Annotated in this window: 124 protein-coding genes (1 of these 124 cut by a window edge); 101 read left to right on the forward strand and 23 right to left on the reverse strand. The window is 40.0% G+C overall.

Annotated elements, in window-relative coordinates:
• The first annotated feature begins 132 nt into the window (after nt 1-132).
• Together FCU45_RS10225 and FCU45_RS10230 are read left to right on the forward strand one after the other, a co-directional pair.
• Nucleotides 133-495 (forward strand): DUF6488 family protein, encoded by a 363-nt coding sequence (locus FCU45_RS10225; RefSeq protein WP_137014945.1) that lies wholly within the window; start codon nt 133-135, stop codon nt 493-495.
• Between the two features lie 55 nt (nt 496-550).
• On the forward strand, nt 551-901 hold the full coding sequence (locus FCU45_RS10230) for a DUF3147 family protein (protein ID WP_137014947.1): 351 nt from the start codon (nt 551-553) through the stop codon (nt 899-901).
• A 26-nt stretch (nt 902-927) separates the two neighbouring features.
• Here FCU45_RS10230 and FCU45_RS10235 read toward each other — a convergent pair whose 3' ends face one another.
• Nucleotides 928-1,731 carry an ion transporter gene (locus FCU45_RS10235; protein WP_137014949.1) on the reverse strand — a complete coding sequence of 268 codons (804 nt, stop codon included), beginning with the start codon at nt 1,729-1,731 and terminating at the stop codon, nt 928-930.
• Nucleotides 1,732-1,813: 82 nt separating this feature from the next.
• Here FCU45_RS10235 and FCU45_RS10240 point away from each other — a divergent pair, with 82 nt between their 5' ends.
• The 28 genes from FCU45_RS10240 to FCU45_RS10375 all read left to right on the forward strand — a co-directional run bounded on the left by FCU45_RS10240 (nt 1,814) and on the right by FCU45_RS10375 (nt 32,305).
• Entirely contained in the window at nt 1,814-2,287 is a 474-nt protein-coding gene (locus tag FCU45_RS10240; RefSeq protein WP_137014951.1) for a hypothetical protein, read from the forward strand.
• Entirely contained in the window at nt 2,280-3,125 is an 846-nt protein-coding gene (gene nfo / locus FCU45_RS10245; protein WP_137014953.1) for a deoxyribonuclease IV, read from the forward strand. Before FCU45_RS10240 ends, nfo begins: the two co-directional genes overlap by 8 nt.
• A 52-nt stretch (nt 3,126-3,177) precedes the next feature.
• Nucleotides 3,178-4,326, forward strand: coding sequence for an OmpP1/FadL family transporter (locus tag FCU45_RS10250; protein ID WP_137014955.1), 1,149 nt, complete (start codon nt 3,178-3,180; stop codon nt 4,324-4,326).
• Between the two features lie 8 nt (nt 4,327-4,334).
• Nucleotides 4,335-6,071, forward strand: coding sequence for an ATP-binding protein (locus FCU45_RS10255; RefSeq protein WP_137014957.1), 1,737 nt, complete (start codon nt 4,335-4,337; stop codon nt 6,069-6,071).
• A gap of 1 nt (nt 6,072) precedes the next feature.
• The gene (locus tag FCU45_RS10260; RefSeq protein WP_137014959.1) at nt 6,073-6,516 is read left to right on the forward strand and encodes a nucleoside deaminase; all 444 of its coding nucleotides are present in this window, start codon (nt 6,073-6,075) and stop codon (nt 6,514-6,516) included.
• A 106-nt stretch (nt 6,517-6,622) separates the two neighbouring features.
• Entirely contained in the window at nt 6,623-6,802 is a 180-nt protein-coding gene (locus FCU45_RS10265; protein WP_137014961.1) for a hypothetical protein, read from the forward strand.
• A 1-nt stretch (nt 6,803) separates the two neighbouring features.
• A complete protein-coding gene (olsF, locus tag FCU45_RS10270) occupies nt 6,804-8,519 on the forward strand; it encodes a bifunctional ornithine lipid synthase OlsF (protein WP_137014963.1) in 1,716 nt (571 codons plus the stop codon).
• A gap of 255 nt (nt 8,520-8,774) precedes the next feature.
• On the forward strand, nt 8,775-9,164 hold the full coding sequence (locus tag FCU45_RS10275; RefSeq protein ID WP_137015205.1) for an NAD(P)H-quinone oxidoreductase subunit 3: 390 nt from the start codon (nt 8,775-8,777) through the stop codon (nt 9,162-9,164).
• Nucleotides 9,146-9,655, forward strand: a complete 510-nt coding sequence (locus FCU45_RS10280; protein ID WP_137014965.1) for a NuoB/complex I 20 kDa subunit family protein — start codon at nt 9,146-9,148, stop codon at nt 9,653-9,655. The genes FCU45_RS10275 and FCU45_RS10280 overlap by 19 nt, the downstream gene beginning before the upstream one ends.
• A complete protein-coding gene (locus tag FCU45_RS10285; protein ID WP_137014967.1) occupies nt 9,655-10,461 on the forward strand; it encodes an NADH-quinone oxidoreductase subunit C in 807 nt (268 codons plus the stop codon). Before FCU45_RS10280 ends, FCU45_RS10285 begins: the two co-directional genes overlap by 1 nt.
• An 8-nt stretch (nt 10,462-10,469) precedes the next feature.
• Complete coding sequence (gene nuoD, locus FCU45_RS10290) at nt 10,470-11,708, forward strand: NADH dehydrogenase (quinone) subunit D (protein WP_137014969.1); 1,239 nt, start codon at nt 10,470-10,472, stop codon at nt 11,706-11,708.
• Entirely contained in the window at nt 11,708-11,929 is a 222-nt protein-coding gene (locus FCU45_RS10295) for an NADH-ubiquinone oxidoreductase subunit E family protein (RefSeq protein ID WP_137014971.1), read from the forward strand. Before nuoD ends, FCU45_RS10295 begins: the two co-directional genes overlap by 1 nt.
• 14 nt (nt 11,930-11,943) lie before the next feature.
• Nucleotides 11,944-13,977: an FAD-dependent oxidoreductase gene (locus FCU45_RS10300; protein ID WP_137014973.1), complete on the forward strand. Its 2,034-nt coding sequence runs from the start codon at nt 11,944-11,946 to the stop codon at nt 13,975-13,977.
• Between the two features lie 3 nt (nt 13,978-13,980).
• Nucleotides 13,981-16,233 (forward strand): 2Fe-2S iron-sulfur cluster-binding protein, encoded by a 2,253-nt coding sequence (locus FCU45_RS10305; protein WP_425471119.1) that lies wholly within the window; start codon nt 13,981-13,983, stop codon nt 16,231-16,233.
• Nucleotides 16,233-18,719, forward strand: coding sequence for an NADH-quinone oxidoreductase subunit G (locus FCU45_RS10310; RefSeq protein ID WP_137014977.1), 2,487 nt, complete (start codon nt 16,233-16,235; stop codon nt 18,717-18,719). The genes FCU45_RS10305 and FCU45_RS10310 overlap by 1 nt, the downstream gene beginning before the upstream one ends.
• 3 nt (nt 18,720-18,722) lie before the next feature.
• Entirely contained in the window at nt 18,723-19,709 is a 987-nt protein-coding gene (gene nuoH, locus FCU45_RS10315) for an NADH-quinone oxidoreductase subunit NuoH (RefSeq protein ID WP_137014979.1), read from the forward strand.
• A 9-nt stretch (nt 19,710-19,718) separates the two neighbouring features.
• A complete protein-coding gene (nuoI, locus tag FCU45_RS10320) occupies nt 19,719-20,354 on the forward strand; it encodes an NADH-quinone oxidoreductase subunit NuoI (protein ID WP_137014981.1) in 636 nt (211 codons plus the stop codon).
• A gap of 11 nt (nt 20,355-20,365) precedes the next feature.
• The gene (locus FCU45_RS10325; protein WP_137014983.1) at nt 20,366-20,944 is read left to right on the forward strand and encodes an NADH-quinone oxidoreductase subunit J; all 579 of its coding nucleotides are present in this window, start codon (nt 20,366-20,368) and stop codon (nt 20,942-20,944) included.
• Nucleotides 20,941-21,249 (forward strand): NADH-quinone oxidoreductase subunit NuoK, encoded by a 309-nt coding sequence (nuoK, locus tag FCU45_RS10330; RefSeq protein ID WP_137014985.1) that lies wholly within the window; start codon nt 20,941-20,943, stop codon nt 21,247-21,249. The genes FCU45_RS10325 and nuoK overlap by 4 nt, the downstream gene beginning before the upstream one ends.
• Before the next feature lie 3 nt (nt 21,250-21,252).
• Nucleotides 21,253-23,175: an NADH-quinone oxidoreductase subunit L gene (gene nuoL, locus FCU45_RS10335; RefSeq protein WP_137014987.1), complete on the forward strand. Its 1,923-nt coding sequence runs from the start codon at nt 21,253-21,255 to the stop codon at nt 23,173-23,175.
• Nucleotides 23,176-23,178: 3 nt separating this feature from the next.
• Entirely contained in the window at nt 23,179-24,726 is a 1,548-nt protein-coding gene (locus FCU45_RS10340) for an NADH-quinone oxidoreductase subunit M (protein ID WP_137014989.1), read from the forward strand.
• Nucleotides 24,726-26,234: an NADH-quinone oxidoreductase subunit NuoN gene (nuoN, locus tag FCU45_RS10345; protein WP_137014991.1), complete on the forward strand. Its 1,509-nt coding sequence runs from the start codon at nt 24,726-24,728 to the stop codon at nt 26,232-26,234. Before FCU45_RS10340 ends, nuoN begins: the two co-directional genes overlap by 1 nt.
• A 23-nt stretch (nt 26,235-26,257) precedes the next feature.
• Nucleotides 26,258-28,621, forward strand: a complete 2,364-nt coding sequence (locus FCU45_RS10350; protein ID WP_137014993.1) for a tetratricopeptide repeat protein — start codon at nt 26,258-26,260, stop codon at nt 28,619-28,621.
• A gap of 225 nt (nt 28,622-28,846) precedes the next feature.
• A complete protein-coding gene (locus FCU45_RS10355; protein WP_137014995.1) occupies nt 28,847-29,899 on the forward strand; it encodes an N-acetyltransferase in 1,053 nt (350 codons plus the stop codon).
• Nucleotides 29,877-30,251: an ASCH domain-containing protein gene (locus tag FCU45_RS10360; RefSeq protein ID WP_137014996.1), complete on the forward strand. Its 375-nt coding sequence runs from the start codon at nt 29,877-29,879 to the stop codon at nt 30,249-30,251. The genes FCU45_RS10355 and FCU45_RS10360 overlap by 23 nt, the downstream gene beginning before the upstream one ends.
• A gap of 48 nt (nt 30,252-30,299) precedes the next feature.
• A complete protein-coding gene (locus FCU45_RS10365) occupies nt 30,300-31,097 on the forward strand; it encodes a hypothetical protein (protein WP_137014998.1) in 798 nt (265 codons plus the stop codon).
• Entirely contained in the window at nt 31,090-31,539 is a 450-nt protein-coding gene (locus FCU45_RS10370) for a hypothetical protein (protein ID WP_137015000.1), read from the forward strand. Before FCU45_RS10365 ends, FCU45_RS10370 begins: the two co-directional genes overlap by 8 nt.
• A gap of 49 nt (nt 31,540-31,588) precedes the next feature.
• On the forward strand, nt 31,589-32,305 hold the full coding sequence (locus FCU45_RS10375) for an SIR2 family NAD-dependent protein deacylase (protein WP_137015002.1): 717 nt from the start codon (nt 31,589-31,591) through the stop codon (nt 32,303-32,305).
• On the opposite strand, the gene miaA is transcribed toward FCU45_RS10375, so the two are convergent.
• Nucleotides 32,291-33,181 (reverse strand): tRNA (adenosine(37)-N6)-dimethylallyltransferase MiaA, encoded by an 891-nt coding sequence (gene miaA, locus FCU45_RS10380; RefSeq protein ID WP_137015004.1) that lies wholly within the window; start codon nt 33,179-33,181, stop codon nt 32,291-32,293. The two genes, FCU45_RS10375 and miaA, sit on opposite strands and share 15 nt — an antisense overlap.
• 66 nt (nt 33,182-33,247) lie before the next feature.
• Here miaA and mqnP point away from each other — a divergent pair, with 66 nt between their 5' ends.
• Genes mqnP through bcp form a run of 9 tightly spaced genes read left to right on the forward strand, consistent with a single transcriptional unit; the run spans nt 33,248 to nt 39,499 of the window.
• Nucleotides 33,248-34,108, forward strand: coding sequence for a menaquinone biosynthesis prenyltransferase MqnP (gene mqnP, locus FCU45_RS10385; protein WP_137015006.1), 861 nt, complete (start codon nt 33,248-33,250; stop codon nt 34,106-34,108).
• Entirely contained in the window at nt 34,105-34,626 is a 522-nt protein-coding gene (locus FCU45_RS10390) for a hypothetical protein (protein WP_137015008.1), read from the forward strand. The genes mqnP and FCU45_RS10390 overlap by 4 nt, the downstream gene beginning before the upstream one ends.
• Nucleotides 34,623-35,141 carry a DUF6115 domain-containing protein gene (locus FCU45_RS10395; RefSeq protein ID WP_137015010.1) on the forward strand — a complete coding sequence of 173 codons (519 nt, stop codon included), beginning with the start codon at nt 34,623-34,625 and terminating at the stop codon, nt 35,139-35,141. The genes FCU45_RS10390 and FCU45_RS10395 overlap by 4 nt, the downstream gene beginning before the upstream one ends.
• 6 nt (nt 35,142-35,147) lie before the next feature.
• Nucleotides 35,148-36,311, forward strand: a complete 1,164-nt coding sequence (locus FCU45_RS10400) for an FtsW/RodA/SpoVE family cell cycle protein (RefSeq protein ID WP_137015012.1) — start codon at nt 35,148-35,150, stop codon at nt 36,309-36,311.
• A 21-nt stretch (nt 36,312-36,332) separates the two neighbouring features.
• Nucleotides 36,333-37,355: an undecaprenyldiphospho-muramoylpentapeptide beta-N-acetylglucosaminyltransferase gene (gene murG / locus FCU45_RS10405; RefSeq protein ID WP_137015014.1), complete on the forward strand. Its 1,023-nt coding sequence runs from the start codon at nt 36,333-36,335 to the stop codon at nt 37,353-37,355.
• A complete protein-coding gene (locus tag FCU45_RS10410) occupies nt 37,348-37,950 on the forward strand; it encodes a DedA family protein (protein WP_137015016.1) in 603 nt (200 codons plus the stop codon). The genes murG and FCU45_RS10410 overlap by 8 nt, the downstream gene beginning before the upstream one ends.
• Nucleotides 37,951-37,953: 3 nt before the next feature.
• Complete coding sequence (locus FCU45_RS10415) at nt 37,954-38,421, forward strand: DUF420 domain-containing protein (RefSeq protein WP_137015018.1); 468 nt, start codon at nt 37,954-37,956, stop codon at nt 38,419-38,421.
• Between the two features lie 10 nt (nt 38,422-38,431).
• Nucleotides 38,432-39,013 carry a cytochrome b/b6 domain-containing protein gene (locus FCU45_RS10420; RefSeq protein WP_137015020.1) on the forward strand — a complete coding sequence of 194 codons (582 nt, stop codon included), beginning with the start codon at nt 38,432-38,434 and terminating at the stop codon, nt 39,011-39,013.
• A gap of 15 nt (nt 39,014-39,028) precedes the next feature.
• The gene (bcp, locus tag FCU45_RS10425) at nt 39,029-39,499 is read left to right on the forward strand and encodes a thioredoxin-dependent thiol peroxidase (RefSeq protein ID WP_137015022.1); all 471 of its coding nucleotides are present in this window, start codon (nt 39,029-39,031) and stop codon (nt 39,497-39,499) included.
• 13 nt (nt 39,500-39,512) lie between these two features.
• Here bcp and FCU45_RS10430 read toward each other — a convergent pair whose 3' ends face one another.
• Nucleotides 39,513-41,126, reverse strand: coding sequence for a DUF3373 family protein (locus FCU45_RS10430; RefSeq protein WP_137015024.1), 1,614 nt, complete (start codon nt 41,124-41,126; stop codon nt 39,513-39,515).
• Between the two features lie 346 nt (nt 41,127-41,472).
• Between FCU45_RS10430 and rpsB the strand changes: the two genes are divergently transcribed.
• The 9 genes from rpsB to argS all read left to right on the forward strand — a co-directional run bounded on the left by rpsB (nt 41,473) and on the right by argS (nt 50,174).
• Nucleotides 41,473-42,252 (forward strand): 30S ribosomal protein S2, encoded by a 780-nt coding sequence (rpsB, locus tag FCU45_RS10435; RefSeq protein ID WP_137015026.1) that lies wholly within the window; start codon nt 41,473-41,475, stop codon nt 42,250-42,252.
• 2 nt (nt 42,253-42,254) lie between these two features.
• Nucleotides 42,255-43,310, forward strand: a complete 1,056-nt coding sequence (gene tsf / locus FCU45_RS10440) for a translation elongation factor Ts (RefSeq protein WP_137015028.1) — start codon at nt 42,255-42,257, stop codon at nt 43,308-43,310.
• A 114-nt stretch (nt 43,311-43,424) separates the two neighbouring features.
• The gene (locus FCU45_RS10445) at nt 43,425-44,621 is read left to right on the forward strand and encodes an NAD(P)/FAD-dependent oxidoreductase (protein ID WP_137015030.1); all 1,197 of its coding nucleotides are present in this window, start codon (nt 43,425-43,427) and stop codon (nt 44,619-44,621) included.
• Between the two features lie 18 nt (nt 44,622-44,639).
• Nucleotides 44,640-45,284, forward strand: a complete 645-nt coding sequence (locus FCU45_RS10450; protein ID WP_137015032.1) for an ABC transporter ATP-binding protein — start codon at nt 44,640-44,642, stop codon at nt 45,282-45,284.
• A 19-nt stretch (nt 45,285-45,303) separates the two neighbouring features.
• Nucleotides 45,304-46,068: a flagellar biosynthetic protein FliR gene (gene fliR / locus FCU45_RS10455; protein ID WP_137015034.1), complete on the forward strand. Its 765-nt coding sequence runs from the start codon at nt 45,304-45,306 to the stop codon at nt 46,066-46,068.
• A 49-nt stretch (nt 46,069-46,117) separates the two neighbouring features.
• On the forward strand, nt 46,118-47,626 hold the full coding sequence (locus FCU45_RS10460; protein ID WP_137015036.1) for a DNA topoisomerase IV: 1,509 nt from the start codon (nt 46,118-46,120) through the stop codon (nt 47,624-47,626).
• Nucleotides 47,626-48,246, forward strand: coding sequence for a guanylate kinase (gene gmk, locus FCU45_RS10465; RefSeq protein ID WP_137015038.1), 621 nt, complete (start codon nt 47,626-47,628; stop codon nt 48,244-48,246). The genes FCU45_RS10460 and gmk overlap by 1 nt, the downstream gene beginning before the upstream one ends.
• A gap of 86 nt (nt 48,247-48,332) precedes the next feature.
• A complete protein-coding gene (locus FCU45_RS10470; RefSeq protein ID WP_137015040.1) occupies nt 48,333-48,575 on the forward strand; it encodes a Sec-independent protein translocase subunit TatA/TatB in 243 nt (80 codons plus the stop codon).
• Nucleotides 48,576-48,578: 3 nt separating this feature from the next.
• Nucleotides 48,579-50,174 (forward strand): arginine--tRNA ligase, encoded by a 1,596-nt coding sequence (gene argS / locus FCU45_RS10475; RefSeq protein ID WP_137015042.1) that lies wholly within the window; start codon nt 48,579-48,581, stop codon nt 50,172-50,174.
• On the opposite strand, the gene FCU45_RS10480 is transcribed toward argS, so the two are convergent.
• Nucleotides 50,171-50,791, reverse strand: a complete 621-nt coding sequence (locus FCU45_RS10480) for a L,D-transpeptidase family protein (RefSeq protein ID WP_246032290.1) — start codon at nt 50,789-50,791, stop codon at nt 50,171-50,173. The two genes, argS and FCU45_RS10480, sit on opposite strands and share 4 nt — an antisense overlap.
• A gap of 123 nt (nt 50,792-50,914) precedes the next feature.
• On the opposite strand from FCU45_RS10480, the gene FCU45_RS10485 reads away from it, so the two are divergent.
• Both FCU45_RS10485 and FCU45_RS10490 read left to right on the forward strand, forming a co-directional pair.
• Entirely contained in the window at nt 50,915-51,538 is a 624-nt protein-coding gene (locus FCU45_RS10485) for a GNAT family N-acetyltransferase (RefSeq protein ID WP_137015046.1), read from the forward strand.
• 82 nt (nt 51,539-51,620) lie between these two features.
• Nucleotides 51,621-52,919, forward strand: coding sequence for a Na+/H+ antiporter NhaC family protein (locus tag FCU45_RS10490; RefSeq protein ID WP_137015048.1), 1,299 nt, complete (start codon nt 51,621-51,623; stop codon nt 52,917-52,919).
• On the opposite strand, the gene FCU45_RS10495 is transcribed toward FCU45_RS10490, so the two are convergent.
• The gene (locus FCU45_RS10495; protein WP_137015050.1) at nt 52,916-53,659 is read right to left on the reverse strand and encodes a 3'-5' exonuclease; all 744 of its coding nucleotides are present in this window, start codon (nt 53,657-53,659) and stop codon (nt 52,916-52,918) included. The two genes, FCU45_RS10490 and FCU45_RS10495, sit on opposite strands and share 4 nt — an antisense overlap.
• A gap of 24 nt (nt 53,660-53,683) precedes the next feature.
• A complete protein-coding gene (locus FCU45_RS10500; RefSeq protein ID WP_137015052.1) occupies nt 53,684-54,061 on the reverse strand; it encodes a hypothetical protein in 378 nt (125 codons plus the stop codon).
• A 74-nt stretch (nt 54,062-54,135) separates the two neighbouring features.
• Between FCU45_RS10500 and FCU45_RS10505 the strand changes: the two genes are divergently transcribed.
• The 7 genes from FCU45_RS10505 to FCU45_RS10535 all read left to right on the forward strand — a co-directional run bounded on the left by FCU45_RS10505 (nt 54,136) and on the right by FCU45_RS10535 (nt 58,712).
• On the forward strand, nt 54,136-54,798 hold the full coding sequence (locus FCU45_RS10505; protein WP_137015054.1) for an N-acetylmuramoyl-L-alanine amidase: 663 nt from the start codon (nt 54,136-54,138) through the stop codon (nt 54,796-54,798).
• Entirely contained in the window at nt 54,791-55,924 is a 1,134-nt protein-coding gene (locus FCU45_RS10510; RefSeq protein WP_137015056.1) for a DUF819 family protein, read from the forward strand. The genes FCU45_RS10505 and FCU45_RS10510 overlap by 8 nt, the downstream gene beginning before the upstream one ends.
• 81 nt (nt 55,925-56,005) lie before the next feature.
• Nucleotides 56,006-56,293 (forward strand): type II toxin-antitoxin system Phd/YefM family antitoxin, encoded by a 288-nt coding sequence (locus tag FCU45_RS10515; RefSeq protein ID WP_170175859.1) that lies wholly within the window; start codon nt 56,006-56,008, stop codon nt 56,291-56,293.
• Nucleotides 56,283-56,606 carry a type II toxin-antitoxin system RelE/ParE family toxin gene (locus FCU45_RS10520; RefSeq protein ID WP_170175860.1) on the forward strand — a complete coding sequence of 108 codons (324 nt, stop codon included), beginning with the start codon at nt 56,283-56,285 and terminating at the stop codon, nt 56,604-56,606. Before FCU45_RS10515 ends, FCU45_RS10520 begins: the two co-directional genes overlap by 11 nt.
• A gap of 13 nt (nt 56,607-56,619) precedes the next feature.
• Nucleotides 56,620-57,018 carry a hypothetical protein gene (locus FCU45_RS10525; protein WP_137015062.1) on the forward strand — a complete coding sequence of 133 codons (399 nt, stop codon included), beginning with the start codon at nt 56,620-56,622 and terminating at the stop codon, nt 57,016-57,018.
• Entirely contained in the window at nt 57,005-57,625 is a 621-nt protein-coding gene (locus tag FCU45_RS10530) for a hypothetical protein (protein WP_137015064.1), read from the forward strand. Before FCU45_RS10525 ends, FCU45_RS10530 begins: the two co-directional genes overlap by 14 nt.
• A gap of 58 nt (nt 57,626-57,683) precedes the next feature.
• Nucleotides 57,684-58,712, forward strand: coding sequence for a dipeptide epimerase (locus FCU45_RS10535; RefSeq protein WP_137015066.1), 1,029 nt, complete (start codon nt 57,684-57,686; stop codon nt 58,710-58,712).
• Here FCU45_RS10535 and FCU45_RS10540 read toward each other — a convergent pair.
• The gene (locus FCU45_RS10540) at nt 58,702-59,811 is read right to left on the reverse strand and encodes a multiheme c-type cytochrome (protein WP_137015068.1); all 1,110 of its coding nucleotides are present in this window, start codon (nt 59,809-59,811) and stop codon (nt 58,702-58,704) included. The two genes, FCU45_RS10535 and FCU45_RS10540, sit on opposite strands and share 11 nt — an antisense overlap.
• A gap of 38 nt (nt 59,812-59,849) precedes the next feature.
• Nucleotides 59,850-61,190 carry a Na+/H+ antiporter NhaA gene (gene nhaA, locus FCU45_RS10545; RefSeq protein WP_137015070.1) on the reverse strand — a complete coding sequence of 447 codons (1,341 nt, stop codon included), beginning with the start codon at nt 61,188-61,190 and terminating at the stop codon, nt 59,850-59,852.
• A gap of 34 nt (nt 61,191-61,224) precedes the next feature.
• Here nhaA and FCU45_RS10550 point away from each other — a divergent pair, with 34 nt between their 5' ends.
• From FCU45_RS10550 to FCU45_RS10565, 4 genes are all read left to right on the forward strand, one after another.
• A complete protein-coding gene (locus FCU45_RS10550) occupies nt 61,225-62,427 on the forward strand; it encodes a hypothetical protein (RefSeq protein ID WP_246032291.1) in 1,203 nt (400 codons plus the stop codon).
• Entirely contained in the window at nt 62,424-63,419 is a 996-nt protein-coding gene (locus tag FCU45_RS10555; protein WP_137015072.1) for an AAA family ATPase, read from the forward strand. Before FCU45_RS10550 ends, FCU45_RS10555 begins: the two co-directional genes overlap by 4 nt.
• A 72-nt stretch (nt 63,420-63,491) precedes the next feature.
• Entirely contained in the window at nt 63,492-64,010 is a 519-nt protein-coding gene (locus FCU45_RS10560; RefSeq protein WP_137015074.1) for a ferritin-like domain-containing protein, read from the forward strand.
• Between the two features lie 159 nt (nt 64,011-64,169).
• A complete protein-coding gene (locus FCU45_RS10565; RefSeq protein ID WP_137015076.1) occupies nt 64,170-64,694 on the forward strand; it encodes an ORF6N domain-containing protein in 525 nt (174 codons plus the stop codon).
• Between the two features lie 6 nt (nt 64,695-64,700).
• Here FCU45_RS10565 and FCU45_RS10570 read toward each other — a convergent pair whose 3' ends face one another.
• On the reverse strand, nt 64,701-64,898 hold the full coding sequence (locus tag FCU45_RS10570) for a hypothetical protein (RefSeq protein WP_137015078.1): 198 nt from the start codon (nt 64,896-64,898) through the stop codon (nt 64,701-64,703).
• A 140-nt stretch (nt 64,899-65,038) separates the two neighbouring features.
• On the opposite strand from FCU45_RS10570, the gene FCU45_RS10575 reads away from it, so the two are divergent.
• The 4 genes from FCU45_RS10575 to FCU45_RS10590 all read left to right on the forward strand — a co-directional run bounded on the left by FCU45_RS10575 (nt 65,039) and on the right by FCU45_RS10590 (nt 71,250).
• Complete coding sequence (locus tag FCU45_RS10575; RefSeq protein WP_137015080.1) at nt 65,039-66,121, forward strand: adenine-specific methyltransferase EcoRI family protein; 1,083 nt, start codon at nt 65,039-65,041, stop codon at nt 66,119-66,121.
• A gap of 3 nt (nt 66,122-66,124) precedes the next feature.
• Entirely contained in the window at nt 66,125-67,288 is a 1,164-nt protein-coding gene (locus FCU45_RS10580; RefSeq protein WP_137015082.1) for a GmrSD restriction endonuclease domain-containing protein, read from the forward strand.
• A 117-nt stretch (nt 67,289-67,405) separates the two neighbouring features.
• Entirely contained in the window at nt 67,406-68,524 is a 1,119-nt protein-coding gene (locus tag FCU45_RS10585; protein WP_137015084.1) for a vWA domain-containing protein, read from the forward strand.
• A 23-nt stretch (nt 68,525-68,547) separates the two neighbouring features.
• A complete protein-coding gene (locus FCU45_RS10590) occupies nt 68,548-71,250 on the forward strand; it encodes a cation-translocating P-type ATPase (protein ID WP_137015086.1) in 2,703 nt (900 codons plus the stop codon).
• On the opposite strand, the gene FCU45_RS10595 is transcribed toward FCU45_RS10590, so the two are convergent.
• On the reverse strand, nt 71,247-72,494 hold the full coding sequence (locus FCU45_RS10595; protein ID WP_137015088.1) for a GGDEF domain-containing response regulator: 1,248 nt from the start codon (nt 72,492-72,494) through the stop codon (nt 71,247-71,249). The genes FCU45_RS10590 and FCU45_RS10595 overlap by 4 nt on opposite strands.
• 47 nt (nt 72,495-72,541) lie before the next feature.
• On the opposite strand from FCU45_RS10595, the gene FCU45_RS10600 reads away from it, so the two are divergent.
• Nucleotides 72,542-73,804: an ATP-dependent DNA helicase gene (locus tag FCU45_RS10600; protein WP_137015090.1), complete on the forward strand. Its 1,263-nt coding sequence runs from the start codon at nt 72,542-72,544 to the stop codon at nt 73,802-73,804.
• Nucleotide 73,805: 1 nt separating this feature from the next.
• Here FCU45_RS10600 and FCU45_RS10605 read toward each other — a convergent pair whose 3' ends face one another.
• From FCU45_RS10605 to FCU45_RS10615, 3 genes are all read right to left on the reverse strand, one after another.
• Nucleotides 73,806-74,075, reverse strand: coding sequence for a nitrous oxide reductase accessory protein NosL (locus FCU45_RS10605; protein ID WP_137015092.1), 270 nt, complete (start codon nt 74,073-74,075; stop codon nt 73,806-73,808).
• Nucleotides 74,076-74,150: 75 nt separating this feature from the next.
• Nucleotides 74,151-76,064, reverse strand: a complete 1,914-nt coding sequence (locus FCU45_RS10610) for an HD domain-containing phosphohydrolase (protein WP_137015094.1) — start codon at nt 76,062-76,064, stop codon at nt 74,151-74,153.
• A gap of 84 nt (nt 76,065-76,148) precedes the next feature.
• Nucleotides 76,149-76,745: a peroxiredoxin gene (locus tag FCU45_RS10615; RefSeq protein WP_137015095.1), complete on the reverse strand. Its 597-nt coding sequence runs from the start codon at nt 76,743-76,745 to the stop codon at nt 76,149-76,151.
• Nucleotides 76,746-76,871: 126 nt separating this feature from the next.
• Here FCU45_RS10615 and metK point away from each other — a divergent pair, with 126 nt between their 5' ends.
• The 7 genes from metK (at nt 76,872) to FCU45_RS10650 (ending at nt 81,707) form a co-directional block, all read left to right on the forward strand.
• Entirely contained in the window at nt 76,872-78,047 is a 1,176-nt protein-coding gene (gene metK / locus FCU45_RS10620) for a methionine adenosyltransferase (RefSeq protein WP_137015097.1), read from the forward strand.
• Nucleotides 78,048-78,197: 150 nt separating this feature from the next.
• Nucleotides 78,198-78,482, forward strand: coding sequence for a 4Fe-4S dicluster domain-containing protein (locus FCU45_RS10625; protein WP_137015099.1), 285 nt, complete (start codon nt 78,198-78,200; stop codon nt 78,480-78,482).
• 146 nt (nt 78,483-78,628) lie between these two features.
• Entirely contained in the window at nt 78,629-79,042 is a 414-nt protein-coding gene (gene ndk / locus FCU45_RS10630) for a nucleoside-diphosphate kinase (protein ID WP_137015101.1), read from the forward strand.
• A 39-nt stretch (nt 79,043-79,081) separates the two neighbouring features.
• Nucleotides 79,082-79,459, forward strand: coding sequence for a DUF177 domain-containing protein (locus FCU45_RS10635; RefSeq protein WP_137015103.1), 378 nt, complete (start codon nt 79,082-79,084; stop codon nt 79,457-79,459).
• Nucleotides 79,460-79,554: 95 nt separating this feature from the next.
• The gene (gene rpmF, locus FCU45_RS10640) at nt 79,555-79,704 is read left to right on the forward strand and encodes a 50S ribosomal protein L32 (RefSeq protein WP_008335740.1); all 150 of its coding nucleotides are present in this window, start codon (nt 79,555-79,557) and stop codon (nt 79,702-79,704) included.
• Between the two features lie 3 nt (nt 79,705-79,707).
• Entirely contained in the window at nt 79,708-80,706 is a 999-nt protein-coding gene (plsX, locus tag FCU45_RS10645) for a phosphate acyltransferase PlsX (protein WP_137015105.1), read from the forward strand.
• Nucleotides 80,706-81,707 carry a beta-ketoacyl-ACP synthase III gene (locus tag FCU45_RS10650; protein WP_137015107.1) on the forward strand — a complete coding sequence of 334 codons (1,002 nt, stop codon included), beginning with the start codon at nt 80,706-80,708 and terminating at the stop codon, nt 81,705-81,707. The genes plsX and FCU45_RS10650 overlap by 1 nt, the downstream gene beginning before the upstream one ends.
• Here the strand turns inward: FCU45_RS10650 and FCU45_RS10655 are convergent.
• Entirely contained in the window at nt 81,697-82,080 is a 384-nt protein-coding gene (locus FCU45_RS10655) for an HIT family protein (RefSeq protein ID WP_137015109.1), read from the reverse strand. The genes FCU45_RS10650 and FCU45_RS10655 overlap by 11 nt on opposite strands.
• 125 nt (nt 82,081-82,205) lie before the next feature.
• Nucleotides 82,206-83,756, reverse strand: coding sequence for a DEAD/DEAH box helicase (locus FCU45_RS10660; RefSeq protein WP_137015111.1), 1,551 nt, complete (start codon nt 83,754-83,756; stop codon nt 82,206-82,208).
• Between the two features lie 235 nt (nt 83,757-83,991).
• Between FCU45_RS10660 and FCU45_RS10665 the strand changes: the two genes are divergently transcribed.
• Nucleotides 83,992-84,192, forward strand: coding sequence for a hypothetical protein (locus FCU45_RS10665; RefSeq protein ID WP_137015113.1), 201 nt, complete (start codon nt 83,992-83,994; stop codon nt 84,190-84,192).
• Nucleotides 84,189-84,572 carry a DoxX family protein gene (locus FCU45_RS10670; RefSeq protein ID WP_137015115.1) on the forward strand — a complete coding sequence of 128 codons (384 nt, stop codon included), beginning with the start codon at nt 84,189-84,191 and terminating at the stop codon, nt 84,570-84,572. The genes FCU45_RS10665 and FCU45_RS10670 overlap by 4 nt, the downstream gene beginning before the upstream one ends.
• A gap of 6 nt (nt 84,573-84,578) precedes the next feature.
• Here FCU45_RS10670 and FCU45_RS10675 read toward each other — a convergent pair whose 3' ends face one another.
• A complete protein-coding gene (locus tag FCU45_RS10675; protein ID WP_137015117.1) occupies nt 84,579-85,136 on the reverse strand; it encodes a CDP-alcohol phosphatidyltransferase family protein in 558 nt (185 codons plus the stop codon).
• A gap of 139 nt (nt 85,137-85,275) precedes the next feature.
• Here FCU45_RS10675 and FCU45_RS10680 point away from each other — a divergent pair, with 139 nt between their 5' ends.
• The 7 genes from FCU45_RS10680 to FCU45_RS10710 all read left to right on the forward strand — a co-directional run bounded on the left by FCU45_RS10680 (nt 85,276) and on the right by FCU45_RS10710 (nt 92,132).
• The gene (locus FCU45_RS10680) at nt 85,276-85,530 is read left to right on the forward strand and encodes a FeoA family protein (RefSeq protein WP_137015119.1); all 255 of its coding nucleotides are present in this window, start codon (nt 85,276-85,278) and stop codon (nt 85,528-85,530) included.
• Complete coding sequence (gene feoB / locus FCU45_RS10685) at nt 85,527-87,665, forward strand: ferrous iron transport protein B (RefSeq protein ID WP_137015121.1); 2,139 nt, start codon at nt 85,527-85,529, stop codon at nt 87,663-87,665. The genes FCU45_RS10680 and feoB overlap by 4 nt, the downstream gene beginning before the upstream one ends.
• Before the next feature lie 52 nt (nt 87,666-87,717).
• Nucleotides 87,718-88,380: a response regulator transcription factor gene (locus FCU45_RS10690; RefSeq protein ID WP_137015123.1), complete on the forward strand. Its 663-nt coding sequence runs from the start codon at nt 87,718-87,720 to the stop codon at nt 88,378-88,380.
• Between the two features lie 39 nt (nt 88,381-88,419).
• Complete coding sequence (locus tag FCU45_RS10695; protein ID WP_137015125.1) at nt 88,420-89,694, forward strand: ArsS family sensor histidine kinase; 1,275 nt, start codon at nt 88,420-88,422, stop codon at nt 89,692-89,694.
• Between the two features lie 23 nt (nt 89,695-89,717).
• On the forward strand, nt 89,718-91,148 hold the full coding sequence (gene mltF / locus FCU45_RS10700) for a membrane-bound lytic murein transglycosylase MltF (RefSeq protein ID WP_137015127.1): 1,431 nt from the start codon (nt 89,718-89,720) through the stop codon (nt 91,146-91,148).
• Complete coding sequence (locus FCU45_RS10705) at nt 91,138-91,764, forward strand: Crp/Fnr family transcriptional regulator (protein ID WP_170175861.1); 627 nt, start codon at nt 91,138-91,140, stop codon at nt 91,762-91,764. The genes mltF and FCU45_RS10705 overlap by 11 nt, the downstream gene beginning before the upstream one ends.
• Nucleotides 91,765-91,853: 89 nt before the next feature.
• A complete protein-coding gene (locus tag FCU45_RS10710; protein ID WP_137015128.1) occupies nt 91,854-92,132 on the forward strand; it encodes an HvfA family oxazolone/thioamide-modified RiPP metallophore in 279 nt (92 codons plus the stop codon).
• Nucleotides 92,133-92,160: 28 nt separating this feature from the next.
• Here FCU45_RS10710 and FCU45_RS10715 read toward each other — a convergent pair whose 3' ends face one another.
• Together FCU45_RS10715 and FCU45_RS11860 are read right to left on the reverse strand one after the other, a co-directional pair.
• The gene (locus tag FCU45_RS10715) at nt 92,161-93,030 is read right to left on the reverse strand and encodes an MBL fold metallo-hydrolase (protein ID WP_137015130.1); all 870 of its coding nucleotides are present in this window, start codon (nt 93,028-93,030) and stop codon (nt 92,161-92,163) included.
• A 28-nt stretch (nt 93,031-93,058) separates the two neighbouring features.
• On the reverse strand, nt 93,059-94,156 hold the full coding sequence (locus FCU45_RS11860; protein ID WP_342776150.1) for an HD domain-containing phosphohydrolase: 1,098 nt from the start codon (nt 94,154-94,156) through the stop codon (nt 93,059-93,061).
• Nucleotides 94,157-94,287: 131 nt separating this feature from the next.
• Between FCU45_RS11860 and FCU45_RS10725 the strand changes: the two genes are divergently transcribed.
• The 5 genes from FCU45_RS10725 to FCU45_RS10745 all read left to right on the forward strand — a co-directional run bounded on the left by FCU45_RS10725 (nt 94,288) and on the right by FCU45_RS10745 (nt 98,915).
• Nucleotides 94,288-94,728, forward strand: coding sequence for an HvfX family Cu-binding RiPP maturation protein (locus tag FCU45_RS10725; RefSeq protein ID WP_137015132.1), 441 nt, complete (start codon nt 94,288-94,290; stop codon nt 94,726-94,728).
• 3 nt (nt 94,729-94,731) lie between these two features.
• The gene (locus FCU45_RS10730; RefSeq protein WP_137015134.1) at nt 94,732-96,483 is read left to right on the forward strand and encodes an FMN-binding glutamate synthase family protein; all 1,752 of its coding nucleotides are present in this window, start codon (nt 94,732-94,734) and stop codon (nt 96,481-96,483) included.
• Between the two features lie 6 nt (nt 96,484-96,489).
• Nucleotides 96,490-96,981, forward strand: coding sequence for a gluconate 2-dehydrogenase subunit 3 family protein (locus tag FCU45_RS10735; RefSeq protein ID WP_137015136.1), 492 nt, complete (start codon nt 96,490-96,492; stop codon nt 96,979-96,981).
• On the forward strand, nt 96,978-98,636 hold the full coding sequence (locus FCU45_RS10740) for a GMC family oxidoreductase (RefSeq protein ID WP_137015138.1): 1,659 nt from the start codon (nt 96,978-96,980) through the stop codon (nt 98,634-98,636). Before FCU45_RS10735 ends, FCU45_RS10740 begins: the two co-directional genes overlap by 4 nt.
• Nucleotides 98,637-98,720: 84 nt before the next feature.
• Nucleotides 98,721-98,915: a hypothetical protein gene (locus tag FCU45_RS10745; RefSeq protein WP_137015140.1), complete on the forward strand. Its 195-nt coding sequence runs from the start codon at nt 98,721-98,723 to the stop codon at nt 98,913-98,915.
• Between the two features lie 15 nt (nt 98,916-98,930).
• Here FCU45_RS10745 and rsfS read toward each other — a convergent pair whose 3' ends face one another.
• Nucleotides 98,931-99,266 (reverse strand): ribosome silencing factor, encoded by a 336-nt coding sequence (gene rsfS, locus FCU45_RS10750; protein WP_137015142.1) that lies wholly within the window; start codon nt 99,264-99,266, stop codon nt 98,931-98,933.
• Nucleotides 99,251-99,799 (reverse strand): nicotinate (nicotinamide) nucleotide adenylyltransferase, encoded by a 549-nt coding sequence (nadD, locus tag FCU45_RS10755; protein WP_137015144.1) that lies wholly within the window; start codon nt 99,797-99,799, stop codon nt 99,251-99,253. The genes rsfS and nadD overlap by 16 nt, the downstream gene beginning before the upstream one ends.
• 65 nt (nt 99,800-99,864) lie before the next feature.
• Here nadD and gap point away from each other — a divergent pair, with 65 nt between their 5' ends.
• The 4 genes from gap to fabI are packed head-to-tail and all read left to right on the forward strand — an operon-like array spanning nt 99,865 to nt 103,620.
• Nucleotides 99,865-100,863, forward strand: a complete 999-nt coding sequence (gap, locus tag FCU45_RS10760; protein ID WP_137015146.1) for a type I glyceraldehyde-3-phosphate dehydrogenase — start codon at nt 99,865-99,867, stop codon at nt 100,861-100,863.
• Nucleotides 100,864-100,871: 8 nt separating this feature from the next.
• Nucleotides 100,872-102,071 carry a phosphoglycerate kinase gene (locus FCU45_RS10765; protein WP_137015148.1) on the forward strand — a complete coding sequence of 400 codons (1,200 nt, stop codon included), beginning with the start codon at nt 100,872-100,874 and terminating at the stop codon, nt 102,069-102,071.
• Nucleotides 102,072-102,074: 3 nt separating this feature from the next.
• Nucleotides 102,075-102,782 (forward strand): triose-phosphate isomerase, encoded by a 708-nt coding sequence (locus FCU45_RS10770; protein WP_137015150.1) that lies wholly within the window; start codon nt 102,075-102,077, stop codon nt 102,780-102,782.
• A gap of 22 nt (nt 102,783-102,804) precedes the next feature.
• Nucleotides 102,805-103,620 carry an enoyl-ACP reductase FabI gene (fabI, locus tag FCU45_RS10775; RefSeq protein ID WP_137015152.1) on the forward strand — a complete coding sequence of 272 codons (816 nt, stop codon included), beginning with the start codon at nt 102,805-102,807 and terminating at the stop codon, nt 103,618-103,620.
• Between the two features lie 220 nt (nt 103,621-103,840).
• On the opposite strand, the gene FCU45_RS10780 is transcribed toward fabI, so the two are convergent.
• The gene (locus FCU45_RS10780) at nt 103,841-104,311 is read right to left on the reverse strand and encodes a hypothetical protein (protein ID WP_137015154.1); all 471 of its coding nucleotides are present in this window, start codon (nt 104,309-104,311) and stop codon (nt 103,841-103,843) included.
• A gap of 254 nt (nt 104,312-104,565) precedes the next feature.
• Between FCU45_RS10780 and FCU45_RS10785 the strand changes: the two genes are divergently transcribed.
• Entirely contained in the window at nt 104,566-105,759 is a 1,194-nt protein-coding gene (locus FCU45_RS10785; protein WP_170175862.1) for a hypothetical protein, read from the forward strand.
• 140 nt (nt 105,760-105,899) lie between these two features.
• The gene (locus tag FCU45_RS10790; protein ID WP_137015158.1) at nt 105,900-106,859 is read left to right on the forward strand and encodes an ABC transporter permease; all 960 of its coding nucleotides are present in this window, start codon (nt 105,900-105,902) and stop codon (nt 106,857-106,859) included.
• Nucleotides 106,860-106,863: 4 nt separating this feature from the next.
• On the opposite strand, the gene nusA is transcribed toward FCU45_RS10790, so the two are convergent.
• Nucleotides 106,864-108,000 carry a transcription termination factor NusA gene (nusA, locus tag FCU45_RS10795; protein WP_137015159.1) on the reverse strand — a complete coding sequence of 379 codons (1,137 nt, stop codon included), beginning with the start codon at nt 107,998-108,000 and terminating at the stop codon, nt 106,864-106,866.
• 173 nt (nt 108,001-108,173) lie between these two features.
• On the opposite strand from nusA, the gene FCU45_RS10800 reads away from it, so the two are divergent.
• From FCU45_RS10800 to FCU45_RS10835, 8 genes are read left to right on the forward strand one after another with little or no spacing between them, the layout of a single operon-like run.
• Entirely contained in the window at nt 108,174-108,419 is a 246-nt protein-coding gene (locus FCU45_RS10800; RefSeq protein ID WP_137015161.1) for an HP0268 family nuclease, read from the forward strand.
• A gap of 9 nt (nt 108,420-108,428) precedes the next feature.
• Nucleotides 108,429-109,730 (forward strand): tRNA (N6-isopentenyl adenosine(37)-C2)-methylthiotransferase MiaB, encoded by a 1,302-nt coding sequence (gene miaB, locus FCU45_RS10805; protein WP_137015163.1) that lies wholly within the window; start codon nt 108,429-108,431, stop codon nt 109,728-109,730.
• A complete protein-coding gene (locus tag FCU45_RS10810; RefSeq protein WP_137015165.1) occupies nt 109,723-110,346 on the forward strand; it encodes a lysophospholipid acyltransferase family protein in 624 nt (207 codons plus the stop codon). The genes miaB and FCU45_RS10810 overlap by 8 nt, the downstream gene beginning before the upstream one ends.
• Entirely contained in the window at nt 110,336-110,794 is a 459-nt protein-coding gene (locus tag FCU45_RS10815) for a hypothetical protein (protein ID WP_137015167.1), read from the forward strand. The genes FCU45_RS10810 and FCU45_RS10815 overlap by 11 nt, the downstream gene beginning before the upstream one ends.
• Nucleotides 110,772-111,608 carry a tyrosine-type recombinase/integrase gene (locus FCU45_RS10820; RefSeq protein WP_137015169.1) on the forward strand — a complete coding sequence of 279 codons (837 nt, stop codon included), beginning with the start codon at nt 110,772-110,774 and terminating at the stop codon, nt 111,606-111,608. Before FCU45_RS10815 ends, FCU45_RS10820 begins: the two co-directional genes overlap by 23 nt.
• Complete coding sequence (locus tag FCU45_RS10825) at nt 111,608-112,621, forward strand: hypothetical protein (RefSeq protein WP_137015171.1); 1,014 nt, start codon at nt 111,608-111,610, stop codon at nt 112,619-112,621. The genes FCU45_RS10820 and FCU45_RS10825 overlap by 1 nt, the downstream gene beginning before the upstream one ends.
• On the forward strand, nt 112,611-113,135 hold the full coding sequence (locus FCU45_RS10830; RefSeq protein ID WP_137015173.1) for a hypothetical protein: 525 nt from the start codon (nt 112,611-112,613) through the stop codon (nt 113,133-113,135). Before FCU45_RS10825 ends, FCU45_RS10830 begins: the two co-directional genes overlap by 11 nt.
• Nucleotides 113,125-113,664: a hypothetical protein gene (locus FCU45_RS10835; protein ID WP_137015175.1), complete on the forward strand. Its 540-nt coding sequence runs from the start codon at nt 113,125-113,127 to the stop codon at nt 113,662-113,664. The genes FCU45_RS10830 and FCU45_RS10835 overlap by 11 nt, the downstream gene beginning before the upstream one ends.
• Here the strand turns inward: FCU45_RS10835 and tilS are convergent.
• Nucleotides 113,654-113,749, reverse strand: partial view of a tRNA lysidine(34) synthetase TilS gene (gene tilS, locus FCU45_RS10840; protein ID WP_137015177.1) — the 3' portion only. The gene runs 909 nt beyond the window's last position; only the last 96 of its 1,005 coding nucleotides appear in the window; the start codon falls outside the window, past its right edge; the stop codon is at nt 113,654-113,656. The genes FCU45_RS10835 and tilS overlap by 11 nt on opposite strands.

The raw sequence follows: 113,749 nt of genomic DNA on the forward strand, positions 1-113,749 counted from the left end.
TGTGCTGGTACTTAAGTCCAAAAAGGAAAGAAACCTGTTTATTATTAGCTTTTGTGAAAACTATGAGTCTTTAAGAACACACAACCATATTTTAACTATTTGGTTGATAAATATATTATACGAAGGAAAAAAATGAAAAATCTACTAAAATCATTAGCTCTCTTGGCGGCTATATCAGCTACAACACTATTTGCAGGCTCAGGACATAGTCATGACGCAGAGCATGGTCATAGCCACGCATCGGTAAAAGTCAGTGAAGAGAAGGTAAAGCAGATAGCTAAAAGAGAGCTCCAAGGATTGATTAAACGCTCCAAGATCGATAAAAGCTGGTCTAGCATAGAGGCACAAAGCACGGAGAAAAAGAGTTTTGGCGGTAAAATGGAGTGGGTGGCTGTTTTTATTAATGAATCCGTAAAAGATGTAAAAAAGCAAAAGCTTTATGTATTCGTCAGTGAGTACGGTGAAGTTACAGGTGCTAATTACAGCGGTAAATAGTATATGGAGCAGTCTAAACTCAGACTGCTCTGGAAATTTATAAAAAGGCAAAACATTGATATACTATATCTTTAAACTCACAGTCACGGCATTTTTAATAGTATTGATATCAGAAATTGCTAAAAGAAGCAGTTTGATGGGTGCGCTGTTGGCAGCTATTCCACTGGTCTCAATACTTGCTATGATATGGATGTATATAGATACGAACGATAGCAAAAGTGCCGTGGAGTTCTCAAGCAGGATTGTCTGGCTGATCGCTCCGTCTATGACTCTATTTATAGTGTTTCCTCTGCTGATAAAAAAAGGTATGCACTTCTATCCAAGTCTTATCATCTCTACGCTGTTGACGATCACGGCTTACTACGGTGTCATATATTTTTTAGGTAAAGTAGGGATCAAGCTATAGAAACGTCTGAGCCAGAGAAAAACTCTCTAGCTCTTAACGCTCGCTTTTAGCAGAGCTTTTAACTCCGCGATCTCTTCTCTAAGCAGGGATAGTTCGCTATTTGTGTGATTTTCAGCTGTGTGAACCTCTTCTACGATGTGCTCCTCCTCTTTTTTGTTTATGATCGACATTGCATCTACTACGATAGCGACTATAAGGTTTATCATAATGAAGGTCACGACAAAGATAAACGGAACAAAAAATACCCATGCAAGCGGATACACTTCCATGACGGGGCGCACGATTCCCATAGACCAAGACTCTAATGTCATTATCTGAAAAAGGGTGTAGAAAGATTCGCCAAGCGTTCCAAACCACTCTGGGAACTTCTCGGAGTAGAGCTGTGTCGCCATGATGGCAAAGATGTAGAAGAAGAGCCCCATGAGTGCAGCGATAGAGAGCATTCCAGGGATAACGCTTATAAGTGCGGAGACTATCTTTCTCATCTGAGGCACGACCGTGACAAGCCTAAAGAGTCTTAGAACTCTTAAAACTCTCAGTATCTCAAAACCTGCGCTTAGCGGAACAAGCGATATTGCCACAATTGAAAAGTCAAAAATGCTCCACGGGTCTTTGAAAAAAGAGAGCCTGTGAACATAGATGCGCATCGCAATCTCTATTGTAAAAATTGAGATGACAAGCGTGTTAAAAAGTGAAGTAACTCCGCCAAAATTTGCCATAAACTCTTTTGAAGTCTCAAGCCCCATAGTTATGCCGTTTAGGATGATAAGGTAGGTTATGAAGTTAACAAAGCTCCTGCTCTCTACAATCGTTTTGATTTTACTGTGCATTTGGTTCCTCTGAATTTTTTTGGAATTTTATCAACATTTGAATAACACATGGCAGTTAATTTTATGTCGGTACAATTCGATTATGAAATATATATTATTGATTTTTACTCTTCTTTTTTTTAGTGCGTGCAGCATCAAAAACTATGAACATACACAGACAAAGATCATTACTATAAAATCGCCAAAGATAAAGTTCTCAGACGTTGGTTATCTTCGCAACAGTGACAAATCAATAGAGCTTGAGCTCTTTATGGCAGGCAAAAGCATAGAGAAGATAGCCATAAACCATCTCATCTGTGTAAGTGGCGGCTGTATGAGCAAAAGCAGCTTTAACAAAGAGTATCTAAATGCCGTATATCCAGATGATACGCTTCAAAACATACTACTGTCTCGTGCTATTTACGACGGAGAAAATCTAAGTAAAACAGAGAACGGATTTACTCAAAAGATACAAGACGAAGATGTTGATATAAGCTACAGAGTGGAGCCAGAGGGCGTCTTTTTTAAAGATAGAAAAAACTCAATAATATTTAATGTAAAGGATATAGATGAATAAATTTGTAGGTGCGCATGTAAGTGCAAGCGGAGGTGTTTTCAATGCAGTTGAAAATGCAGTGGCAATAGGAGCAAAGGCATTTGCTCTTTTTACGAAAAACCAGAGACAGTGGAGCGCCAAAGAGCTTGATGGCGAGACGATAGAGAAGTTTAAAAAAGCTCTGCAAGAGAGCGGAATATTGCCTCGTCATATACTTCCTCACGACTCGTACCTTATAAACCTTGGTCATCCCGAAGCGGATAAAAGAGAAAAATCAATAGACGCTTTTTTGGATGAGGTGCAGAGATGCGAGCTATTAGGGCTTGATAGACTCAATTTTCACCCGGGAAGCCATCTTAAGCAGATAAGCGAAGATGAGTGTCTGGGTAAGATCTCAGATGCTATGAACAGAACTCTTGAAAAAACAGAGGGTGTAAGCTTGGTTCTTGAAAATACTGCAGGACAGGGAAGCAATCTAGGCTGGAAGTTTGAGCATCTGGCTCAAATAATTGATAAAGTAGAAGATAAAAGCCGTGTCGGAGTCTGCATAGACACCTGCCATATGTTCACGGCTGGTTATGATATAAGAACAAGAGAAGCTTACGATAAAACGTGGAGCGAATTTGATAAGATCATAGGTTTTAAATATTTGATGGGAATGCATATAAACGACTCAAAAGCAAAATTCGAATCGCACGTTGACAGACACCACTCTCTAGGCAAAGGCGAGATAGGGCTTGATGCGTTCAGGTTTATCATGAACGATGAGAGGATGAACGATATACCTCTTATCCTTGAGACGATCGATGATACCATCTGGAAAGATGAGATAGCGCTGCTTTACTCTTTTGAGAATTAAGTGGTTTTTGTGTAGAATCAGCGGGTTTTTAATAAAAGGGGAGGGGTTATAAGTGAGAAATATAGTTCTTTTTACTCTATTTTGCAGCAGCCTCTTCGCAGGAGGGTATAAGATTCCGGAGACATCTTTAAACTCCGTTGCTCTTAGTGCCGCAAATGTCGCACACGCTTGGGGCGCAGATGCGGCATATTATAATCCTGCAAATATGGTTTTTATGAAAAATGAGGCGGTTGTGGAAGCAAACCTTATGTATATCGGGCTTAGCGATATAAACTATAAAGCAGCAGGCATAGATATAAACTCAAAAAGAGAGAACTTTGTCGTTCCCACTCTTCACTATGTCTCGCAGGAGATAAGCGGTGCACGTTATGGGCTTAGTATAGTCTCTCCCGCAGGTCTTTCAAAAAGATGGCAGAGCGCTCCTGCGATCTACTCGGCGGAGGAGTTTACGCTTCAAACCGTAGAGATAAATCCGAGCGTTGCACTTCCTATCGGCGATAAGATAGCTGTTGCTTTGGGGATCAGAGCGATATACTCAGAGGGAGTGGTAAAAAGGAGTCCCCCTGGTGTTTCGTTAGACATGAATGGTGACTCCATAGACATAGGATATAATCTTGCACTCTCTTATAAGGCTTCACCGGAACTTGAAATGGCACTTGCGTACCGTTCAAAAGTAGATTTGAGTGTAGAGGGTGATGTTTCTCTCAACACTTTAAAAAGTAATGCATCTGTTAGTATTCCCGTACCTGCTCTTTTAAACATTGCAGTTGCCTATACTTTACCAAGTAAAACAACTTTTGAGTTTGTTTATGAGAGAAATTTTTGGTCTGAATATAAAGAACTTGATTTTGACTTTGGACAAGGCTTGCCAGATCCTGCACCAATCGCAAAGAATTGGAGAGACACTGATACTTTTCGCTTCGGTATAACGCAAAAATTGGAAAAACTAACCCTTATGGGCGGTCTGCTCATCGATGAATCACCAACGCCGAACGAGACACTTGGTTTTGAGCTGCCCGACTCTGACTCGTTCTCTGTATCATTCGGTGCAAGATACCAAGTGAGCGAGAAGATAAATGTAGGCATCGGCGCTCTTTATTCGGTAAGAGAAGATAAAAAGGTCTCAAACGGCTCACTTGAGGGCGAATTTTCAAACGCAAACGCACTGCTGATATCATCAGCTTTAGAGTATAGATTTTAAGGATATATTTGGAAACATTAATTGATTTTTTAGAAGCAAAAGATATAGAAAAAACAGTTATTTTTGCTCAGCTAAAATGTAGTAAAACAGAAGCACAGTTGTTGCAGACACTCGCAAAGAGATATATGCGTGGGGAAGATGATGTCCTCATCCTAGACCTGCTTCAAGAGATATACGGCAACGAGAAGTATGAGGGGATAAAGCACATAGCCGAGGTCAAGCTTCTTTTGGAACTTGGCTGGCTCCATCAGCAGAGCTTTACGCCTATTAAGATATCAGAGGTCACGCCTTTGGAGCTTTTAAACAGCGCGGTAGGACTATCTCCCTCATTTCTGAAACTTCTTCAAGAGGGGGCGCTTGAGAGTGAACTGCCAGACATTAAGCCATACTCGGACCATCTTGAGTATCTTCAGGATCAGTTTTTACGCATAGACCTCTACCAAAAGATGAGCGCTATCCGCCAAAATGTGCATGAGCACTCTTTGGGCATAGACAGAACTCAGGCAAAGCTAAAACAGCTTGAAAAACGTATAGAGGACAGAGTAGCTCAAACCCCTGAAAAGCTCGTGCTAGATAAGTTTTTTAAGCAGAAAAAGATGGACGCAAAAGAGCAGGTTATTTTTCTAGCTCTCCTTCGTGAAGAGTACAGCGCAACAGACGCCTCTTTGCGCGAGATGAATACGCTAATTGAGCTGATATCGCTCGATGAGTATGAACGTATAAAGAACCGCTCGCTGCTGGAGGATGGCTCAAACCTTATAAACGACGGAATAATCGACTACGAGGAGATGTTAAATCCTTTTGGCGGCATCTCGCGTGCGTTTTATATTGTAGATGATGTTCTTCAGAGCATTATCCATCCGCAAAAAAATAAAAAGGTTCGCAGAATAAAGCTTAACACGCTTATCGACGAGCAGGATATTTTTGAGCTTGTTGAACCAGAGACCTCGCTTGAAGATGTCGTACTGGCAAACGAGACGCAAGATACGCTTAAAAACCTTATGAGACAGCTAGACAAAGAGGTTGTCGGAAGACTTGTGGAGTGGGGCATCAAAGATAAAAAGAGCGGCATTGACGCAAGAATTATCTTCTACGGTGCGGCTGGAACTGGTAAAACTATGACCGCGTACTCTCTTGCAAAGTCGCTTAAGCGTCAGGTTCTGGCGTTTGACTGCTCAAAGATACTCTCTATGTATGTAGGAGAGAGCGAGAAGAATGTGCGTAAGATCTTTGATACTTTTTATGACCTTTGCGAAAAAACAAAGACGGAGCCTATCCTTCTGTTGAACGAGGCTGACCAGTTTTTGGGCGCTAGATCTAGCGGAACGAACAGCGGTGCAGATCAGATGCACAACCAGATGCAGAACATATTTTTGGAGCAGATAGAGAAGTTCAAAGGCGTTCTTATCGCTACGACAAACCTGCTTGAAAATATAGACAAAGCGTTCTCAAGACGTTTTAATTACAAGATAGAGTTCAAAAAACCGAACAAAGAGCAGAGGCTTGCATTGTGGAAAAAGATGCTCCCTCTAAACGCTCCCTACGAAGAGGGTTTTGACGCGAGTGAGCTATCAAGCTATTCATTAACGGGCGGACAGATAAGCTTGATAGTGAAAAATACCGCATATAAGGTAGCTGTAAGAGAAAAACCTCTTTTTTCTTTAGAAGATTTCGAGCAGGAGATCAAAAAAGAGAAAGATGCCAGTTTTGACAGTGAGAAGATGATGGGGTTTTTAAATAAGTAATATGAACGACTTTATGCACCAAGCAGTTAAAGAGGCATTTAGCGGCGTAGAGCACAATCACGGCGGTCCATTTGGAGCGGTGATCGTAAAAGATGGCAAGATAATCTCAAAAGCTCACAATCAGGTTATAAAGAACAACGATCCAACAGCCCACGCCGAGATGAATGCGATCAAAAAAGCCTCTAAAAAACTGGGCACGTTCGATCTTAGCGGATGTGAGATATATACCACATGTATGCCGTGTCCCATGTGTCTGGGTGCTATAAAGTGGGCAAACATTAAAACCGTTTACTACGGTGCCTCAAGCAGAGATGCCGATAAGATAGGCTTTAGAGATGCAGAGTTTTACGAAAAAGAGACATTGGAGCTAAAGAACATCGACAGAGAAGAGTGTCTGAAGCCTTTTAAAGCGTGGAGCGCAAAAGAGGATAAAACTCTCTACTAATACTCAAAAATGTTATAAATCGTAACACTTCTGTAACCTCTCAGTAATTAGTCTGTAACAAATTTTATGCAAAATGCTATTATAAAATTTGTCGCAGGAGGCACAAGTGCCAGCTTTTACAATATCGATAATAAACTACCTTGCTAAATACTACTATATAAACTCTGATGAAGCCAAAGAGATGGTCAATGATGAGTGGGACTACATAGAACAAGAGTATATCAACGGAAGCAACACCCCAAAAGATATCGCTAAATATCTGATCTCTTTATATATGGTGGCGTAAAATGTCAATCAGCGTAGAGAACTACTTTAACCATAACTACCCATCTTTTGCCAAACTGCCCACTCTTGTTCGAAATGGAGTGCTCTCTTTTTTTAAAAGAGCTTTTCATGAAGATGAGATAAATGATGTCTTGGCTAAGAACAGACACCTTGATGCGTTTGATTTTATTGAGTTCGTGCTTGATTACTTCAGCATTGACATCAATATAAATAAAAATCAGCTCTCAAGAATCCCATCTTACGGCAGAGTTGTCATAATAGCGAACCACCCGCTGGGCGCGCTTGACTCTTTGGCGCTTTTAAACGTCATTAAAGATGTAAGAAAAGATATAAAGATCGTTGCATCTAATTTTCTAGAAGAGTTTAAAAATCTCGATGAGGTGCTTATCCCGATAGAGAATGTAAAAGGGAAGATGCAAAGAGGCTCCGTGGAGGCGATTTACGAAGCACTTCAAAAAGAGCAGGTCGTGGTGATCTTTCCATCCGGCGAAGTGAGCCGCGCAAGACTTGACGGCATAAAAGACACCAAGTGGAAAAAGGGGTTTTTAAAGATAGCCCAAAATACAAAAGCTCCTATCTTGCCCATATATATCGATGCAAAAAACTCAAAGACCTTCTATCTTCTCTCAATGCTCAACAAAGCGTTGGCAACGGCTACTATCCCGCATGAGATGTTTAAACACTACAACAAAAATATCTCTTTTACCATAGGCAAGAGTATCCCATACGAGAGCTACTATGCGCCCAATATCGAGATTTCAAACAGGGTAAAGCTTCTGCGCAAGCACTTTTATCAGGTTGCCAAAAAGCAAAAAGGCATCTTTAAAACTCACAACGGCATAGCCTTGGCAGAGAACAGACAGGAGCTTAAAAAAGAGCTTCAAAATGCAAAAGCGATAGGCGAGACGACTGACGGCAAGAAGATCTATCTCTACGCCAATGCGGATGAGAACGTTCTTATAAAAGAGATAGGAAGACTTCGTGAGATTAGTTTTAGGCAGGTAAAAGAGGGGAGCGGAAAACAGAGAGACATAGATGATTTTGACTACTGTTATGAGCATATCATCCTTTGGGATGACAAAGATCTGGAGATAGTAGGTTCGTACCGCATAATAAAAGCGGGTGAGATGGTCGAGGCATACGGCATTGACGGTCTATACTCATCTACCCTTTTTGAGTTCAAGGTCGAATCTCAAGCATATCTGCAAAACTCCATTGAGCTTGGACGCAGTTTTGTGCAGCCGAAATATTGGAACTCAAGAGCGCTTGACTACCTTTGGCAGGGAATCGGCGCATACCTAAGAACAAATCCCGATATTCGTTATATGTTTGGATGCGTGAGCATATCTGGTTCTTACAGCGATGAAGCTACCGCTATTTTGGTCTATTTTTATATGAACTATTTCGGTTCAAAGGTAAAGAGTGTAAAGCATCATGAGAGCTATATTATCGATGAGGCTAAGAAAAAGAGATTTGAAGAGCTCTTTTTTAACAACGATTATGAGAAGGACATTGTCATCTTAAAGCATGAACTTCAAGTAATGGGTCATGCTATCCCGACACTATATAAACAGTATAGTGAACTTTGTGATGATGGCGGAGTTGAGTTTGTTGATTTTGGCAGAGACAGAGAGTTTGAGAACTGTGTTGACGGCTTTATCGTTGTAGATACAACCAAGTTAAAAGAACAAAAAAGAAAACGCTATCTCTTAAGGTAGTGTTACAAAATAGAGAGTTTGTAATGATTTTCTCTCATATATGTTTCAGTCCTACACATCAGCTCTAAAAGAGTGAAAAAATGTGTAGTATTTGGTAACAGTAGCCGCTTCAAATAACCTCTTAATCTTTTATTTAATACTCTTTTTGCTACAATCCACCTAACTGTTTTTTCTAAAAATATGTGAAAATATTTAAGTCAAACGGCTTATGTTTTTATGCGTTTTAAAACAATAATAATAACAAAGGTAGGTTATATGGAGCATGTAGTGACTTCAAATCCGTATTTTGGGGTGTTTGTACTTTTCCTTCTGACATTCGGTGCATTTATAGTTACGACGATTATAGCGCGTTTGGCGAGTCGTGCGCTGGCGGCTAAAAGTAACGAAAAAATTAAATTATCGGTGTATGAGTGTGGACCTGAGGTTACAAAACAGCCAAACAGAATCTCTCCGCAGTTCTATCTCTTTGCTCTGCTTTTTTTGCTTTTTGATGTAGAGATAGTCTTTATGTTCCCTTGGGCAGTTGACTTTAAGCTACTTGGATGGTTCGGTTTTGCCGAGATGTTAATGTTTATACTGCTTTTAACTATCGGTTTTATTTATGCATGGAAAAAAGGAGCGCTTGAATGGCACAACATAAAATAAATTATACGCAAAACGGCGGATTGCCGGTTGCACTTACAAGTATAGACAAGATAGTAAACTGGGGACGTTCAAACTCTATTTGGGCGCTTACTTACGGACTTGCTTGTTGCGGTATCGAGATGATGGCATCGGGTGCTTCAAGATATGACTTCGACAGATTCGGAACGATCTTTAGAGCATCTCCTCGTCAGGCAGACGTTATGATAGTTGCAGGAACGCTTACAAAAAAACATGCCGAGTTCATCAAGAGACTTTACGATCAGATGACTGAGCCAAAATGGGTTATCTCAATGGGTTCATGTGCAAATACGGGCGGTATGTTCAATACTTACGCTACTGTTCAGGGAGTTGACAGAATCATCCCTGTTGACTTGTATCTTCCAGGGTGTGCTCCTCGCCCTGAAACGCTTCAGTACGGTGTTATGCTTCTGCAAAAAAAGATTCGTGCGAACCATGCTTCAAGAGCACAAAAAGCTAAAAGGTTGATGTAATGAGAGCTTATAAACCAAAAGATGACGTACAAGCAAAAGCCTACTATACGGATAGATTTTATGTCTCTCCTCAAGTGCCTAAGTCACCGGTAGAGAGTGATGAAGTTTTTGCTGCAGACTTAGAAGCTATAAAGTCAAAAGTCGAAGTTCTTGATGCTTACATTCAAGTTGAGCAGATGGTCGTTTACATTAAGCCTGAAGATAACTACAAGGTTTTAGAGCTTTTAAGAGATGAGTGCGACTATACACAGTTAAGTGAAATGAGTGCGATTGACTGGCTTGCTGCAAGAGGCGGGTTTGAGATCTTTTACCAGATGCTAAGCATGAACAAACGCAAACGCCTTCGCATAAAAATGTTTATCAACAAAGGCGAGGCTGTAAACTCTGTAGAGAAACTTTTCCGCTCTGCTGACTGGTCTGAGCGTGAGATGTTCGATATGTTCGGCATCGAAGCAAACGGACATCCGTTTATGAAGAGAATTCTTATGCCTTACGACTGGCAGGGATATCCGCTTCTTAAAACTTATCCTCTGCAAGGCGATGAGTTTGCCTCATGGTATGAAGTTGACAAGATATACGGCAAAGAGGCACGCGATATTATCGGGCCTGAACTTCGCGATACTGCAAAAGTGGACAGATACGACTCTGAGAGATTCGCACGTCTTGGACATGAAGTGCCTAAAGGGACTAAGATCACGGGCAACGAGCCTAAGAATGAGCAGAACTATCAAGAAGATGGCGGTGTTTTCATGATTAAAAAATTCGATAAAAAAGATTCGGTCGTTATTGACGACCCTCAAAGATAGGGAGTACCATGCAAGTAAAAAACAGATTAACCCCGTTTTTTGAAAATATCACTTTTGATAGAGAAGACAATGAGATGATATTAAACTTCGGTCCTCAGCACCCTTCTGCTCACGGACAGTTACGTTTAATGCTTCACCTTCAGCAAGAGATGATTGTAAAAGCGCATCCGGATATCGGATATCTTCACCGCGGTATGGAGAAGATGGCTGAGAATATGATCTACAACGAGTTTATGCCGACGACTGACCGAATGGACTATATCGCATCATCTTCAAACAACTACGGATTTGCACTGGCAGTTGAGAAGCTTGTAGGTCTTGAAGTTCCTCGCCGTGCAAAAGTTATTCGTATGATGCTTCTTGAGATCAACCGCCTTATGAGCCACCTTTTCTGGCTGGCAACTACTGCGCTTGATATCGGTGCTATGACTGTCTTCCTTTTCGCATTCCGCGAGAGAGAGTATCTTATGGACATCATCGAGGGGTACTGCGGAGCTAGACTTACTCATGCTGCTATCCGTATCGGCGGAGTTCCTTTAGATATCCAAGATAGTTTTATCGCTCAGCTTCGTACGTTTTTAGACAAGCTTCCGGCAAATATCAAAGATTATGAAGATCTTCTTGATACTAACCGTATCTGGCTTATGAGAATGGAAGAGGTGGGAACTATCTCAAAAGAGATGGCACTTTCATGGGGCTGTACAGGACCAATGTTAAGAGCTTCGGGCGTTGCTTGGGATATCCGTAAAGAGGAGCCATACGAGCTTTATGATGAAGTAGAGTTCAAAGTTCCTTACTCTGACAAGGGCGATAACTTCGCAAGATACCGCATCTATATGGAAGAGATGAGAGAGTCTGCAAAGATCCTTTACCAGACAATAGATATGTACGAGAAATGTGTAAAAAACAATCAGACTGAGTTAATGGCTCATGCGCCGAAATATGTCTCTGCTCCAAAGCTTGACATCATGACGCAAAACTACTCTTTGATGCAGCACTTTGTTCTTGTAACTCAGGGTATGAGACCTCCTGTAGGAGAGGTTTATGTGGCTACTGAGTCCCCAAAAGGCGAGCTTGGTTTTTACATCAACTCTCAAGGCGGACCTTACCCGTACAGATTAAAACTGCGTGCTCCGTCATTCTGGCACACGGGAATTTTAACTGACCTTCTTCCTGGTCACTACATTCCGGATGTTGTTTCTATAATCGGTACAACAAATATCGTATTTGGAGAGGTAGATCGCTAATGAAAAGATATGATTTAAGACACCTAAAAGATAATTTTGAACCTAGAATGAGAGAGATATTGACATCTCATAAAGCTGGGGAAGTTGCAATCTTTTTATTTGAGATCGGTGATTTTTCTCCGATCCAAAGATCTGCGGATTTGGTAAAAGAGTGCGGGTATGAGTTGTTAAACTCTTTAAAGTTCAACGAAGTCGACTGGACTATCGTGACAAAAAAATAAGCAGGATCTAAATTTTGAGCAAAGTATATTTTTCTACTTGGAATGGTGAGTTTATAAATAACATTAACACACCTATAGAGGAGTGGAAAGAATCAGCTTACAACCTACCGGCACAATATGACTCTCATCGCGAATCAAAAGCTTTCATCGGCTGGGACGGTGTAGCACTCTTTGATGAGAACGTAGATGTTATCCGTCTTGCTATGGAGTACGCTGCACAGTATCAAGAGTACTCTGAGGCGTGCGGAAGATGCGCACCGGGGCGATGGGGCGGACGTATTTTATACGATCAGCTTGACAAGATCGCACGCGGTGAAGGTAGCAGGGCTGATTTGGACCATCTAAAAGAGATCGGCAAAAGTATGCAGATCACTTCAAAATGTGAGATCGGAAAGACTGTTCCGAACCCTATTATTGATCTTATGACTCACTTTGAAGATGTTTTTTTGGAGTGCATAGATGAGCAAAAACCATCAAAACACTACAATGAGGCAATAGGCTACATTGCAAAGATCACATCTCCATGTTCTGACGCTTGTCCTTCACATGTAGATATTCCTGCATATATTGAGGGAGTAAGAGACCTTAGAATGGACGACTCGCTTATGGCAACACGCCAGACAATGCCGCTTGCGCATGTTTGCGGTCGTGTCTGTCCGCACCCTTGTGAGGATGCATGCCGCCGTACTAACCTTGATGAGCCGATCTCTATTATGGCACTCAAGCGCCTTGGTGCCGATTGGGAGACCGATCACGGGTATGATTTCTTCCACCCGATGGAGAAGAAGCCGAGCATCGGTAAAAAAGTTGCAGTTATCGGTGCAGGTCCTGCAGGTCTTACAACCGCTTATTATCTTGCGGCTGAGGGCGTAGATGTAGATGTTTACGAAGAGCTTCCGGTTCTTGGCGGAGAGGTCGCGGTCGGTGTTCCTGAATACAGAATGCCGATTGACAAGTACAATCAGGATATCGAGTGTGTTAGAGATATGGGTGTTAACTTTATAACTAACTCCAAGATCAATGCAGACGATATGAGAAGATTTGAGAGCGAGTACGATGCAACAATGGTCGCAACAGGTACTAGGATCTCCAAAAAAGTATATTGTGAAAACGAGAGACCTGAGATAAAAGGTTACTGGGGTGCTATCGACTTTTTAGATAAAGTAAATCTTTATGAGAAGTACGGTTATACCATCTCAAAAGCTGAACAGGAAGAGAATCTTCTTACTACAGAGTATGTGGATCTAACAGGCAAGACCGTTGTCTGTGTCGGCGGCGGATTTACATCTATGGACGTTGTTCGTTGTGCTATCAGAGCAAATGCTAAAAAAGTCTATATGATCTACCGTAGAGATGAGAAGACTATTATCAAAAACACTACTTATGAAGAGTATCACGAAGCTGTTGAAGAGGGTGTAGAGTTTCTTTTCCACTCGGCAGTAGCAGAGATGAGAGATGAAGATAATATTTTAAAATCGCTTCTTATAGATAAATTTGAACTTGTTCCAGATCCAAACGGCGGACGCGCAGAACTTGTAAAGATAGAGGGTGCTTCGTATGAAATAGAAGCTGACTATCTTGTTCCTGCCGTTTCTCAATCGGCTGATCTTAAACTTCTTCCAGAAGAGTGGGAGATCGAGAAGACATCTTGGGCGACCATAAAGACAAACGGCAAGGACTATATGACATCTCGCAAAGGCATTTTTGCTTCAGGAGATTGTGAGTATGGTCCTATGACGATCGTAAATGCTGTAGGACAGGCAAAGCGTGCAGCTTCTGTAATGGCGCGCTATGTTCAAACGGGCGAGATAACTTTAACAGACGAAGAGATCATGGAGGACCACCTGAGAAAACTTCGCGTTTACGATAAGAACGAGAAAGTCACAGGATGGCTGCCTGGTGTTGCAAGACAGCACTCAACCGTACTGGAAGTTGAAGATAGAAAGTACAATAACAAAGAGGTAAACCTAGGTTTTACCCAAGAAGAAGCTATGAGCGAAGCAGAGCGCTGTATGCGCTGTTACTATATCGCAATGGTACAGGCGTAAAGGATGGGCGAAATGAACAAGATGATCAATTTTACAATTGACGGTGTGCAGGTCCAAGCGCAAAAGGGTGAGACAATTCTTACCGTAGCTCGCAAAAACGGTATCTATATTCCGACTATGTGTTATATCTCTAAAACGACTCCGTGCGCATCTTGTCGTATGTGTGTTGTAGAGGCAAAGGGTGTGGATGGATTTGTTTTAAGCTGTAATACTCCTCCTACCGAGGGTGTAGAGATCATTACAAACAATGACGAGCTTCAAAACGAGAGAGTAAACATCATGAAGCTTTATGATGTCAACCACCCTCTTGAGTGTGGTGTATGCGATAAATCCGGAGAGTGTGATCTTCAAAACAAGACACTGGAGTTTAACGTAGAGCGTCAAAACTTCTCCGCTCGCGACCAGCTTCGTCCTTTGAAAAAATGGGGGCTTATAGATTATGAGCCTTCACTTTGCATTATGTGTGAGAAGTGTGTACACGTATGTAATGAGGTCATAGGCGATGATGCTATCGAGGTGCAGTTTGGCGGATACAAATCTACCATTATTCCTAAAGGAAGCGATGTTTTAGATTGTACATTCTGCGGCGAGTGTATTGCGGTCTGCCCTGTTGGCGCACTGACTAGCAGCGGCTTTAAGTACAGAGCAAACGCTTGGGAACTTGGTCGTGTTCCTGCTACATGTGCACACTGTTCTGCGGGATGTCCTCTGGAGTATGAGACGCGTCACAGCTCTATCAACGGTGCGAATGAGATATTTAGAGTAAAAAACAACTTTGAATTTACGTCACTTTGCGGAGCGGGACGTTTCGGTTTTGATTTTGAGAACAGAGAAAATAGTGATGAGGCTGCATTTAACAGAACTATAGAGGCTCTGAAAAATGCAAAAGCGATCCGTTTCTCATCTATGATAACAAACGAAGAGGCTCATATATTGGGTCTTTTAAAAGAGAAGCTTGGGATCAAGCTCTTCAATGAAGATGCAAGAGTGTTTGGCGAGTTTATGAGAGCATACAGCTCTGTGAGTGGAAAACTTCACCACAGCGGTTCGCTTGATGCGATCAAGCAATCAGATGCCGTGATAGTGATAGGAAGCAGAATTGCAACTGACAATCCGGGTGTAAGATATGCTCTCACTACTGCTTCAAAACATAACGGTGCGAAGATCGTTTACGCGCACCCTATGGAAGATGCGCTTATGCAAAATGTGACAACACAGATGATGAAGTATGAAGTAGGAACGGAAGAGGGCGTTATGGCGCTTCTGGCTCACGAGATACTAAAAGATGCTGATCTGGATGATAGCGAGAGAGCATTTTTTAATGATCTTGACTTTGGCTATATCTGTGCCGAGACTAACATCGGCGAGGAAGAGCTCTCTTTTATGAGTAAATCTTTTGCAAGAGCAAAAAAGAGAACGCTTGTGATAGGCAACGACCTTATGGCTCATGAGAGAGCGGCTAACATTGCTAAACTTGCGGCACTAATAGAGAAGTACAGCGATTTCTCACTGGTAGTAGTTCCTCGTGAAGTGAACACTCTTGGCGTATCGCTTATAAACACTCTTGATCATGACGAAAATATTCCTGGCGTGGTTGGATACAATGCAAAAGGCGAGTTTGTGATCTCATCACTAGAGGGTGCTGATCTGGCAATACCTGCTCTTAACCAGCAGGAGGGAACTGTCGTTAGCATTGACAACAGAGTGCTTCCTACAAACGTAGCACTTCAGTTTAACGGATATACGTTAAATGATATTGCAAGAGCATTTGGCATAGATAAAGATGAGACTATCAAGTATACGCAAGAGCTAAGCAAAGAGACAGGATTTAAAGGTATCGCATTTGATAACTTAGAGAACTTCTTATCGCCTATGGGAGAAGATAACCGCGGTTATCTTCTTGATGAAGTAGCTTGTGAAGCAAACGGCGAACTTGAAGAGCTTGATGATCTGCCTGAGTTCAACGGTACTATTATCTACCACTGCGATCCTGTGCTCCAGTTCAACAACTACACTCTAAAGGCAGAGCAGCTTCCTAAGGATAACTTCCTGCATGGTTCTGCTCAGTTTAGTGTAGCTGCTAGAATTTCTGACGGGGATCTGGTTGAGATAAGCTTTGGCGGGGATAAGATCCAAAGAAAATTCAAACTAGATAGTGAACTAAAAGGAACCGTGGCTCTAAATCCTACATTTGACATAAGCGTAGATGCGGGTAGATATAGGTTTGAAAAATCCAAAATAGTGAGAGTAATGTAATGAGCAAAATTACTATAAACATTGATGGAAGAGAGATTCAGACGCAAGAGGGCGAGTATATACTCAATGCTGCCCGTGCGAACGATATCTTTATACCGGCGATCTGTTATTTGACAAGATGTAGTCCCACACTTGCGTGTAGACTTTGTCTTGTAGAGGCTGACGGCAAGCAGGTTTATGCATGTAATGCGAAATCAAAAGAGGGGATGAGCGTCGTAACATCGACTGAAAACATCATAAAAGAGCGCCGTGCAATTATGGAGGTTTATGACGTAAACCATCCTCTGCAGTGCGGTGTCTGTGATCAGTCTGGTGAGTGCGAGCTTCAAAACTATACTTTGGAGATGGGCGTAGATGCACAACACTATGCCGTTAAAGATGTAGACAGAAGCGATATCGACTGGGGGCATATTCACTACAATCCGGGTCTTTGTATCGTCTGTGAGAGATGTGTGACCGCATGTAAAGATATGATAGGCGACAACTCACTCAAAACTGTGCCGCGCGGTGCTGATGCACTTGAAGCAGAGTATAAAGAGAGTATGCCAAAAGATGCTTATGCAATGTGGAACAAACTTAACAAATCTCTTATAGGTTTGACAAGCGGCGAAGAGATGCTTGATTGTACGAGTTGTGGTGAGTGTGCCGCGGTTTGTCCGGTTGGAGCTCTTGTCGATACTCACTATATCTACACTACGAATGCGTGGGAGTGCAAGCAGATACCTGCAACGTGCGGACACTGTTCTGCAGGATGCCAGATAAGCTACGACGTAAAACATACAAGCATTGACAACACGGATGAGAAGATCTACCGCGTTATGAACGAGTGGAACTATGTTTCTCTCTGCGGTGCCGGAAGATACGGCTTTGATTACCAAAACAGAGTAGAGGCTAAAGACGCGGCGGCATTTAAAAATGCCGTGGAAGCGTTTAAAAAAGCTGACACTATCAAATTCACTTCTACAATAACCAATGAAGAGGCTCTGGTTCTACAGAAGTTAAAAGAGAAGTTCGGTTACAAGCTTGTAAACAGTGAAGCAAAGGCGTTTCAGACATTTTTAAATGACTACAGCGAGATAAGCGGTACAAAACTTTACGGTTATGACCTCGAAGCTACGCACAATGCTAACTTTGTTATCTCGGTCGGAACTGCTCTAAAGAGCGACAATCCGAATGCACGCTATGCTCTAAACAACTCTATGACAGTAAACAAGGGCGCGGGTCTTTACTTTCACCCTCTAAAAGATCCTGTTGTGGAAGGGTTTGGCAAAAGCATTATGACGATGTATCACGCTCCGCTTCAAGAAGAGGCTGTTTTATATCTTATCCTTGATCTCTTTGCAGATAAAGAGAAGCTCCCAAGCGATATTGTCTCTTATCTTGCATCATTCCACTCTACAAAGACCGTAACGGTTGAAGAGGTGATTAAAGAAGAGGTCACCGAGATCGTAAAAGTTATGAAGAAAAATGAAGAGACTGGCGAAGAGGAAGAGGTAGAAGAAGAGAAGAAGAAGATGGTTCCAAAGAAGATCTCAAAAGAGGTTGAAGTGGATGATAACCGTCTTTTAGAGATCTTAGGCGCAGATGATAATTTTATGGAGGCTCTGGAGAAAAATCTTGCTAAAAAAGATACATTTGCTCTGATAGCAGGACCGGATCTCTATACTCATCCAAACTCCAAAAATCTTGCTCGTCTTTTAGCGCTTATTGAAAAGTACAGTGCGTTTGAGCTTACTATGATACCTACGCTTACAAACTCTTTGGGAGTTGCACTGATTTGTGAGCTTGACGATGAGGCAGGTTCTTATACGATCGGCTACAACACAAAAGGTGACTTTACATTATCGGCTCTTGGCGGGGGTGATCTGGATATGCCTGCGATAAATCAGCAGGAGGGAACGCTTACAAGTATAAACAAAAGAGTAAACCCTACAAATGCGGCGGTCGGTTACAGAGGATACGAGCTAAACGATATCGCTAACGCACTCGGACTTAATGCTGAGCTTGTTATTGAGTATACCAAAGAGCTTCCTGTAGAGATGGGCTTTAGAGCAGAGGAGTTTGATAATCTTCCAAACCACTATGATAATGACGGCACTGAGCATCGCGGATACTTGTTGGAGAATATTTCAACTCCTGCAAGCGGCGATGAGAGCGTTGCTGCGTTTAGTGATGAGAAGATGCAGGGGACTCTTATCTACTTGGCAAATCCTGTAAGACAGTTCACTCCGTTTACGTATAAGACTACAAACCTTGATGAGGTAAGCGGTGTTTATATGAGTGAAGAGTTCTTAAGCGGATCTGATCTTAACGAAGGAGACAGCGTGAGAGTTAAGAGCTCAAGCGGTGAGATCGTGGCAAATATAGTAAGTGATAATAAAATAAGCGGTGACATCGTAGTGTTACCGACATTTGATTCTAAATTAAATTCAGAGGCACTGTTTAGCTCATACCGCTTTGCAACAGCTTCGATTGAAAAGGTGTAATATATGGAAACAGCATATTTAATTGAGACGATCATCAAGATCGTCGTGATTTTACTTATATTTTCTGCACTAGCGGGAATCGGTACATATTTCGAGAGAAAAGTTCTCGCATTTATGCAGCGCCGTCTAGGACCCGTAAATGTTGGACCTTTTGGTCTACTTCAAGTTGCGGCAGACGGTATTAAACTCTTTACAAAAGAGGATATCGTCCCTACAAACGTAGTTGGACGCATCTTTAAAATTGCACCTGTAATTACGGCTGCAACTGCATTTATGGCAGCGGCTGCTATTCCGTTTTTACCATCTTTTACTATATTCGGATATGAAGTTCATCCGATAGTAGCAGATATTAACATCGGTATATTATATATCTTAGGTATTATGGGAGTCGGCCTGTACGGTCCTCTTTTAGGCGGTATGGCTTCTGCGAACAAGTTCTCGCTCCTCTCTGCTGCGCGTGGTGCTGCTGTATTTATCTCTTATGAGGTTATTACGGGCTTATCTATTTTAGCTCCAATTATGATGGTAGGTTCACTTTCGCTTATCGACTTTAACGAGTATCAATCAGGCGGAATTACAGACTGGATAGTATGGTCTCAACCTGTTGCGTTCATCCTTTTCTGGATAGCGGCTTTTGCTGAGACCGGCAGAACACCTTTTCACTTGATAGCAAACGATCACGAGATCATTGACGGATTTGGAACTGAGTACTCAGGTATGAGATGGGGTCTTTTCTTCATCGGTGAGTATGCAAATATGTTCTTTATCTCTTTTGTTATGGCACTTCTGTTCCTAGGCGGCTACGGAGACGGAAGTCTTTTAGGCGCTCTTGGATTGTTAGCTAAAGTTGCGTTCTTCTTCTTCTTTTTCTTGTGGACAAGAGCGGCTTGGCCTGATATAAGACCGGATCAGCTTATGTGGCTGTGCTGGAAAGTTTTAATGCCGATAGCAGTGATAAACATAGTTATCACTGGTATAGTAATGATGTAAGGGGTGAGTATGCATAACGAACATATAGAAGAACATTTTAACAATAGAAATGTCACGGAGATAGATAGCAACTACTATATGGTAGATATTGCTCCTTACCCTACAGATGGATGGGGTAAATTTAAAAGAGTTCTAAAAAGAGCGCTAAGAGGCGAGCTTTTTGTGGGTCTTTGGGTAGTTCTAAGAGAGATGATCAGATTTGACATCCATACGGTAAAGTATCCTGAAGAGAAGATGCCAATTGGACCAAGATACAGAGCGGTTCACGAGATGAAGCGTCTTTGGGAGTCTGATACTGAAAGATGTATCGGGTGCGGACTTTGTGAGAAGATCTGTATCTCTAACTGTATCAGAATCGACACTAAGATCGATGAGAACTCTCGCAAAGAGGTAACAGAGTACAGCATCAATCTCGGTCGTTGTATCTTCTGTGGCTACTGTGCTGAAGTGTGCCCTGAGTTGGCAATTACACACGGCGGCGAGTATGAAAACGCTAGTGATCAGAGAGAGCATTTTATAATGTATCAGGATATGCTCACGCCGCTTGATAAGATGAAGGCCGGAACTCAGGTTGAGTTTGAAGGTTTTGGCGCGATCACACCACATGAAGATGAGCGTGTTAAAAAAACACCTCTAGCATATTAAGGAGTTTAGTTATGTTTGAAGCAGTTGCATTTTATCTGTTCGCTTTTTTAACGATTTCGATGTTTTATATAGCGGTGACGACGTCACAGGCGCTATATGCTCTATCGGCTTTGGCGGCAGGAATGATTTTTATATCGGCGTTTTTCTTTATTTTAGGCGCTGACTTTTTAGGTGCGATTCAGATCGTTGTTTACTCCGGTGCCGTAATGGCTCTTTATGCTTTTGGTATGATGTTCTTCGATACGACAAGAGATGTAAAAGAGAAGCAGGGCAATAAAGCTATTATTGTTGGATTAAGTATCATTAGTGCAGTTTTGGTCGTGCTTATTGTTTCTGCTCCTATAGTCGGAAGCAATATTGAAGCGCTATATCCGGTGACGGAAGGTGCGGGCAACGTTCAAGAGGTAGGTATGGTCCTCTTTACAAAATACCTTGTCCCTTTTGAAGTTGCAGCGGTAATGCTTTTGGTCGCTATGATCGCCGGTATCGTACTTGCAGGAAAGAAGATGGATCTCTCTCTTACTCTTATGAATGAACAAGAGTTGTTAAAGATGAGAGAAGAAGATAAAAGTAAGAAGGTGCTCTCATGATGGAAATAGGACTCAACCACTATCTTGTACTCTCAACTATCCTTTTTGCAATAGGATTAGTGGGAATTATGAGAAGAAAGAATCTACTTATGCTATTTTTTGCTACAGAGATACTTTTAAACTCGGTAAATATCTCTTTTGCCGCAATTTCACACTATTACGGTGATCTTACAGGTCAGATGTTCGCGTTTTTCGTTATAGCTATTGCTGCTTCTGAAGTAGCGGTCGGGCTTGGGCTTTTGATCGTATGGCATAAAAAACATAACAATATAGATCTTGACAGTATGTCAACGATGAGAGGATAAGATATGGAACTCTTTTTATATACGGCACTTTTCTCACCGCTTGTGGGTTCTTTGTTCGCTGCGCTTTTCGGTGCATCTCCAAAGACGAAGATCGCAGGAATTGTACCAAGTGTTCTTCTTGGAGTTTCGTTTTTAAGCTCTTTGGTACTTCTTATTTTAGTAATGTTTACGGGACACACTATTCATGTTGAGATGATGACTTGGATGGCTACGGGTGATCTTTACATTCCGTTTGGTTTCGTTGTCGATCAGGTAAGTGTTACTATGATGATGGTAGTAACTTTAGTCTCTACTGTTGTCCACGTTTACGCTATCGGATATATGGACCATGATGCAGGATTTAACAGATTCTTCGCGTGGCTCTCGGCATTCGTTTTCTCAATGATGATACTTGTTATGAGTGACAACTTTGCGGGTCTTTTCATTGGCTGGGAAGGTGTTGGTCTATGTTCATGGGGACTTATAGGTTTTTGGTATAAAAAAGAGAGCGCTACTTGGGCGGCTAACGAAGCGTTTATAATGAACCGTATCGCTGACCTTGGTATGCTTATCGGTATCTTTTTGGTTTACTGGAACACGGGAACTCTTCAGTATGATGAAGCTTTCGCTGCAATGCCGTCACTTGACACTGCGGTACTGACTTGGATGGGAATCTTCCTATTCATAGGTGCTATGGGTAAATCGGCTCAGTTTCCGCTTCACACTTGGCTGGCAGACGCTATGGAAGGTCCTACTCCGGTCTCTGCTCTTATTCACGCAGCAACGATGGTAACAGCGGGTGTATATCTTGTGATCCGTGCAAACCCTCTTTATGATTTGATTCCAAATGTAGGGCTTTTTATCGCATCACTAGGAGCATTTGTCGCACTTTTTGCTGCTTCAATGGCGCTTGTAAACCGCGATATGAAGAGAGTTATCGCTTACTCTACACTCTCACAGCTGGGATATATGTTTGCAGCTGCGGGTCTTGGCGCTTACTGGGTCGCGCTTTTCCACCTTATGGCACACGCGTTTTTTAAGGCGCTTCTATTCTTGGGCGCAGGTAACGTTATGCACGCTATGCATGATGAGCTTGATCCGTTTAAGATGGGTGGTCTGGGCAAAGTGATGAAGGGAACGTTTGTTATGATGACGGTAGCTTCCGTTGCACTAGCTGGAATCTTCCCGCTTGCAGGCTTCTTCTCAAAAGATCTGATCTTAGAGGTCGCTTTTGTTGAACATCACTTTATTATCTACACCGTATTGCTGCTTACTGCAGGTCTTACTGCGTTCTACTCATTTAGACTTGTAGCACTTATCTTTCACGGTGAGGACAGATATAAGCATTTCGGAATTCATCCGCACGAAGCGTATAGATTTATGCTTGTTGCGATGAGCCCGCTTCTTCTTCTTGCAGTTATTGCAGGTGCGTTTAAGATGGGATACTTCAATATGGTCACAGAGCTTCTTCCTGCGACAGAGTACCATGTTCACTCGGCTACGACGTACTGGATCATGACAATCGGAACTCAACTTTTTGTAATCGCGGCTATCGCTTATGCTTACAAAAAGTATACGAGCAAAGATATCAAAGTGCCTGATGGAACATCTAAGATGGAGAACAGTTTTGGATATAAACTGCTCATCAATCAGTACTATATTCCTTACTTCTACGAGAACTATATTGTAAAAGCGTATAGAGAGCTCTCAGAGCTTTTCTGGACGAAGATCGATCAGAAGATCGTAGATGGAACTGTTGATGGTATAGCAAATATATTTTATCAAACAGGTGAGAAAACAAGAGTTATGCAAAGCGGTAATCTATCGACTATGCTTAAGTGGATGGTAGCAGGAACTGTTGTTCTTCTATCATTGGCTGTGGTCTTTGGGCTTGCAGTTAGATATTCTGGAGAAATAAAGACAATTCTCTCAGGTTTAGGAGTTTAATAGATGTTGGATCATATCTTATCGATTTTAATTTTCTTCCCGGCATTAGCGGCAATGCTTGGATTCGTAGTCAACAGGGAGAGCATGCGCTCTTACGGTATTGCCGTTGCTGCTATTGAGTTCTTTCTTGCACTCTGGCTATGGTTTGCATTTGATTCAAATGCATCGGGTATGCAGTTTATGGAGACTATCGCGCTTGTTCCGACATTCGGTATCAACTACATAGTAGGGGTTGACGGAATTTCGCTCTTTATCGTTATTCTTGCAGCGTTCTTTACTCTCATTGGTATCGCATCTCTTGGTGAGACAAAAGATATAAAGAACATGATCATCACGCTTCTGTTCTTGCAGATGACAATGGTGGGTGTTTTCGTTGCTCTTGATGCTATCGTATTTTATGTATTTTGGGAACTCTCACTCGTACCGATGCTATACATCATCGGTGCATGGGGTGGACCTCTTAGAATCTACGCATCTGTAAAGTTCTTCTTATATACATTTGCAGGTTCGCTTGTGATGCTTGTAGGTATGCTGTTTATGGCGTACTTCTACTATCAGGCAACAGGTCAGTGGAGTTTCTCGATCTTAGAGTGGTACCGTCTGATCCTGCCTGAATCTTTCCAGATCTGGCTATTTGTTGCGTTCTTTATCGGTTTTGCTATCAAAGTTCCGATGTTCCCGTTCCATACTTGGTTGCCGTACGCTCACGGTCAGGCACCGACTATCGGTTCGGTCATACTTGCGGCTATTTTGCTAAAAATGGGAACATATGCGTTCATCCGTTTTTCACTTCCGCTATTTCCGGATGCGTCGGTCTACTTTATGTACCCGATAGCTATCTTGGCGATCATTATGATAATCTATACGGCGATGGTGGCGTACGCGCAAAAAGATATTAAGCAAGTTGTTGCTTACTCTTCCGTATCGCACATGGGTGTTATTATCCTTGGTACGTTCGCACTCAATGTTGAGGGTATCTCAGGTTCTATCTTCTTGATGATAGCGCACGGTGTCGTCTCAGGCGCGCTCTTCTTTCTTGTAGGTGTTATTTATGACAGAAGACATACAAAACTTATGAGCGAGTTTGGAGGCTTGGCTTCTGTAATGCCTCGCTATGCGACTATCTTTGGAATTATGCTTATGGCATCCGTAGGTCTTCCATTGACTATCAACTTTGTAGGTGAGTTCTTAAGTTTACTCGGTTTTTATAAGCAGTCACACATCTTAACGCTTCTAGCTGGTACTGCTATCATAGTCGGTGCTATCTATATGCTTGCGGCTTACAAGAAGATGTTCTTTGGAGAGGTTACAAAAGAGGAGAACAGAAATCTTCCTGATGTTAACAAAAGAGAACTTGTCGCTCTTGTTCCGCTTGTGATCATCACTATCTGGCTTGGTATATATCCTAAACCTGTTTTGGGAACTATAAACACAAGCGTTGAAGGCGTTGTTCAATTGATGCACGAAAAAGCGATTTCAGATGAAGCAAAAGAGAGAATCCCTAATTTGGACCTTATCATCAAAAGAACTTCAGCTAAGGAGGCACACTAATGTTATCACCTGTAAATGTTTCTATTGAGTCGCTAAACCTAATGACTCTTGTGCCAATGCTGATCCCAATCGTTGGCGCACTCTTAATCATAGTTATTGATCTGTTTAAAAGTGATCAACACAAGTCTCTTTATGTAATGCTGAGTCTTCTTGTACTTGGAGTGGATTTTGTCGCTCTCTTAGACTCTGCGGGAATATTTGAGAAAAACGGTACGGTCATGGGTCTTTTTGATGTTATGCTCATAGACGGTCTGGCTATTTTGTCACAGTTTATTATTGTCGGCGCTTCTATGCTCTTTATACCGCTTGCACTTACGCATAAGAGATTCCATGAGTTCAGTTACCCTGAGTTCTTCGCGCTCTTCTTGTTTATGATAGCGGGCTTCCAGTTTATGGTTGCAACTGACAATCTTATTCTTATATTCGTAGGACTAGAGACTGCTTCTTTGGCACTCTATACGCTTATTGCTATGCACAACCGCGACAAATCTTTTGAAGCGGCTGTAAAGTACTTTACGATGGGCGCGCTCGCAGCTGGATTTTTCAGCTTCGGTTCCATGATATTTTACGCTCTAACTGGTTCTGTTGAGATTAACCAGATAGCGGCGGTACTAAATGCGAACAACTATGAAGATATAGGCTTTGTTCTTGTGGGCGTTGTCTTCATGCTTGCATCATTCGGCTTCAAACTCTCAATGGTTCCGTTTCATACATGGACACCTGATGTTTATGAGGGTTCATCTGCTGCACTTGCGGGTTATATGTCAATTGTTCCAAAGATAGCTGCTTTCGTCGTTGCAATGAGACTATTTGAGTTCCTGATCCACAGCGGTGTTGTCTGGCTTGAGGTCATCCTCTATATGGGTGTGGTACTGACTATGACCATGGCTAACGTCTGGGCGCTTGTTCAGACAGATGTTAAGAGAATGCTTGCGTACAGCTCTATCTCGCATGCAGGTTTTGTAATGGCGGCGATATTGATCGGTACGACTCAGTCAAACAGTGCACTTTTTCTTTACTGGATACTCTTTAGCTTTACAAACCTCGGTTCGTTCTCTATGCTATGGATAAGCAGACAGAAAAATCTTCCTGCGCATCAGCAGTCGGACCACAGTTACAATAAGTTTGCGGGTATGATAAAAACTGCACCTGTTGCTGCTACTATTATGGCTCTGTTTATGTTAAGTTTGGCTGGTCTTCCTCCATTTGCTCTGTTTTGGGGTAAAATGTACTTAATAAGCTCGGCAGTTACCGGCGGATATACAGTTTTAGCACTAATTATGGCGCTTAACTCGGCAATAGCGGGTTATTACTATCTAAAACTTATCGTATATATGTTTATGAAAGATCCTATCGTTGAAGATGGCGGTCACGTTTATAGTGCAAATGCTACTCTTCCGCTCAAGACTATCATAGGTTTTGCTGCCATAGGAACTATATTTGCTTTTCTAGCGGTAAATTGGCTTTTAGACTTTATTACGGTGTTTGTATATAATAGCGGCTACTAAGATACACTAAAGGAGTATTTCATTTGTTAAAAATAGTACTTCTTACTCTTCTCTCTTTTAATATTTTTGCCCTTGAAATATCTCTTCAAGGCGCAAAAGAGAACCATCAGTCATACTCTACTTTCCACATAAAAGATAGTGAAAAATTCCTTTGCCAAGAAATTATAGATGATTTTGAAGCGGTCTCTAAGATAGTGTGCGCATTTTCTAAATCACCCTCACAAAAAATTCAAAGACTCCAAAACAGTTTTTTTGAGATCGATACCGAGACAAAAAAAGGGACTTTCTTTTTGGTGATAAAACCGTTTCATAAGATGAAGCTCTTTCCTATGGTTTTTGACCTCAAAAAAGAGGATACGACCTTTAGTGCAGATGTAAAGCTCTCAAGCCACTGGATGATAGTCGGTTATATGGATGAGATGCCTCTTTTGCAAAAGCACGAATACTCCGAAGCGGCAATAAATTTCCCATTTACATACGCTGAAGATATGCTCCCTTATGTCGGCTCTTTAGATATGAAAGGCAATCCTGTCCATATCAAAAAAGTCGGAGACGTAACAGAGTACCTTAAGATCAAAAAGTTCTATGAAGAGAAGAACTATGAGTTTACGCTTGAGCTGATAGATGATATTATGAGAGAGTATCCAAACTCGCTATTTAGGGCAGAGCTGCTTTTTTATAAGATCAGAGTTTTCTCAAAGCTCCAAGAGAATGAAAATGTTGTTGAGGCGGCAAAAGAGTTTTTAAGGGAGTACTCGTCTGATGAAAACGTAGCAGAAGTTCTCTCTTTGATCGCCAGAGCTTACTCAAAGCTGGGCATAAGCAGTGATGCGGACTACTTTTTTGACAGATTATTTAGCGAACACGCGGATTCACCATACTCTTACTGGGGTTATATATATCTCGCAGAGTCGCTTGAACTCTCAGGCAGCTCGACAAGAGCGAGAACACTTTACGAAAAAGTGCTCTCACAGAGTGATGACATAGACGTAGCGGCAGAGGCGGCATTTAGACTGGCGCAAAATCATATTGCAAACTCAAATGCAAAAGAGGCAGCTGCTCAGATAGAGAAGATCATAAAAGCAAAACCTGAGTACTTTGCAGAGATAAATATCTATAAATCTATGGATATGATGTATGACCTTGCAGACAATGCAGAGCTTATCCAAGCGGCAGGAATCGCAAAGGCTCTTTTTGAAAATATTGAGCCTACCGAGGATGTTTATGAGGAGCTATCTAGAAATATCGGGATCTGGCTGAGCAAAACAGATAAGAAGCAAGAGGCTCTAACTGCGCTGAACAAATATCTTGAGCGTTTTGGAGGCGGTATGTATGCCGAGGAGGTTCAGATCGCAAAAGATTCACTCTTCTTTGATGTCAGCGATGAGAACGCCTCGGTAAAACTTGACACCTATGATAAGCTCATGGATGAGTATCAAAACGACAGTATCGGAAACAAAGCCATATATGAGAAGGCAAAGCTTTTAATAGCCGAGGGAATGTTCGCGGAGTCACTTGCTATGGAGAGGGATCTCTTAAACCTAAATCAGCAGGAGTATCCTGATGTGCAAGAGATAATAACTCAAGCAGCCATAGGAACGATGAAACAGGCACTTAAGGTAAAAGAGTGCAATAGCGTTCTTCTTATCTCCTCGCAGTACAAAATCGAACTCTCAGATGAGTGGGATGACGGAGTCTATGAGTGCGCGATGAAGGGTGCAGATTTTGAGCTGGCTAAAAAGATGGCGGACAAAAACCTAAACTCAAAAGATCTGGAACATAGAAAGAAGTGGCTCTATAGATACATTAAAGTCGATTTTGCGACAGGAAATTACTCCAACGTGATTGAAGCCTCAAAAGAGCTTGTAGCACTTATTAAAGATGATAAAGAGTCACCGTACAAAGATGTCTACAGAACAGTTTTTGACACCTATCACAGGCTTGAAAATCAGCAGAAGATGATCGAGTCGATCGTCGCTCTTACAAAAGTCTACAAAGATGACTACATTGATATTGAGAGATATGTAGCGGTTATGGCAGTAGGTGCACAGATAAAAGATAACAATCTGGTCATAGAGTACGGTGAGAAGATAATGGCAATACAGCAGAGCTCAGACTCATACGCACAGAGCCCGTTCGTAGAGTTTGCGCTATATCAGGCGTGCATTGATAAAGAGGAGTACAACCGAGCGCTTGAGGTGATAAGATCGCTTGATACTTTAGAGCTCGACGCTACACAAAGAGCAAGACAGAAGTATCTTCTAGGGAGCGTTCTAGAGAAGCTCTGGAGAGATGATGAGTCACAAAAAGCATACCAAGAAGCCATAGATGCAGCGCCTGAGTCCGCATGGGCAGAACTGGCAAAGAGCGCAAAAGCCATACAGTAAATCGACAAATATCTAAAAAATAGCCCCGCTTATTGCAATTTGCAATATTTTCTTATAAAAATCAGTTTCTGTGCTATAAATAAAAAAACGCAATAGTTTTAGGTAAAATATAACATTGCGGGTTTGTGACAATGTCTCTTCTAAGACACTGACATATGATAATGGTCATATGTCAAGAAATGTAAAAAAAATATGAGCAATCATACAAAAAGGGCAAGTGTAAAAATGGCAAATATTCAATCACAGTATTTTAAAGATATTGATTTAGATGATGAGTTTTTTAACTCTTTAAAAGAAGATTATTCTGAATTTAATAGTTGGTTTATTAAAAAAGCGACTGAAGTTCAACATGCATTTACCTTGTATGAAGATACCAAACTAATGGCATTTTTATATCTTAAAATTGAAGATGAAGTTGATAAAACTATTGTTCCAGAACTTGAAGAAAAGAGAAGATTAAAAGTCGGGACTTTTAAGATTGATGCACATGGTACAAAGCTTGGAGAAAGATTTGTAAAAAAGATACTTGATGTTGCGGTAGTAAAAAAGATAGATGAAATTTATGTAACTATATTCGATAAACATCAGCCACTGATAAATCTACTTAAAACTTTTGGTTTTTCTGAATATGGTACAAAGACAACATCAAATGGCAAAGAGTTAGTTTTACTCAAGAATCTTTTTAATCTAAAAAACGATATTCTGAAAGATTATCCCATAGTGCAAACTGAGAACAAACATATATATGGGTTATCGATTCTCCCAAAATTTCATACAAAACTTTTTTCAGATTCAATCTTGAAAAATGAAAGTGTAGATATATTAAAAGATACATCATATACAAATAGCATACACAAAATATATATTTGCGCTATGAAAGATGTTCAAAATTTTCATAATGGTGATATTCTATTGATATATCGAACAAGTGACGGGCAAGGTGTCGCACGATATAGGTCGGTTGTAACTTCGATATGTGTAGTGGAAGAAGTTTTAAATATAAATAACTTTGATACAGAAGGTAAGTTTTTAAAGTATTGTGAACCGTATAGTATTTTTACAGTTGATGAGTTAAGAAGCTTCTATAGAAGAAAGAAGTATCCTTTTATTATCAAGATGACGTACAATGCCGCATTTAAAAAACGAGTTACAAACGGTCAACTTATTGACAGTTTTGGGGTGATGCCTGAGTATTGGGGTGTCTTCAATGTGACAAACGAACAATTTAAAAATATTATGAGAGCTGGAGAAGTAGATGAAAGTATTATTATCGATTAAACCTCAATTTGTAGAAGAAATTTTTAACGGTAATAAAAAGTTTGAATATAGAAAAAGTATCTTTAAAAGAAAAGGTATCAAGTCAGTTGTTATATATTCTACCATGCCCGTAGGTAAGATAGTAGGCGAATTTGATATCGAAACTATACTAGAAGAACACCCAAAAGCTTTATGGGAAAAGACGAAAAACTTCTCTGGCATAAGCGCTGATTTTTATGATAGCTATTTTATGGATAGAGAAAAAGGCTATGCCATAAAGATAAAATCTTTAAACAAATACGACAAACCTAGATGCCCGCATGAGATGTACGCTAATTTTACCGCGCCACAATCATTTAAATATGTGGTTTGAGGTAAGTGCTATGTTGGAAAATTTTAGGCGTGAAGGCGGGCGTTTTATATGAGTAATTTAACATTTTCTGCATTTCAATTAATTATTGACGAAAAAGTTCCTAATATTAGAGAATTTTTAGAATACAAAGAAGAACAGTATGATACTAAAGACAATATCTATAGAATCACTACTCAAAAAATAGATAATACATATTATTGGGTTTATATGGAATATGGTGGAGAACTGCCATACGGTGAAAAAGTCTATGATAAAGAAAAATCAGAAATATTAAACAATCCAAGAACAAAAAGTCAAGCTGAGTTAAATAAGCAACTTTTTTGCCTTTACGATTTTGATTTAAATACTTTTTATATTTCTGATGGGAGAAAAAAAGGTTTTCTCGAAGATTATTTAAAGCATAAATTATCAAAAGATATAGTAATCAAGAGATTTTTTAAAAGTCCAGAACAATTTATTGATTATGTTAAAACGATAGAAAGTATAAGCTTTACATCTAAATATAATCTTTTTTCTATCAATAATGATATATTTGGAGATCCAAAAGATATATTTGGCTTAGGGCAACCAGAAAATTTTAAAATGGATATCGCTTATAATGGAAGAAAAGTTACGGAGAGTTTTAAAACAAAATTTTTTAATCTTATTTCAAAAAAAGTAAATAGTGAAATACAATCTTTAGTCTGTATTGGAAAAGATGATAATAAAATGGAAGCAATTTTTGATATTTCAAGTTTTACACAAACAGTGTCTTTAAGTTTAAAAAAAGATGAACTTGGCAGATATGAACAAAATATAGTGCAACAAAATTTGTTGAATGTATTAAACGGACACAGCAATGTATAATCAACATTTAATGTATTTAGTCTTCATCGCTATAGGTATATTTGGAATATTGCTTTTTATTGATATTTCAATAACTGAATCATTAATGCAAAACTTCATCACTTTTCTTTCAATTACATTTGGTTTTTATATGACAAGCTTATCAGTTTTGTATAATTCAAAATATATAAAAAAACTATATGAAGAGATTGACCCTAAAAAGCCAACTCAACGGAAAATACACACTTTAAAAAACTATTTTAGAGATAGTGCTTACTGGTCTTTATTTTCTATTGGATTATTAATTATTTATTCATTAACTACAAAAGTTGAAAGTGGCATTTTAGTTTTAAATTCTTTTTTTGAGAGTCTTTTGGTTTCTGTCGTTTTTGTAAATTTTATTTTTATGTTTTTGTTATTTAAAGTATTTATTAATGGGCTAATTGATGAGTCAGCAAAATAATATATTTTTAAAAGCGAAATAAAAATTAAGGTCTGACGGAGAAAAGCAGATGGCAAAAGTTTTGATTTTAAGCGGTGCGGGGATAAGTGCTGAGTCTGGTATAAGTACATTTAGAGACAGTGGCGGGCTATGGGATGAGTACGATGTGAATGTTGTCTGTAACTATGACAGTATGCAAAAGCACGAAGAGCTGACCATAGAGTTTTACGACAAAAGAAGAGCAGAGTTAGAGAGCAAAGAGCCGAATTATGCTCATAAAGTTATAGCTGCTCTAAAAAAGAGATACGGCAAAGATATAGCTGTGATTACGCAAAATGTGGATAACCTTTTTGAAAAAGCCGGACTGAATTCCGATGAGGTTATCCATCTTCACGGTTTTATGACACAGCTTAGATGTCAGGACTCATATTGCGAGAAAATTTTTGACGTAGGGTATGCAAGCCAAAAAGAGTTTAACGGCGGCAGATGTACGTCGTGCGGCTCAAAGCCAAGACCAAACATCGTATTTTTCGGCGAAGCTGCGCCCATGTACGAGGAGCTGAGCAGGCATATTCAGGATTGTGAGCTTTTGGTCGTCATCGGTACAAGCGGCAACGTTATCGGCGTAAATACAATGGCGCAGTTTGCGACTAGGTCTATTTTAAACAACTATGAGCCAAGCATTGCCATAAATGACGCCTACTTCTCAAAAGTGATCTACAAAAAAGCGACACAAGCCGTTGATGAGATAGCGCAGGAGATAGAGAGCTTTTTAGATCTCAGATAAGATGATCTCTTCGAGTTCCTCAAGCGGCGCGCTTACAACATTTTCAAACTGTGTACGGTTAAATGTCTGCTGTCTTTTTGCGAGCTGTGCAGTGTGAGTTGAGATATTTTCACACATATGCTCAAATGTCACTTTGCCGTCAAGATACTCCAAAACCTCGACAATGCCGATTGAGCCCATTGAGTGCGGAAGCCTTGTGTAACGCTGTTCTAGGCGGCAGACTTCATCTATTAAGCCCGACTCGACCATCTTTAGAGTGCGTTTTTTGATCCTCTCTCTTAAAACTTCTCTGCTAACATCAATGTTGTAAATAGGGAGATTTTCTATTATAGGTTTTGGAGGATTTGCCTTAAACCACTGGCTTGGAGCAACTCCTGAAGCCTCATAGATGAGGAGCGCTTTTTCTACTCTGTATCTGTCCGATGGCGAGATGTTTTTCATATACTTCTCATCTAGCTTATACAAAAAGTCGTAACAGCTGCTTAGGTCTCGCAGTCTTGACTCTGCACGCTCAGCAGCCTCTTTGGTTATAGTTGGGATCTCGGAGAGCCCGCTTATGAGAGATTTTAGATAAAAAGATGTTCCGCCCACTATGATGAGGTTTTTTTTCTCTTTTTTGCAAAGAGATGCCACCTCTTTGTAGAGGTTTATAAATATTTCAACACTGAAGTACTCATCAGGATTTAGAAGGTTAATGCCGAAGTGTTTAACCTCTTGGAGCTCTTTTTTTGACGGTTTTGCAGAGACGATGTCTATCTCTTTGTAGATACTGAGAGAATCTATCGAGAGGATATAGGCATCGATTTTTTTTGCGATATTTATCGCCAAATCACTTTTTCCTGATGCCGTGGGACCTATAATTGCGAGCTGAATCATCTCAGGATTATAGCAATTTTAAATCAACTTTGGGTAAAATAAAACAAAAAAGTGCCAAGGTTCAATTTGAAGCGATATATAAGCAAACTCAGAGATTTTAACGAACTTGTCATGTTTGAACACTCGATCTTTTCACTCCCTTTTATTTTTATAGCAATGATAGTCGCAGCGGACGGCTGGTTTGGATTTTGGCTGCTCATTTTAGGCGTATTTGCCGCAGTAAGTGCTAGAAATTTTGCAATGGGGCTTAACAGATTTGCAGATAGAGACATAGATGCCCTAAACCCTAGAACTGCTTCAAGACCGAATGTTGACGGAAGGCTTGATGCTTCAAGCATTATGATCTTTACAGTCGTGAACGCTCTCGTATTTGTCGCGGTGGCGTATATGATAAACCCGCTTGCATTTGCCCTTAGTTTTCCGATCCTTGGGGTTTTGGGCAGTTACTCCTACTTTAAGAGATTCTCATCTTTGGCGCATATCGTACTTGGTCTCTCGCTTGGACTTGCTCCGATAGCGGGAGTTGTGGCTGTCAGTGCCGAGATAACTCCTTGGTCGGTTATGCTGAGTCTTGGTGTCATCTTTTGGGTCGCGGGCTTTGACCTCCTTTACTCTTTGCAGGATATGGAGTTTGACAAAGAAAAAGGTCTTCACTCCATCCCTTCTATGTACGGCTCTGAAGCTACCCTTCTGCTCTCATCGCTCTTTCATATTTTGACCATAATTTTTTGGGCACTTTTTGTCTGGGTCGCCGAGCTTAACTTTTTCGCATATCTTGCTGTGCTATTCAGTACCGTAATGCTTGGGTACGAACACTATCTTGTAAGAAAAGATTTTACGAAGATAGACCGCGCCTTTTTTACCGTCAACGGTTATCTGGGGGTAGTGTTTTTCTTTTTGATTATATTTGACAAGGTTTTATTATGAGCGTAAGATTAGTAAAAGCACCAATTGAAATAGCGTTTAGCGAACTTGAAACTGACAAAGAGGCTTATTTAAGAGAGTATCAGCAGCTAAGTGAAAGTGATGAAGACCCGATAAACCAGTGGCTTAAACTCGCACGCGCAAAAGGCGATACCAGCGATACCGACCCTGTTTTACTCAACCTCATGGTCGAACTTTATAGAAAAGTTGATAACTTAGAGAAGTTTTTAAAGAACGAAGAGCCAAAAAGAGTCTCTTTGACGCACGAAGTGGCTATTGAGTCCATAGGGTTTGAGCACTTTAAACTATCAGAAGCTGTTCTGCAAGAGGGCGTGGAGTACTACGGCAGAGTCGCTATGCCTGTTCATCCAAAGAGAGATGTGGGTATATTTTTCACCGCACTTGATAGCTCTTTGGCAAAGATAACAAAGATGCATGAGCGTGACGAGAGAGAGTGGAGCGCATATCTGACCGCAAGAGAGAGAGTCCTTATCCGTGAAGCAAAAGAGGGCAGAGAATGAATCTTGAGGCTATAAACGTAGAGTATCTGGTAGTTGCGATGGCAGCTATGATCTTGTATCTTATCTACTATGTTTTTACAAAAGATTCCGAATACAACAAAAACATTCGCTCAGTAGCAACGGTTGCCGAGGAGCTAAACAGAGAGATATTCTACCTCAAAAAACAGCTCAGCGACACTCAGACAGGCATCAAAAAAAATACAAACCGTATGAGCGATGATGAGATCTACCAAGAGGTAGAGAGAACTGTTTATGATATGGTAAAGCCAATATCGCTTAGTCTAAAAAGACTCGAAGAGAGCATTAGCACCATAGATGAGCATATAAATTCAAGGATCTCTTTACTAGAGAGCGGAGTTAAGCAGATATCCATTCCCGCATCAATTCACGGAAACGATGATGAGAAGATCATCTCTTTATATAAGCAGGGAGTAACTCTGGAGACCATTTCAAAAGAGCTTCATATATCTAAAGCAGAAGTTGAGTTTGTTCTTAAAATCAACAAAATAAAGTAACCATTTATGGCAGACAGAAAGCTCTTTACTCTCGTCTCTATACTTATCGGTATAAGCATCCTCCTTACCTATACGCTCTCTGCATACACGACCATACTTTTTGGCGTTAATGAGTTTCATTTTGCTCTCCGTCAGGCGGCGTTTGGCATATTTAGCATACTTGTCATCTGGCTTTTAGCTCAAGGAGACCCCGATAAACTGCTCACACCCATAGGTTTTACTCTCTTTATCGGCTCGACCGTGCTGATGATAGCTATGCCTTTTTTGCCTGACTTTCTTGTCTCGGCTGTCGGAGGAGCAAAGAGATGGATAAAGGTCTTTGGTTTCTCACTCGCTCCCGTTGAGTTCTTTAAAATAGGTTTTATCTACTTCTTGGCGTGGAGTTTTTCTAGAAAGCTCGGCTATCACGACGGTATGGGTGTAAAAGAGGAGTATATAAGGTTTGCTCCCTACGGCATAGTCTTTGTGGGGGCTATGTTCATTATAGCTTTTGTTCAAAATGATCTTGGTCAGGTCGTGGTTATAGGGCTCACGCTTCTGTTTATGCTTATGTTTGCTGGAAGCAGTTTCAGGTTTTTCTTGACTCTTTTGATCGGGACACTTATGTTTTTTCTCTTTTTTATCGTAAGTGCGGAACACAGGATTCTGCGTATAAAATCTTGGTGGGCACTTGCACAAAACAGTGTACTGGAGCTTTTCCCAGATGCTATCGCTGCTCAGCTTAGAGTTCCCACTGAGGTCGAACCCTACCAGATAGGACACTCTTTAAATGCCATACATAACGGTGGGCTTTTTGGAGTCGGGGTTGCAAACGGCACTTTTAAGCTCGGTTTTTTAAGCGAGGTTCACACCGACTTTGTTCTTGCGGGACTTGCCGAAGAGTTTGGATTTTTCGGAGTTTTGGCAGTTGTGATCATATTTATGTGGATGCTGCAGAGAATTTTTAAGATAGCCAACCGTACAAAAGATCAAAGAGTTTACCTCTTTAGCCTTGGAGTAGGGCTGCTTCTCTCATTCGCATTTCTGGTAAATGCGTACGGTATCAGCGGAATAACGCCGATCAAAGGGATATCCGTTCCGTTTTTGAGCTATGGAGGTTCATCCATCTTGGCGGCTTCCATCGGTGTGGGAATGGTACTTATGGCATCTAAAAAAGCGAAGATGAAATAAGATGAAAATATTGGAAAATAGATGAAGTTTTGTATAACGGGCGGTGGAACAGGCGGACACCTTATGATCGCAGAGGCTCTTGTAGAAGCCGCAGCAAATGAGGGACATGAAGCTATCTTTATAGGCTCAAAAAGCGGGCAGGATAGAAAATATTTTGAAGATCACAGCACATTTAGCCACGTCTATTTTTTAGAGACAACGGGTGTTGTCAATCAAAAAGGTCTGAAAAAAATAAAAGCGCTCTGGCTAGTTTTGAAGGCATTTTTTGCTTCAAGAGCTATCTTAAAACAGCACAAGATTGCTGCGGTTTACAGCGTGGGCGGTTTTTCGGCGGCTCCTGCCTCATTTGCAGCCATAAGCAGAGGCATCCCTCTTTTTATACATGAGCAAAATGTGGTTGAGGGGAGATTGAACTCACTCTTAAAACCCTTTGCCGCAAGATTTATTTCCGCTTATGATGAGAACTCTGCAATAAAAGGCTACCCCGTAAAGGAGGAGTTTTTTGAGAGAGCAAGAGTTAGAGAGAAGATCAAAACAGTTATCTTTTTGGGCGGCTCGCAAGGTGCAAAAGCTATAAACGACTTGGCACTTAGCGTGGCAAGCGAGCTTCAAAGCAGAGGAGTAAAGATCATCCATCAAGCGGGTGAGAGAGACTATGACAGAGTGAAACAAAAGTATGAGGAGCTTGGTGTAGAGGCTGAACTGTATGCTTTTACAAAAGAGATGCCATCTTTGATGTCAAAAGCAGATCTGGCGATCAGCCGCTCAGGTGCGAGTACCTTATGGGAGCTTTGCGCAAATGGAGTGCCCGCGCTGTTTATTCCTTTTCCTCATGCCGCGTCCGATCATCAATACCACAACGCACGCTTTATCGTTCAAAACGAGATGGGGTGGTGCGAGAGAGAGGATGAGGGTTTGAGAGAAAAATTGCTGCTGCTCTTAGATGAAGATCTGAGTAAAAAAAGCAGTGCTCTAATGGAGCACTCAAGCAGAGATGTGGCAAAGATGATGATACTTGATGCATATAGGGTAGTAAATGATTAGAGAATTAGCAGCCGATCTTGTAGATCTTATTTTTGAGTGGGGTTATCTTGGTATCTTTTTGCTCATGACGATAGAGAGCTCGTTCATCCCTTTTCCAAGTGAGATAGTCCTTATCCCTGCCGGTTTTTTGGCGTCAAAAGGCGATATGAACATGGGAATGATAATGTTAAGCGCTCTTAGCGGCTCGATGGCAGGCGCTTTTATAAACTACTTTTTGGCACTCTTTTTGGGAAGAAAGATCCTTAAAAAGTATGGGAAGTACTTCTTTATAAGCGGAGATGCTCTTTTGAAGATGGACACATATTTTCAAAAGCATGGGCACATCTCTACTTTTATAGGAAGATTGGTGCCTGGGATCCGTCAGCTCATCTCTATTCCTGCGGGTCTTGCTCGTATGAATCTGGTGGTTTTTTCAACTTACACGGCTCTTGGGGCAGGGATCTGGGCTTTGATACTTGTAATGCTTGGTTACTTTATAGGCGAAAATCAGCAGCTTATTGAGAGTTATTTAAAACAGATAACTATCGGAGTTCTTATGACCTTGGTTTTATTAGCTTCGTGGTATATTTACTATCAAAAAACAAAAAGGGTTTAAAAGATGGACAACAGTTTGGGATATATGTTTGAAGCAGGTTTTTTTGGAACGCGCGCGCCGCTATTTATGGACTTGGTAACACTAATAGTTGCGCTTTTGCCGTTTCTTGTCGCTTTGGCAATCTCCTTTGCGAGAAATAAGCATTACGGTGTCCATTCATACCTTCAGATCATTATATTTGCATTCTCCGTGATAGTGCTTACATACTTTGAGTACGGTGTAAGAGTCGGCGGCGGATTTGCAGCATTTATGCAGGAGAGCGGAGTCTCATACAGCTATGCTCTTATAGTTCTTGTTACCCACATAATTATTGCGGTCATCACGGTCGTGTTATGGGCGACTGCTATCTTTAGAGCCAAAAAATTGTTACAATTAGGTGTTCACAGAAAAATGGGTCTTATCACATTTGCTGGAGTAGTTCTTACTTCTATAACAGGAATATGGGTCTACTTTTTAATGTTTGTTTACTAAGGAGCTTAAGATGAAGTACACGGCAATTTTTAGAATCTGGCACTGGCTAAACGCCATAGTTATTTTAGGCATGGTGGGAACTGTTCTGCTAAGAAAAGGATTTTTGAGCTACAGAACCAACTCTGAGATAATAATGACAAAACTCTCCGATATGGGAGTTGAGATATTTAAAGAGGATGCCGTAGCAATAGCAAAGGCTATCCGCGCTCCTATGTGGGAGTGGCATATTATACTCGGCTATGCTCTTACATTTTTAGTCGTCTACAAGATCGCTCTGTTCTTTTTTGACAAGAGTCGCAAAGAGGATTTCGCATCTTTGGATCTTCATAAAAAAGGTGTTAAAGTTTCATACTATATTTTGTATGCTGTAATCCTTTTTATGACTATCAGCGGTCTTTCAATGCATTTTCATGAGACGATAGGTTTGGCAGAGGAGAGTGTTAAAAGCATTAAAGAGGTTCACGAGTTAGTGTATAACTACTTTTTAATCTTCATACCTCTTCACATAGCGGGAGTCGTAGTTGCAGATATAAGAGAAGAGCACGGCATAATCTCTACGATGATAAACGGAAGAACAAAAGACAAATTTTGAGAAAAAAGGAACATAATGGTTGAATTAGAAAGTGTTGCACCGGAGTTTTGTCTGCCAAATCAGGATGATGTGGAGATATGTTTAAGGGATCTCAAGGGGAAGTGGATAGTTCTGTACTTCTACCCAAAAGATAACACTCCAGGGTGTACGACCGAAGCGTGTGACTTTAGCGAAGCGGCACCAGATTTTAGCGCTCTTAATGCAGTGATACTCGGTGTCAGTGCGGATTCTACCGCAAAACATAGAAACTTTATTGAGAAAAAAGATCTTAGTATTACTCTTTTAAGCGATGAGGCAAAAGAGATGCTACAAGCCTACGGTGTGTGGCAGATGAAGAAAAACTATGGCAAAGAGTATATGGGAATTGTCCGCTCAACGCTTATAATAGACCCCAAAGGTGTCATAAAAGCTCTTTGGAAAAATGTTAAAGTAAAAGACCACGCAAGAGTTGTTAAAGAGAAGTTAGAAGAGCTTCAAGGCGAGTAGCCTTGAAGTTATATTAATATTTGTAGCGAATGTAGAGACGGATGTCTTGAGCATTGTCTACAACCATTCTACCCATTTCGCCCATATTGTCACTTATTTTAAATGGCGTGCCTGTACCTGTTGAACCATCAGCAGAACCTCCAAAGAAACCGTTGCTTCCGCTATATTTATAATCTATATATGTATAACGAAGTTGAAGCGATAGAATATCTTCAACAAGGTACTCGGTAAAGTAGACCTCGTAAGCATCACCGCGAGCCGCAACTTTTGAGCCGATGTTTGTATCTTCTCCATAAGTTATACTTCTCCAGTATTTGCTTCCGTGGTTATACTCGACACCCCACTTTCCATAGTCAGAGATAAGCGAAGGGAACTGCGTTCCAATCCAAAAAGATGTACCAACCTCGCTCTCTGTTGAACCAAGCATGCTTTGACCCTCTTTTGGATCTGTTTGTGAAACTGCAAAACTTGCAAAAACTGTAGTGTAATCTAAGAAGTCACTCCATCCGTCACCGATGCCTTTGACAGAGGCATAAACGACACCGCTATGCATACCGCCAACGGTATCGAAACCTTGCGTATAGTCCATAGGGTTTACTGCATCTATAAGATTGCTAGCATAGTAGTACATACTAGAAATCTTGTACTGTCTATCTTCATAAGGTGTAAATATTAATCCTGCAAGATCTATGTTTGAATTTCCACCATCTATTTTATCTACGTCCGTATAAGGAGTTGATGTAAATTTTGGAGCAGCGTTGCTCATCCCGCGCCCAAGGCAGAGTTTTACAGAAGTTCCCCACTCTTTATTAAGTGTAAATTGAGAACTAAGTCCATCAAACTCTACATTGATGGCATGTCCTATAGGCGAAGAGGCGTGATCATCATCTCTAAGATTTATAAGTGCACCGTTTGTGGATGGACGACGACCGATACTAAATGTCCATGGAATATCTAGACCGAAAAACTCCTGATCTTGCCATAAAAAGTATGCACTACGCACTCTTATCTTGTCATCATAAGCATTTTCGTTTGCTATCCAGTCAAAACCTTCAAATGAGGCGCTTGCAGGGTCACTCGCTCCTGAGCGTTCACCAAAAGCTTTGTTGTATGCCAGTTGACCTATAAAGCTTAGGTTATTTGTAGCTTTGTAGCCCATATCTATCCAGAGTCTGTTTGTCATAAAGGCATCATTTTCTGCCTTTCTGCCATTTGCCATCTCATAGCTCATGTTTTCTATAGCAAATCTATAGTCAACATTAAACTTCAGGTGTGAGCCAGATGTATTTCTGTTTAGCTCAGCAATACTCTCCTCGATGTCAAAAAGTCTGTCTTCTGTAGTAGGGATATACTCATCATCCTCATCAGACTCCCCTTCATCTGCAGAAGCTACCACATCTGCATCTTCTCCTGCATCATCTGAAGCAACAGCTTCCGATTCGCTCTCATCTTCTGCCTCTTCATCTTGAATGGACTCTTTTTGAGCTTTAAGCGTAGCAATCTCTTGCTTTAGCTGGTTCATCTCTCTCTCCATGGCTTCAAAACGCTCATACATGGTAGATTCAGCACTTAAGTTTGTGCAAATTAGCGCAGCAGTGGCTAAAGATAGCAGTAGTGGCTTCTTCATTTTCATCCCTTGTTTAAAAGCAGTAAACAATGCTTTTTTTATGATTTTGTCATTAGTACTATACCCAGAAAATATAAAAAAAATTTTAAATTGTGATAATTTTATATAAAAAAATCTAATAGATAGATGGAGTGTTACAAAGTAAATGCTTAAAATGTAAAAAAGCTTATATTAAACATATTTTTAGTACAATTCGCGGATTTTCTTTCACTTTAATAGTTGAAGAAATATTCAACAGGTATGTATCAAAAGTCAGTGTAACCCCCTTTTTAGGCGGGTATTACCCGATATTACCAAAGTTAACTGACGCAAATTCTGGCTGAAAAATGCCCTTAAAGGACCTTAAATGGTAACTATGAAAGACCTACTGGAGTGTGGTGTACACTTCGGACACCAGACACGTCGTTGGAACCCGAAAATGAAAAAATATATATTCGGTGTTCGTAAAAACATCTATATTATAGATCTTCAAAAAACTCTTCGTTACTTCCGTAACACGTACCAAATCGTTGTAGACGCTGCAGCTGAAGGTAAAACTGTTCTTTTCGTTGGAACTAAAAAACAAGCACGTCAATCTGTAAGAGATGCAGCGATCGCTTGTGGTATGCCTTACGTTGATAACAGATGGTTGGGTGGAATGCTTACAAACTTCCCTACTATTCAAAAGTCTATCCGTAAACTTGACGTTATTACAGAGATGCAAGAGAATGGTCAAATAGATCTTTTAACTAAAAAAGAAGCACTTATGCTTACTCGTCAAAAAGAGAAGCTAGAAGTATACTTCGGCGGTATCCGTGATATGAAAAAACTTCCTGATATGCTTTTTGTAGTTGATGCAGTTAAAGAGCATATCGCTGTTTTAGAGGCTCGCTGTTTAGGTATCCCAGTTGTTGCTCCACTTGATACTAACTGTGATCCTGACCTTATCACTTACCCAATTCCCGGTAATGATGATGCTATCCGTTCTATTCAACTATTCTGTCGTGAGATGACAGAAGCTATCAATGAGGGTAAAGCTCTTAGAGATGGTGGAAAAGTTGAAGCTTCAGACGAAGAGGCAGTGGAGAGCGCTTCTGTAGAAGAGATCGATGCATTTGAAGAAGAAACTACGACAGAGGAAGTATAATTATGGCAGATATTACAGCAGCAATGGTTAAAGAGTTGCGCCAAGCAACTGATGCACCTATGATGGATTGTAAAAAAGCTCTAGTTGAGTCTGACGGAGATATGCAAAAAGCAACAGAGTGGTTAAAAGAGAGAGGTATCGCTCAATCAGCTAAAAAAGCTGATAGAGTAGCTGCTGAGGGTCTTGTAGGTTTTAAACTTGCTGATGACTTCTCTCAAGCTACAATAGTTGAGATCAACTCTGAGACAGACTTCGTTGCACAAAACGAAGGCTTTAAAAATCTAGTTCTTAAAACAACTGAAGAGATCTACTCTAATTCTCCTGCAGATGTAGATAGCTTAAAAGCAACATCTTTTGGTTCTTACTTTGCTGAGAGCGTTGCAAAGATCGGTGAGAAGATAGATGTTCGCCGTTTTGCTACTCTAAAAGCAGATGATGAGACTGTTGCTCTTAATGGTTATATTCACTCAAACAACCGTATTGCGGTTATTGTTTTAGCAAAGTGTGACAGCAAAAAAACAGCAGAGGGATTAGTTCCAACGCTTAAAAATATTGCTATGCACGCATCTGCAATGAAGCCTACAACACTTTCATATAAAGATTTTGATTCTGAATTTGTTGAGAGTGAAACTAAAGGTAGAATCGAAGCTCTTAAAAAAGAGAATGAGGAGTTAGCTCGTTTGAAAAAACCTCTAAAAAACATTCCTCAGTTTATCTCTATGATGCAGCTTACAGATGAGGTTTTAGCACAAGCTGAAGCAGATATCAAAGCGGCTCTAAAAGAGCAAAACAAGCCAGAAGCTATCTGGGACAAGATCGTTCCGGGGCAACTTGCTCGTTTTATAGATGACAACACTACTCTAGACAAAGAGCAAGCGCTTCTTGATCAGACTTATGTTCTAGATGACAAACTGACTGTTGCTCAGGCTGTTGAAAAAGCAGCAAAAGATCTTGGCGGAACAGCTGAGATAGTTGACTTCGTTCGTTTTGAAGTCGGCGAAGGTATTGAGAAAAAAGTTGACGACTTCGCTGCAGAAGTTGCTGCTCAAATGAGTTAAGGATCCCTCCTTAACTCTCTCCCATATACATCTACAATCAAAATTTTCAATATAATTTAACTAAACAGACCAAAGATGATATAATTTTTTCAAATAAACCGATAAGGGCAAGTTTTGAATAAAAATAAAATCATTGTGATCGGCGGCGGCTACGGCGGACTTCGCACCGTTGAGAGACTTGCAAAAAATCCGCAAAACGAGATACTTCTTTTAGATAAAAATCCATATCACTTTGCACAGACAGACGTATATGATCTCATAGCAAACGAGAATGATTTTGCTCAGGTAACGGTCGATCTTTTTACATTTTGCAGCGGTTTTGAGAGCAATGTGACCTTTGTAAAACAGGAGGTAAAAAATATCGACTTTAAAAATCGCAAAGTTATAACCTCTGTTCAGAGATACGGCTATGATTATCTCGTAATTGCGGTCGGTGCGCGCACTAAGTTCAGAGCAGATGTCACTGGACTTCGCGAATATGCATACGGTGTAAAAGCGCTTCACCGTGCTATGTACTTTAAACAAAAATTCGAGATGTCGCTCTTTAAAAGAGTAGAAGAGAGCGGTACGAGCTGTAAGCCTATCAATATAATAGTAGCGGGAGGCGGTCTGAGCGGTGTAGAGATAGCGGCTCAGATGGCGTCATTTTCAAAAGATTTTTACCGTAAAAACAACTTTATATGCAGAAAGCTAAACATTGTTCTAATAAATTCCGGCAAACATATTTTGCAGGGACTTGACGAAGAGCTGATTCAAAAGAGCGATCAGAGATTAAAAAAGCTTGACGTAGTGATAAAAAATGAGAGAAAAGTCGTTGAGATAACAAAAGAGAGAGCAAAGCTAAGCGGCGGTGAAGAGCTTCCTATGGATTTTATGATATTTGCAGGCGGTATCGAGCCAAACGGACTTGTACATGAGCTCTTAATCGATAAAAACGAGATGGGATATATTGCCACAAACAGCTATCTTCAAACACAAAGTCACGATAACGTTTTTGCCATAGGTGACTGCACGACTATATACAACGACGGAAAAATCGTTGCACCGACCGCAGATACGGCAGAGCAGATGGCAGATATCTGCGCTAAAAATATAAACAGTCTTATAGAGAAAAAACCGCTAAGGGCGCATAAGATAAAATCTCGCGGAATCTTAATAGCTCTTGGAAGGGGTTATGCCGCTGCCAAAATATTTGGTTTTGGCTTTAGCGGATACTTTGCCTATATTATGAAAAAGATTGTAGAGAGGGTATATGAGAAAAGATTGGAGATGCGTTCAAGAAAAGGGTGCAAAAAGATATTTTGTGATTAAATTAGCTATAATCCTCTCATGAATTTACTATCTGCAAAAAATTTATCGCACAGTTTTGATTATGAGCTTTTCTCGGATATATCGCTTGATCTGAACAAGGGAGAGTCTGTTGCCATCATAGGTATCAGTGGAAGTGGAAAATCTACACTGCTGCATATACTATCAACGCTCTTAAAACCCGATAGCGGAGAGGTCTCTCTCTTTGGCGAAGATATATCAGGTATGAATAAAAAAAGATTATCACGGATAAAAAGGGATGAGCTTGGGCTTGTTTTTCAGTCACACTACCTTTTTAAGGGTTTCAGCTCTTTGGAAAACTTAGAGATAGCGGCAATACTCTCGAAGCAGGATATTGATGAAAATCTTCTAAAAAGATTGAAGATCGACAAGGTGATACATCAAAAAGTGACCGAGCTCTCAGGGGGTCAGCAACAGAGGGTCTCTATTGCCAGAGTGCTGACAAAACAGCCACGTATTCTCTTTGTGGACGAACCGACGGGAAATTTGGACAAAGTCACGGCAAACGAAGTTATGGACATATTTTTTGAGTATATAGATCGGAATGAAGCCGGTATGGTAATGGTTACTCATGATGAAGAGATCGCCCATAGATGCAATAATATTTATAAGCTTATAGATAAAAAGCTGGTAAAAGTAAGCTGATCTTTAAAAGGAGTTGACAATGAGTTGGCCGCAAATATTTAGCGATACCTACATAGTCGGTTTTATTCTTCTTTTTTTCAGATTCGGCGCTCTTTTTATGGCTGTGCCGATATTTTCACACAACAGCATCCCAATGAACGTAAAAGCAGCATTGGCATTTTTTTTCACGATTGTTTTTTACCCATCTATGCCTCCGCTTGAGATACCCATAACAATGCCTAGCATTGTTGTGGCGATTCTCGGTGAGCTTCTTTTTGGACTTGCAATAGGCGTTGTCCTGCAGATAGCATTTAATGCTATAACGTTTGCAGGCGGGCAGATCTCTTTTATGATGGGTTTTTCGATGGCAAGTGCTATAGACCCGCAAACAGGCGTCTCAATGCCGATCATCTCGCAGTTTTTGTCTCTTATAGCCCTGATGGTTCTTTTTGCCATAGATATGCACCACTGGATGCTGCTTTTTATAGACAGCTCCTTGGAGAAGATCCCTCTTGGCGGCTTCTTGATGAGCGAAAACCTCTTTAGATATATAATCATGGCGACATCAAATATGTTCATGGTCGGATTTATGATCGCATTCCCTATAATTGCGCTCTCATGGCTGGCTGATGTTATTTTTGGAATGCTTATGAAAACAATGCCTCAGTTCAACCTTTTGGTTATCGGTTTTCCTATAAAGATCATGGTCTCCTTTGTTGTTTTAATAGCCACATTGACCGCTTCAATGCTGATTATAAAAGGGGAGATGCTCGAGGCTTTTAACTTTTTAGAGACGTTTTTTTAGTTTTTTTTGATACAATAATGTCAAAAGAGCCTCTTAAAGGGAAACCGTAATGAAAATCTTACTTATAAACAATAATCCAGTAGTCAATAAATTAGTAACCCTAAGCGTACAAAAAACTTCAGATGAACTCGAAAAAACAGAGAGATCAGAAGATATTGAATCTACATCCTATGACCTTTTGATCGTTGATGACGGACTCTATACCGAAGAGCTGTTGGATGAGTTAAAATCAAAAATAGAGTTTAGTAAATCTCTTTATATCTGTGCAAAAGATGCTAATGCAGTAGAAGGATTCAACTCAACCATCCATAAGCCTTTTTTGCCGACCGATCTGGTCGAGACTATTGTATCATTGGCAAAAGAAATGAGCGTGAGTAGTGAAGAGAGAGTTCAAAAAAGCGAACCAGTAGAGAGTGAAGATGATTTCGTTTTTGATGGCGATGTGGATGATTTCGGTGAACTTGATGAACTCGAAGATCTCGATGCTCTTGAAGAGGATGAGCCAGACTTGTTGTCAGATACAGAGATCGAAGATGAGAGCGCCGCAAAAGAGCTTGATGATCTGGAAGATTTTGATGAGCTTGAGGATGAAGAGCTTGAAGATGAGCTTGAAGATGAGCTTGAAGATGAGCTTGAAGACGACGGATTTGATGAGCTTGAAGATGCAGAGCTTGAACTAGAGGATAATGAGGGCAGTGATCTTGATGATCTGGATAAAGATAAAGAAGAGAGTGAAAAGAGCGGCGTGTTAGATAAAGAGGAGCTTCAAGAGGTTCAAAATCTTTTAGAAGAGACAGAAACAGAGGAGAGTGAGCCTCAAGAAGATTTAGAGCTTGGAGATGATCTGGAACTTGAAGACAACTTAGAGCTTGAAGACGACTTAGAGCTTGAAGACGACTTAGAGCTTGAAGATGATCTGGAAGTTGAAGATGATTCGGTCTCAGACGAAGATGAGATGGGTTTTGATGAAGAGACCAAAGAGTTGGTAGCCGACGATAACATAGAACTAGAAGAATATGAAGCTGATGAGCTTGATTTTGAAGATGCCAAAGAGCTAGAATCTGAGGAAGACAAGCTTCAAGAAGAGAGTGAGATCGAAGAACTAGGGCTTGATGAAGAGCTGGAAGCCCAAGAGCTTGATCTTGAAGATGATCTAGAAGAAAATGAGTTTGATCAAGATGATATAGAGTCGCAAATTCACGACGCGGTTCAAGAGCTTACTAACGAAGATCTTGAGAGTGAAATAGATGAAGATATTCTGCTTGATATAGACTCTTTGACAAGCAGAGATCTGAAACTGGCAATAGGTGAAGATATTGATGAAGAGAGTGAAGCTGATGAGTCTGACGAATCTGAACTATATGAAGAAGAGGATTTCAGCGAGAGTGACAGTTTAGAAGAGGAAGAGCCATCTAGCGATATAGAGGAGTCTGCAAAGAGTTCCAATGATGGAGTAGAGGCTCTTAAAAAACTTCTAAAAGCACTTACAAATGAGGAAGTGGCTGCATCGCTTAAAGGTATGAAGATAAGCATAAATATAACTCTAGGTGATAAGTAGTGAATCATAGATCAGGTGCAATTTTAGTTCTATCGGGTCCAAGCGGGGCAGGAAAGAGCTCTTTACTTAATGAAGTTATAGGCGATATCGGTGAGTGCTACTTCTCTATCTCTACCACCACGCGCCCTATAAGAGAGGGTGAAATTAACGGTGTCCATTACCACTTCGTAGATGAGGCGGAGTTTAAAAAAGATATAGAAGAGGAGTTCTTTTTAGAGTATGCTTTTGTACACGGCAACTACTATGGAACCTCAATAAAGCTTGTAAAAGAGGCTTTAAAAGATGGTAAGCTTGTAATATTTGACATAGATGTGCAGGGTAATGCGACCATTATAAACAGACTTGGAGACATAACAACTTCCGTCTTTATCTCTCCCCCGACACTCTCAGAGTTAAAAAAGCGTTTAGAGGCGCGTTCTACCGACTCTCAAGAGGTGATCGACCGCCGTATTGATATGGCAAAAAGAGAGATACAAAGGATCAGCGAGTATGACTTTCTTATTGTAAATGATGACTTTGCACAAGCCGCGGCAACTCTAAAAACAATAGCAAATGCGGCTAGAGTTAAAATCCCTGCAAACGAGATAAATGACTTTGCGAGAAAATGGGAAGATATATAGCAATCAACCCATTATATAGTCGTGATAAGAGAAGTTACAGCTAATTTGGTTATAATTTCGGACTTAAATTTATAAAAGGAATAGATATGGGAATGCCTGGCGGACAAGAACTATTAATAATCTTAGCAATCGTTGTATTACTCTTTGGTGCAAAGAAGATACCTGAGTTGGCAAAAGGCCTTGGAAAAGGAATAAAAAACTTTAAAGCTGAAATGAAGAATGATGATGAGGAAGAGATAAAAACCGCATCAACAGATGCTCCTAAAAAAGTAGAGTCTAGTGAAGAGAGTACTTCAAAAGAGGCTCCAAAAACTACTACACAAGCGTAACTTTTGAAACAACGAGTATCGGCGCTTTTGCGCGAAAAGTTTGGTCGTGAAGTTGTTTTAGAGAAGCCGCGTGACCGATCTTTCGGTCACTTCGCTACCCCTATTGCTTTTGCCATGGCAAAGGAGCTTAAGCAGTCTCCTATGAAAATTGCCGAGGAGTTAGCTTCCTCATTTGATGAAGGCGATTTTTTTAGCAGTGTTGACTCCGTAAAAGGGTATCTCAACTTTCGTCTAAGTGAGAACTTTCTAAGCGAGTATGCCGCTTGGGCACTTGAGAATCCAAGCGAGTTCGCAAAAGATGAAAAAAATGAGAAGATCCTTTTGGAGTTTGTAAGTGCAAATCCTACAGGACCTCTTCATATAGGCCATGCAAGAGGCGCAGTTTACGGAGATACTCTTTATAGACTTGCAAAGCATCTAGGCTATGACATAACGGCTGAGTACTATGTAAATGATGCGGGAAATCAGATAGACCTGCTTGGTCTCTCCATCCAGCTTTACGGTCGTGAGAACATACTTAACGAGAGTGTCGAGTACCCTGAGAGCTACTACAGAGGCGACTATCTTGCTCCTTTGGCAAAAAAAGCGGTAGAGAAGTTCGGTATAGAGATATTAAGTGACGAATCACGTCAAAAAGAGCTTGCCCTCTGGGCTAAAGACGGTGTTATGGAGATCATAAAAAATGATCTTGCAGACACTAATATCTTCTTTGACACATTTGTTTATGAGTCATCACTTTATGACGACTGGGACAGAGTCATGGCAAAGATGGGCGATGGCATATATGAAAAAGAGGGCAAACTCTTTATAGCATCTTCTCAAAAAGGCGACGACTCGGACAGAGTCGTTGTTCGTGAAGATGGCCGTCCAACATATCTTGCAGGCGATATAGTTTATCATAACCAAAAGTTCGAGCGCGGCTATGATCACTATATAAATATCTGGGGAGCCGATCACCACGGCTATATTGCCAGAGTAAAAGCTGCAGTCGAGTTTCTGGGGTATGAGAGCACTAAGCTTGAAGTAGGGCTCTCTCAGATGGTTAGTCTTTTAAAGGACGGCGAACCATACAAGATGAGCAAGCGTGCAGGTAATGTAATACTTATGAGCGATATTGTCGAAGAGATAGGTGCGGATGCACTTAGATTTATCTTTGCTTCAAAAAAGAGTGACACCGCTTTGGAGTTTGACCTCTCAGAGTTTAAAAAGCAGGACAGCTCAAACCCTATTTTTTATATCCAATATGCTCACGCAAGGATAAAGACCATTCTCTCAAAAAGTAATTTTGGCGAAGATGAGATCATGGCGGCAAGCTTGAAGAATTTGGGTGAAAATGCAGATGCTCTTCTCTTTGATGCGCTGCTTCTGCCTGAGATAATAGAGGATGCTTTTAATTCAAGACAGGTTCAAAAACTCCCAGAGTATCTGAAGTCACTTGCGGCATCACTTCATAAGTTCTACTACGATTGCAGGATCATAGGAACAGAGGATGAGGCAAAACTTCTAAAGCTGTTGATGGTCGTAGGGCTCTCGCTCCGCACAGGACTCTCTTTGATGGGGATAACTGCAAAGGACTACATGACAAAAGAGGAAGATTAAAATTTAAGGCTCCCATAGAGCTTTAATACTTCCTCCAGCTGAGATCTTGTGATCTGTATCAGGATCGGACTTTTACTCTCATCAAGCCAAGAGGCTATCTTCTTTATCTCTTCAAGAGTCATAGATGTACATCCTGCCGTTGGTGCATCTTGTGCTTTTTGAACGTGCATAAAGATGCAAGAGCCTCTTTTTTTGAGCTGCTTTTTGTTGTGTCCTACTACAATTCCAAGTTCATACTGTCCGTCGTCTCTTCGCATCTCTTCAAAGCTTTTTGGTTTTATCTTTGGCTCTTTAATTATTTTGTTATAAAACTCAGAATCTGAATCATCAACGCAGATAACTCCTTTTTTTGCGTGAATATATGGCATCTTGAATTTCAGATCCTTCTCATAGCCAAATATCGCATCAAGGCTGAATATGCCTATGGGCGCCTTTTGATCCCCCTCAAATTTAGTCGGCTCTTCCTCCTTTTGAAAAAGCTCGATCTTACCTAGCCCAAAGCCAAATCCATTCTTTCCTACATTGACTTTTATTGGGTCAAAAACCATGACTGAATCTTCAAAAGTGTAGAGCTCTGCTTTGCTAGAATTGTACTCATCACCAACCACTAAAACCATTTGTTCGCCCGCAAATACAAAGATTTGACAAATTATTATAATTAAGAAACTTTTTACCATAAAGTATGTTACTATTACTAAAATATGAGACGGGTTAATTTTTTTAGAAACGGAAAAAATTTTATGAGTATAAATATAAGAAAAGCCACTAGTGACGATGCGCCGTTCTTGGCACAAATGATATTACAGAGTACTAGAGCTGATAAAAAAATCGGGATATATGATCTGATTTTTAAAACTAAAAATGATAAAGATGTATTAGATTACTTAGAAAAATTAACGAATACAAATTCAAGATCTAGCTGTCACTACTCTAATTTTTTGATTGCCGAGATAGACGGTAAAAGCGTAGGTTCTCTTTGTAGTTATGAACCTAGGATCGCGACAAGAGAGGTTTTTTTAGAGGCTCTTAGCGAGATCGGAGTTGACGGTGAAGAGAGCGAGTATCTGGGGCTTATGGAGATCTGCTCATTTCCTATAAATACAAGAACGCTTATTTTTGATTATATGGAGGAGTTAGAGGGCTTTATGGATGTTGGTATCTTAAAAGCGCTTATGCACAAAAGTCTTCTAACTGCAAGACTTAAAGGTTACCGTATAGCTCAGACCATAGTTGAGATCGGCTCACTGGAGACTCTTCTATATTACAAAAAACTCGGCTTTAAAGAGGTCAAGCAAAAAGAGTGCGACCCTTATAAAGAGATATTTGGCAGAGCAGGTTTGATCCTACTCTCTATAGAGTTTTGATAGGTCTAACATAGAACTCTCAGCGTTATCCCTCTTCCCTTCACTTCTTGCCATAGCACTGGCACTATATACACGAAATGTAATGCTCTCTCTATTTGGGGGAGTGCTGCTTGGTGTTTTTGTTTTAAACGACTTCTCATTTTTAACTTCTTTAAAGAGTCTCTTCTCTCTTTTTGGCTCACTTTTAAGTGAGCCTTGGATACTCAAAACTTTGGCTTTTGCGATCTTGGTCGGAAGCATTATGGCTTTGATCGAAAAATCGGGCGGGATTGAAGGTTTTGTGGATTATATGCTGCACAAGACAAAGATCGTAAAATCTGGGCGCTCTGCTTTGATGCTCAGTTACGTGGTCGGCGTTATTATATTTGTGGAGTCATCCATTACGGCTCTGATTTCGGGAGCTGTGGGAAAACCGCTTTGCGACAAGTATAAGATATCAAGCGCAAAACTTGCTTTTGTCTGCGATTCGACATCGGCACCCATAAGCTCTCTCATTGTTCTCAATGGCTGGGGAGCGCTTCTTCTTGGGCTTATCGCTACGCAGATATCTTTAGGCATTATAGAGGCGGATGCCGTCTCCCTTCTTATCGACTCTATTTTATATAACTTTTACTCGATGGCCGCGCTTGTGGTTACCTTTTTAGCGATATGGTTTAATATAGATCTAGGAGATATGAAAAAAGCCAAGCATATACCAAAAGAGACGCAGAGTCTGCAAAGCGGCGGTGCAAGTATGTATTATATGCTTCTGCCTATTATATTGATGGTTATTTCGGTCTTTATTTTTCTTTATCTTACCGGTGATGGAGATATTTTAAAAGGGAGCGGTTCGAGCTCTATCTTTTACACAATGCTTACTACTTTTATATTTACTCTCTTTTACTTTGTCGGCACTAAGAACATGAACTTTTCAACATGGGCCAAAACTGCAGTTTTGGGGGCAAAAAAACTAATACCCATTGCACTGATACTGCTTTTTGCATTTGCTATAGGGGAGGTTACCACCAGCCTTAAAACAGGTCACTATCTGGCATCTTTAGCAAGTGAAAATTTAAGCATCTACCTGTTGGCGGGAGTGATATTTCTTATAAGTTCCGTTATCTCATTTTCAACTGGAACAAGCTGGGGAACTTTTAGCATAATGATACCCGTCGCAGTTCCTATGGCAGTTGCAATGGACGCAAATATCGCTCTGTGTATCGGAGCGGTTATTTCGGGAGGAATTTTCGGGGATCACTGCTCGCCAATCTCGGATACTACGATCATATCTTCGATGGCAAGTGATTGTGAAGTGATAGAGCACGTGCGAACTCAGATGCCTTACGCACTGATAAGCGGGACGATAGCGTTCGTGCTTTTTGTGCTCTTTAGCCTGCTCTAAACTCCTAGAGCAGTATTTATCGAGTAGCGCATATCGTCATCAAGATTATCCATGCCGCCGAGCATCCATCTAAGATAAGCAGCGTCACTTGCGGCAACCTCTGCGAGAGTTTTGCCTTTGTACTTTCCGAAATTAAATGATTTTATAAGGATTGGGGTTAGAGTCAGATCAACCATCTTCTCAACCGGATTTTCTGTCGGAAACTGCGCTAAAACAGCCTCTTTGAGTTTGCTTAAAAATAGTTTTAGAACAAGTACGTCACCTATCGCATCGTGAGCTTTTATGGTTATGCCGAGTTCATCCGCCTCTTTTTGCTCATCTAGGTAGAGACCCATTTTATAACGAAAATATTGAAGTCTGTGTGCCTCTTCATCCGGAAATATATGTTTAGCCACCCTTAGCGTGTCGATAACTTTCATCTGGGTTTTAAAACCCTCTTTTGCAAGCATATCTATGTCAAATTTTGCGTTGTGGATGATGATATAGTTTTCATCTGTGTTTAGTTCTTGAAGTCTTTTATATGATGCGCTCTCTTTGCATGGGCTCTTGCCCTCGAGCATATCTGGAGTGATGCCGTGAACTTCCATAGCGGCGTAATTTATAGGAACATCAGTTGTGAAAAACTCGTTTTGAACCTCTATCTTTTTCTCGCCTAAAACCATGAAGCCTAGCTGAATCACTCTGTCTAGCTCACCCGTTCCCGTTGTCTCAGTATCTAATATAATATATTTTTTTGCCAAATCTCTACCTTTTTGTTTTCTATATTAAAAAAGAAAGGAGTCTAACATATATTCGCTTTGAGCATGCAGATACTCGGGGCTAAGCTCTATTTTTATGGTCTCTTCGCCTATTTCGTAGGTGCAAAACTGTACAAATTTAAGCTGGATACTCTCGCCCTCAAACTCAAAGTTTCTAACGGCTAAAGGTTCGTTTATCTCTTCGAGAAGATCTTGAATATCATTTATAGAGTCTTTACAAGGCTGGAGATTTAGGAGTTTGAAAATATTTTGAAGCTTTATCTCCAAAGAGAGATCTTCATCCATAGCAAGATGCGTATTGTAGATGCCGCGAGCTAACTTCATAGCATTTAGGCTTAACGGTTCTGCCAATAGATTTCGTTTTACAATCTCTTTTTTAATCATAGTACTATCTTATATCTATATCCATTAAAAGTATATAAAAGCTATAATAGAGTTAATTTTTTTGAGGCATATTTATGACACGTATCTTACTATCTCTTATATTCATCTCCCTATCTCTGGCGGCATTGCAGATAAAACAAACGTCTATCGCATTTGGCGAAAAAAGAGTGGAACTTAGCAAAGAGTATATAAAAGAGCACTACAATTTAGAGGTAAAAGATATAAAAATCGTTCCAAAAATTATAGTGATTCATCATACGGCGATAGATGATTTTGCAGATTCACTCTCCCGTTTTACGTCCGAGACTCTTCCAACTGACAGACCGGACATTACAAGCGGCGGAGCGCTCAATGTCTCCGCTCACTTTATGGTTGAGCGTGACGGAACCATCCATCAGCTAATGCCGCTTGATTTTATGGCGCGTCATGTCATAGGGCTGAACTACAACTCCATCGGCATAGAGAACGTCGGCGGAGCAAACTCTGCTGACAACCTCACAAAAGAGCAGCTTCGGGCAAATGTTTTCCTTGTAAAAGAGCTCAAAAAACGCTTTGATACCATAGAATATGTCATAGGGCACTATGAGTATAGATGCTTTGAAGATACTCCGCTCTGGCTTGAAGTAGATGACGGCTACAGAACATTTAAAGATGACCCTTCAGTGCGCTTTATGGATGAGCTAAGAGCAAATATAGATAACTTTAAAGGCGCGCCTTGCAAGGGCATAGATGATTAGTTCGCCTCTTCTCTACCTCTTTTCTTTAGCACTTCTTGCCGCAGTTATAGCGCTTGTTGAGAAAAAGAGAGCTTCAAAGTTCTTTAGGTTCGTTCCCTCTTTTGTTCTGATATATCTCTTTAGTATGTCGCTGGCTTCTCTTGGGGTGTTTGAGAAAAATGAAGCGATAGATGCGGTATATAGCAATACAAAGCAGAACCTCCTCCCCGCTATGCTTTTTTTGATGCTTCTGCAGGTGGATATAAGAGACTTTTTTAAACTAGGAAAACCGCTTCTTGTGGCGTATCTATTGGCTCTTTTTTCGCTCTCTTTGGGTTTTATATTTATCTCTTTTATTTTTGATTTTAACGCAGAGACGGCGTCGGCTTTTGGAGCACTGAGCGGGAGCTGGATGGGCGGAGTGGCAAATATGGTAGCGGTTGGTTCGGCTCTTGGCGTCTCACAAGAGGCATTTGGTTACGCGCTTATAGTAGATAGTGTGAACTACACCGTCTGGATAATGTTTCTGCTATTTTTGACCCCTTTTGCATATAGATTTAACACATTTACCGCGTCGCATGAACAGATGGCAAAATTGAGTGAAATAGGGTGTGCATGCACCATCGGAGCAAAGAGATACTGGCTTTTGATACTTTTGTCTATCGTCGTCGCATTCGCTGTAAATATTATCGCCTCAAGCGGAATTGTGCTTCTAAACTACACTACGACAACGGTTGTTCTTGCGACTATACTTGGGCTTTTAGGTTCATTTACAAGACTAAAAGAGTTTGGCGGCTCTAGCGAAGTAGCAACCTCCATGCTCTACATGTTAATAGCGCTAATAGGCTCAAAAGCAGTGTTTGAAAACTTTAGCGGCGTAGGCATTTTAGTCTTTGCAGGGTTTTGTATCCTGCTCATTCATGCCCTTGTAATGGTTATAGGAGCAAAGATATTCAAGCTTGATTTATTTAGCATAGCCATAGCCTCACTCTCAAACATAGGCGGAGTAGCTTCGGCTTCAATACTAGCGGCAACCTACAACAAAGCACTTGTGGGCGTAGGTGTGCTTATGGCAGTAATGGGCTATCTTGTCGGAACATTCGGCGGTCTGGCTGTGGGGAATATTTTGGTTTGGATGGCGAAATGAAAAAAGAATCTAAAAATAATAAAAAGATTAACCTAAGCTAGAGTAGAGTAAAATATTACGGAAAATATCAAGGAGTATATTGTGGTATCATATGCAACAAACGAACTTATATCGTCATCTGATTTTGCTAAAAAATTTGGTTCATATCTTGGGCAGATTAGAGAGCATGCGGTAGAAAAATTGGCGATTTTAAAAAACAACAAAGTCGAAGCGGTGCTTATCTCTAAAGATGAGTATGAAAAAATGGCAGAAGCTTTGAAGTTTGTAGAAGCCAACGAAATAATAAAATCGATTCAAGCAGGACTTGAAGATGTAAAATCAGGCAGAGTTCAACCAATAGAAAAACTTTGGAGTGAACTTGATAATTGAGTATAGCGACAACTTTTTAAAAGAGGCAAAACCATTATCAAAAAAATTTAAACTCTTAAAGTCAGATTTGAGGACTGCTGTCGATGAGATAGAGTCTTCAAAAGATTTTGGAGTTCATCTAGGATTTAACCTTTTTAAAAAAAGAGTCAAAAACTCATCTATCCCGACAGGCAAGAGCGGCGGTTTTAGAATCATCATCTGCCAACAGCTTGAAGAGAAGATAGTTTTAATATCTATTTTTTCTAAAACCGATAAAGAAAATTTGAGTGATGATGAACTCTCTATGGCATTAAAGAAATTTTTGGAACAATAGAAAGTATTTATAAATGCAAAATAGTTATCAAAAAGATATTCAAACATTAGAAGAATATTCGCATATGTTATGTGACGATAGTCTCATAAATCACTTTGGTTGTTATAGCACATCACGGAAAGATGCATTATTCCCATTAAAAGTAAGTGACAATGAGTGCTTGCTTTTATCAGCTCCAGAATTTTCAGCACTTTTATATCGTGGTCAAAATGAGTATTTTGAAGTTTGCAAACCAACACTTTCAAGAAAAATGACAGCAAAAGAAAAATTAAAAGCAAATTTACAAAAAATAGAATTTTTATCTGCTATAAAGACCCATCATTTGACTAAAATCTTTCAGACTAAAAATTTTTTAGAACACTATAAACACTTACCAAATTATAAACTAAAGATAGATTATGAGGCATTATGAATTTAAGACAAATCATTTGGATTTTTCAAGAGATAAAGATATAGCAATGTTCTTTATGACTTGTAGCTATAACCCTAAAAACAGAACATTTACACCTATAAGCGATGGTTCAATGGGAGTGATGTATTCCTATGATTTTAAATTAGGCATTTTAAAAAATGAACACGCAATTAACCCTATTGGCTTTCAACCATTTTCAAGACCAGATAAACAAAAAGCTTTTTCGATAGTTTTTAACGAAAATCTAAATTTTAATGATTTTTCTTTTGTTCAAAAAGAGGATATTAAACTTACAAAAGAGCTTTGTGAAAAATATTATGATATGTTTGATGGTGGTGTAAAGCTTTTTCCAAAAGATGAAATAAGTGAATTAGCATATGAGATACAAAATAGTAACTATATTTCAAAAGATGCTATTGAGTTTTACTCTCAAGTTTCAAAAACTCCTAAAAAATCTGTAGTAAAATCTTTACAGCAAAATAGTATCTCTATCACTGATAATAAATATAGTTTTAATATCTCAAATATGGATGAATTTGACAAAAACTTGCAAAATATTATAAATGATTTAGACAATAGAATTTCGCCAAGAGGCATAAGTACATAGGAAATAATATGAATAGAATAATTAGAGCTGTTGGCAATATTTTGGTTTGGATGGCAAAATGAAAATCACAAACATAAAAACAGAAGTAAAACATATAGCCCTAAAAACCCCATTCAAAACAGCTCTGCGAGAGACTTCAGACGTAGAGTTTGTAAGAGTCTATGTTGAAGATGAGAACGGTCATATCGGCATTGGGGAAGCCCCTGCAACAAAGGCGATAACGGGTGAGGGTATAGAAGATATACTCCATTCCATAGATAGCGTAAAAGAGCAGTTTTCAGATCTTACATGCCAAGAAGCGTTGGAGCTTCTGCATAGTGGGTGCAAGATGGGCTCAAGTGCCAAAGCAGCGCTTGACATAGCGTTTGTATCTCTGGATGCAAAACAAAAAAGCTGCACTCTAAGAGAGCGGTTTTGTATAGAGGATTTTGCTCCCATAAAAACGGATGTGACAATCAGTCTAAACTCTGCAGACGTTATGCTCGAAGATGCCAAAAAAGCCTGCAACGAGAGAAAAGAGATACTCAAAGTAAAGGTCGGCAGCGATATTTTGCACGCAGTTGATGTTATAAGAAAAATCGCAAACTCCCTGCCGCAAGCAGAGATATTGGTCGATGCAAATCAGGCGTGGAGCTTTGAAGATGCGCACTTTTTTATAAACAATATGCTGGATGTTAAGATAGAGCTGATAGAGCAGCCTGTTATTGCGTCTGACTTGGAGAGTCTAAAAAAGATCACAGAGTTCTCGCACATTCCCATCTTAGCCGATGAAGCGGTTTTTACACTTCGAGATGTGAAAAAAGTAATGGAGTCTAAGAGTGCAGATATGATAAACATAAAGTTTATGAAGTGCGGCGGGGTTACAAAAGCCATAGAGATCTTGGAGTACGCAAGACAAAACGGTGTTAAATGTATGCTCGGTTCAATGCTTGAGGGTCCATACTCTATAAATATGGCGCTATATCTGGCATTTGCCTACAGAGATGTTATAAAGTATGTGGATCTCGACAGCCCGCTGCTCTACAAAGAGCCTTCAAGCGAGCTTGATTTTGAGTTTAGCGGGTGTGAGATCTCGCTTAAAACGTAAAACTCTCTTTTTTAAAGACTTTAAACTCTTTTGCCGTTTTCTCATCTTTGAGTCCAAGACTCTCAAGAGCTTTTGGATTTACCAAGAACCATCCAAGCACAACATCTACTCTGTCGCCCTCTTGAAGTTTGAAATCTCTTCTTACGGCTCTTTTCTCATTTGCCTGTATCATCGTATCTTTTATGACTTCCTCAGCCATCCAAGGCATAGATGGTTTGCCCTCCTTTCCTATCACTCTGACAAACACCTCTTTTTCAAGTTCCGTTGTCTCTTCCCCTCTTGTTACGCTTATCTTTAAGAGAGCCAGACGGGCAGGGTGAAGCAGAAGTGCGTGAGAGCTCTGGTTGTCCACATTCACTATGAAGTGATCTATGTTTCTGAGTATCGATATATTTACATATTTGCTCAGCATCTCAGAGTGAAAGTGCGCACCCGCAAAACCGTGAAAAGAGTGAGTTTTTGTCTCTATGATAGAGGAGAAGCTTCCCTCAACTTGAGGCATATGGCAGCTTACGCAGTTGGCGCTGTTCATTTCGCTGTTAACGTTGCTTGAGCAGAGGTTAAGACCGAATTTGTTTACATTGTGAGAATGGCACCCTACGCAGACATTACCGTTTTTAAAGTTCTCGTTCTCATCAGTTATGATCTTGTGGTAGGGAGAGTCAAGAGAGCTTCTGTTGGAGCCGTAATAGCTGTTTTTATCTTTTGAGATAATGTTCGTATTGCTCTGTGCATGCTCCTCTATCTTCTCTATGCGGTGGCAGTATGCACACCCTATAGCCTCTTGATGAGTAGGGTTTTGAGCATCAAACATCGCCTTTTCGCCCGGTGTTGTCATCTTGTCAAGATTGTCCGCTCCGGGTGTGTGGCATTTGCCGCAGCTGTACTGCTCGGTCTTGGTCATTGCTACTTGCTTGTTCCAGATAGCGTTGTGGATAGGGTCTTTTTGCGGTGTAGCATTTGCGTGCATAGAACCGTAGTACTCACTATATATCTGTTCATGGCACTTTTGACACTCTTGGTTGGGTGCAAACTCGTGAACGGCATCGTTCGCCCCTAAAAAAAGGGCTGTAAAAAGAAGTATGTATAGTGTTTTCATAACTATTTCCTTATATGAATTAGAGTCGGATTATAGCACTATTTGTTTGAAGAACTTGCTATGTATCTAAGCCATATAAATCCAAAAACTCCCGCAAACAAAGAGGCTGCTAATATCCCTATTTTTGCTTGAAATATAAATTCACTATTTCCCGCAAAAGCAAGGTCTGCCACAAATATGGACATCGTAAAACCGATGCCTCCCAAAAATGAGACACCAAAAATCTGACTCATAGTCGTGTTTTGCGGAAGTGTTGCAATGCCCAGCTTTATAGCAAGCCACGATAGACCTGCAATGCCAAGCACTTTTCCGGCTACAAGACCAAGTATTATGCCCATAGATATAGGCTGCACTATGCTTTCATTTATGGATGAAAAGTCGATCGCTATACCTGCATTTGCCAGAGCAAAAAGAGGGATCACAAGTAAACTCACAGGCAGATGAAGACCGTGCTCAAGCCTTGATGCCGGAGTTCCTACTGCATCTATGGTGTCTTTTATATTTTGAAGGATCGCTTTTTGTCTCTCATGCATCATATGATCTGTCGCTACCGGATACTTGTCATATTCGCTAAGCAGTTTGCATGTGTGCTCTGTCAGTGCGATAGGTGCATACTTTGGTTTTGATGGGATAGCCATTGCCGCAATAACTCCCGCTATTGTCGCATGTACTCCCGATTCAAGCATAAAGTACCACATAATAATGCCGACTATCAAGTATGGCAACACCGCATGTATGCCGAAACGGTTAAGAGCTATCATAACAAAAAAGGCTCCAAGTGCTAGGGCAAGCCAGAGCATATGTATCTCATTTGTGTAAAAAAGAGCAATGACCACGACTGCTCCGAGGTCATCTACGATTGCTAGGGCAACTAAAAAAGTAACCAGTGAAGTTGGAACTCTTTTGCCTAGTAACACAAGTGCGCTGATGGCAAAGGCAATATCGGTAGCCATAGGTATTCCCCACCCCTTTGCACCATCTGTGCCTGCGTTGATACTTAGATAGATAAGTGCAGGAATAAGCATCCCTCCGACTGCTGCCAGAATAGGCAAAATGGCAACTTTCATATCTGATAGTTCGCCTACCGTTATCTCTCTTTTTATCTCAAGTCCGATAATAAAGAAAAAGATAGCCATAAGCCCGTCGTTGATCCAGTGGTGGATGGAGTGGGAGAGCGTCCATGAGCTTACCTCAAGCTTGATGTAGGCGTGAAAGAAGTGCTCATACGCTTCTGAGATGGGAGAGTTTGCCAATACAAGTGCTACTACGGTCATAATCATAAGTATTAGACCGGTTGTCGTCTGTGCGTGTATAAACTCCTCAAAAGGAGTAGCTATTTTTTTAAATACCTTTTCCCACGGCGCATATAGTTTCTTCATAAAAATCCTTTGCTTTGTCGGCGCATTATAACAAATGAGTGTAACCAATGATATAATCTGCTTCATGAATTTAAAAGAGTTAAAAAATAGAGCAATATTGCTTTTTGGCAAGAGCCGCGCTTTTAGCAGTGATGAGTTTGCTTCACAGTTGAAGTTTCACAAAATAGGTCTCTCAAGTGAGTTTGGTGAGAATGTGGTATTGGTGGTCGAGGGAAAGATGATGACCCCTTATGAGCAGAACATCAGCGATGAGCTTTATGAAAAACACTCCCAAAGTGTAGAGTTTATCTCTATTGACGCTTTAGAGAGAGAGATTGCAAAACATATAGATGCAAATACTCTTTTGATGAGCCTTAAACTTAGCCGCAACAAAGAGAGACTCAAATCTTTTTTGAAAAACTCGATGATTAGTGATGATCTTTTTTTCAAGCTTCTAAAGATGTACTCGTGGGGCGGTGAGGACTTTTTTGAAAACGACGACAACCGTGATGTAAGTGCGGCGATAATCTTGCGCTTTTATCAAAATATAGAGCGAAACCATAATGTCCAGTATGCGACCACGGGTTTTATGCATCTTATTTCACAGACAAAAAACACAGAACTGCTCTACGCCATTTTATCGCTTGAGCCTATACGCTTCAATCCTAATATCCAAGTCGCGATCGCCGGAAATATCTGGTGCGATGATGAGATGCAGGAGATGCTCTGTAAAACAAATGACCCTGATGTCCTAGAGGCGCTATCACAAAACAGAAATCTAAAGCGAGAGCTGATCGAAGAGTTTTTAAAAGATGAGAAACTTGGCAGAAACGTAGCTAAAAATATTGAATTGACAGATGAGCTTTTTGAACTTTTTAAAACAAACAAGATAGGATTGGCACTAAATCATAGCTTGACCCAGCAGATGCAAAAAGAGCTTCTAAGTTACAACGATGATGAGATATCCTACGCTCTGGCACTTAACGGCGGTATTGATGAAGAGATAGTGCATCAGCTTTTAAAGAGCAAAAATGAGGAGATTATTTCAGCCCTGTATGAAAATCCAAAAACTCCTTCATCTATACTTGAAGAGGCGTACAGAAACAACAAATACTGCCAAGAGATAGCAAAAAATGAGAACACTCCGGTAGAGATATTGTATCAACTCCAGCTTGACTCAAAATATGCCCGCTCAGTTATGGAAAATCCGGCATTTGGCAGATATATACAACAAGAAAATATAGGATGGGAAGTATGAAAGCAACAGATCTAAGCTCGGCAATAGAAGCTTTGGTAGAGCAGAGAGTTCCGACATTTTTGTGGGGAGCACCGGGAATAGGAAAATCTTCTATTGTAAAGCAGATAGCAAAAAGCAGGGGTGTCGGTTTTATAGACTTAAGACTGGCACTTATGGATCCGACCGACCTTAAGGGGATCCCGTTTTACGACAAAGATTCCCACACTGCACTCTGGGCGCCTCCTGCCTTTTTGCCCCGTGAAGGAGAGGGGATCTTATTTTTGGATGAGCTAAACTCTGCGGCTCCTAGTGTTCAGGCTTCTGCTTATCAGCTAATACTTGATAGAAGAGTGGGCGAGTATGAACTCCCTGATGGCTGGGCGATAGTAGCTGCAGGAAACCGTGAGGGAGACAGGGGTGTTACCTACCGTATGCCAAGCCCTTTGGCTAACAGGTTTGTCCACTTTGAGATGGATGTAGATGTTGAGGACTGGAGGCTCTGGGCATACAGAAACGCTATTGATGAGAGAGTTCTCTCTTACATCTCATATAAAAATGAACATCTGTTCACTTTTGATGCCAAAAGCGATGCTAAAAGCTTTGCAACGCCTAGAAGCTGGGAGTATGTAAACAGCGTTCTAAAGAGCAAAGTCTCTGAAGATCTGCTTTTAGAGACCATCGGCGGAGCACTCGGCAAGGATGTTGCGGTCTCGTTTTTGGCATTTTGCAAGGTAATGAGTAGACTTCCGGATATAAAAAATATACTACACAGCGGAGGCGGTGAGTACAGCGATGAGGTAGATGTTCTTTATGCTCTAAGTACAGGACTCGTTAGCGCATACCTCAAAGATAGAGATGATAAGAAGTTAGAGAATTTGCTTAGATATACGTTTGGGTTAAAGAGCGAATTTGCCGTGATGACTGTTCAAGATCTGCAGAGAAACGGTGTCAACATGGAACATCTCGAAGCATTTAGAGAGTGGGTGGAGAAGTTTGCATATCTATTAGAATAACTCTTTAAAAGATAATTAATCAACTTGATTGTACCATAGGAGCGTACTAAAAATTTTCATGAGGAGTTAGATATGGCTAGAGTAGGAAATTCGATAATTAAAGGTCTAGAGGTCTCAGAGATCATTAAACTTCTAAACAGAGCTTATGCGGATGAGTGGCTGGCGTACTACCAGTATTTTATCGAGAGCAAGGTCGTAAAAGGAATCATGAAAGATGCTGCTATTACCGAGCTTGATCAGCACGCAGCCGATGAGCTAAGACACGCTACTATGATAGCAGACAGAATTTTGCAGCTTGGCGGAACGCCTCTTTTAAATCCAAAAGAGTGGATGAAGAAGACAAACTGCGGCTATGAAGAGCCTAAAAATTTCGATGTCGTCGCAATTCTAGAAGATGCCATCAAAGGCGAGCAGTGTGCTATAAACACTTACTCAAGCATAGTTGATCTCACAAGAGACAAAGATATAGTTACTTACGACATCGTCTCACAGATATTGGCTGACGAGGTCGAGCACGAAGAGGATCTCCAAGCGCTTCATGACGACATTACAGAGTTTGTAAGTGATCTTAAAAAGAGCCTGAAAAAATAACTAAAATATCAAAGAGGCACTCTCTTTGATGTTACGCACCAAAATCTTTCAATCTTTTCTTTTTCTTTTTTAAAGTAAATATTGCAATTTGTCATATTTTTAGATCAAAATAAAAATTTATATTATATTTTTCTATTTTAAAATATGGGAGTAAATATAATGGATGCAAAAAATAAACTCACAAATAATATTATCGTCGATGATAAAATTTTTATCATAAGAGGCGCTCAGGTAATGATAGATAAGGATTTAGCAGAGTTATATGACGTAGCTACTAAAAGACTTAATGAGCAGGTAAAGAGAAATATAGAGAGATTTGATAGTGATTTTATGTTTCAACTAACTGATGAAGAATTGAAAAATTTGCGGTCGCAAAATGCGACCACAAATTTTAATATGATAAGAACAAATCCTTATGTATTTACAGAGCAAGGGGTATATATGCTTGCTACTGTACTTAAAAGCGGTATTGCAGTAGAAGTTACTAAACAAATTATGCGAACATTTACAAAGCTGAAAAATCAATCTGTACCATACTTTGATATCATAAAAAGACTAGAAAAATTAGAAACAAATGATAAAGAAACAACTGAACTACTTCAAAAAGTGGTGCAAGTAGTTTCGAGTATGCAGGGCATTTATGATGAAGCTAAAGAGGGGACTAAGAAGATAGGGTTTGTTTGATTAAGCTCATTTATTTGTTATTTTAAACTTCTCCTGCAACTTCAAAGCTTTTTCGTAACTCTCTTTTTGAGCTTCTACTATTTCGTCAAAGGCAAAACCCTTCATAACAATTTCATATAAAAACGGTTTCTCTTTTCGCCAATTTCGTAAAGTCATCGGCGTAATATTCAGTAGTCTTGCTTTGTCTTGTTGTGTTAATTTCATAAAAAAATTCTAATCAATAAAAAATTTAAACAAAATTCGCAAATAAATTGCTAAATGATTATTAAAAAAGCAAATATTTTGCTCTTATTTTATAAAATAGAAAACAATTATCTAGAAATAAAACAAAAGAGAAAAATTTTATGGCAAATGAGAATCTTGCAAATGCAAAAAAAGCAAAAAATGATGAATTTTATACACAATATATTGATATAGAAAAAGAAGTGTCGGCGTATCTTGAATATGACCCAGATGTATTCAAAAATAAAATTATATTATTACCATGCGATGATCCGGAATGGAGTAATTTTACTAAATATTTTGCTCAAAATTTTGAGAGATTTGGTTTAAAAAAGCTTATTAGTACAAGTTATGCTTCTGCTAGTAAGTTATATGATACCAATTATCAGCCTACGCTCTTTGAAATCAATAATCCAAAGTATGATGAATTTAAGACTATAAAAAATGGAAAAATATTTACCCTAGACCATGATACTACACATGATGGCAGGATAGATATAAATGACTTAGAGTGGCACTACTTAGAAGGTGATGGAGATTTTAGAAGTGATGAAATAAAAAAACTAAGAGATGAAGCAGATATTATTATCACTAATCCACCATTTTCACAGTTTCGTATCTTTTTAGCTTGGATTATAGCGAGTAGTAAGCGGTTTTTAATTATCGGAAATATTAACGCAATTACATACAAAGAGGTTTTTCCACTTATTAAAGACAATAAAGTATGGCTTGGACCTAGTATAACAAGTGGAGATAGAGAGTTTGAAGTTCCAAAAGATGTTGTTGATATGACAAAATTTACGGGGAAAATAAGAGATGGAAGATATTATCAAAGAGTTGTAGGTGTCAGGTGGTTTACAAATATTGATCATGGCAGACGACATCAGCCAATATCACTAATGTCAGAAAAGGATGTAATTAAATACAGCACTAAAAAACCTTTTGACAGGTATGACAACTACGATGCCATAGAAGTTCCATATGTGAAACTCATCCCAAATGATTTTGACGGAGTAATGGGTGTGCCAATTAGTTTTTTGGATAAGTATAGTCCTGAGCAATTTGAAATTCTTGGAAGTGATTATGAGGTTAAAGATGGCAAATTACCACAATTAGTAAACTCATCATGGCAAGGAAAACTAGATAGAGGCTATATTACTGGCAGACGAGCATACAGCAGAATTTTAATAAAACATAAAAGGTAAACTATGACAACAACATTAAGAACTAAAATAACAATAAAAGAAATCTGTAACGGGTTTGTTTACAATGAACTTGAAGGCAAAGGTCTGTTTGGGTTATCTGGAAAATTAACCATCCAACCAGAGTATCAAAGAAACTATATTTATGCAGATGGAAAGAGGGATGTTGCGGTCATAGAATCAATTTTAAAAGGGTATCCGTTAGGGATAATTTACTTTAATAAAATATCTGATGATAAGTTTGAGGTTTTAGATGGACAGCAAAGAATCACAAGTATTGGAAGATATTTTACAAATAAATTAGCCATAAAAGATGAAAATGGGATGGAACAATATTTTGATACTATTGCTGAGGATAAAAGAAAAAAGATAGAAGAGACAGAGCTTTTGATATATGAGTGTGAGGGTGAAGAGAGTGAGATTAAAGAGTGGTTTAAAACTATAAATATAGTAGGTGTTCCTCTTAATGATCAAGAATTTTTAAATGCTATTTATTCAGGAAAGTTTGTGACACTTTGTAAAGAGGAGTTTAGCAACTCGCAAAATGCAAATATTCAAAAGTGGAGTGCTTATATCAAAGGCTCTGCTAATAGACAGGAGTTTTTTGCAGTCGCACTGGACTGGGTAAGTAAAGGAAATATTGATACTTATATGGCTCAGCATAGACATGATAATAATATTAATGAGATAAAAAGATATTTTAATAGTGTTATTGATTGGGTATCTGCAGTTTTTATAGATGTTGAAAAAGAGATGTGTGGGTTAGAGTGGGGAAGGCTGTATGAAGAGTATCATAGACAAGCATATAATCCTACTGAAATTCAAAACAGACTTTATAAATTATATAGTGATCCTTATATAAAAAATTATAAAGGATTGTACGAGTACATTTTGGGTGGAGAAAAGGATACAAAATTACTAGATGTACGAGTCTTTGATGATGCTACAAAAAGAAGGGTCTATAAAGAGCAAACCAAAATAGCAGAATTAAAAGGAGTTTCAAACTGTCCATTGTGTGCCATTAGAAATAATTCAAATCAAACGAAAATTTGGAAGCAAAATGAGATGGATGCAGATCATGTCACAGCATGGAGTAAGGGCGGTGCTACAGATTTCCAAAATTGTGAAATGTTATGTAAAACACATAATAGAGCAAAAGGGAATCGGTAATAGTGACATTTTGATAGACAAGTAGATTTATTTATAATATTAAAGATAGAGTAATCACATCTTGTTTCGTTGGTACTTTAATGTTTGATATAATAGTCTTAAAAAATGGATATTTGTATGTCAAGCATTGAGCAAAAAATCTCTCAAGCAAAATCAAAACTTCTTCTCAATCACCCTTTTTTCGGGGCACTTGCGGCAAAGCTTGAACTTGTTCAAAATGATGATATTCAGAGCTTTAAAAGCAACGGCATCAAGTTAGAGTACAACAGCGATTTTTTGCAAAAGTTAGACTCCGCGCAGATGGAGTTCGTTTTTGCAAACGGTGCAATGCACGCCTCTCTTGCCCATGAAGTGAGAAAAAACGGCAGAAGCGGATGGTTGTGGCAATTGGCTACAGACTATGCTATTAATGATATGTTAGTTCAAAACGGTCTTGTCCGTCCGGATGAGGCGCACTACTCAAAGAGATTTAGCGGTATGTACGCAGAGGAGATATATGCGGAGTTAAAAGAGGATATTTTGCGTGATGAGCTTGAATATAAATCGGACGAGACGGATGATGTGCAAGATAGTAAGAGTGAACAAAACAGGCAAAAAACGCCTCAAAAAACCGATGCCCTGAGCGAACAGCTTTTTGAAGAGTTTGCCAAAGCTAAACTTGAAGAGGAGGCAAAAAACTCCGAGATGCCCATCGGGATAGGAAGATTTTTCAGCATAACAGACGAGGGAAAGGTAGACTGGCGCAGAGAGCTAAATGCGGCACTGCAGAGATTTTACAGAGATGACTATAGACTCATTCCGCCTAGTAAAAAACTTCTCTACAGAGGCATATATCTGCCATCATCCACAACTCAAAGAGTAAAAATTGTCGTGGCAGTCGATAGCTCGGGTTCGGTAGATGAAAAACTTCTAGACGAGTTTTTAAGCGAGCTTAACTTTTTGATGTTGAGTGTTGCAAATTTTGAGATAGACATGCTTGTCTGCGATGACAAGATCAGATCGCATAAAACCTTTTTTGGCGGCGATATTTTAGAAGCAGATATAAAAGGGGGCGGAGGAACCGACTTCAGACCCGTTTTTGAGTTTATAGACAAAGAGCTCTTAGATGTGCAGCTGCTTCTGTACTTCACTGATCTGGATGGAGTTTTTCCAAAAGATGCGCCAAACTACGAGGTTAAGTGGGTGTCTCCAAAAGAGGCCATTGTGCCATTTGGCAGTCTGATCGTGTTAGAATAGTTCATAAAAAAATGGAGTCGAATATGCAAGAGTCTAATAACTGGCACTCTTTAGAAGTAGATGAAGTTCTAAGAGCAGTTGAGAGTTCACAAGATGGTCTAAGCAGCACCGAAGTTGAGGCAAGGCTTAAAAAATATGGACCTAACAAACTTCAAGAAGAGAAGAAAAAGAGCGCAGTTGTACGTTTTTTAATGCAGTTTAACAACCTTTTGATCTACGTACTTTTAAGTGCTGCCGTAGTGACTGCAGTGCTTGATCATATGATAGATACGGTCGTAATACTAGGAGTCGTGCTAATCAATGCCATTATAGGTTTTATCCAAGAGAATAGAGCTCAAAATGCGATGGATGCCATAAAAAAGATGCTGGCATTTCATGCTATTGTCATGAGGGATAATAGTAAGCAAAAAGTACAAAGTGAATCATTGGTCATCGGCGATATTGTCTTTATGAAGCCGGGAGATAGAGTTTTAGCGGATATAAGGCTGCTTGAGACACACGCCTTTAGCGTTCAGGAAGCTCCACTGACCGGAGAGTCCGTTGCTGTTGAGAAGAGTGTCAAAAAAGTCATGCCTGAAGCAACTTTGGGAGACAGAAGCTCAATGGCATTTGCAGGAACGACTATAGCAGGCGGAGAAGCAAAAGGTGTTGTGGTCGCTACGGCAGACAGAACGGAGCTTGGACGTATAAGCGGAATGTTAAGCAGTGTAGAGACACTGACCACGCCTCTTGTTGAGCAGATGGATAGATTCGCCAAATATCTAACTTTTTTTATACTCTCCTTTTCTCTTCTTATTTTTCTTGTCGGTTATTTTGTAAAAGGGCTTGATTTTACAGAGGCATTTATGGCGGTAATAGGGCTTTTTGTCGCCGCTATTCCCGAAGGTCTGCCAGCTGTTTTGACTATAACGCTTGCAGTAGGTGTGCAGGCTATGGCAAAGAGAAATGCAATAGTCAGACAGCTGCCGGCCATTGAGACCATAGGCTCCGTTTCTGTTATATGCTCGGACAAAACAGGAACTCTTACTCAAAACGAGATGATGGTCAGCAGTGTAGTTACAAATGATAGAAATTACAGAGTAAGTGGTGCAGGTTATGAACCGATAGGGGATCTATATTTCAAGGATGAGAAGGTTGATATAGATAGAGATGAGAGAGTGAAATTTTTGGCTAAAACCTCTCTTTTATGCAGTGACGCTATTTTAAGGGAAGAGGATAACTCTTGGACAATTGAGGGAAGTCCGACAGAGGGTGCCCTAGTCACATTTGCCCATAAAGCCGGCTTCTACGCCAATGAGACAAGAGAGGTTTTTAAGCGTGATGACAAGATACCGTTTGATTCAAAACATAAATATATGGCGACGTTAAACCATAGTCATGAAGGTGAATCCATTATCGTCGTAAAAGGGGCGGCAGAGATCATCATTAAAATGTCAGAGTTCGAGTATGTAGACGCAGAGAATGAAAAAGAGATTCAGAGCGCATACTGGGAAGAGATGGCAAAAGAGCTTGCCTCTTGCGGAGAGAGGGTGCTGGCACTTGCGTATAAAAAAGTATCTCATGATAAAGCAACGCTTGATTTTGATGATCTAAAAGAGGGGCTTGTGCTTATTGCGCTTGTAGGATTGATCGATCCTCCGCGTCCTGAAGCCATAGAGGCTATAAAAGAGTGTTACAGCGCACATATAGATGTAAAAATGATAACCGGAGATCATCTTTTAACCGCAACTGCCATAGGAAAAACTATAGGGCTTAGAAATTGTGAAAATGTCTTAAGCGGTGCGGATATAGAGAAGTTAAGTGATGAGGAGCTTGAGAGAGTCGTACTTAATACAGATATATTTGCAAGAACCACTCCTGAGCATAAATTAAGATTGGTAAAGGCGCTTCAAGCGCACTCAAAAATTGTAGCGATGACAGGGGATGGCGTAAACGATGCGCCTGCACTAAAGAGAGCCAATGTCGGTATCGCTATGGGAAAAAGCGGCACCGAGGCGGCAAAAGAGTCGAGCGAATTTGTTTTAACAGATGACAATTTTGCCTCAATAGTAAATGCCGTAAGAGAGGGCAGAAGAGTTTATGACAATATAAAAAAGGTCATAAGCTGGACGCTTCCAACTAATGCTTCTGAGGCTTCGGTAATTATAGTTGCAATATTTTTTGGAATGGTTATGCCGATAACTCCTATTCAAATCCTTTGGGCAAATATGATAACAGCCGTTACATTGGGTATTGCACTGGCATTTGAGGATGAAGATAAAAATATAATGAAAAGAAGTCCTAGAGCTATTGATGAGCCTATTTTAAACAGAGAGCTGATATGGCATATAGTTTATGTGACAACCCTCTTTCTTATTGCGGTTTTTGGCGCTTTTTACTATGCGATGCAAAGCGGCGCAAGCGTAGAGTATGCGAGAACTCTCGCACTTAATGTTCTGGTCTTTTTGGAGATATTTCACCTTTTTTATATTAGAAATCTAAACATAATTGAGCTGAAGCTTAGTGATGTTTTGGCAAACAGAGTAGTGTGGAGCGCAGTATCCGTCATCTTTTTTGCACAGATCGCTATAACTTACATACCGTTTTTGCAGGGAGTTTTTTTAACGGCATCTTTAACGCTATTTGATTTTAGTATGATCTTTCTATGCGGAGTTGTAGTCTTCGCTCTCTTGGAGCTTGAGAAGCAGTTTAGACTTAGGGTTGCAAGAAAAAGAGAGATAGCCTAGTTTACGGCTATCTGATTTCTTCCGTTTTGTTTTGCGTTGTATAGCAGCATATCTGCTTCGTTTACGCTTGAGTCAAGGTTCTCGTCGTTGGTTGTCACAAGCCCTATGGAGATAGTGTAGTTTATCTCCTCGTTGTTGTTGCCTTTGGTTTTGCTGCTCTGCACATTTTGTCTGATCCTCTCAAGTATCTCTATAGCTTTTTGCGCAGATACGTCTTTAAGCAAAACGCCGAACTCCTCTGCGGCAAATCTTGCCACTATATCCTCGTTTGAGACGTTTGTTCTTAATATATCTGAGAGATGCACGATAGCTCTGTCTCCTGCATCATGACCGTATGTGTCGTTTATCTTTTTGAAATTGTCGATATCTATCATAGCTATTGCGAAATGCTCTGAGTTCTCTTTAGCATCTTCGAAATATTTTGAAGCGTTCGTAAAGAAGTATCTTCTGTTGTAAAGACCTGTTAAAAAGTCGCGCTGCGCATTGTTCGTGATCTCCTGTATATTTTCAAGAGCCTCGATCGAGTTGTTTATGCGGCATGAGAACTCCTCTTTTGAAAACGGTTTTTTTATGTAGTCGTTTGCACCGTTCTTTAAAAACAGAGCGGTCGTTTCATCATCGTTATCACCAGACATTACAATGACGGCAAGCTCATTTTTCATATATTTTTTTCTGATCTCTCCAGTGAGCACAAGACCATTCATAACCGGCATATGATAGTCCGTAAGAACAAGACTTATATCGGGGGCATTCTCTAGCATGCCTAGCGCCTCCTCCCCGTGTGCGACGGATATAACCTTGAAAAACATATTTTCAAGCATACCCTGCATCTGTTTTCTAAATACAAGAGAGTCGTCTATCACTAGTATCTTGTGGTTTTGGTTCTTTTTGAGTCTTTTTATGGTCTGGATGATATAGTTGACATCATTTGTTCCGCTTTTTGTAACGTAATCAATGATGTTTTTTTTGAGCATCTTCTTTCTAAACTCTTTGTCGATATTTCCGCTTAGCACAATGACGCGGTTATCTTTCTCCAAAGCATAATCGACTATCTCCCCGTTTGGGGCGTCTGGAAGATTAATATCCAGAAGGGTCAAAAAATATTTATATCTTTTTAAAAAGAGTTTTGCCTCAGAGAGGTTGTATGCAACATCAACTTCAAAATCCATCTCCAAGCTTATCTTTTTTGCTATCAGCTTTGCTAAAGTCTTGTTGTCTTCTACTACCAATATTCTATTGCTCATAAGGCAGAACTCCCCTAATTTTTTTCGTTATTATAGTATAATTTTTTATGGATTATTTGAACAGAGTCATTGAAAAACTAAAGGCGAAAAAGAGTGTTTTTTTAACGGGCGGTGCGGGAGTCGGAAAGACAACTATTACAAGAGAAGTTATAAAATATTATGAGAGCGAGTCTAAAAAAGTGGCAAAACTAGCCTCTACCGGAATGGCGGCAACGCTTATAGGCGGGCAGACGCTGCACAGTTTTTTGGACTTGGGGATCGCCTCAAGTCTGAGCGAACTTGAGATGAACTCTAAATTTGAGGCAAGCAAGAAGGTAAAAAAGCTTATATCCTCTATGGATCTTATAGTCATAGATGAGATCTCGATGGTGAGCGATGCCCTGCTTGATATGATACGCATAAGGCTTGAGCAGAGTGATTTTAAGGGCTCACTTCTGGTTGTCGGCGATTTTTTGCAGCTTCCTCCCGTGGTTCGCGGCTACAAAGAGGTAAGATTTGCTTTTGAGTCCGATTCATGGAGAGAGTTTGAGTTTGAAGAGGTTGAGCTGACACACGTTTACAGAACTGATGACAGTGATTTTATAGAGCTTCTATCAAGTATAAGAGACGGTTTTGTGGATGAGAGTGTACATAACGCCCTCAATGAGTTTATAAAACCGCTTCCGCAGGATTTGAGCGAATTTACCTTTTTATTCGGTAAAAATATCTCCGCATCACTGCACAACAAAAATCAGCTGGAGTTTGTAGATAGCGAGCTCTTTATTAAAGAAGCGGGAGTCATAAAACACTCTAAGAGCGTAAAAGAGAGCGAAATAGAGCGTTTTATGGATGATGCAAGGATAGAGAGAGAGCTGGAGCTAAAGATCGGCGCACCTGTGCTCTTTACCAGAAATGCATGGAACTACTTTAACGGTGAGCGTGGAGTGGTCGTAAATATAGATGCCACCTATGTATATGTACAAAAAAGAGACGGTGTTGTCGTAAAGCTTGAGACGGTGGCACAGAGTAAAGAGGTGTGGAGCGAGAAGAGTGTAGACGGGAAAAAAGAGGTGCTTCAAGAGAGCCTATTTAGTGTCTATCAATACCCCATAAAGCTTGCATATGCCATAACTATCCACAAGTCGCAGGGCATGAGCATAGAGGATCTAATAATAGAGACAAACGAGATATTTGCGCCATCGCAGTTTTATGTGGCGATCTCCAGAAGTTCAAGCCCAAAACGCCTGAACCTGATAGCGCCAAAGCGGCAGTGGAGAGATATAGTGTTCGTAAATAATAAAGCTCTGGAGTTTGTAAAAAGAGGGGTTTAAACTATTTTGCATCCTCTTTCTGCAACTTTAGATAGGTCTCGTAATTTACTACGCTTCCCCCATACTTTTTAACATGCTCGTTTGCATCTTCCTCTTTTGCAAAAGCAAAGTACTCCTGCATAGTTCCGTATTTATGGCTGTCAATAACGTAGAATGCATCTTTTGCTACGACTAAGCCGTAATTTTTCGCATCAACGATATATTTTATCTCCTCTTTTTCGGAGGCGATCAAAGATATCACTATCAAAAATATTAATAACAGAGCTTTCATATTGATCCATCCTTTGAATTTTAGAGTAAATGATAGCACTATAAGTTCAACAAGGCAATATAAAAAAAAGTGATTTTACAAAAACTTTTTTAAATCCTCATAAGAGGTGATATCATCATCTATTAAATCATAGATGTTAAAGTCAAACTCCAACTCTGCACGTTTTGTAAAATCTTCGATCTTCTCTAAGACACCGTTGCTATTTGTGACTTCATCTTGAAGCAAAACAAGAAAGTCGTTTGCTCTTACTCTAAAGAGCAGGTTCTCTTTAAAAAGTCCGTAAAGAAGATTCGCAAACTCTTGGAGAGCCTTGTTTCCAGTCTCCCAGCCATGCTTTTTGTTGTATGTATCAAATTTGTGCAAAGAGATAATGAGAAGTTTTTTATATTTTTGATCGGCAGCTCCATTTTGCAGAACGGTCTCTAAAAATTTTATGTTGTATAACTCGGTAAGGGCATCTTTGTAGAAGTATGCAAACCTCTGCTGTTCTATCGCAGTTACCGGAGTCTGGTTGAAATCCTCGGATATCTCAACATTTGAGAGAGCTTTAAGAGCACTCTTTACAACCTCAGGATGGTAATGTATTTTGCTGAGAGATTCTATCTCCTTTAGTGCGTCACTTATACTTTTTTTGTGTTTATATATTCTGTTTGTTGTCATTGCATCAAATGCATCTGCAACCATCATTATGCGTGAAAGCTTTGGTATCTCATCTCCAACAAGTCCGTCAGGATAGCCGCTTCCATCATATTTTTCATGGTGGTGTCTTACTATTTTTGCAATATCTCTAAACATAGGGACATCTTGAAGTATTTTAACTCCGACGTTAACATGCTCTTTTATGAGGTCATACTCAAGCCTTGAGAGCTTGTCAGGTTTTAGCAAGACTGAGTCGGGCGTTGCTATCTTTCCAATATCATGCAGAGTCGCTGCTCTAAAGAGCAACTCTAGACTATCTTTGCAGCACCCCATCTCTTTTGCTATAAGAAGGGAGTACTTTGCTACCCTCTGGGAGTGTCCTGCCGTGTATGAGTCTCTCTGCTCGATCATTGAAACCATGGCATAGACCAGTTTTTCATAATCTTTAGCTTTTTGTTCTTGATGTTTTTGCAGTTTTTTAGACTCCTCGATGACCTCTTTTGTCTTTAGTCCAAGCATATATCTGAAAAAAGCGACCGCCACACCCAATAGCAGCAGAGCTCCAAGAGCTATAGCAAAGAAGATGTAGACCCATCTAGGAATATGAAAACGCTCCTTCTCTTTGAGCCACTTTGCCATTGATGAGTAGTAGATCGACTCTTTGTTGTTTTTTAGATCATTTAGGCGAAGATCTATTTTAGTGATAATCTCTTCGTTGTTGTAAAGTCTTGTAAATGCAAATTTAAGAGCTGCTGGATTTACAAGAACAGATGTCGGTTTTACACTGAATCTATCTTCATTTAGTTCGCCGTAATATCTGTTTACCACAGCTGCATCTGTCTTACCGCTTTGAGTAAGCATAAGTGACTCTTCATAATTCTCTGTCAAAATGAAGATCGGCTTTACGTCAAAGAGCTCAAAAATCTCCTGCATCTGCTCATGCTGAATACTGTTTTTTAAGATAGCTATATTTTTTTTGTCAAGGTCCAAGATGGATGATATTTTGCTGTTTTTATTTCCGTAGATTATGGACCAGTTTGAGAGTACGATCTCTTTGTTGAACTTGAAGTGCTTCTCCCTCTCTTTTGAGTATGCGACATCAGGCATAATGTCGATTTTTCCATCTTCAAGCAGCAAAAGACACTCCTGCCATTCACACTTTACGTAGTTGAGACTCCAACTCTCTTTTTTGGCTATATCGTTTAAAACATCAACAAAAAAACCAGAAGGTTTACTGTTTTTATCTAAAAATATTTTTGGGGGATTGTCGTAGATGCCGACGCGAAACTCTTTTGTCACATCGGCAGTTATAGTTGTAAGAAAAAATAGTATTGTAAATAATAATTTCATTCGATTATTTTACAATAAAAAACAGAAAATAGCATGTGAGGGTTTTTTAACCCCCACTACGGCAGTATAAGTTTCGTGGTTGTTTTAGAGTTTTTCGCTGTTTTTAGCCAAGTACTCGGCAACACCTTCAGTAGATGCTTTCATACCTTCGTCACCTTTTTGCCAGCCGGCAGCACATACTTCACCGTGCTCGTCAGTAAACTGCATTGCGTCTACCATACGGATCATCTCATCGATGTTTCTTCCAAGTGGCAGGTCGTTGATAACTGCGTGACGAATAGTGCCTTTTGCGTCTATTAAGAATGAGCCGCGAAGAGCAACCGATTCACCGAAAAGCACGTCGTAATCTTTAGAGATCTGTTTTGTCAAGTCTGCAACAAGAGGGTATTTAACTCTGCCGATACCACCGTTATTTACAGGAGTCTCTCTCCAAGCAAAGTGTGAAAATTGGCTGTCAACTGAGACACCGATAACATTTACACCGCGGCTTTTAAACTCATCGATTCTGTGAGAAAATGCAATGATCTCAGATGGGCATACAAAAGTAAAGTCTAGAGGGTAGAAGAATAGAACCGTACCCTTTTCGCCAAAATTTTCAGATAATTTGAAATTATCAACTATAGAACCATCCGCTAAAACTGCAGTTGCCGTAAAATCAGGAGCTGGGTTTGTTACTAACATAATAAAAATCCTTTGGGTTTGTTTGCAAAATTTTAACGAAAGTATATTAATAGAACTTCAAGCAATAAAAGTTATTCTCTTTTTTGATATACTTTTGGCGTTTTAAAATAGTGTTAAGGAAAATCGATGACAAAAGAAGCTTCTACTCTAAAAGAGTATATTTTTACTTCGGAGTCTGTAACAGAGGGGCATCCTGATAAGATGGCGGATCAGATCAGTGATGCAATTCTGGATTATATTATTGAACATGATACTTCTGCGCATGTTGCATGTGAGACCTTGGTGTCAAACGGATTTTGTATAATTGCAGGCGAACTCAAAACTACGGCGTACGCACCGATGCAAGACATAGTCCGCAAGGTTGTGCAAGAGATCGGATATACCGATGCAACATACGGGTTTGATTACCGCTCCGCAGCGGTTTTAAATGCCGTCGGAGAGCAGTCTCCCGATATTGATCAGGGTGTAACCCAGGCTGATGGAGAGATAGGCGCAGGAGATCAGGGACTCATGTTCGGGTACGCTTGTAGTGAGACGGATGTTCTTATGCCTCTTCCTATATATTTGGCTCACCGTTTGACACAGAGATTGGCTGAGGTCAGAAAAGAGGGTCTTCTTCCATATCTTCGACCTGACGGAAAAGCGCAAATCAGCATCAAATACGTAGGTAACAAGCCAATTTCAGTTGAGACGGTTGTCGTCTCTACGCAGCATGCTCCTGAGATATCTCAAGAGAAGATCCATGAAGATGTGATTAAGGAGGTTATAAAGCATGTTATTCCTGCTGAGCTTATGAGCGATAAAACTATCTTTCATATAAATCCGACAGGAAAGTTCGTCATAGGCGGTCCGCAAGGTGATGCAGGACTTACCGGACGAAAGATCATAGTAGATACATACGGCGGAAGCTGTCCTCACGGCGGCGGCGCATTCTCTGGCAAAGACCCGACCAAGGTTGACAGAAGTGCGGCCTATGCTGCAAGACATATTGCAAAAAATCTGGTTGCAGCGGGAGCTTGTGAGAGAGTCACACTACAGATATCTTATGCAATAGGTGTCGTTCAACCAACTTCTATAATGGTAAATACTCATGGCACAGCGGTTGTAGATGAGGAGAAGATAGAGAGTTGTTTGAAAGAGCTTTTTGACCTCTCCCCAAGAGGAATCATAAAATCTCTGGATCTTTTGCGTCCAATATATAGAAAAACTGCTGCATACGGGCACTTTGGAAGAGAAGATAGCGATTTTACATGGGAGAAACTTGACAGAGTAGAGGATATAAAGAATTATCTCAAAATTTGATAGTAATAATTATCAAAACCCTATTTTTAGGAAATTTTCATATAAAAAGAGTAACAACTTATACTTGTTACAGCTTTAGAGAAGATTTTTTAGCTTTATTTAAAAATCTTTGGTTAAACTTACTTCGAAATAAAAACTAGGAGAATCCTAATGGCAGTAATTATTGGTGATACATGTATTAACTGTGGCGCTTGTATTGATGAGTGTCCTGTAGAGGCGATTGTAGACGAGGATGATAATCCAACAGGTGAAGAGATTTACTATGTATATGCAGATAAATGCGTAGAGTGTGTTGGTCACCACGACGAACCTGCTTGTGCTACTGCTTGTCCAACTGAAGGATGTATTACATGGGATGCTGTAGGACCAAGTCCAGAGCACCGTGAAGACATTACAGATGATATGCGTGGCGTAGGTAAAGCAATAGTAGAGTAATCTTTTTTATTAAAAATCATGGGGATAAAACCCTGTGATTTACATCTTCTTTTCAAATATCTTCGTAAATTTTTCCATTTTAGCTTAAATCAGACTCTTTTTGGGTACAATTCCACTCTAATTTTATATATTTAACAGGAGATTTGATGGAACGCACACTATCAATAATAAAACCAGATGCCGTTGCAAAAGGTGTTATCGGTAAGATTTTAGATCGTTTTGAGAGCAATGGTCTAAAAATAGCAGCAACAAGAAAGATACAACTTTCTCGCGCAGATGCAGAAGCTTTTTACGCAGTTCACTCTGAGAGACCTTTTTTCGGTGATTTAGTTGATTTTATGATTAGCGGTCCAGTAGTTGTTTCTGTACTTGAGGGTGAAAATGCGGTAATGAAAAACCGTAACCTTATGGGTGCAACAAACCCTAAGGAGGCTGAAGCAGGAACAATTCGTGCAGATTTCGCTGAAAACATAGATGCTAATGCAGTTCACGGAAGTGACTCTGCTGAAAATGCAGCTATAGAGATCGCATTCTTTTTCTCAGAGAGAGAAATCTCTTAATTTATGAAATATTCAAATAAATAGAGCTTAGTTTCTTTTATGAAAATATTATTGCGAAAAGTGAGCAATACTCCGTTAGATTTTGAAGTTGAATCTGATAAAATAACTTTTAAAGGTTATTTACAGTATGATGCCGACAAATTAATTTTGCTAAAAGCGAAATTAAGCGGGCAGATCGACCTGAATTGCGACATTTGCGCTAATGAGTTTATGTTTGATATAGATGAGGAGCTAGAGTTTTTCATCTCAGACGGCATTTACGAAAAAGATGATGAACTTCTCTTAGATGTAGTAGAGTCACTTGACTCTACTGTTGATATAGAAGAGCTTATGAGCTCAGAGATAGAGCTTATAAAGAGTGATTATCATAGTTGCAAAAGTTGCAATCAGGCTAGTGTTTCCGAAGAGGAAGCGTAGTAAAGCAACAAGCTTTAGTGCCAAAGCGGCAAGCGTAGCAAGATGGGCTCTGCTCATATTGCGTTTTAAATAAAACAAAAAGAAAGGAATTTATTATGGCAGTACCAAAGAGAAGAGTATCTCATTCACGTTCAGCAAAGAGAAGAACTCACTATAAAATAACTTTAGCTAAACCAGTTAAAGACAAAGACGGAACTTACAAGCTTCCACACCACATCAACCCAACAACCGGTGAGTATAAATAGTAAATGATAAAGATTGCTATTGACGCAATGGGCGGGGACTTCGGTCCTAAGCCAATTGTAGAGGGCTGTATTCAGGCTCTTAAACATAAACTTTTTATTCCTATACTTGTAGGTAGAAAATCTGAAATTTTACCTCTGTTACCAAAGCGTTATAGAGATAAGATTTCTATAGTTGAAGCTGATGACGTTATATCTATGGATGACGCTGCGACAGATGCCGTAAAAAGAAAAGAGAGCTCAATCTACAAAGCGATTGAGCTGGTAAAAAACGGTGAGGCACAAGGTTTGGTTTCAGCTGGACATAGTGGTGCTACAATGACTTTGGCGACCTTGAGACTAGGTCGTTTAAAAGGCGTGTTGAGACCTGCTCTTGTTGCTTTAATGCCTACAAAAAGCAGTAGAAAGTCAGTAATACTGGATGTTGGAGCAAATGTCGACTCTAAAGCTGAACATCTACTGCAGTTTGCTGTAATGGGCGGATGCTATGCGGAGGATATGTTTAAGATAACAACTCCTTCGATCGGTCTTTTGGCAAACGGCGAAGAGAAGAGCAAGGGTAACGATGTTACAAAGGCAGCTTTTAAACTGCTTGACGGTTACAAGGGCTTTAAAGGTAATGTTGAGGGCAGCGATATTTTCAATGCAAGCTGTGATGTTATTGTATGTGACGGTTTTGTAGGCAACTTGGTTCTAAAAGCATCTGAGGGTGTAGCTTCTACGATAAGCGGACTTATCAAAGAGTATATTAGAAAATCTCCTGTGGCAATTACCGGAGCACTTTTAATGAGAAAAGTGTTCAAACTCTTAAAAAAGCAGATGAGCTATGAAGAGATCGGCGGTGCTCCGCTTATCGGTATTCAAGGGTGTGCGATTGTAAGCCACGGCAAAAGCACTCCAAAAGCAATAAAAAATGCAATCTTTCAAGCAATAAACTATGTAGATACAGGCGTAAACACACACATAGTTGAGAGACTTGAAGCACTAAAAAACAAGGAAGTTTAATGGCGTATGCGGCATTTCGCTCTATAGGTGCTTATGTTCCTAGCAAAATTCTCTCAAATGAAGATCTCTCAAAAATGGTTGATACTTCTGATGAGTGGATAACAAAGAGAACAGGCATAAAAGAGAGGCATATCGCTGCAAGTGATGAGTTTACAAGCGATATGGGTGCCAAGGCAGCTAAACTCGCAATTGAGAGAAGCGGTTTAGATAAGAGCGATATTGATATGATCGTCTGCGCAACTATCTCGCCTGATTACTTCTGTATGCCATCAACCGCTACTATTATAAGCACAAAACTGGGTCTTGGAAATATCACTGCGTTTGATATATCTGCAGCATGTACAGGATTTGTCTACATTCTCTCAATAGCAAAAGCATTTATAGAGTCAGGAATGAAAAAAAATGTTCTTATAATAGGTGCAGAAAAACTCTCGGCAATAACTGACTACAGCGACAGAGGCACTTGTATACTTTTTGGTGACGGTGCGGGTGCAGCGGTAATTAGTGCAACCGACAATAAAGAAGAGGCTATTATCGATATTCATACAGGCTCAGACGGTGAGTTTGCAGATCTTTTAATGACTCCAAACGGCGGAAGCGGGTCTGCACATGATGCACTTGAGCAGGAAGCTACAAGCTGTTTTATGCAGATGAAAGGGAACGAAACTTTTAAGGTTGCGGTCAAGACTCTCACTAAAGATGTTGTGGAGATTTTAAAAGATAACAATATTCAGAGTTCTGATATTAAACATTTTGTGCCGCATCAAGCAAACTATAGAATTATAAAAGCAGTAGGCGATGCTTTAAAACTTCAAGATGAGCAGGTTGTTCTTACTGTTGAGAAGTATGGCAATACCTCAGGCGCTTCTATACCTATGGCTATAAATGATATTTATGAGAGCGGAAGACTGGGAGCAGGGGAACTTATGCTGCTTGATGCTTTTGGCGGCGGACTTACATGGGGAAGCGCACTCGTGCCTTTTGCACCATTTAAAAAATAACTCTTTTGCCACCCTGTAAAGCCTGCTTTACTCTTTTAAAAAACTCTTCCTCATCAGGAAGATTTAACTTCGCCTCTCTTAGTTTTTCTCCCCACATTGGGTTTGGAAAGTAGCTGTCACTCTCAAATCTTGCCATAACATGTATATGAACCCGCGGTAGCATATTTGCAAAAGATGCCATATTGATCTTTTTTGGTTTGTAGTACTCTCTCATCTCGCGCTCTATTATGTCATAAACTTCCCAGAGTCTCATGCGCAGCTCTTTTGGCATATCGCCTAGCTCTATAAAAGGCTCTTTTGTAAAAATTTTCAGCCATGGTATTTCACTGCTCTCTTTTTCAATATATAGTTCACTATCTTCATAAATTGTCATATTTTCTCTTTTTTTTTGAGTAAATTATATCGTTTTTTGGAGTTTTAATTGAGGTTGTAAGTAGGAGATATAGGAGAAAACCCGAAATAGATTTCGGGTTATATAGTTATTTGAAAGAGAAGTTTTTAATCTCTTGTTCTTGTACGGTTTCTATCCCCGCTTGGACGACTTCTCTCGCCAGAAGAGCTGTTGCCTCTATAGCCGCCCGAACGACTCTTCTCACCTGAACGATTTCTGTCGCTGCTGCTTGAGCGGCTTCTGTTTCCACGGAAACCTCCGCGCCCGCCTTTTGTATCTCTTCTGTTGGCAGCTCTCTCTAGTATTGCAGCCAGTTTATCAGCAGGAATACCGATTGAGTTTGGACCGGCAATAGTCTGTTTGTCTAAGATCATAGATACCAGCTTAAACATAATAGTCTCTTCGTCTATATCTTGTTTTAAGAGATCAAGAACTTGATGCGCTTCATCATAGATCTTTTGATCTTCTATATTTGTAACAATTGACTTCAAGTTTGTTGCTCTTAGGTCATTCTTGCTTGGAACAAATGCATGTGTCATAGTAGTTCCAACTTTTGATTTAATGCGTTGAAGCTCTTTAAACTCTAGAGGCGTTAAAAGTGTAATTGCTTTACCCTTTGTCCCTGCACGACCTGTTCGCCCGATTCTATGAACGTAAGACTCAGGATCAAAAGGGATATGGTAGTTAAAAACATGTGAGATGTTATCTACATGGATACCGCGAGCAGCAACATCTGTAGCAACTAAAACATTTACATTGTTGTTTTTGAAACCTTTGATTACTGTCTCACGTTGGCGCTGCTCCATATCTCCATGTAAGCCGTTTGCCAAATATCCTGCACTTGAGAGCACGTTTGAGAGTCTATCAACTTCGCTTTTTGTTCTACAAAAAACAACCGCTTTTTTACACTCTTCAGAATCCATAAGACGGATAATCGCATCATCTCTCTCATGCTCATCAATAACATAGTACTCTTGGTTGATGTCTGTATTTGTCGTCTCACCCTGTGTGATACTAATAAACTCAGGATTGTCCAAAATTCTCTCAGCAAGAAGTTTAATAGGCTTTGGCATAGTAGCCGAGAATAGAAGTGTTTGACGGTTTGAAGGAAGATAAGAGAATATTTCATTAATATCATCTAAAAATCCCATATCAAGCATCTCATCTGCTTCATCAAGAACGACAATGCTTGGAGCGAAATCTTTTAATAGGTTCTTCTTAAGAATGTCAAGAAGTCTTCCCGGAGTAGCAACAACAACGCTTGCACCTCTTTGGATAAGGTCTATCTGTCTGTTGTAAGAGCTGCCGCCGTAAACTGTTACAGTTCTAGCACCTATGTTTCTTCCGTATTTAAAAAGCTCGTCACTTACTTGAGTCGCAAGTTCACGTGTCGGAGTAATAACAAGTATGCCTACGCCGTCTTTTGGGTCTATATTGTTTAGTGCAGGAAGGCCGAAAGCCGCTGTTTTACCTGTTCCCGTGTGTGCCTGACCTACGATGTCGCGACCCGCTAGTACGAATGGTATTGCAGCTGCTTGAATAGGACTTGGAATTGTAAATCCCGCTTCCTTGATACTTTTGAGTATCTCTTTTTTTAGTCCTAGATCATCAAATGTGATCAACTTTGTTTCTGGTTGTGTTTGTGCATTTTCTTGCATCATTATCCTTTGGATAGGAGATGATACAAGCAAGCCGTAAACGGCAAGGCACCTTCCCCTAATATATTTGGCGAATTATACCTAAATATATTGTGTTTTTGATTTAAATAAATTATATTGTGAATTAGTTAAGTTTATATTGTGTAAAAAGAAGCTCATTATGCTCAGGAGCAGTTAAAGAAATGGCGGCATTGTATAAATCACAAATTTTTTAAATTTTAGATATTATACTGTTATGAAAATAGAGACACAATACAATTATGAAAAAACCTGGAGAACAACCAATGAGGATGACCTTCTTAAGATAATCGCCGAAGAGGTTGGAGATGCGGACCCAAAAGGCACGCTTGCATATATAAAAGAGGCTATAACAACAGGCAAAGTTATTTTGGTGGGAAGCTGCAGATTTAGAAAAGCAGAGGAGCAGAGCAAATGACAAATGACGCAGCAAAACTCATCTTAAGGCTTACTGTCGGGATAATGATGCTTTTTCATGGGCTTGATAAGATAATTAACGGAATAGGCGGAGTTAAATATTTAACTGCTTCTGCAGGAGTTCCTGAATTTTTAGCTTACGGTGTTTACGTAGGCGAGATAGTAGTGCCTATCTTGATCCTGCTTGGAGCCTATGCAAGGATCGCCTCTTTGGTCTTGGCGTTTAATATGGTTCTGGCTATATTTTTAGCCTATGGAAACTCTCTCTTTGCTCTTGGCAAGCACGGCGCTCCTGTTTTTGAGCTTCCGTTCTTGTATCTTATTATGTCGATCTTAATATTTATGTTAGGAAGCGGAAAGTACGCGCTTAATAGTAAATAGCCGACTCTAAGGGTGGGGAACCTTAATTTTCGAGTTAAGGCTCCATCCTATAATAATCATAAGAAACATTACTGCAAGTGCAGACAGTATCTCATAAGCAGAGGCCAAGTAAACAAGCCATAGCAGGATCGCACCCAATGGAGTAGGCACGCCTGTGAAGTATTTGCTTACCTCTCCCGCATCTGAGTTTATGTTGAACTGTATTAATCTTCTAAGTCCTGAAATAACGTAGTAGATGCTTATAGCTGCCGCAATTAGAAGCATCACACTAGAGAGCTCTTTTGAGTAGACTGCTTGAAAAATCAGAAAAATAGGAACAAGAACGAAGCTTAGAAAATCCGCAAAGCTGTCAAGCTGAACTCCAAACTCATTTGAAAGATCGTATTTTCTGGCGATCTTACCGTCAAATATATCAAAAGCTCCTCCTATCCAAGCGAGAATAATCGCCGTAAAAAAGTTGTTTTGGGTTATAAAGTATGTAGCCAACAGCCCAGCTGTTATATTTGCAAAAGTAAACATATTGGCAAGATTAAAGTGTGATCTGTTAGTGAATAAAAATTTCATCTATTTCCCTCGTAATATTGGAGAAATTATATCTAAGAAAGTATTTAAAAAAAAGATTGTTTTAATAAAAGGTTTAAATTAATCTCTCTTTAATATGATACCGATTATCATCATAAAAAATAATTGCCAAAGAGAAGATATGCACACTAAAGCAGACAATAAAGAGACAAAAAGGTTAATTGATTGTAAAAAATCGTGCATGGTAAGAGTCGTTAAACTAAATGCCGATGCAGAACTAAAGCAGAGACTTATCTCTTTTGGAATAATGAAAGAGGCTATTTTGGAAGTCCTTGAACACGCTCCCGCAAAAAGTACGATAGAGGTAAAAGTGGGCAAGATGAGAATAGCGCTTCGAGCAAAAGAGGCAGAATTAATAGAGGTTGCGCCACTGTGAATAGAGATATAAAAGCATGTCCAGTAACGGCAAAACATATAAAAGTAGCACTAGTCGGACAGCCAAACGTCGGCAAAAGCATGCTTATAAACTCCATATCGAATGCAAATCTGCATGTTGGGAACTTTACGGGAGTCACGGTTGAGAAGAGTGAAGTTCTTTTTGATTATAAAGATTATCACTTTACCGTGGTCGATCTGCCCGGAACCTATGCGCTCAACGATTACACTATCGAAGAGAGAGTGACAAGTGATTATCTTCTTACGCAGGATTATGACCTTATTATAAATGTTGTAGACTCTACAAATCTGCAAAAAAATCTTCAGCTTACAGCAGAGCTTATGAGTATCGGTAAAAAGATGATACTAGCACTTAATATGAGTGATGAAGCGGACAAAGAGGGCACTCTGATAGACGACAAATATATGTCCGAACTTTTAGGATTTGGCTGCGTTAAGGTCTCTGCAGTTACAAAAAAAGGTATAGCAGAGCTTATAGAGGCCATTGTAAAAGAGTATGAAAATGAGGCTATGGAGTACAAGCTTATCTTCAGCGAAGCGGTTGAAGAGGAGATAACGGTAATAGTTGATTATCTTGCAAAACATAAATATGAAGATCAAAATTCATATAGAAATATAGCGATAAATCTTCTAAAAAACACAAAACATACCTATGCAAAGCTTCATGATGACCCGATATGGACAGAGCTGCAGCCTATTTTAATAGATGCATCAAAACATATAGAACTCCATCATGATTCAAGTGATATTAAAGAGGCTTTTGCCTCCGAGTATGCCTCTTTTAACAGAGGAGTAGTAACTGAGGTCTTAAAACAGGATTTAAAGCTCTCAGAGAAGACCATGACCGACAAAATAGACTCCGTGCTGATCCATCAGGTATTCGGTATACCGATATTTCTATTTTTTATGTGGGCGCTTTTTCAGCTTACTTTTGAGATAGGCTCTATCCCCATGGAGTGGATAGATGCTCTATTTTCATGGCTTGGAAGCACTATAGGAGCGACCATAGCAAATGATGATGTCCGCTCCCTCGTGGTTGATGGAATCATCTCCGGAGTCGGTGCAGTTGTTCTTTTTGTACCAAATATCGCCATACTCTTTATAGGTATAGCACTTTTGGAGAGTACGGGGTATATGTCAAGGGTTGCATTTTTGCTTGACGGATTTTTTCACAAATTCGGTCTTCACGGGCAGTCGTTCATACCTCTTGTAACAGGTTTTGGATGTTCCATTCCTGCCTATATGTCCGCGAGAATATTAAAAAATGACCGTGACAGACTTTTAACTCTCTTTATCATAGGGTTTATGAGCTGCGGGGCAAGACTCCCCGTATATGTTCTCTTTGCAGGGGCATTTTTCTCTGAAAGTATGGCGGGAAATGTTCTCTTTGCCATCTATATAACGGGTGCAATGCTTGGGCTTTTTGCGGCTAAAGTACTGAAATTAACCGCTTTTAAGGGAATGGATGAACCATTTGTTATGGAGATGCCAAAATACAGACTTCCTTCGTTAAAGCTCATCTGGCACACTGTTGTGACAAAGACTCTTATGTATCTAAAAAAAGCGGGTACGTTTATCGCGGCAGCTTCAATACTTATTTGGTTTTTGAGCAACTATCCGCACAATCAAGAGCTTGAAGAGAGTTACGCCCTAAAGATTGAAAAAGCGGTAGATGAAGAGGAGAGAAGAGTTATTGAAAATAGTCTCGCAGAGGCTAATATGGAGCAGAGCTATCTGGGACGTATCGGTAAATTTTCAGAGCCTATCTTTGCACCGCTCGGATTTGACTGGAAGATGAGCGTCGCTCTTCAGACAGGACTTGCGGCAAAAGAGGTTGTAGTATCAACTCTCGGTGTATTGTATGCTCTTGGGGATGATGTGAACGAGGAGAGCTCTTCGCTAAAAGAGATAATCTCTAAAAATATCCCGTTTCCATCCGCGGTTGCATTTATAGTCGTGGTCATGATATATCTGCCGTGTCTGGCAGCTTCGGTTGTCTTTACGCGTGAGGCAGGAGGTATAAAGTACTTCTTTTACCTTTTGGCTTTTACATCAATAGCGGCGTATTCGCTGGCATTTATTGCCTATAACGTCACTTCTATGCTGTATAACTAAATATTTGCGCAATATTAACTACTTATTAGCGCATATTTGCTAGAATTGCCACATGAAAAAAATATTAATGATTGAAGATGATTTAGAATTAGCGGAGATACTAACGGAGTATCTGCAGCAGTTTGATTTTGAGATTATCACCGAAGATGACCCGTTTAAAGCAGTAAGCATATTGAAGTTGGAGCCTTTTGATCTAGTTATTTTAGATCTTACACTGCCTGGAATGGACGGTTTAGAGGTTTGTGAAGCGATCCGTGAGAGACAGGATATTCCTATTATTATCTCCTCTGCCAGAAGCGATGTGACTGACAAAGTAAAAGCGCTTGAACTCGGAGCGGACGACTACCTTCCAAAGCCTTATGATCCAAGAGAATTAGAAGCGAGAATACACTCCGTTCTTAGACGTTATGAAGCGAAATCACAGCAAAAAGAGGAGTCTAAAAGCGACTTTAAGTGTGATGCATCTTCGATGATGATCACATATAAGGGCAGAAATATAGACCTTACAAAAGCGGAGTTTGGTATTCTCTCTTACATGATAGCCAAGCAGGGGCTTGTCGTCTCAAGAGAAGATCTGATCCATAATGTAAATGCCATAAATGAAGACTCTTCTAACAAAAGTATTGACGTAATGGTCGGCAGAATCAGAAACAAACTCGGAGACAAATCTCTTATAGAGTCGGTAAGAGGCGTTGGCTATAAACTTCTTAAGTAGCCATTTTTCTCCTCTTGTTACAAAGACGGAGAGATAGAAGTGCGCCAGCATGCTGTTTTAATAACCGTTCTATTCGCGCTTGGGGTTACCATCGTAAGTGTAAGCATTGTCTTTTGGGAATTTTTTCTACTAAACAAACAGCACTATATTGACCACATCTTTACAAAACACGCGACAATCACTCAAATATTTCGCCAGCATCAGCAAAAACAGCACTCTCAGATCATGCTTGAGGCAAATCTTGCCGTCTACAACTTTGTGCTTGAAAAAGATAAAGAGGCGATAAAGACGATTCTAAATAATGCAAAAGTTCTAAAAAAGAAGGATTTTCAGAGCGTGAACTCATCCTTGACCTTTTCACAGGGCGGATTTTTCACCAAAAAAACGGTGACGGATCTCACCGCTTCAATGCTTGAATTCAACAAAAAAATATACTTTTACATTAAATCCCCTACATCTTCGGTTTTGATCTTGGATGAGGAGCTAAAGCCTTACAGATACTGGAGTGTCGCCTACTCATATATGACTATCTTGGTCATCATCTCATTCTCTTTTGTTTTGATACTGCAGAGACTGAGACCGCTTATTCGCTTAAGGAAAAAGATCGCACTTTACGGTGACGGTAATATGAACATCTCTTTTAAGACCAAAGGTCATGATGAGATAGCGCTTATCTCAAATGAGCTTGAAGCAACAAGAGAGAAGATAAATATCATTTTAGAGTCAAGAACCCTATTTTTGAGAAATCTGATGCACGAGCTAAAGACTCCTATTGCAAAAGGCACCATCGCTACACAGATGCTTGAATCCCAAAAGCAAAGAGACAGGTTCAGCTCGATATTTGGTCGTTTGGAGTCTTTGGTTAATGAGTTTGCGCTCATTGAAGAGGTTACAAGCCTTGGAGACAAGACGGACTTTAAGGAGTATCGTCTTATTGATATTATCGACGGTGCCATAGATATGGCAATGATAGATAGAAATTGTGTTGAGGTCAATGTAGATGCAAGCTATAAGATAAATGCAAACTACAGGCTCTATACGACTGCAATTAAAAATATGATAGACAACGGCATAAAGTACTCCACTGATTCGCACGTTAAGATACTTATAAAAAATGAAGAGCTCTGTTTTGAGAGCAAGGGTGAATGTATCGCACATCCGCTTCAATATTACATAGAACCTTTTACAAAAGACAACCCAGCAAAGAACAGTTTCGGACTGGGTCTCTACCTTGTAGACTCTATTTTAAAAGCACACAATCAGGTACTTGCACACGAGTATGAAAATGGTACGAATCGCTTTATTTTTGCATAAGTTTTTAAGTGTAAACTAATGTAATGGATAAATATCTTAAATCAAGCATAGTATTTTTCTTTGCTATATCTTTTTTTGTGTTCGGATGGCTCTCGCATACGGCATATGAGCCTATTCACAGAATCAAAACACCATCTTTGCTAGATGAGATAAAAGAGAAAAAAATTCTTAACGTAGTACTTTTAAACTCTCCATCCACATACTATATAGGGGCAGACGGAGCAAAGGGTTTTGAGTATGATCTTCTTGATGCATACGCTAAGCATTTGGGCGTTAAGTTAAATATCACGGTTGCAAATACTACAAAAGAGGCACTAGAACTCAGTAGAGATCCAAATATTCACATAACTTCAGCATCTTTGGCAAAAACCAAGATCAAAGAGAAAAATTTTAATTTCGGACCATCATATTTTGAGGCTCAGCAGCAGGTGATCTGCTACAGAGGAATGTTGTGGCAGGGTCATTTTCCAAAAAGTATAGAGGATCTGACGGGGCTGAGAATAGTTGTAGGAGAAGATACAAGTTACAGCGAGACCATAGAGTCGCTGCGCCAAGACGGCTTTGATATAAATGCGACATACACATCAGAACACTCTACCGAAGAACTTTTGGCAAAAGTCGCCGATAATGAGATAGACTGCACAATAGCAGACTCAAATATATATGCTCTAAATCAGCGCTATTTTCCAAAGATAGCTCTTGCTTTTTCAGTTAGTAACCGAGAACAGCTTGCCTGGGTTCTTGCACCCGATTCAAAAGAGCTAAAAGATGATATGTACTCTTGGCTTAATGGCTTTAATCAAAGCGGAGAGATGGCACGCCTAAAAGATCACTACTACTCTTTTGCTCTCTTTTTTGACTACTACAACACTAAGACCTTTTACGACAGGATAAAATCCAGACTTCCTAAATATAAGGAGCTTTTTGAAAAGTATGGGGAGAAGTATAATATTCCATGCTCAGTATTGGCCGCGCAATCATATCAGGAGTCTCACTGGAACCCAAAAGCAAAGAGCTATACTGGAGTTAGGGGACTAATGATGTTAACGCAGTCTACGGCGAAAATGTTAGGAGTTAAAAATAGACTTGATCCAGAGCAGAGCATTGAGGGCGGAGCAAAACATTTAAATGAGCTGTTGAAACGTGTACCCCCTGAAGTAAGTGGAGAAGACCGTCTAAAGTTTGCACTTGCGGCATACAATGTCGGCTTGGGTCATATTTTTGATGCGCAGTTATTGGCGGAGAGAATGGGGCTTAACAAAAATGTCTGGAGCGATCTTAAGAAGGTGCTTCCTCTCCTTGCGCAAAAAAAGTACTACAAAACGCTAAAGCACGGATATGCAAGAGGAAGCGAGCCTGTGAGGTACGTTGACTCAATATATGACTATAGAGATATTTTGCAAAAAAGCAGCTATGAGCCGTTTTTAGGCAAAGAGGAGAAAGATGAAATATGAGGAAAATAGTATGATATCATTTAGTTTTTTTGATAAACTTGAGCAAAAGAGTAAAGAAGCGCTGTTGGAGGTAGCGGTTTTTATGAAAATCCCTGCCGGTATGCAGCTATATTCACAGGGAGATATATGTGAGGATGTTTTGTTTTTAACCAAAGGTCGCGTCCGCGTTACCAGACAGCATGAGAACGGACAAAGTGTACTTTTGTATTATTTTGAACATGGTGAGCAGTGTAATGTTAATTTTACTGCCGCATTAAATTCCGCTCCCGCCGTGGGTACTGCGATAGCAGAGACGGATTTAGAAGGCTTTGATGTTCCTGCTGTAGTTGTAGCACGTTTGTTTATAGAAGATAAAGAGTTTCAAAGTTATGTTTTTGATCAATATATAAGACGGATTGAATTTATGGCAACTATGATTGAAGATATACGCTTTTTAAGTTTAGATACGCGACTTCTTCACTGGCTGCAAGAGCATGATGAGAAAACACTACATATATCACATGAAGAGATAGGAACTATTCTTGGAACATCACGCGAGGTTGTAAGCAAGATTTTGAAAACATTTGAAAAAAATCAAATCGTTAAGTTATCAAGAAAAAAGATAGAGATTTTGTAATATGCAATCTTATGTAATCGTTGTCACATAAAAAGTTATTATAGTTATGATACAATATTTTTGATCTTACAAAACAAAAAGGATAGTATATGAAAAAGTTTAATTTTTTATCGTTAGTTGCAGCTGCTGCAATGGTTTTAAGTGTTGGTGCTACGACGCTGAGTGCTGAGGATATGAAGTGTGGCGCAGGCAAATGCGGTGACGCAAAAAAAGAGATGAAAAAAGATGGCAAATGCGGAACTAGCAAGTGCGGTGACGCAAAAAAAGAGATGAAAAAAGATGGCAAGTGCGGTGACGGAAAAAAAGAGATGAAAAAAGAAGCGTCTCAAGCAGGCAAGTGCGGCAAAGGAAAATGCGGCTCTAACTAACTTCATTTTTTAAGCAGAGTAACTCTGCTTAAAAATCTATCTTCATTCTATCTTCGGCAAAAATCACATCCCCTGAAAAATCCTTATGAATTAGTTTGAGAGTCTCTTCCTCATGCGTTTTCGTTCTTTTCATTCTGTGCGTCAATACAATTTTTTTCACTTGAGCTTTTACGGCAATATTTGCAATTGTAGATGGTGTCATATGTAGCTCTTTTGCAAAATTATTTGTTTCTTGGGGTATCGCATGATGTGCTATAAAGAGATCTGCTCTGTATGCAAATCTTTCTAGGGTGTTTTGCTCATCATTGGTGTCCCCGCTAATAACAATAGATTTTGAACCTACATCTATACGCAAAGCAAGTGCAGGGACTATGCCGTGATGAACCGTAATAAAATTAAGTGTAAAATCTTTGTATCTTAGTGTTTTTTTTTCTCCTTTAGCTATTTCAATGGGTATGAGTTCAAAAGAATCACTCTGTGATGTGAGGATGTCTTGCATGTACCGATAGGCTCCTTTTTTACCGAATAGAATCTCCACAAACTCTCTAATGGATGGAAAATAGTTATTGCCGTAAGGTCCAACAATATCCAAAGAGTTTTGTCGATTTGTAAAAAATCCTGCTTTCATAAAAGAGGGAAGATCTGCACTGTGATCGATGTGCATATGCGTAAGGACAACAGCATCAAGATCTTCTGTAGCCGCACTGCTTTGTTCAAAGCGCAGCATAGAACCACTTCCAAGATCAATGAGCAGTTTCGCTTTGTCGTCAATCCATAACAGATAAGAGGTGCTGGCACGCCCATCTATCTCAGGGCCTCCTGAACCGAGTATCTCAAATCTTATATTTTTTCCATGAATGAGTGTTAAGGTTAGGCAAAAAATTAAAAAAAATTTCATAGTTGTACTCCGATTTAAAATTTATGGATTACAGATCCTTAAACTGTTCCTTTATTTCAAGAAAGTGTTCCAGATTTTCCATAAGAAGCGTAACAAGTTTTGGCTCAAAGTGTTTACCTTTCTCTTTTTCAAAAAGATTTAAAATATCTTTCATCTCCCATGCTTTTTTATAGACTCTATCACTTGCAAGTGCGTCAAAAACATCTGCAACGGCAGTAATACGACCAAAAATATGAATTTCTTCTCCAGCTTTTGCGTTTGGATATCCGCTTCCGTCCCACTTCTCATGATGTTCTCCCGCAACGATAGCAGCAGCTTTTAAGATTGGTTTTTTGGAGTGTTTAAGCATATCGTAACCCAATGAGGCATGCGTTTTCATTACTTCAAACTCTTCAGATGTGAGTTTGCGCGGTGCGTTTAAAATAGCATCCGCAATCCCTATTTTTCCTATGTCGTGCATGGGACTTGCCATCTGCAAAAGAGCCGCATCCTCTTGGCTCAAACCGTACAAAATAGCAAGTTTGTAGGAGTAGAGTGCTACTCGCTTAACATGATTTCCGGTCTCTTTTGAGCGTGTTTCCCCTATCTCGCCCATGGCGCAAATAACATCTCTTTGCATCTCTTCGATCTCTTTGTTGAGGGTTATGAGTTCTGTGACATCCGTAAAGTAAGCTAAAATAAGTTGCTCTTCTTGAATCTCTTTTATTTCAACTTGGTATGAGGTGCTTTTGTTTTCAAAAAATATGGTATCTTGCGTGTTTTTTGCAGCTACCTCTTTTGGATTTTTGATACTTAAAGACTCAAGAGAGGTGATTTCTAGAAGATCTTTATGTGATGCTTCATTGCGAAAAAGAATCGCGCCTTTTTCGTTAAAAATGAAAACAGGAGAGTTCCTGTGCTTTGGAAGAAGAGAGAGATAGTAATTTTTTAGACTATATTTTTGATTGAGATTGAAAAGTGCATAAATAAAACAAAATCTCTTTAGTGCTGTATAAAATATTACTAAGGCCATAACTGCCAAGGCATAGGAAGATTCATAAATTGAAAAAAACAGGATCAAAGATGCAATCGTAAAACGAATATTGGACTCTTTGTGGCTCATGTTGCAACTCGGTTTTTTAGACATGCGGTACTCCCCTTATTTAGAATTAAAAAAGTATATCATTTTTTATATGAGACAAATGTAATCAAGCTTACATACAGAGTTATAAATATCTGTTATGATATGTCAGTTTAAAATTGATTGAGGAGTGTACTATGAAGTGCAAACAGATATATATTGAGTTTTCCAGGTTGAGCGAGTATTTGAAATCATTTAGTTTGTTGTTAGCGCGTTTGGCGGTTGCTTACGGGTTTTATGAGCCTGCTATGATGAAGTGGGGTGATATAGCCTCTGTTTCCGGTTGGTTTGCGTCTATGGGCATACCGTTTCCAACGCTCAATGCTTATATGGCGGCAAGTACCGAGATAGTCGGTGTAATACTGCTTACTTTAGGGCTTTTGACACGGTTTATTTCACTGCCGCTTATCATCGTAATGATTGTTGCCATCGTAACCGTACACCTTCCAAACGGTTTTTCTGCAGGTGATAACGGCTATGAAATACCACTTTACTACATGTTATTTTTGCTTATCTTTGTATCGCATGGAGCAGGTAAATTTAGCCTTGACAGACTTTTTTTCGGTGAGAAGAGCTAAAATATGGAAGCACTCTTAGATTTTAAAGATGCGGTAAGCCAATTTCGTTTTCCGCTTCTTTTCTTTTTGCTTCAGGCTTCATTGATTGTTTTTGCTATTATCTCTCTTGTTCTGTTTATCTATGACAGATTTATTCAAAGAGAGGACCAATTACTTATCAACTACCCTCTCATAGGGCGTATGCGGTATCTTTTTTATCTCTTGCGTGATCCGATGAGACAATATTTCGGGGATGAGAAGTTTTATGAGTCTTTTGATAAAGTAAAATGGGTTTATGACTCCGCAGAGAGAAAAGCCGCGTACGCCTCTTTTTCTCCGGGACAACCACAAAAATCTGCACGGCTCTCCATTAAAAATGCCAACTGTGTGCTAAACACGGAGGATGTTAGCGAGGAGTTTGGGGTTACTTTTGGAGAAGATTCAAAGCACCCTTTTAAAGCTCATTCAGTTTTGGGTAGAAGCGCCATGAGTGACGGTGCGATTTCTCCGGAGGGAACACGCGCTTTTAGTAAAGGGGCTTATCTGGGAGGTTTTCCTATCAATACGGGAGAGGGAAGCCTTACCTCAAACTTCTTATATACACATTGCTACAATCCCAAAAACAGAGATTATCTTGATGTAATTGAGGGAACCTTTTTTGCCAAGAGTGTTTATCTGTTTGTGAAATTTCTGCTTAATGCTTCTGCTGCCGAGAAGGTATATAGGCATATGGTTATTTTATCAAGCGATGCAGAGAGCTATCTTTTTGATGAAGAGCATAAGGTGTGTTATCGTGTTAACTGGAGAGCACCCCTTGAAGCATTTCCAAAAGAGATACCATCGGATGTGCCCGATATCATTTTTCAAATCGGAAGCGGTCTTTACGGTGTTAGAGACGATAAAGGCAATTTTGATGAGCAGCGTTATATAAAAAGCATGCGATTCGCCCGGATGACGGAGATAAAAATGGCGCAGGGAGCCAAGCAGACGGGAGGAAAGCTTTTAGCAGACAAGGTAAGCGAATCCGTGGCTTATTACAGGGGAGTAGAGGCGCATAGAGATCTCTTTTCACCCAATCGGTTTCCCTATGGAAAAACTCTTGAAGAACTTTTTGATTTTATGGGCAGGCTCAAAGAGCTATCGGATAAGCCAGTGGGTGTGAAAATTGTTATCTCTTCAAAGGATACTTTTTTGGAGTATGCTTCTTTAATAAAAAAAAGAGTAGAGGAGGGTTCTAGAGCGTATCCGGATTTTATTACGATTGACGGGGGTGAGGGCGGAAGCGGTGCCGCACCTCTGGAGATGATGATGACGGTCGGAATGGTAATAGCAAAAGCACTCTATATAGCAGATATGGCACTCAAAGAAGCAGGCGTACGAGAAAAAGTTAAACTTATTGCGAGTGAAAAAGTGCTTACTCCCGATGATGCCATCGTTCTTTTTGGCATCGGTGCGGATTATGTAGGAATTGCCAGAGCCTTCATGATGAGTGCAGGATGTATTCGCGCACGTGAATGTTCGGGAGCACATGGACGGCACTGTCCCGTCGGACTTGCAACGCAAGACAAAAAGAAGAGAGCCTCTTTTTTGGTGGAGCAAAAAGCAAGAAATGTCGCCTCTTATCACGCGCAGATGATACACGGTATGCAGCAGCTTTTGGCGATTATGGGAGTAGATCACATATCAAAACTCAACAAATCACACCTTATCTTTAAAGACCATGCGGGAAAAACTTATATGAATGTAGATAACTATTTTGAAGAAATGTTAGTATAATAAAGTATGATTTTAAATACACGCAGAAATTTTTTCAAACAAAGTTTTTTAGGCGGAGCTGTTTTGCTCTTTGCCGGTTCCTCTTTGTACGGAGCAGCGGAACCTTTAAAAACTCTCACACTTGTTCAAGAAGATCTTTTTCCAAAAGCAAAAGAGCTCTATGTCGATACCACTTCTTATCTGCTGCTTATTTTAGACCATTCAAGAATTAGCACTTCACACAAAGAGTTTCTTCGCAATGGCGTTCAATGGCTTCATGAGGAGTCCCTAAAGCTTCACGGCAAGCTTTACTACAATCTTTCAGCACAAAAACGACAAGAGGTGTTGCAGGAGATTTCAGAGTATGGATGGGGCGAGTCATGGATAGAGGCTCTTTTGACTTACAGTATGGAAGCGCTGCGCAGTGACGCAGTTTACGGTGTAAACAAAAAAGATGCGGCGCAAAAGTGGCTTGGATTTAGTGCGGGTTTGCCGCATCCAAAAAGTGCGTATCTATGACGTACGATGTTTGCATCATCGGGAGCGGTGCAGGCGGCTCGCCTGTCGCTTATGAGCTGAGTCGCGCAGGTTTTAGTGTAGTTGTGCTTGAAAAAGGAAAAGAGTACAAAGAAGATGATTTTAACAAAGATGAGCTGGCGGTTTCGCGGCGCGAGCTTTTTACGCCCGACCTTAAAGATGAGCAGCATGTTATTTATGAACTAGACGAGAGTAAAGAGCGCAGAAGATATCTAGGAAGCGATTACCAATGGAGTTTTTGGAACGGCTCTATGGTGGGAGGATCATCAAACCTTATGAGCGGCTATTTCCACCGCATGAAGCCAAACGACTTTAAGCTTCTCTCGACTCATGGAGAGATAGAGGGCGCAAATGTGGCTGATTGGCCTCTCTCTTATGAAGAACTGGAGCCATACTACGAAAAAGTTGAGCGCATAGTCGGTGTTAGCGGGGAAGTGGTTGCACACTCTTTTTTAGAGCCCAGAAGCACCTCCCATTTTCCTTATGCAAAACTTGAAGAAAACGGAGTGACAAAGTGGTTTGACGCCGCATGTAAATCTCTTGACTTTGAGAGCATTCCGACTCCGCGGGCAATAATTCCACATGCGGCACTAAAGCGACATGGCTGCTCTTACTCTAACTTTTGCGGGAGTTACGGATGTGCAACGGGTGCAAAAGGGAGTGCCAGAGCTGCACTTCTTCAAAAGTGTGATGCAAGAGTTATTACCGAAGCGTTTGTATATAAGCTTGAGAGCGATGCGACAAAGGTTACAAAAGCACACTACTATGATAGCGACATGAAGACGCATGAAATTAGTGCTAAAATCTTTGTTTTAGCCGCACAAGCAATAGAGAGCTCACGTTTGCTCTTAAACTCAAAAAATCGTTTTTTCCCTTATGGTTTGGCAAACAACAATCATCAAGTAGGAAAAAATCTTATTTTCTCAGGCGGAGGAGCAGGGGAGGGGCGATTTCGTTTTGAAACGCTTACTCATGAGCAGCAAAAAGAGCTTATGGAGGTCGGTCTTTTCTTTAACCGCTCTTTGCAGCAGTGGTATGAGTATAAAAAGAGCAGTAAAAAAATAAAAGGCGGAACCATAGACTTTCTGTTTGAGCATCAAAATTTGGTTCCCCGCATAAAAAGAGCTTTTTATGATGAAGAGGGAAAAATTCTTTGGGGTAAGGCTCTTGAGCAAAAAATTCATAAAGAGCTTACGACTTCAAGAGTTTTGAATTTTGAAGTTTTTAATGACTGGCTTCCTACGGATGAGTGTTTTGTAGGTATTGAAGAGGAGGTTAAAGACAAGTACGGCATCCCTGTGGGCGCAATACATCTCTACAGCCATCCTCGTGATAGAGAAGTCGGTGACGATTTGGCAAAAAAAGCTGTGCAGGTGTTGGAGAAAATGGGAGCTACCGAGATAAACTACTCCATCTCCTCTGCTCCTCCGCCAAATCTTGTGGCAGGCGGCTGCAGATTTGGAGAGAATCCTAAAACATCCGTACTCGATAAAAACTGCAAAGCGCATGCATTAGATAACCTTTATGTTACGGATGCTAGTTTTATGCCTACGGGAGGAAGTGTGCCCTATACATGGACTATCTATGCGAACGCTTTTCGTATAGCAGATATTTTACGCAAAAGATTGGAGTCTTAAATTTATACTTATGTGACAAATATTACATACTCTTTACTTTTCTTCTGTAATAATAGTGAAATAATCTCATAAAAAGGAGAGAAGATGTGTATCCCACATGGAGCTATGGGCTCGGTAGATAATGGATATGTCAAAGAAGATAAACCTAAAAAAAGCATTAAGAGAGTTTCTCAAGAAGTTTTTGAAAAAGGCGATCCCAACTTTGTAGATGAGAGAGTAAAACCTTATGAACCTCAAAAGAAAAAGAAAGGATTGTTAGAGTCGCTTTTTTCCTCTTGAGTTGATAACTGTTTTTTAAAGAGGCATACCCTCTTTACCTTCTGCAAGAGAGCTTAAAAAGCTCTCCATGTCATACTTTACTCTGTATTCAGGGGTCATGATATGGATAAGAATATCACCCATATCGACAACAACCCAGTCACTGCTCTCATCAACGTTTACAAATTTTTCTGCAGGTTTTAGCTCATTTTTTAGATGGTCCAAAAGCGCTAGTGTATGTTTTGATCCAAGAGATGATGCGATGACCGCGTAATCGACAAAGTAGTTTTTCTCTCTTAGGTCAAAAACCTCTATGTTCTCCGCTTTGTTCTTATCTAAGACTTCGGTTATTTTTTCTATTCTGTTTTGCAACTGTTTTCCTTGTAAAAATTATATATCTCTTTTGCACACTTTTTTGGCAGTTTTGAGATCTCAATGCACTCTCTAAGATTGGTCGATGATATTTTTTCATCAACATCAAGTCTTAAAAACTGCTCTGGTATCTCAATATTGTCCCTTGGGACTACTATAAACGTCACCAGTTCTTTTAGCTCATCATATCTGTCCCATTTATGAAGCGAAAAGAGGTTGTCCGCACCTATTACAAGATATATTTTTCTATAGCTCTCTAAAAGGTGCTTAACGCTCTTGATTGATGAGACCGCTCTTTTTTGTAAAACTTCATACTCTGAAATTTCAACATTTTTATACTCTTTAAATATCTCTTTTAACCACTCTACTCTAAGAGAGGCAGGAGCATAAAAAGTTGACTTAAACGGATTTAGATAAGTCGGCATTACTATAACTTTTTCAATTTCTTTGAAATTTATCAAAGCCTTAACTATTGCCTCGTGACCGATATGCGGCGGGTCAAAAGAGCCGCCAAAAAGTGCGATTGTATCCATATTTAAAGCGAATTATAACTAAGTTTAGGTAAAATTGCCCAATTTTTATTTTATTAGGAAATATAATGGCACTAAAAATAGCAATTAACGGATTTGGTAGAATCGGTCGCTGTGTAGCTCGTATTGCTGCAACAAGAGATGATGTAGAGATCGTAGCAATAAACGACATGGCAAGTATAGATATGATGCTCTACCTTCTTAAAAACGACTCTGTTCATGGAACATTTAAGAGCGAAGTAGTGCAGATCGATAATGAGAACATTACTATTGACGGTAAAAATATAAGAGTTTTTAGTGACAGAGATCCAAAAAACTTAAAATTTGCCGAGTGCGGTGCAGATATGGTTTTGGAGTGTACGGGCGTGTTTTTGAGTAAAAAAGATGCTCAGATTCATATCGACAACGGCGTGAAGAAGGTTCTCTTCTCGGCCCCTGCAAAAGATGACACTCCTACGTTTGTTCTTGGCGTAAACGAGCATCTTTATGCTGGACAAAACATAGTCTCTAATGCTTCATGTACGACAAACTGTCTTGGTCCTATAGCTAAAGTACTTGATGATGCTTTTGGGATAGAAAAAGGTCTTATGACGACAATTCACTCATATACAAACGACCAAAATATTTTGGATGTGAAACACTCAAAAGATAAGCGCCGCGCACGTGCGGGAGCTATCAATATGATCCCGACAACTACCGGTGCTGCAAAGGCAATTGGTCTGGTTCTTCCTCAGCTTCAAGGTAAGCTTCACGGGCAGAGCGTTCGTGTTCCGACACCTAACGTCTCTATGGTTGACCTTAACGTTATCGTTAAGAAAAACACTACAAAAGAGGAAGTGACGGCTGTATTTAACAAAGCTGCAGATGGAGCTCTTAAAGGAATCATTCTTATAGACAAGGAGATGAGAGTCTCTCAAGATTTCGTCGGATGCGAGTACAGCTCTATAGTAGCAGAGGATCTTACTCAGGTAATTGACGGCAATATGGTCAAAGTTATGGCTTGGTACGACAATGAGTGGGGATACTCGACAAGACTTTTAGATATGGCTCTTCATATCAGTAAATAGGATAGAATTTGGAACTATTAAATATTAAGAATTTAGATTTAGCAGGCAAGAAAGTATTTATCAGATGCGATTTTAACGTGCCGATGGATGAGTTTGGAAATATATCAGACGACCGCCGTATACGCTCTGCTCTTGCTACCATAAACTACTGTCTCGATCAAGATTGTTCCGTTGTGCTCGGTTCTCATCTTGGACGTCCTGACGGACAGGTAGTTGAGAAATATTCACTGATTCCCGTAGCTAGAAGAATTCAGCATCTCCTAAAGAGAGAAGTTATCTTGGCAAAAGATGTGGTGGGTGAAGATGCGCTATCAAAAGCAGCGGCTCTGAGACAAGGAGAGGTTCTGCTTTTAGAGAATCTTCGTTATGAAGATGGTGAGACAAAGAACGACAAAGAGCTCTCAAAAAAACTCTCTTCTATGGCTGATTTTTACATAAACGACGCATTTGGAGTGAGCCATCGTGCCCACTCATCCGTTGAGGGAATAACACACTTTTTTGATAACAACCATAAAGCAGCGGGATTTTTGCTTCAAAAAGAGATACAGTTTTTTGGCAAACTGATACAAAACCCTGTACGTCCTTTTGCGGCAATAGTAGGCGGCTCAAAGGTTTCGGGCAAACTTGAAGCGCTTATCAACCTTCTGCCAAGAGTGGACAAGATCCTGATCGGCGGCGGTATGGCGTTTACGTTCTTAAAAAAGCTTGGGCACGATATAGGTGCTTCGCTTGTAGAAGATGACCTGCTCGAAGATGCAGGACACATTATGGATGAGGCAAAAAAACTTGGCGTAAAATTCTACCTGCCTGTGGATGTTGTTGCAGCAGAGAAGTTCGCGGAAGACTCTATTATAAAGATAACATCTTCTCAGGAGATCCCTGCTGGATGGATGGGTCTTGACATAGGACCTGCTACGGTCAGACTTTACAAAGAGGTATTAGGCGATGTTCAGACTGTTCTGTGGAACGGTCCTATGGGCGTTTATGAGATGGATAAATTTGCAAGAGGCTCAAATGAGATAGCTCACTTTGTAGCTGACAGCTATGCAACAACCGTTGTAGGCGGTGGTGATACGGCTGATCTGGTTCAGAGAATCGGCGTTGATGATGAGATGACATTTATCTCAACAGGCGGCGGAGCATCTCTGGAACTGCTTGAGGGTAAGATTTTACCGGGCGTAGCATCTTTGATGATAAAAGAGGATTAGAGTATGATAATTGCAGCAAATTTAAAAACAAATCTCACAAGAGAGAAAACTGCCAAATATATAGCAGAAGTAGAGAGTTTTTTAAGCAAAAACAGCATCTCTGAGGAAGTTTTTGTTTTTCCTGCAACATCAAGTCTAAATTCACATTCCGGAGCCGTGGTCGTAGGTGCTCAAAATGCATATCCTACAACAAACGGTGCATTTACGGGCGAGATCGGTTATGAGCAGTTAGAAGAGTTTGGCATAAAAACTATTCTTATCGGTCATAGCGAGAGAAGACATATAATCGGCGAGACTCAAGAGGAGCTTGTAAAAAAGTTCAACTTCTATAAAGAGCTTGGATTTAAGATCATCTACTGTGTTGGTGAGCCTTTAGAGATAAGAGAAGCAGGGTTTGATAGTATGATGGAGTATATATCTGCTCAGTATGAGGGGATAGATGCTTTATACGAAAACCTGATCGTAGCTTATGAGCCTGTTTGGGCGATAGGAACAGGACTTACTCCGACAAATGAAGATATTGTAGCGATACATGCAGAGCTGAAGAAAAAATCATCAGCTCCTCTTCTTTACGGCGGAAGTGTTAAGGTGACAAACGCGGCGGAAGTTTTGGCTCTTGATGGAGTTGACGGTGTTTTAGTAGGCAGTGCAGCGCTTTATGCGGAGCATTTTTGTACGATGTGCGAGTATGCGCAATCATTGAGTAAATAAAATAACAGGAGATATACATAATATGGTAATGAAGGGCAAAAGAGGTTTAATAGTAGGTTTGGCAAATGATAAATCAATTGCGTACGGGATAGCAAAATCGTGTCATGAGCAGGGTGCCGAGCTGGCATTTACATACTTAAACGATGCGCTTAAAAAGAGAGTTGAACCGTTGGCTGCATCTTTTGGCAGTGATAAAGTGTATGAGCTTGATGTATCAAACGAAGAGCATATGGCTAATATCGCTTCACTTGTAGAGAAAGATTTCGGCAAGATCGATTTCTTGGTTCACTCTGTTGCATTTGCTCCAAAAGAGGCATTAAGCGAACCTTTTATGAAAACTACAAAACAGGCTTTTCAAATTGCTATGGATATTTCAGTTTACTCTTTGATAGATCTGACAAACCGCTTAGAGTCTGTTTTAGCAGATGATGCTTCTGTATTGACACTTTCATATTTGGGCGGACCTAAATATATAGTAAATTACAATGTAATGGGCGTTGCAAAAGCGGCACTTGAATCAACTGTAAGATATATGGCAGTAGAGCTTGGAAAAAAAGGTCAGAGAGTTAACGCTATCTCGGCAGGACCGATCAGAACACTTGCAGCTGCGGGGATAGGTGACTTCAAGCAGATCCTTAATTGGAATGAGACAAATGCGCCGCTTAAGAGAAATGTGACGATCGAGCAGGTTGGCAACTCTGCAATGTATCTTTTAAGTGACCTGGCTTCAGGTGTTACGGGAGAAGTTCACTATGTAGACTCAGGATATAACATCATGGGTATGGCTGCTGCCGAGGAGAAGGATGGCAAAACTGTTCTCTCTTGGGATGCTAGATAACTGCAAACAAACATTTTAAAGTCTTAAGCTTCTTTGCTTTAGCCTTTAAAAGAACACTATTAAATTTTCTTCAATAAACTGCCTGATTTCTAATCTATTTTCTGTACTGCTTGCAACTTCAATTTTTGCAGATAAGGAGAGATCGGCTATTTAATGTAAGCGCAAAATCGATTTAAGATAGCGCCATATTCCTTTTTGGAATATGGTTTTTATAGCAGAATTAATTCTTACCTATTACAGGCATAGAACTTATCTTGTTTACGTGTGAATTCTTCTCATCTGTTATGTGAGTAGCGTTGTAAACAGACATTTTATCTACATACTCTTGCAGAGTAAATGCTCTATCCTCTTCCTTATATTTAGATTGTACCTCTTTTTGTCTCTCTACCTGCTGGGCAGTGAGCTCCTTTAAAACTACGCCTGTATCACTCTCTACAAGTTTTGCAGAGCCGTCCTCATTTGGGATGATTTTAACTTTTGTATCTCCGGTAGGAGCCTCAGTTCCTGCGACGATCGGTTCCCACTCATTCTTTAACCAGTTGTCCAGTGCTTGTTGCATATAGCCACTTTTTTTCTCTTTTTTCCCGGCAACGCTGTTTAGTGCTTGGTTCTGAGATGGGTTCGCACCATCCACTTTACTACATGCACTAAAGAGTGTAACTGCCAATATTGTCATAATTATGTTTTTCATAATGTAAGTATACAGAAAATAAATAACAATATGGCAAAAAATATTAGTTTATTGGTGTAAGTTAAACTTAATTTAAAGTTTTATATGACATTATGATGACAATATATTGACAAACTGTTGACAATATTAAAACTAGGAGAAACGAGATGAGATTAACAAAATTAAGTTTAATAGCAGCAATGCTAATAGGTTCAACTGCATTTGCAATTGAAAACACAAAAGTTTCTGGTGACGTAAAATTATTCTACGGAACAATGGATGCTGACAATACTACGGATTTAACAAATGATTTATCACAATCAACTGACGGTAAGACATCGTTTTTTGATGCTGATGGTGCTTATGGCGACCTTGCTGTTAACCTAGAGTTGACTACAGATCTTACTAAAGGTGTATCTGCAGGTGTAAAAGGTACTTTTATAACTACTTTAGGTTTAGAGAGCAACCTTGTAAGTAACACTTGGTCGAATGTTCACGGCGTAACAGGGAATACTCCTGCTGGCTTCTCTGGTGGTTATCAGTTAGATGACGCAATGTATATAGGTGAGCTATGGGTTGCAGGTTCTGCATTTGACACTACTCTAAAAGTAGGTCGTCAAGCACTTGATACTCCTTTAGCGTTTACTGAGACTTGGGGAATTGATGAAAATACTTTTGAAGCTGCAGTTGTAATCAACCAAAGCATTCCAGATACGACATTGGTAGGTGCATGGGTAGGTAAGTCAAACGGTTCTGCTGATGATGTTACTACTAATGTTACTATAAATGCTATTGACGCTGCACAGGCTGGCTATATGGCACAGGGTGGAAAGTTTAATACTTTTGCTCAAGACGGCGTTTATGTTGCAGGTCTTGTAAATAACTCAATCAAGCCATTGACAGTCTCTGCATGGTACTACAGCCTTCAGCAGATGGCAGAAGCATACTGGTTACAGGCTGATGTAAATATTGGTGGCATCCTAGCTGGTGCTCAATATGCTCAGATAGATACTACTAAATTAACTGATACTAACAAAGACGATGAGGCATTTGCAGTAATGTTAGGATATGAAGCTAAAGATGTAGCTACAGTAAAAGTTGCATACTCATCTGTTGATGAAGAAGGTACTATCGGTCTTGGAAATGTTGCAACGACTACAGGTCAGTCTAAGCTTTACACAGAGATGTGGTGGACTTACGGTGCTGTTTCTGCAACTGGTGCAGATTCTTATTCTATAACTGCAGAGGGAACTGTTGCAGGTATTGATCTGCTTGCAGGTTACTACTTTGCTGATATAGATGTTACTGGAACTGCAAATGATTCAGAAGTTACTGAGATAGCTCTAACTGCTACAAAATCATTTGGTCCATTGGACACTACTTTAGCAATTATTATGGATAATGAAGAAACTGCTACGACAGATTATGATACTAATCATCTTCAAGTTTATCTAACATACAATTTCTAATCACTGCCATACACCCTTTTATAAGCTCATCTTCCCCGACCTCCTTCCGGGGGAATGAGCCCTCCTCATCTTCTCCTTTCCTGTTTTGTGTGAAGATGAGTAGGTCTCATTTTGATCTTTTTTAGCTATAATTTTTTTCAATGAACAGATTAATTAAAAAAACGGCATATATACTTTTCATGCTTCTTCTTATCTCCGTTATCTCTTTTTTGGCGATCCATGCCGCGCCCAACAGCTTTTTTGGAGCAGGTGAATTAAACCCGAATATGACGGACGAGGCAATAGCCGCGCTAAAAGCCGTATACGGTCTTGACAAACCTCTGTCGCAGCAATATACAGACTGGGTTATAAACATCTTTAGCCTAAATTTCGGCATCTCTTTTGTAAGCGGTCAGGATGTAAGTGCCGAGATACTAAAGCGCCTCCCCGTAACATTAACTATGAATATAAGCGCGCTTGTTGCCGTATTTGTAATATCTCTCTATTTAGGTATAAAAGCGGCACTTAGTTATGAGAAAAAGAGTGACTACATCATTCGCCAGATATCTCTTGTATCGTTCTCTATGCCTTCGTTTTACCTGGCACTTCTTTTTATAATCTTTTTCTCTTTGACCTTGGGGTTGTTTCCTATCTCTGGTCTGCACTCCGTAGAGCCAAAAGAGGGAGTCGCTTACTATCTTGATATGGCGTGGCATCTGGTCTTGCCTGTAGGGGTTATGATATTTGTGGGGCTTGGAAGTATGATAATCTATATCCGCTCTCTCACGCTGGAGATACTAAAGAGCGACTACTACTACTTCGCACTCTCCCGCGGTTTGGGTAAAAAAGAGCTTCTTCGCTACTACATACTTCCAAATCTTCTGCCGCCGATAATCACTCTTTTGGGGCTCTCTTTGCCGGGGCTTATAGGCGGAAGTGTTATTTTGGAGTCTATTTTCGGGATAGAGGGGATGGGGCAGCTCTTTTATATGAGCGCTCTGAGCCGTGACTACCCTATAATAATGGGCACTTTGATGATAACGGCGTTCTTGACTCTTTTAGGCAATATGATAGCGGATATGCTCCTTTTGAAGCTAAATCCTTATATGTCAAGAGAGTAGTTGGCTAGTTAAACAGAGCCGCTAACGCGTCAACGCTCTCTTTTTGTTCGCTGCTGCTCTCACTGCCATCTTGCTCAGATTTGTCACTCTCTACAAGCTCTATATTTAGACCGCTAAGCATAGAAGCAAGACGTATATTTATACCGCCTTTACCGATAGCTTTTGATTTTTGATCACTTGAGAGCGTGATGATAGCTTTCTCGGCCTCACCGTTCTCATCTTTTACGATCTCAACCGCAGATATGATAGCAGGACTCATAATTCTTGATAGGAAAAGCTCAGGAATACTCGTATACTCTATACAATCTATATTTTCACCGATAAGCTCTTGGCTTACGGCATTGATACGGACACCTTTTACACCGACAGTCGCACCGACTGCATCAACTTGCGGGTGCATGCTTACAAGCGCTATTTTAGCTCTTTCACCGGGAATGCGCGCGCTCTTTTCTATAATAACCGTACCGTCTGCTATCTCAGGTACTTCAAGTGCCAAAAGCTCCTCTAGAAATTTTGGAGAGGTACGTGAGAGCTCAATTTGGATGCCGTTCTCTTTGTCCATATTTACACGTCTTACAACAGCTTTTAGATGGTCTCCAACTTTGAAAACTTCGCCTTTTATACGGCTTTTCATTGGAAGTACCGCACGGACTTCATCGACATCTATATATGTCGCGTTGTTGTTGTCCACTCTTGTTACTCTGCCGGTAACGAGTGTCCCGATCTTAGCTTTATACTTGTTAAAAATCTCATCTTCAATAAGTCTTTGAATATGGTACTCTATCTCACGGTGAAGTGATGAAGCGGCAGTTCTTCCGTACTCTTCCAAGTCATGCGGGATCTGAAGCTGATCGTCAAGTTCTACCTGATCGTCATACTCTCTAGCCTCTGTTATAGAGATATATGCAGGAGCCGTCTCTTCATCTTTTAATCTCTCGTCATCGTCTGCAACTACCGTTATTGTCTGAATAACATCAAGAGTTTTTGTCTGGCTGTTTATTACCGCTTCAAAGGCAAATTTTGAGTTTATGACTCTTTTTGCGGTTTGAATAAATGCTGTTTTTAGTGCCTCTTTTACCTTCTCAGGTTTAAGACCTTTTTCATGTGCTATTGCTTCAACTATATCTAGAATTTTTTCCATTACTCTGTCCTGTACAAAATTGTCTCATAAAAAACAGTGTTAAAAATATTTTTAGGGATTTCTTATGAAGAGTGTGATTGTACCAAAAATAGTCATAAAATTAGCTTTAATGCGATTTTTAGTAGAGTTTTACTATAATGCAAGAAAATATAGCATTGATATAAGGATAGATTATGGATTTAAAGTTTGCAAGAACAGATATTACGGTAAAACCTAAAAAAGCGGAACTAGAAAAGATAGAGGCTGCGTTAGAGAAGCAGGAGAGCGCAATCTTTTACTTTGACAGAGAAAATTCACACAAAGATCTTTTAGAGCTTCAGGACTATTTTGAGGCAAAAGGAAAAAGTTTTTATATGAACGAAGTTAAATACGGACTTGCAGATAACGAGTATATGTACCAAGTTCACATCATAAACTAAGAATCTTAAATGTCAAAAAAACTATTTATTGAAACATTAGGCTGTGCGATGAACTCTCGTGACAGCGAGCATATGATTGCCGCACTTAGAGAGAAAGAGGGTTATGAGACTACAGATGATCTAAAGAGTGCAGACCTTATTTTAATAAATACATGTTCGGTTAGAGAAAAACCCGTTGCAAAACTTTTCTCGGAGCTTGGAGTTTTTAACAAAAAGAGAAAAGAGGGTGCTAAGATAGGTGTTTGCGGCTGTACTGCATCGCATCTTGGCGAAGAGATAATTAAAAAAGCGCCCTATGTCAGTTTTGTACTGGGGGCTAGAAACGTCTCTAAAATAACGGAAGTCCTGCACAAGGACAGAGCCGTTGAGGTAGATATTAACTATGATGAGAGCGAATTTGCTTTTGACGAGTTTAGAACATCTCCATATAAAGCCTACATCAATATCTCCATCGGATGCGATAAATCTTGCACCTACTGCATAGTTCCAAAAACCCGTGGGGATGAGATATCGATCCCTACAGAGCTTATTTTGCGTGAGGCTAAAAGAGCGGCAGATGGCGGAGCAAAAGAGCTTTTTCTTCTTGGTCAGAACGTTAACAACTACGGGCGCCGATTTTCAGGCGAACATGAAAAAGTAAATTTTACAGAACTGCTTAGAAGACTAAGTAAAATAGAGGGTATTGAGAGAATCCGCTTTACCTCTCCGCATCCGTTTCATATGGATGATGAGTTTATAGAGGAGTTCGCTAAAAACCCTAAAATATGCAAATCTATGCATATGCCGCTTCAAAGCGGTTCATCTAAAGTGCTTAGCGATATGAAACGCGGCTACACAAAAGAGTGGTTTTTAAACCGTGTTGAAAAACTAAGAAGTGTATCTCCAGATGTCAGCATTTCAACAGATATTATCGTTGCTTTTCCCGGAGAGAGCGATGAGGACTTTGAAGATACTCTAGATGTTATGAGAAAGGTGAGATTTGATCAGATATTCTCGTTTAAGTACTCTCCTAGACCTGAGACGGAGGCTGAGCACTATACAAACGTAGTAGATGAAGATGTCGCGTCTCAGAGACTCACAACGCTTCAAAATCTCCATACGGAGATATTGGATGAAAAGAACAAAACACATCTGGGCAAGATATACAGAGTCTATTTTGAAGATCTTAATCAAGACTACTATGTAAGCGGACGAAGCGATAACAATATAGTCATAAAAGTAAAAGGTTCTGATGAGCTTCTGGGTGAGTTTAGAGATGTAAAGATCACTCAGATAGGAAGAACAATACTCAGTGGAGAAGTTGTTGGGTAAAAAGATCTTTCGCACATTAGCACTTTTGATCGTCCCCTTTGTGGCATCGCTCTTTATTAGGCTGATTTATCTGAGTAACAAAAAAAGATTCCACTCTCCAGAATCAATAAGCGACGAGCCGACGATCTTTGCATGTTGGCACGGAGAGCTTTTGATGCTTCCATACCTATACTCCAGATACAGAAAAACTCCCCACGCAAAAGTATTGATCTCAAGCCATTTTGACGGTATGCTTATCTCAAAAACCATAAAATATTTTGGGCTCGGAACTATAGAGGGCTCGACAAACAGAAATGCAACAAGAGTCTTGATGCAAGGAATAAGGGCGTTAAAGGATGGTTATGACATCGGTATTACGCCGGATGGACCAAAAGGACCGCGACATGAGGTCGCAGATGGTATAATAGCAATGGCGCAAAAAGCAAAAGCCAAAATAGTTCTGGTTGAGATGAAACCGACCAAGTTTTGGCAGCTTAATAGTTGGGACAAATTTACCATACCAAAACCATTTGGTACTTTGAACTACTACTCCACATCTCCGATAGATGTCAGTGATATGGATATGCAAGAGGCAAAAAAAGTGATGAAAGAGGGGCTTCTAAAACATGAAATCTAGATTGTTTATTCCGATAATCGCGCTTTTTTTGCTCTTTGTAATGGGAGCGTACTTTATAGTAAACCCATCATATGAGAAGTCGCTTAGAGCTAAGTATTACTACGAGACGGGTGAGTATAAAGAGGCATATACTCTTGCAAAAGAGGCTTTTAGTCTGGACCTCTACAACAGGATGGCAGCTACTGTTATGACTCAGTCTCAGACATCTTTGAAATATGTCTCCTATATAGACGATGCAAAAAAGTATATGAAGATCATAGATGAGATCGCTCGCAAAGAGAGCATCTCCGATGCGGATAAGGCAAAAATGAAGATGATGTGCGAGATCATGATAAGCGCATATATAAAACTGGCACCCAGCGTTGTAACAGACGATGAGTTGGTAGAGCAGGCTGCAGAGTACTACAATAAGTTTGAGAAGTTACTTGAAAAAATCAATAGAAGCTAAAAGAGGAGAGTTTCTTCTCTACTTGGAAGAGATAAGAGGCTACTCCGACCTTACCATCAAGAGCTACGATGAATCTTTAAAAGAGGCGTTTGCATATATTGAAGTTCTTCAGGAGGGTGGGCATACGCTTTTAAATCTTATGCCTTACCGCATAAAGATCTCTTCGCTAAATCCAAAGACGATCAGTAAAAAACTCAGTGCGATCCGCTCTTTTGCCGAATATTTGAACGACAACGGCACTAGGGTCATATTAAAGGCTGATGAGAGCGTCAAGGTGGCAAAAACTCTTCCAAAACCTATATCGCATAAGCATATCGTAGAAGCTATCTCACACTGCGATCTAAGAGATAAGCTTGTTGTAACACTTCTTTACACGCTCGGTCTTAGAATATCCGAACTGGCTTCATTGACGCTAGAAAATATCTCTGATAAATGGGTAAGAGTTATAGGAAAAGGTAATAAACAAAGAGATATCCCGCTTTTGGCAAATACTAAAGAGCTGCTTGACGAATATTTGAGTATAACAGCGCAAAAAAAGTTTGTTTTTGAGAAAAATGGCGAAAAATTAAGCCAAAACAGTCTAAGATATATAGTTACAAATGTCTTTAGAAGAGTCGGCTTAAAAGTCACTCCGCATCAGCTCAGGCACTCTTACGCATCGGGTCTTTTAAATGGCAGGGCTCCTATTGCCGATGTCAGCGAGCTGTTGGGACACTCATCTATGGCAACGACACAAATATATACGAAACTGGGTAGTGCATTGAAACAGGAAAACTACAACTCGGCTCATCCTCTTTGTGGAGCTAAAGAGTAATGATCGGTAAATTTTTAGAGACTTTATATACAAAAGTTTTTATAAATATCATTGTCGAAAATCTACAGACAGTCGTATATGTTGAGGTCTGCTCAAAAAAAGATGTGCTGCAGAGCACGCATAAAGTCTTTGAGACAACTACGATAAACTCCAAGATGTATGAGTTTGTCCGCTCATTTTTTAAAGAGACCCCTTTTTATTACATATCCGTACTCGATAAATCTTCAAATCAGGGGGCTGTTCCGACCTGTGCTCCAAGTGAGATGGAGAAGTATTGCGATATTAACTCATCGGAATATATCTGCTACTCGGACAAGTGGGCTTTTTACACCTCGGAGTACGATATAGAAGCTATAAAACATGAATACAGAAGTATCGGGCTAGATTATATCTTCTCCCCTTTTGCGATCATGGCTAACTTTTTTAAAGAGAAGATAGAGAGCAGCTTGTCTATGTTTGTCCTAGTCGAGGACAACTACCTCTCTTTTACCATATTTGACAACTCAAAACTACTCTACGCTGAGTATCTCGATATGCAGCATCATAAGGATGATGAAGATATGCTTATGGACTCCTCGCTTGATGAGGATGACGACTTTGGGATCGAGGGGATCGATCTTGAAGAGATTAGCAGTATGGATGATGACGACTCTTCAGGTTTTGATGATTTTACAAATATCGAAGATCTTGACAGCGGTGAAGATATGGATGAGTTTTCTGAGATACAGGAGATTGAAGAGAGGGTAGAGAGTGATGTTGATATTTCAAGCGACGGGTTTAATGAAGATTATCAGAGATTCTCACTAATACAAAGCGCACTTAACACCTTTTACAAAGACCCAAAATATGAGAGTCAGTTTATTGAGACCATCTATATAGCCGACGGCATAGGAACAAGTACCGAACTTAAAAGCTATCTTGAAGAGGAGATGTTCTTAAACGTATATGTAAGAAAGATAGATCTTGGCGCAGCACTCTCTGAGATGGCAAAGGCAGAGGCAAATGAGATATAGTTACATAAAGGCGAGAGAAAAAACGGTCTTTACAAAAGATATACAGCTGCTTTTTATGTTCTTTGGTGTTACTCTTTTTATGCTCTTTAGCACGTACGCTTTTTTAGTTTTTAAAGATTACAGATTTAAGAGCGAGATAGATGATATTGTCAAGCAAAAAGTTGAATTCCGCACAAATATATCAAATATGAATGCCCAGATCACAGTCGTAGAGAAACAGAGCCTCTTTTGCGAGAAGGTCTTTACCAAAAACAGCGTTTTAAAAGAGAGCATAAACAATCTCTTTGATCTCGTTCCAAGCAGAATAACGCTCTCTGAGGCAAAGATCATGCAAGACGGGCTCATTCTTTACGGTATTACGCCAAACAAGGATGTTTACAACTTTATGCTTCAAGCACCGCTTCGTTCTATCTTTCACAGAACATACAGCAGTTTTTATCCGGCCCAGAACGGCTGGCTTAGATTTGTCTCCACCAACTATATAGATGAAGAGGAGTTAAGCGGTGCAAATTAATTTCTCAAGACAAAATATATATTTGATGGCGATCACGCTCTTTTTGTTGCTGTTTGTTCTTATATTCTCTTTTGGAGTTCTGATTCCAGAGGGCAAAGAGTACAGGATGAAAAAAGCGGAGCTTAAAAAAGAGAATCTTGAACTGAAGCAGCTTAGCGATTTCTCGATCGAGAAAGAGGTTGTACTTCAAAAGTTACAAAGCGACAATCTGCATATCATAAAAGCATTTGCGACGGAGTTTAACCCAGAGAGATTTGAGAAGCAGCACAGAACTTTTTTCAGCACTTTAAGCGTCTCAAAAACCAGCAAGGCTGAAGAGGAAGAGGAGTTTAGTGTCTATGAAGTAAATACGACGTCCGAGATCAGCTCGCCTAAGAGTTTTTACAACTTCCTTGAGGCGGTAAATAAAAGCGACTGGATAATAGCTGTGAACTTTCCGATAAACTTCAAAAGAGAGGGTGAGATGATAAGCTCATCTTTTACTATGAAGGTTTATAACAACAAAGAGTCAAACGCCACTAAGCAGTAGTACTAAGAAGCTCTTTTACTTTTAAAAAAGCCCTTTGGTTTTTGTATAGATAGGGTCTGAGTTTTGGTTCTATCTTTAGAACTCT

The organism is Sulfurimonas crateris (genome assembly GCF_005217605.1).
Lineage (GTDB): Bacteria > Campylobacterota > Campylobacteria > Campylobacterales > Sulfurimonadaceae > Sulfurimonas > Sulfurimonas crateris.

What these genes read in the sequence shown, in the direction of transcription:
- FCU45_RS10590 (WP_137015086.1), top strand. Translation starts at nt 68,548, where the DNA reads ATGCAAGAGTCTAATAACTGGCACTCTTTAGAAGTAGATGAAGTTCTA.
- FCU45_RS10505 (WP_137015054.1), top strand. Translation starts at nt 54,136, where the DNA reads ATGACACGTATCTTACTATCTCTTATATTCATCTCCCTATCTCTGGCG.
- FCU45_RS10340 (WP_137014989.1), top strand. Translation starts at nt 23,179, where the DNA reads ATGTTGGATCATATCTTATCGATTTTAATTTTCTTCCCGGCATTAGCG.
- nuoH (WP_137014979.1), top strand. Translation starts at nt 18,723, where the DNA reads ATGGAAACAGCATATTTAATTGAGACGATCATCAAGATCGTCGTGATT.
- FCU45_RS10675 (WP_137015117.1), bottom strand. Translation starts at nt 85,136, where the DNA reads ATGAAATTTTTATTCACTAACAGATCACACTTTAATCTTGCCAATATG.
- mltF (WP_137015127.1), top strand. Translation starts at nt 89,718, where the DNA reads ATGGATAAATATCTTAAATCAAGCATAGTATTTTTCTTTGCTATATCT.
- nuoD (WP_137014969.1), top strand. Translation starts at nt 10,470, where the DNA reads ATGCAAGTAAAAAACAGATTAACCCCGTTTTTTGAAAATATCACTTTT.
- nuoK (WP_137014985.1), top strand. Translation starts at nt 20,941, where the DNA reads ATGATGGAAATAGGACTCAACCACTATCTTGTACTCTCAACTATCCTT.
- FCU45_RS10715 (WP_137015130.1), bottom strand. Translation starts at nt 93,030, where the DNA reads ATGAAATTTTTTTTAATTTTTTGCCTAACCTTAACACTCATTCATGGA.
- FCU45_RS10490 (WP_137015048.1), top strand. Translation starts at nt 51,621, where the DNA reads ATGCTCTCTCTATTTGGGGGAGTGCTGCTTGGTGTTTTTGTTTTAAAC.
- FCU45_RS10410 (WP_137015016.1), top strand. Translation starts at nt 37,348, where the DNA reads ATGATTAGAGAATTAGCAGCCGATCTTGTAGATCTTATTTTTGAGTGG.
- FCU45_RS10710 (WP_137015128.1), top strand. Translation starts at nt 91,854, where the DNA reads ATGAAAAAGTTTAATTTTTTATCGTTAGTTGCAGCTGCTGCAATGGTT.
- rpsB (WP_137015026.1), top strand. Translation starts at nt 41,473, where the DNA reads ATGGTAACTATGAAAGACCTACTGGAGTGTGGTGTACACTTCGGACAC.
- FCU45_RS10305 (WP_425471119.1), top strand. Translation starts at nt 13,981, where the DNA reads ATGGGCGAAATGAACAAGATGATCAATTTTACAATTGACGGTGTGCAG.
- FCU45_RS10400 (WP_137015012.1), top strand. Translation starts at nt 35,148, where the DNA reads ATGGCAGACAGAAAGCTCTTTACTCTCGTCTCTATACTTATCGGTATA.
- FCU45_RS10680 (WP_137015119.1), top strand. Translation starts at nt 85,276, where the DNA reads ATGCACACTAAAGCAGACAATAAAGAGACAAAAAGGTTAATTGATTGT.
- FCU45_RS10815 (WP_137015167.1), top strand. Translation starts at nt 110,336, where the DNA reads ATGAAATCTAGATTGTTTATTCCGATAATCGCGCTTTTTTTGCTCTTT.
- FCU45_RS10690 (WP_137015123.1), top strand. Translation starts at nt 87,718, where the DNA reads ATGAAAAAAATATTAATGATTGAAGATGATTTAGAATTAGCGGAGATA.
- FCU45_RS10735 (WP_137015136.1), top strand. Translation starts at nt 96,490, where the DNA reads ATGATTTTAAATACACGCAGAAATTTTTTCAAACAAAGTTTTTTAGGC.
- FCU45_RS10800 (WP_137015161.1), top strand. Translation starts at nt 108,174, where the DNA reads ATGGATTTAAAGTTTGCAAGAACAGATATTACGGTAAAACCTAAAAAA.
- FCU45_RS10450 (WP_137015032.1), top strand. Translation starts at nt 44,640, where the DNA reads ATGAATTTACTATCTGCAAAAAATTTATCGCACAGTTTTGATTATGAG.
- FCU45_RS10730 (WP_137015134.1), top strand. Translation starts at nt 94,732, where the DNA reads ATGGAAGCACTCTTAGATTTTAAAGATGCGGTAAGCCAATTTCGTTTT.
- FCU45_RS10725 (WP_137015132.1), top strand. Translation starts at nt 94,288, where the DNA reads ATGAAGTGCAAACAGATATATATTGAGTTTTCCAGGTTGAGCGAGTAT.
- FCU45_RS10670 (WP_137015115.1), top strand. Translation starts at nt 84,189, where the DNA reads ATGACAAATGACGCAGCAAAACTCATCTTAAGGCTTACTGTCGGGATA.
- FCU45_RS10295 (WP_137014971.1), top strand. Translation starts at nt 11,708, where the DNA reads ATGAAAAGATATGATTTAAGACACCTAAAAGATAATTTTGAACCTAGA.
- miaB (WP_137015163.1), top strand. Translation starts at nt 108,429, where the DNA reads ATGTCAAAAAAACTATTTATTGAAACATTAGGCTGTGCGATGAACTCT.
- FCU45_RS10225 (WP_137014945.1), top strand. Translation starts at nt 133, where the DNA reads ATGAAAAATCTACTAAAATCATTAGCTCTCTTGGCGGCTATATCAGCT.
- FCU45_RS10560 (WP_137015074.1), top strand. Translation starts at nt 63,492, where the DNA reads ATGGCTAGAGTAGGAAATTCGATAATTAAAGGTCTAGAGGTCTCAGAG.
- FCU45_RS10705 (WP_170175861.1), top strand. Translation starts at nt 91,138, where the DNA reads ATGAAATATGAGGAAAATAGTATGATATCATTTAGTTTTTTTGATAAA.
- FCU45_RS10355 (WP_137014995.1), top strand. Translation starts at nt 28,847, where the DNA reads ATGGCAAATATTCAATCACAGTATTTTAAAGATATTGATTTAGATGAT.
- FCU45_RS10825 (WP_137015171.1), top strand. Translation starts at nt 111,608, where the DNA reads ATGATCGGTAAATTTTTAGAGACTTTATATACAAAAGTTTTTATAAAT.
- tsf (WP_137015028.1), top strand. Translation starts at nt 42,255, where the DNA reads ATGGCAGATATTACAGCAGCAATGGTTAAAGAGTTGCGCCAAGCAACT.
- FCU45_RS10510 (WP_137015056.1), top strand. Translation starts at nt 54,791, where the DNA reads ATGATTAGTTCGCCTCTTCTCTACCTCTTTTCTTTAGCACTTCTTGCC.
- nuoL (WP_137014987.1), top strand. Translation starts at nt 21,253, where the DNA reads ATGGAACTCTTTTTATATACGGCACTTTTCTCACCGCTTGTGGGTTCT.
- FCU45_RS10595 (WP_137015088.1), bottom strand. Translation starts at nt 72,494, where the DNA reads ATGAGCAATAGAATATTGGTAGTAGAAGACAACAAGACTTTAGCAAAG.
- nfo (WP_137014953.1), top strand. Translation starts at nt 2,280, where the DNA reads ATGAATAAATTTGTAGGTGCGCATGTAAGTGCAAGCGGAGGTGTTTTC.
- FCU45_RS10395 (WP_137015010.1), top strand. Translation starts at nt 34,623, where the DNA reads ATGAATCTTGAGGCTATAAACGTAGAGTATCTGGTAGTTGCGATGGCA.
- FCU45_RS10360 (WP_137014996.1), top strand. Translation starts at nt 29,877, where the DNA reads ATGAAAGTATTATTATCGATTAAACCTCAATTTGTAGAAGAAATTTTT.
- FCU45_RS10500 (WP_137015052.1), bottom strand. Translation starts at nt 54,061, where the DNA reads ATGATTAAAAAAGAGATTGTAAAACGAAATCTATTGGCAGAACCGTTA.
- nuoI (WP_137014981.1), top strand. Translation starts at nt 19,719, where the DNA reads ATGCATAACGAACATATAGAAGAACATTTTAACAATAGAAATGTCACG.
- plsX (WP_137015105.1), top strand. Translation starts at nt 79,708, where the DNA reads ATGATAAAGATTGCTATTGACGCAATGGGCGGGGACTTCGGTCCTAAG.
- FCU45_RS10830 (WP_137015173.1), top strand. Translation starts at nt 112,611, where the DNA reads ATGAGATATAGTTACATAAAGGCGAGAGAAAAAACGGTCTTTACAAAA.
- FCU45_RS10365 (WP_137014998.1), top strand. Translation starts at nt 30,300, where the DNA reads ATGAGTAATTTAACATTTTCTGCATTTCAATTAATTATTGACGAAAAA.
- FCU45_RS10530 (WP_137015064.1), top strand. Translation starts at nt 57,005, where the DNA reads ATGAGGCATTATGAATTTAAGACAAATCATTTGGATTTTTCAAGAGAT.
- FCU45_RS10310 (WP_137014977.1), top strand. Translation starts at nt 16,233, where the DNA reads ATGAGCAAAATTACTATAAACATTGATGGAAGAGAGATTCAGACGCAA.
- FCU45_RS10470 (WP_137015040.1), top strand. Translation starts at nt 48,333, where the DNA reads ATGGGAATGCCTGGCGGACAAGAACTATTAATAATCTTAGCAATCGTT.
- FCU45_RS10485 (WP_137015046.1), top strand. Translation starts at nt 50,915, where the DNA reads ATGAGTATAAATATAAGAAAAGCCACTAGTGACGATGCGCCGTTCTTG.
- miaA (WP_137015004.1), bottom strand. Translation starts at nt 33,181, where the DNA reads ATGATTCAGCTCGCAATTATAGGTCCCACGGCATCAGGAAAAAGTGAT.
- FCU45_RS10550 (WP_246032291.1), top strand. Translation starts at nt 61,225, where the DNA reads ATGAGTGTAACCAATGATATAATCTGCTTCATGAATTTAAAAGAGTTA.
- FCU45_RS10610 (WP_137015094.1), bottom strand. Translation starts at nt 76,064, where the DNA reads ATGAAATTATTATTTACAATACTATTTTTTCTTACAACTATAACTGCC.
- FCU45_RS10745 (WP_137015140.1), top strand. Translation starts at nt 98,721, where the DNA reads ATGTGTATCCCACATGGAGCTATGGGCTCGGTAGATAATGGATATGTC.
- FCU45_RS11860 (WP_342776150.1), bottom strand. Translation starts at nt 94,156, where the DNA reads ATGTCTAAAAAACCGAGTTGCAACATGAGCCACAAAGAGTCCAATATT.
- FCU45_RS10565 (WP_137015076.1), top strand. Translation starts at nt 64,170, where the DNA reads ATGGATGCAAAAAATAAACTCACAAATAATATTATCGTCGATGATAAA.
- FCU45_RS10635 (WP_137015103.1), top strand. Translation starts at nt 79,082, where the DNA reads ATGAAAATATTATTGCGAAAAGTGAGCAATACTCCGTTAGATTTTGAA.
- FCU45_RS10280 (WP_137014965.1), top strand. Translation starts at nt 9,146, where the DNA reads ATGGCACAACATAAAATAAATTATACGCAAAACGGCGGATTGCCGGTT.
- FCU45_RS10240 (WP_137014951.1), top strand. Translation starts at nt 1,814, where the DNA reads ATGAAATATATATTATTGATTTTTACTCTTCTTTTTTTTAGTGCGTGC.
- nhaA (WP_137015070.1), bottom strand. Translation starts at nt 61,190, where the DNA reads ATGAAGAAACTATATGCGCCGTGGGAAAAGGTATTTAAAAAAATAGCT.
- FCU45_RS10785 (WP_170175862.1), top strand. Translation starts at nt 104,566, where the DNA reads ATGGATGCTGACAATACTACGGATTTAACAAATGATTTATCACAATCA.
- murG (WP_137015014.1), top strand. Translation starts at nt 36,333, where the DNA reads ATGAAGTTTTGTATAACGGGCGGTGGAACAGGCGGACACCTTATGATC.
- FCU45_RS10480 (WP_246032290.1), bottom strand. Translation starts at nt 50,791, where the DNA reads ATGGTTTTAGTGGTTGGTGATGAGTACAATTCTAGCAAAGCAGAGCTC.
- FCU45_RS10430 (WP_137015024.1), bottom strand. Translation starts at nt 41,126, where the DNA reads ATGAAGAAGCCACTACTGCTATCTTTAGCCACTGCTGCGCTAATTTGC.
- nuoN (WP_137014991.1), top strand. Translation starts at nt 24,726, where the DNA reads ATGTTATCACCTGTAAATGTTTCTATTGAGTCGCTAAACCTAATGACT.
- FCU45_RS10790 (WP_137015158.1), top strand. Translation starts at nt 105,900, where the DNA reads ATGAACAGATTAATTAAAAAAACGGCATATATACTTTTCATGCTTCTT.
- FCU45_RS10615 (WP_137015095.1), bottom strand. Translation starts at nt 76,745, where the DNA reads ATGTTAGTAACAAACCCAGCTCCTGATTTTACGGCAACTGCAGTTTTA.
- FCU45_RS10555 (WP_137015072.1), top strand. Translation starts at nt 62,424, where the DNA reads ATGAAAGCAACAGATCTAAGCTCGGCAATAGAAGCTTTGGTAGAGCAG.
- FCU45_RS10235 (WP_137014949.1), bottom strand. Translation starts at nt 1,731, where the DNA reads ATGCACAGTAAAATCAAAACGATTGTAGAGAGCAGGAGCTTTGTTAAC.
- FCU45_RS10460 (WP_137015036.1), top strand. Translation starts at nt 46,118, where the DNA reads ATGAAAATCTTACTTATAAACAATAATCCAGTAGTCAATAAATTAGTA.
- FCU45_RS10665 (WP_137015113.1), top strand. Translation starts at nt 83,992, where the DNA reads ATGAAAATAGAGACACAATACAATTATGAAAAAACCTGGAGAACAACC.
- fabI (WP_137015152.1), top strand. Translation starts at nt 102,805, where the DNA reads ATGGTAATGAAGGGCAAAAGAGGTTTAATAGTAGGTTTGGCAAATGAT.
- FCU45_RS10420 (WP_137015020.1), top strand. Translation starts at nt 38,432, where the DNA reads ATGAAGTACACGGCAATTTTTAGAATCTGGCACTGGCTAAACGCCATA.
- rpmF (WP_008335740.1), top strand. Translation starts at nt 79,555, where the DNA reads ATGGCAGTACCAAAGAGAAGAGTATCTCATTCACGTTCAGCAAAGAGA.
- nusA (WP_137015159.1), bottom strand. Translation starts at nt 108,000, where the DNA reads ATGGAAAAAATTCTAGATATAGTTGAAGCAATAGCACATGAAAAAGGT.
- FCU45_RS10390 (WP_137015008.1), top strand. Translation starts at nt 34,105, where the DNA reads ATGAGCGTAAGATTAGTAAAAGCACCAATTGAAATAGCGTTTAGCGAA.
- FCU45_RS10650 (WP_137015107.1), top strand. Translation starts at nt 80,706, where the DNA reads ATGGCGTATGCGGCATTTCGCTCTATAGGTGCTTATGTTCCTAGCAAA.
- FCU45_RS10540 (WP_137015068.1), bottom strand. Translation starts at nt 59,811, where the DNA reads ATGAAAACACTATACATACTTCTTTTTACAGCCCTTTTTTTAGGGGCG.
- FCU45_RS10570 (WP_137015078.1), bottom strand. Translation starts at nt 64,898, where the DNA reads ATGAAATTAACACAACAAGACAAAGCAAGACTACTGAATATTACGCCG.
- fliR (WP_137015034.1), top strand. Translation starts at nt 45,304, where the DNA reads ATGAGTTGGCCGCAAATATTTAGCGATACCTACATAGTCGGTTTTATT.
- FCU45_RS10605 (WP_137015092.1), bottom strand. Translation starts at nt 74,075, where the DNA reads ATGAAAGCTCTGTTATTAATATTTTTGATAGTGATATCTTTGATCGCC.
- ndk (WP_137015101.1), top strand. Translation starts at nt 78,629, where the DNA reads ATGGAACGCACACTATCAATAATAAAACCAGATGCCGTTGCAAAAGGT.
- FCU45_RS10375 (WP_137015002.1), top strand. Translation starts at nt 31,589, where the DNA reads ATGGCAAAAGTTTTGATTTTAAGCGGTGCGGGGATAAGTGCTGAGTCT.
- FCU45_RS10580 (WP_137015082.1), top strand. Translation starts at nt 66,125, where the DNA reads ATGACAACAACATTAAGAACTAAAATAACAATAAAAGAAATCTGTAAC.
- FCU45_RS10275 (WP_137015205.1), top strand. Translation starts at nt 8,775, where the DNA reads ATGGAGCATGTAGTGACTTCAAATCCGTATTTTGGGGTGTTTGTACTT.
- FCU45_RS10535 (WP_137015066.1), top strand. Translation starts at nt 57,684, where the DNA reads ATGAAAATCACAAACATAAAAACAGAAGTAAAACATATAGCCCTAAAA.
- FCU45_RS10780 (WP_137015154.1), bottom strand. Translation starts at nt 104,311, where the DNA reads ATGAAAAACATAATTATGACAATATTGGCAGTTACACTCTTTAGTGCA.
- FCU45_RS10660 (WP_137015111.1), bottom strand. Translation starts at nt 83,756, where the DNA reads ATGCAAGAAAATGCACAAACACAACCAGAAACAAAGTTGATCACATTT.
- FCU45_RS10655 (WP_137015109.1), bottom strand. Translation starts at nt 82,080, where the DNA reads ATGACAATTTATGAAGATAGTGAACTATATATTGAAAAAGAGAGCAGT.
- nadD (WP_137015144.1), bottom strand. Translation starts at nt 99,799, where the DNA reads ATGGATACAATCGCACTTTTTGGCGGCTCTTTTGACCCGCCGCATATC.
- FCU45_RS10740 (WP_137015138.1), top strand. Translation starts at nt 96,978, where the DNA reads ATGACGTACGATGTTTGCATCATCGGGAGCGGTGCAGGCGGCTCGCCT.
- FCU45_RS10770 (WP_137015150.1), top strand. Translation starts at nt 102,075, where the DNA reads ATGATAATTGCAGCAAATTTAAAAACAAATCTCACAAGAGAGAAAACT.
- FCU45_RS10325 (WP_137014983.1), top strand. Translation starts at nt 20,366, where the DNA reads ATGTTTGAAGCAGTTGCATTTTATCTGTTCGCTTTTTTAACGATTTCG.
- gap (WP_137015146.1), top strand. Translation starts at nt 99,865, where the DNA reads ATGGCACTAAAAATAGCAATTAACGGATTTGGTAGAATCGGTCGCTGT.
- FCU45_RS10370 (WP_137015000.1), top strand. Translation starts at nt 31,090, where the DNA reads ATGTATAATCAACATTTAATGTATTTAGTCTTCATCGCTATAGGTATA.
- metK (WP_137015097.1), top strand. Translation starts at nt 76,872, where the DNA reads ATGACAAAAGAAGCTTCTACTCTAAAAGAGTATATTTTTACTTCGGAG.
- FCU45_RS10585 (WP_137015084.1), top strand. Translation starts at nt 67,406, where the DNA reads ATGTCAAGCATTGAGCAAAAAATCTCTCAAGCAAAATCAAAACTTCTT.
- FCU45_RS10625 (WP_137015099.1), top strand. Translation starts at nt 78,198, where the DNA reads ATGGCAGTAATTATTGGTGATACATGTATTAACTGTGGCGCTTGTATT.
- FCU45_RS10600 (WP_137015090.1), top strand. Translation starts at nt 72,542, where the DNA reads ATGGATTATTTGAACAGAGTCATTGAAAAACTAAAGGCGAAAAAGAGT.
- FCU45_RS10575 (WP_137015080.1), top strand. Translation starts at nt 65,039, where the DNA reads ATGGCAAATGAGAATCTTGCAAATGCAAAAAAAGCAAAAAATGATGAA.
- FCU45_RS10525 (WP_137015062.1), top strand. Translation starts at nt 56,620, where the DNA reads ATGCAAAATAGTTATCAAAAAGATATTCAAACATTAGAAGAATATTCG.
- FCU45_RS10285 (WP_137014967.1), top strand. Translation starts at nt 9,655, where the DNA reads ATGAGAGCTTATAAACCAAAAGATGACGTACAAGCAAAAGCCTACTAT.
- bcp (WP_137015022.1), top strand. Translation starts at nt 39,029, where the DNA reads ATGGTTGAATTAGAAAGTGTTGCACCGGAGTTTTGTCTGCCAAATCAG.
- FCU45_RS10415 (WP_137015018.1), top strand. Translation starts at nt 37,954, where the DNA reads ATGGACAACAGTTTGGGATATATGTTTGAAGCAGGTTTTTTTGGAACG.
- FCU45_RS10260 (WP_137014959.1), top strand. Translation starts at nt 6,073, where the DNA reads ATGAACGACTTTATGCACCAAGCAGTTAAAGAGGCATTTAGCGGCGTA.
- olsF (WP_137014963.1), top strand. Translation starts at nt 6,804, where the DNA reads ATGTCAATCAGCGTAGAGAACTACTTTAACCATAACTACCCATCTTTT.